Origin of the sequence: Bradyrhizobium sp. WBOS07, from assembly GCF_024585165.1 — a bacterium.
In the GTDB taxonomy this organism is placed as follows: Bacteria; Pseudomonadota; Alphaproteobacteria; order Rhizobiales; family Xanthobacteraceae; genus Bradyrhizobium; species Bradyrhizobium japonicum_B.
This window is the reverse complement of record NZ_CP029008.1, coordinates 2,652,531-2,764,683: the sequence shown is the minus strand read 5'-3', so window position 1 is coordinate 2,764,683 and position 112,153 is coordinate 2,652,531. Positions and strand designations below refer to the sequence as shown.

Below are 112,153 nucleotides of genomic sequence, written 5' to 3'. Positions count from 1 at the left end.
GACAATTCGCTGGCCTATGACAGCCCGCAGGCCGAACGGCTGCGCGATGCCGTGCGCAAGGCCAGGCTCACCGCCGTGATCGGCCTGTCCGAGCGCGATGGCGGCAGCCTCTATCTGGCGCAATGGCTGATCGGACCCGACGGCGAGACCATCGCCAAGCGCCGCAAGCTGCGGCCGACCCATGCCGAGCGCACCGTCTATGGCGAGGGCGACGGCAGCGACCTTGCGGTGCACGCGCGGCCCGACATCGGCCGGCTCGGCGCGCTGTGCTGCTGGGAGCATCTGCAGCCGCTGTCGAAATACGCGATGTACGCCCAGAACGAGCAGGTGCATGTCGCGGCCTGGCCGAGCTTCTCGCTCTACGATCCCTTCGCGCCGGCGCTCGGAGCCGAAGTCAACAATGCCGCCTCGCGCGTCTATGCGGTGGAAGGCTCATGCTTCGTGCTGGCGCCTTGCGCGACCGTGTCGCAGGCGATGATCGACGAGCTCTGCGACCGGCCGGACAAGCACGCGCTGCTCCATGCCGGCGGCGGTTTCGCCGCGATCTACGGCCCCGACGGCAGCCAGATCGGCGACAAGCTCGCGCCGGACCAGGAGGGGCTCCTGATCGCCGAGATCGATCTCGGTGCCATCGGCGTCGCCAAGAACGCGGCAGACCCGGCCGGGCATTATTCGCGCCCCGACGTGACGCGGCTGCTACTGAACAAGAAGCCCTACAAGCGCGTCGAGCAGTTCGCGTTGCCGGCCGATACCGTCGAGCCCACGGACATCGCCGCGGCGGCAAGCTGATCACGGTGATGGAGGGGAGGGTACCATCATGGAGTCCGCAATTCCTCTGCATCTCGAAACCACGCGCACGCGCCACAAGCGCGTGCCGGACGATTGCCAGCCGCCTTATCCCTCTTTCGTGGCGCGCTACAGGCCGGGCGTGAGCCGGGTCGTGATGGCCTATTTCGGCGTGCAGCATCACGGCAATGCGCCGGCGGCCGCGGCGGAGGCGCTCGCCGAGATCGCGGCGAAGTTCGCTGCTGCAGGCGGGCCTTCGCATTGGGACCGCGCGCGCTATGTCGACCAGGCCGGATACGAGACCATCATTTCCGTCGGCTATTGGGACGACATCGTGCGCTTCGACGCCTGGTTCGAACCGGCGCGCGAGGCCTGGACCGGGCGGCAGCGCGAGGGCATGGGCACGTTCATCGAGGTGCTGCGTCCGACCGTGGCGCGGCACGAGACGCTGTTCTCGTCGCCCGACCGGACCGAGGGCGTCGCGGCGGTTGCCGAGGGCATGAGCGGCGAGGTGCAGGAGCATGCCTATTGGGGTGGCATGCGCGACCGCATCCCGCTGTCGCAAACCGACGCGATGGCGTCCGGCGGCACGCCGAAGCTGGTCCGCGACGGCGCCCGGCTGCGGGTCGTGGCGCACGACAACCTCTGCCTGATCCGTTCCGGGCAGGACTGGAGCGATACCGAAGCGTCCGAGCGAAAGCTTTATCTCGATGACGTCGAGCCGGTGCTGCGCGAGGGCATGGATTTCCTGCGCGACGACGGTCTTGCGATCGGCTGCTATGCCAACCGCTACATGCGCCTGGTCTCGGCCGACGGCAGCATGAGCGAAAAGTCTTACGGCCAGAGCTGGTGGAAGAGTCTGGCGGCCCTGGAGCGCTGGGCCGAGTCGCATCCGACCCATGTCCGGATCTTTGGCGCGGCGATGAAGTATCTGTCGACCCTTGGACCGTCAGCCAGGCTGCGACTGTATCACGAGGTCACGGTGGCAGCTGCGGACGAGCAGTTCTTCGAATATCTGAACTGCCACGATAGAACCGGCATGCTGGCTTCCGTGGAAGCGGCCAGCGCCTAAGCGACGCAATGGCCGAGCAGCTCGGGATGTGCGGCGCAGATGTGATGCGCGCCGGCGTCCTTCAGCTCGGCCTCGCTGCCATAGCCGTAGAGCACGCCGATCGCGGTCATGCCGTTGGTGCGGGCGCCGACCACGTCATGGCTGCGGTCGCCGATCATGATCGCGCTGGCGGCATCGACCTTCGTCTCGTCCAGCGCGTAGCGCAGCAGGTCGCGCTTGTCGACGCGCGTGCCGTCGAGCTCGGAGCCGAACACGTGCTCGAAGTAGGGTTTCAGGCCGAAATGATCGACGATGCGCCTGGCGTAGACTGCGGGCTTGCTGGTCGCGACGAACATGCGCTGGTTGGTCGCGGCGAGAATCGTCAGCGTGTCCACGATGCCGGCATAGGCCTCGTTCTCGAACAGGCCGATATCGCTGAAGCGCTCGCGATAGAGCAGCAGGGCGCGGTCGGCGAGCTCGTCGGTCCCGGTGAGCTTCTTCAGGCTGGCATGCAGCGGCGGCCCGATGCACCAGGTCAGCTCGTCCTCGCTCGGCACCGCGACATCGAGCCGCGCCAGCGCGTACTGGATCGAGCGCGTGATCCCCGGCTTAGGGTTCGTGAGGGTGCCGTCCAGATCAAAAAAGATTGTCACCATCAGGCCGGACCTGCGTTGATACTGCCGTCCGTTGCTAGTTGGCTGGGGTTCCAAGTCAAGGTCCGATTTGTCCTGTCACGTCGATGCCATGCGAATAGCCCGGGTTATCGCTGTCTTGTGTCACGCCCTCGTGCTGTCGCCGGTGCTGGCAGAGGAGACGCCGGCCCCGGACGTGCCTCCGAAGGCCGAGGAACCGGCGAAGCCGCCGGAGACGCCGAGGGACGCCCGCGAGCGCGACACGCGGGAGTCGATCTGCCTGATCGTGGAGGCGGCGGCGCGCGATGCCGATCTCCCGCTGGAATTCTTCGCCCGGGTGATCTGGCAGGAAAGCCGCTTCCAGGCCGATGCGGTCGGCCCCATGACGCGCAGCGGCGAGCACGCTCGGGGCATCGCGCAGTTCATGCCGGGCACCGCGAGCGAGCGCGGGTTGCTCGATCCGTTCAATCCGGTGCAGGCGCTGCCGAAGTCGGCGGAATTTCTGAGCGAGCTGCGCAGCCAGTTCGGCAATCTCGGCCTTGCCGCGGCGGCCTACAATGCCGGCCCGCGGCGGGTGCGGGAATGGCTCGCCGGGACTGGCGGAATGCCGGAGCAGACCCGCAACTACGTCTACGCCATCACCGGCACCAGCGTCGATGCCTGGGCCAAGGCAGGAGCGACCGGCAAGGGACCGCCGAGCTCACCGCCGACGAGCTGCCGCGATCTGATGGCGCTATTGAAGCGCGCACCGAATGCCTTCGTCGCCGAGCTCGAGCAGCACGTGGAGCTTGCGGCCGCCAAGTCCTGGGGCGTCCAGCTCGCCGCCGGCTTCGATCGCAACAGGGCGCTGGCGATGTACTCGCGTGCCGTCACGCGGCTGAGCGCGGTGATCGGTGAGCGCGACCCGAGCCTGCTGTCCTCGGTGATGCGCAGCCGCGGCACGCGCGCGTTCTACCAGGTACGCATCGGCACCGAGACGCGCAACGAGGCGGATGATCTGTGCAACCGGATCAGGAAGGCGGGCGGGGCCTGTTTCGTGCTGAGGAACAGGGGTGTGAGCGGGTAACTCCGCTTGTCATTCCGGGGCGCGCCCTCTTGGGCGCGAACTATGGTGCGCAATTGCGCACCTGAGAATCCATCGTGCAGCGACCTCCGCGGCCCGATGGATTCCGGGCTCGCGCCAAGTGGCGCGCCCCGGAATGACGGCGGAGGGCGGGTCGCGCATGCCAGCCCCGCCGCGTGTTTCCTTGACGCAGAACACTGCATCCCCCGTTATGCGGGCCCGACTCCGTAACCTCGACCAAAACTCCCGTGGCGCTTCCCCCGCTAGATTCCCCGCAATGGAACAGCCCCTGGCTTGCCTTCGGCTGGGGCCTGCGCTCGATCACGCAGACGATCCTCACCATCGTGCTGTTCGTGACCTATCTCGGCATCGGCGCGCTCGCGCACGACACCCATTTCAGCCTGCTCTGGGCGCTCTGTTCGACGCTGTTCGTCTGGGCGGGGCCGGCGCAGATCATCCTGATCACCACGCTCGGCTCCGGCGCCACCATCATCCAGTCGGCGATCGCCGTCACCGTCAGCGCTATCAGGCTGTTTCCGATGGTGGTCTCGGTGCTGCCGCTGATGCGCACGCCGACGACCAAGCGGCGCGAGCTGGTCTTTGCCGCGCATCTCACCGCGGTCACGCTGTGGGTCGAGTGCCACCGCTTCCTGCCGCAGGTGCCGCGTGAGCGGCGCATCGCCTTCGTTCACGGGCTCGGCTGCGGCCTCGTCTCGGTCTGTCTCGTTGCCAACACGGTCGGCTATTTCCTCGCCGCCAATCTGACGCAGACGCTCGGCGCGGCGATCCTGCTGCTCACGCCGCTGTCGTTCCTGTTCTCGACGGCGCGCAACAGCCGCGAAATCGCCGATGTCGTCGCGCTCGTGCTCGGCGTCTTGCTGTATCCGCTGGCCGCGAAGCTGAGCGCCGGCGTCGATATTCTGGTCAGCGGGGTGGTGGCCGGCACGATCGCCTATGGCGTGCATTGGTGGCGGGAGGTGCGCGCATGAGCTCGGCGCAGCTGATCGGCGACTGGCATGCGCTGGCGGTGCTGTTCGTCGCCGGCGTCATTCCCAACCAGATCTGGCGCATGCTGGGCCTGTGGTTCGGCGGCGGCATCGACGAAGGCTCCGAGCTGCTGGTCTGGGTGCGGGCGGTCGCCACCGCGATCCTTGCCGGCGTGATCGCCCAGATCGTGGTCGAGCCGCCGGGCGCGCTCGCCGGCGTGCCTGATATCCTGCGCTACGGCGCGGTGGCCGCTGGTCTCGTCGTGTTCCTGCTGACGCGCCGCTCGATCTTTGCGGGCGTCGTGACCGGCGAAGTCTTCATGCTGGCCGGCAAGTGGTGGTTGGGCTAAAACACGGCTCGACAGCAAGGATGTGGAAATATGGTTCGCAAGAACGAGCTCCGCGAGGGCGAGGTCGCCATCGAGCTGCCGCCCGCACAGGATGCCGGCCTGATTTTCATCGGCCGCATCCGCACGCCCTGGACCTCGCGGATGGAGACGCCACGGCAGGGCCGTCAGGATGGCCCGATCTGCCGTCTCGAGATCTTCGAGCCGTTTGTGCCAGGCATCAAGGGCGTCGACTTCTACAGCAATCTCGAGGTGCTCTACTGGCTCGACCAGTCGCGCCGCGACATCATCCTGCAGAGCCCGAAGAACAACGACAAGACCCGCGGCACCTTCTCGCTGCGCTCGCCGGTGCGGCCGAACCCGATCGGCACCTCGATCGTGAAGCTGGTCGGCATCGAGGGCAATGCCATTTTGGTGCGCGGTCTCGACTGCCTCGACAACACGCCGCTGATCGACGTCAAGCCGGATCGGTGCGAGTTCACCCCGCTGGCGCCGCCGCAGAAGGGCGATTTCGAGACGGAGTGACGATCAGCCTTTCAACGCCGCGATCAGCTTCGCCGCGTTTTCTTCCAGCACCTTGGCGTCTTCCTTGCGGCTGGCGGGCGGCAGCATGGCGACGCCGTCGTGGCGCGGCATGACGTGCATGTGCAGGTGAAACACCACCTGTCCGCCGGCGGGCTCGTTGAACTGCTGCACGGTGATGCCGTCGGCGTTGAAGGCTTTCATCGCGGCGGCTGCGATCTTGTGTGCGCCGCGCGCGACATGGGCGTAATCGTCGGGCTCGATGTCGAGGATGTTGCGGGCAGGGGCCTTCGGGATCACCAGCGTGTGACCGGGGACGCGCGGCATGATGTCGAGGAAGGCGAACACGTGCTCGTCCTCGTAGACCTTGGAGCAAGGCAGCTCGCCGCGCAGGATCTTCGCGAAGATGTTGTTGGTGTCGTAGGCGGTCATATTGGCGGCTCCCGAGAACTTTGCGCCTGGAATTTTGCGCTTACTGTCACCAGCAGCGGCAAACCGTCAAGGCGCCTCGTCGGCGCCTTTGCGGAACGGGCCGAGCTCGGCGAGCTCGCGTCCGGCTTCCGCGACATAGGCGCGCTCGCGCTTGAGATAGTCGTCGATGGCGCGGCGCAGGCCCGGATCGGCGATGAAGTGGGCGGAATGGGTGGTGCGCGGCAGGTAGCCGCGCGCGATCTTGTGCTCGCCTTGCGCACCGGCCTCGACATGCCTGAGGCCGCGTTTGATGGCGAAGTCGATCGCCTGGTAATAGCAGACCTCGAAATGCAGGAACGGATGATGCTCGACCGCGCCCCAGTTGCGGCCGAACAGCGTGTCCGAGCCGATGAAGTTGATCGCGCCGGCGATCCAGCGGTCGTTGCGGCGGGCCATCACCAGCAGCACATCCTGGCTCATGGTCTCGCCGATCAACGAGAAGAATTCCCGCGTCAGATAGGGCCGGCCCCATTTGCGTGAGCCGGTCTCCATGTAAAATTCGAAGAAGGCGTCCCAGGCCTCCTCGGTGATATCCTTGCCGGTGAGCCAGTGGATGGTGACGCCGGCGGCCATCGCATCGCGCCGCTCGCGCTTGATCGATTTGCGGTGCCGCGAGTTCAGCGTCGCCAGGAAATCGTCGAAGCTGGCAAAGCCCTCATTGTGCCAGTGGAACTGCTGGTCGGTGCGCTGCAGGAAGCCGTGCTCGGCGAGCAGCTTCCATTCCGCCTCCCGCGCGAAGGTGACGTGCACCGAGGAGGCCTTGCTGACGCCGCACAGCGCCACCAGCCCGCTCGCCAGTGCGTCCATGATCCGCTCGCGGTCGACGCCGTCGCGGACCAGGAGCCGCGGCCCTGTCGCCGGGGTGAAGGGAACCGAGACCTGGAGCTTCGGATAATAGCGCCCGCCGGCGCGCTCATAGGCGTCCGCCCAGCCGCGGTCGAACACGTACTCGCCCTGGGAATGCGATTTGAGATAGCAGGGCACGATTCCGGCGACGCGGCCGTCCACCTTGGCCACGAGATGCCGCGGGCCCCAGCCGGTGCGGATGGTCGCCGAACCCGATTTCTCAATTGCGGAAAGAAAGGCGTGGGAGACGAATGGGTTATAAGCCGGTCTTGAGAGACCGAGGGAATCGCCTGAAAGGGAAGATGAGGTTCCGTTGCCGGCCCCATGGCACCGTCCGCCGGGATTGGCGCAGGCGTCCCAATCCTCCGGTGACACGTTGTCAATCGAAGGTACGGCCTCGAGCGTGATTTCGGATGATGCCATCGATCCCCAAGATCGTGCATTGCAGCAGCGACTTCAAGAGGGCGGGGAGGGCACACTCTCGTGCCCCGGACGCAGCGCAGCACTCAGTGGTGCGCTGCTGAGCCGGGGCCCATTTCTCCGCATTGTCCTGTGCGGCTTTCTAGGTCCCGGCTCTGCGCAGCAGCGTTTCACGCTGTAGCGCGTCCGGGACACGAGCGAGGCCTACGGCACGAACCCCTCGAAAATCATCTGGTCCGCGTATTGCCCGACCCGGGTTCGCTGCTCCGGCGTGCGGACGGTCCAGCCGAGCAGGGCGCAGCCGAAGATGTTGCGGGCGATCCAGGGGGCGGGGGCCGGGAGGTCGTCGACCCGAAACGCCACGAAGTGGGGTTGGGTGCGAAAGCCGTGGCGCAGGTACAGCATGCTGTCGCGCTGCTCCCGCGTCAGCCTCGCCCAGTAATCGTCCTCATAGGTCCGCTGCGCGACGATGCCGCGCGGACGGGAGGGCAGCAGCTCGCGCAGCGCCAGCACCTGGTCGGGATCGAAGGACATGCCGACGGCTGGTCCGTCATAGGACGCCAGCACCTCGGCCATCCGCTTCACCAGCTTGCGGTCGCCGGCAAAATGGCTCTTCACCTCGATCACCAGCGGCACGCGGCCGGCGACGAGGGCGCAGAGGTCGGACAACGACATCATCCGCTCGGGCGTGTCCTTGAACCTGACGGCCTTGAGCTCGGCCGCCGTCTTCGAGATCACGTCGCCGGTGGCCTCGGTGAGGCGGCCGAGGGCATGGTCGTGATGCACCATCGCCTCGCCGTCGGCGGAGAGCTGGATGTCGACCTCGATCGCGAAGTTGCCCGCGATCGCGGCCTGCACCGCGCCGGGCATGTTTTCGACGATGCCACGGGAGATGTCATGCAGGCCGCGATGGGCGACCGGCCGGGCTGTCAGCCAATCGGGCGCGCGCATGTCGCGTCAGGCGACCTCGAACACGCCGTCGACCTCGACCGCGGCATCGGCGGGCAGCGAGGCGACGCCGACGGTGGTGCGGGCATGGCGGCCCTTGTCGCCGAAGGCGGCGACCATCAGGTCGGAGGCGCCGTTGAGTACCTTCGGCCCGTCCAGGAAGTCCGGCGCCGAGTTGATGAAGCCGCCGAGCCGCACCACGCGCACCACCTTGTCGAGATCGCCGAGCGCCGCCTTGACCTGGGCCAGCAGGTTCACCGCGCAGCCGCGGGCGGCCGCGGCGCCGTCCTCGATGGAGACGCCGGCACCCAGCTTGCCCTTGGCGATCAGCTTGCCGGCGGGATCGAAGCAGACCTGGCCGGAGACGAACAGCAGATTGCCGGTGCGCACGAACGGGACGTAATTGGCGACGGGCGTAGGGGCCTCGTGCAGCTTGATGCCCTGTTCCGCCAGCTTCTGCTCGACCGTGCCCGCCATGTCCGACCTCGTTGTCCAAAAAATCATTCGCCCCGGCGCGTCCGCAAAGGTAGCCGGGCGCGCCCTGTTTCGCCCATCGGGCCGCCACATGCAAGCAACCGCAAGGGGCCCGTATTTGTTGAGATCGGACAGCAGGTTCAGCGCCAAGGGGCCAACTTTACGTGAAACGGCCTCAGTTGCGACGCAATGGAACGGTCATTAAAATGTCGAATCTGCGCTTCGCAGGGACGCGCCCCCAAGGAATAGACATGGTGCACCTTTTCCGGACTTCGCTCGGTGTGATGGCGCTCGCGGCGGCCAGTTTCGGCCTTGGCGAGGGCGCGCTAGCCGCCAACGGTCCGTTCCTGCCGCACCAGGCGCTCTATGACCTCAGCCTGGTGAAATCGCGCTCCAACTCGGTCAACAGCGCGCGCGGCCGCATCCTCTACAACTTCACCGGCAGCGCGTGCGAGGGCTACACCTCCGAATTCCGCCAGGTCTCCGAGCTCGACAGCGGCGAGGGCAAGGTCACGCTCAGCGATCTCCGTTCCAATTCCTGGGAGGATGCCGCCGGCAAGAGCTACCGCTTCAAGATCGAGACGCGCATGAACGAGGCCGATGCCGGCCGGGTCGACGGCATGGCCGAGCGCGACGGCGACCACATCAACGTCAAGCTGAAGCTGCCGGCGCCGAAGAGTTTCACCCTCGACGGCAGCATCGTGTTCCCGACCGAGCAGATCCAGCGCATCATCGCCGCCGCCCGGGACGGCAAATCGCTGCTCGAGCTCTCGGTCTATGACGGCTCCGACGACGGCCAGAAGGTCTACAACACGCTGACCGTGATCGGTCAGCCGGTTCCCGCCGACCGCGCCACCTCCGCCGATCCCTCGACGTCGGACGAGCACATGAAGTCGCTCAAGCGTTGGCCGGTCACCGTCAGCTATTTCGACCGCGACGCCCCGCAGAAGGAGGGCGAGCAGACACCGGTCTATGCGATGGCGTTCGAGCTCTACGAGAACGGCGTCTCGCGCCAGCTCGTGCTCGACTACAACGACTTCGTCATTTCCGGCGCGATGGGCAAGTTCGACGTCAAGGACAGCAAGCCCTGCAATTGAGGGCAGAGCTCATCCTGCGCGACCAGTGCCTTAGGGTGGGCAAAGGCGCGCACTTCGCGCGCAGTGCCCACCACCTTTCAGCGATGGGCAAAATCGTGGGCACGCTTCGCTTTGCCCACCCTACGCGACCAATCTTCGCAGTGGCAGACTAGCTCTCGTCACACTCCCCAGCTACGCTCCTTCCAACCAGAAACCTCAGGGAGGCAAGCACCATGCCCAAGCTCGACCATCTCCGCCCCAGCGGCCTGCATCACAATCCCGCTTATTCCCACGTCGTCACCGCCTCAGGCGCGCGCACCATCTACATCTCGGGCCAGGTCTCGGTGGACGAGGAGGGACGGATCGTCGGCGAGGGGGATATCGCCGCACAGACCACGCAGGTGATGCAGAACCTCGGCCACGCGTTGAAGGCGGCCGGCGCGAGCTATTCCAACATCGTCAAGATCACGACCTTCGTCGTGAACTACAAGCCGGAGCTGCGGCCGATCATCGGCAAGGCCCGCTCGGCCTTCTTCGAAGGCATGGAGCCACCGGCGTCCACGCTTGTCGGCGTCTCCGCGCTCGCCGCGCCGGAATGGCTGATCGAGATCGAGGCGATTGCAGTCGCGGATTGATTTTCGTAGCCCGGATGGAGCGCAGCGTAATCCGGGAAACCTGCCACTTAGGACGCACTGCCCCGGATTGCGCTGCGCTCCATGCGGGCTACGAGCGCATCGCCGCAGACAGCTCTAGCAGCAGCGCCATCGCTTCGTCCGCCCTGTCAACGGGCACGAAGAGATGGTCATGATGGAACGCCGAAACGGCATTCACGCTGATGCCGGCTTCGGCGAGGCGCGCCGTGATCGCCGCCAGGAAGCCGACAGCGTCGAGCGCGGAGTGAACCGTCAGGGTGATCAGGCGCGAAGCGAACGCATAGCGCAGTCCCGCGGCTTCAGCGTCTTCACGAGGGATCACCAGCGTTGTGCCTTCCTGCTCGCGAAACGTCAGCAGGGGGCTGATCGCCGCCGGAATGCGCTCATTTGCCGGGATCGTGCAGAACACGAAGATGCCCGGCCGCAGCTCCGGCTTCATGCCTCGCAGCAGCACTTGTAGATCGCGTTCAGCCGTCATCACTCCGGCGCCTTCTCCGGGCCCTCATAGGCGATGCCGCGGATCACCGCGGCGCTGCCGAACTTCTTGCGCAGGCTGTCCACCGCGCGCTCGGCATGGGCGGCGCGGCGGTCGAGCATGTCGGTGTCGCCGGCGGGCGAGCCCTCGCGCAGCGCGCTGACACCGGCGCCCATCAGGCGGAAAGCGGTGCCGTCGATCTCCTTCGCCAGCATCTCGCGGCAGATCGAGAAGATCTTCGCGGCCAGCTGCGTCGGGGCGGCGATCGACTGCGAGCGCGTTCGCTGACGAAAGTCGGCGGTCTTCAGTTTCAGCGTGACGGTCGAGCCGGCGAGCTCGCTGCTCTTCAGCCGCGACGAGGTCTTCTCGCACAGCCGCCACAGGATCCTCTCCAGCGCCGCGAAATCGCGGATGTCGGTCTCGAACGTGGTTTCGCTGGAGATGGTCTTGGCGCCCCGGTCAGGTTCGACGCGGCGGTCGTCGATGCCGCGCGCGAGCCGCCACAGCCTGCGGCCGTCGCTGGGAAACTGCCGCATCAGCTCGATCTCGTCGGCCTTCTGCAGGTCGGCGATGACGCGGAAGCCGCGCTGCACGAGGCGCTCCTGCGTGGCGGGGCCGACGCCGAAGATGAAGCCGACCGGCTTGTCCGCCAGCATTATGCGCGCCTCCTCCTGGTCGAGCGCGGCAAAGCCTCTGGGCTTGTCGAGGTCGGAGGCGATCTTGGCCAGGAACTTGTTGCAGGACAGGCCGACCGAGACGGAGATGCCGATGTCGCGCTCGACCTCGCGGGCAAAGCGCGCCAGCACCTTGGCCGGGGCCATGCCGTGCACGCGCTCGGTGCCGGAGAGATCGAGGAAGGCCTCGTCGATCGACAGCGGCTCGACCAGCGGCGTCAGCGCCTGCATGGCCTGGCGCACCTCGCGGCCGACCCGGACGTACTTCGCCATGTCGGGAGGGATCACGGTCGCATGCGGGCAGGCCTCCAGCGCCCGAAACATCGGCATTGCCGAGCGCACGCCATAAGTGCGCGCGATGTAGCAGGCGGCCGATACCACGCCGCGCTTGCCACCGCCGATGATGACGGGCTTGTCGGCAATGTCGGGGTTGTCCCGCTTCTCGACGGTCGCGTAGAAGGCGTCGCAGTCGATATGGGCGATGGTCAGGGTGGACAGGGCGCGGTGGCGGACGAGACGGGGGGAACCGCAGGCCGAGCAGCGTCGCACCGCCATATCCAGATCGGCCAGACAATCCCGGCAGAAGCAGCGGGGCCCGGCCGGGTCGGGGACGGTCACGGCACGTCGCGCTCCCAGGAGGGATCGCCGAGCGAGTCGCCGAGGACCTGCCGCGCTGCGGCAACGTTGGTCGGGTGCAGCTCGACCGAGCCGGCGAAGGCCTTCACGGTGGCGTCATCGCGCATCACGAAATCGAGCACGCTGAGCAGGAAATTGGGGTCCGCGGCGGCATTGCGCAGGGTCTCCGGACCGACCCCTGTCTCGGCCAGGAACAGGCCCAGTCGCTCGGGCTCGCTCGCGACGAAGGACAGAGCCTGAATCGCAACGATTTCAGCGACTTCGCGGGGGTTGTGAACAGGCTTTTTCAAGGGGACGGTTTGCCTTTCCGTTAACTTTCGGTGTCTACTTTGCATCATGCCCGAGTCTCGCCCCTGAGTCTTCCGACCCCAGACAAGCAACTGGAAACCACATCGCAGAAAGTCGACCCTCGGGTTTAACGAAACTCAAGCGAATCTGAGGCTAGTTTGAATCCAGTTTTCGAAACGCCGGAAAGCGGCGTCTGAGGCGTCACATGTATCGGTCCTGCGGACCAATCAGGAGGGCGGGATGGCCAAGACCGTCCTGATCGTGGAAGACAACGAGCTCAACATGAAGCTCTTCCGCGACCTGTTGGAGGCGCACGGCTACCAGACCTCCGGGACCAGCAACGGCTATGAGGCGCTCGACCTCGTTCGCAAGATGCGGCCCGACCTCGTGCTGATGGATATCCAGCTGCCGCAGGTCTCCGGCCTCGAGGTGACGCGCTGGATCAAGGACGATCCGGAGCTGCGTGCCATTCCCGTCGTCGCGGTCACGGCGTTCGCGATGAAGGGCGACGAAGAACGCATCCGCGAGGGCGGCTGCGAGGCCTATTTGTCCAAGCCGATCTCGGTCGGCAAATTCATTGAGACGGTCCGGCGTTTTATCGGATAGGAAGTGAGTTCACAGTGTCTGCGCGTATCCTGGTCGTCGATGACGTCCCTGCCAACGTCAAGCTGCTAGAGGCCCGCCTTTCCGCCGAATATTTCGACGTGATGACCGCCTCGAACGGCACCGAGGCGCTGGCGATCTGCCATCGCGCCGAATGCGACATCATCCTGCTCGACGTGATGATGCCCGACATGGACGGCTTCGAGGTGTGCCGCCGCCTCAAGTCCGACCCTGCCACCCATCACATTCCCGTCGTCATGGTCACGGCGCTCGACAGTCCCTCCGACCGCAATCGCGGGCTCGAGGCCGGCGCCGATGACTTCCTGACCAAGCCCGTCTCCGACGTCGTGCTGATCGCGCGCGTGCGCTCGCTGACGCGGCTGAAGATGATGACCGACGAGCTGCGCATGCGCGCCATCACCTCGCTCGAGATCGGCATGCAGGCGCCCGAGCGCAGCGCCGTCGCCGACACCGGCAAGGGCGGCCGCATCCTCCTGGTCGACGACCGCCAGTCCTCCTACGAGCGGCTGGCGACGATCCTTGCCGCCGAGCACACCATCGACGTCGAGCCCAATCCGACGGAAGCGCTATTCCACGCCGCCGAGGGCAATTACGACCTGCTCATCGTCTCGCTCGACCTCAACAATTTCGACGGCCTCCGCCTCTGCAGCCAGGCGCGCTCGCTGGAGCGCACGCGCCATGTGCCGATCCTGGCGATCGCCGATCCCGAGAACTCGACGCGGCTGCTGCGCGGCCTCGAGATCGGCGTCAACGACTATCTGCTGCGCCCGATCGACAAGACCGAGCTGCTGGCCCGCGCCCGCACCCAGATCCGCCGCCGCCGCTACACCGATCATTTGCGCGACAACGTGCAGAACTCGATCGAGATGGCGATCACCGACGCGCTCACCGGCCTGCACAATCGCCGCTACATGGAGAGCCATCTGGCGACGCTCGCCGAGCAGGCCTCGACCCGCGGCAAGCCGCTGGCGCTGATGATCCTGGACATCGACTTCTTCAAGTCGATCAACGACAATTACGGCCACGACGCCGGCGACGACGTGCTGCGCGAATTCGCGGTGCGGGTGCGCAAGTCGATCCGCGGCATTGACCTTGCCTGCCGTTACGGCGGCGAGGAGTTCGTCATCGTGATGCCGGAGACCGATCTCCACGTCGCCGGCATGGTCGCCGAGCGCCTGCGCCGCTCGATCGCGGGCGAGCCGTTCGCGATCCACAAGGGCGCCAAGCGCATCGAGGTCACGATCTCGATCGGCCTCACCACGCTGGAGCGGAAGGGCGAGGCGGTCGCCGACGTGCTCAAGCGCGCCGACACCGCGCTCTACCGCGCCAAGCACGACGGCCGCAACCGCGTGGTGTCGCAGGCGGCGTGAGGGCCGCCGCGACACAAAAATTGCGAAAACAACCCCATGCACAGTAGCCGGCGCCAGTCGGATCAATAGGTTACGTGGGGCCGAAATGGCCTTTGCGCTGCTGGTCGCGCCCTTTGACGTGTCGGGCAAAACAGGAGCATGTTGATTGGATCGCGACGCCCCCCAGGCGCCGCTGTCATTCCCCGCGAAAGCGGGGAATCCAGTACGCCGCGGCCTTTCGGTTCAATCACAATCGGCTCTGGAATACTGGATGCCCCGCCTTCGCGGGTGATGACACCGTCCGATGCGGCGATGGTGGTCAGTGTGGTGGACGTTTGTCTTGCGTCGTCGCGGCCTTCAATGCATCGTCCCCCACATCCACCCCCGCATTCCGCAGCAGCACCTTCGCCGCTTCCTTCGCCGCGCGCGCCATCGCCGGGTCGTCGCGCACGAGGTCCTGGGCGATGGAGCCGTCGACCAGCAGCACGAGCTGGGTCGCGAGCGCGTCGGCATCCGCTACGCCGAGCTCGCTCAGGCGGTCGCGAAACCAGAGGCGGCGGCTTTCCTTGAAGGCGACGGCGATCTTCTTCACGGCGCGGTCGGCCGGGCCGAGCTCGGCGACCGCGTTCACGAACGGGCAGCCGCGAAAATTTTTCGCCGCAAAACGCCGCTCCAGCGAATCGAAGGTGGCGAGGATCTGCTCGGTCGGCGGCTTGTCGGAGGGGGATGCGTGCACGAAACGGCGCTCGAGGTAAGCCGCGATCAGCGCGTCCTTGGACGGGAAGTGGTTGTACAGCGTGCGCTTGCTGATGCCGATCTCGGCCGCGATGGTGTCGACGCCGATCGCGCGAATGCCTTGCAGATAGAACAGCTTGTCGGCGGTCTCGAGGATCCGCTCTTTCATCGTCTGTGGGGCGGGCGGGGGAGCCATGCGGCAGAATGCGTCCTGTTGGCTTGACAGCACGCGCCGATCATAGCCTAAGTACACAGGTCTGTGTAACCAAAATCAGCGGCAAAAGCGGACGACGGCATCTGCGCCGTGCCCAAAAGGGAGAAGAAAAATGCCCCTGCTGCAGGTCCTGCGTCCGACCTTGCCGATCCTCATCGGCGCTTCGATCATGCTGACGCTGAGCATGGGGCTGCGGCAGAGCCTCGGCATCTTCATGCAGCCGCTGACGCGCGATATCCACATCTCGATCTCGGATTTCACGCTGGCGCTGGCGGTGCAGAACCTCGCCTGGGGGTTTCTGCAGCCGCTCGCCGGCGCGATGACGGCGCGCTACGGCTTCCGGCCAGTCATGATCGTCGGCGCATTGCTGTACATCGTCGGCCTCGCGCTGATGGCGACCGCGAACGGGCTTGTCAGCATCATGATCGGCGCCGGCGTGCTGATCGGGACGTCGCTGGCCTGCACCGCGGCCGCGATCGCGATGTCGGTGGCGGCACGCGCGGTCCCTGCGACGGTGCGCTCGACGGTGCTCGGCATCGTCTCCGGCGCGGGCTCGCTCGGCGCACTGCTGTCGGCGCCGATCGGGCAGATGCTCAACGAGGGCTTTGGCTGGCGCGTCGGCCTTGCCGGCTTCGTCGTCATGTCCGTGCTGATGATCCCGGCGGCGTGGTACGCCGGGCGTGTCGACCAGGTGCCGCTGCCGAAGCCGGCCGCCGACGAGATCGACGAAGCCAGCGCGGTGACCGCGGCAAAAACCGCGTTCGGCAATGCGTCCTTCGTGGTGATGACCGGCGCCTATCTGGTCTGCGGCATGCAGCTCGTGTTCCTCACCACGCATCTGCCGTCCTATCTGGCGATATGCGGCCTCGATCCGATGCTTAGCGCGCAGACGCTCGGCATGATCGGCGGCTTCAACGTGCTGGGTTCGCTGTTCTTCGGCTGGGCCGGCCAGCGCTGGAACAAGCTCGCACTGCTGGGCGGCATCTATATCCTGCGCTCGCTGGCGCTCGCCTGGTACTTCACGCTGCCGGCGACGCCGTTCTCGACGCTGCTGTTCGGCGCGATCATGGGCTTCCTGTGGATGGGCGTCGGCCCGCTGGTCGCGGGCGCCGTCGCCGAGATGTTCGGCCTGCGCTGGCAGGCGATGATCCAGGGCCTCGCCTTCATGAGCCACCAGATCGGCAGCTTCCTCGGCGCCTACGGCGGCGGCGTGCTCTACGACGCGCTCGGCTCCTACACCATGGCCTGGCGCATCGGTGTGGCGCTCGGCCTTGCCGGCGGCATCGTGCAGGTGGCGTTCGCGCTGGTCAGGCCGTCGCAGCCGCCGGCGCCGGTGCTGAAGGCGGCGTAAGCGAGTAGGGCGCTCATGAACGTCCGGTTGGGAACTGGTAGCGCACGACGCGCCGCCCAGCGGCTGCGACCGCTTTAGTCGACGCCGGTCACGTAAGGTTCATGCGGGTCCGGAGAAATTTCGTAGCTCGCCAGCGCCCGCATGCAGCCGTAGGATCGGTCCCTCCGGACGACGTGACTCCAGCTCCAATCCTTTCATTCTGAATGCCTGCGTTGGCGCCGGAGGCGGAGCCGCTCGTCGAAGCCACAAACAACAACATAGGGGGGACCGTCATGTCCGCGTTGTCACGCCGTGATTTCCTGGCACTTTCGACATCCGCCGCCGCCCTCGGCCTCGCCGCGCCGGTGCGGGCCGCGATGGGCCCGAACGACAAATACGACCTGGTGATCCGCGGCGGCGAGGTGCTCGACCCCAGCCAGTCGCTGCGCGCCAGGCGCGATATCGGCATCCGCTGGGGTGTCATCGAAGCCGTGCAGGAAGCGATCCCGGCCGAGCGGACGCTTAAGAGCATCGACGCGTCGGGCAAGCTGGTGATGCCAGGCCTCATCGATCTGCATAGTCACGTCTATCCCTACGGCTCGGCGATCGGCATTCCCGCCGACGAGCTGGTGCAATTCCAGGCCACGACGACCGTCGTCTCGGCGGGCGATGCCGGGGTCAACAATCTGGCGGCGCTGCGCCGCTTCATCGTGGCCCAGACGCGGGCGCGGATGTACGCCTTCGTCCACATCGCCAATAACGGCCTGTCGGCGTTCCCGGCCGCCGAGCTGTACAATATCGACGTCGCCCAGACCGAAGCCTGCGCGATGGCGCTCGCCGAGAACCGCGATTTCCTGCTCGGGGTCAAAGTGCGGATGTCGGAGAACGTGATCTACAAGCACGGGCTCGAGCCGCTGAAGCGCGCCATCCAGGCGTGCGAGATGTGCGGCTGGCCGGCGAAGATGATGGTGCATATCGGCGGCGTCGAGTCCAAGGAGTTGATGTCGCAGATCCTCGACATGCTGCGGCCGGGCGACGTGCTGACGCACGCCTATTCGGGCGCCCCAAACATGTCCAACGTCTTCACCAACATCGTTCAGGACGGCAAGCTGCTGCCCGCGGCGCTCGCCGCCAAGCAGCGCGGCGTCATGTTCGACGTCGGTCATGGCGGCGGCAGCTTCGATTTCACCGTGGCGGACGTGGCGATCGCCGGTGGCTGCGCGCCCGACACCATCTCCTCGGACATCCACGTCTTCTCCGGCAATTCGCCGGGCATTCCGTTCCTACCCAACGTGATGAGCAAGTTCATGACGCTCGGCTTCACCCTGGAGCAGGTGGTCGCGATGGCCACCATTGCTCCGGCGAAGATCATCGATCGCGCGCCGAAGATCGGCACGCTGCAAGTCGGTGCGCCCGGCGACGTCGCCATCATGGAGCTGGCGGAGGGGCCGGTCAGCTTCGTCGACACCCGCAACAACAAGAGGGACGGCAAGGCCCATCTCAAGCCGGTCCAGACCGTGATCAACGGCGTGCCCTTCGGGCGGCCTTATCAGGCGCCGTTTGCGGTGAGATAGCGGGCTCGTGCCCCGGACGTAGCGCAGCGTCACTTCGACGGTGCGCTGCAGCGCCGGGGCCCATGTCTCGTCAGGGCGCCGTGTTGCTTTATGGGTCCCGGCTTCTCAGGAGCAGCGCTCCGCGCTGCACCGCGTCCGGGACACGAGCGGAGTTGAAACGAAAACGGGGCCCGAAAGGGCCCCGCAAAACTCTTCAACGCTTCGCTGATCTTACTTGATCTTGGCTTCGCGGAATTCGACGTGCTTGCGCGCGACCGGATCGTACTTCTTCTTGACCAGCTTGTCGGTCATGGTGCGCGAATTCTTCTTGGCGACGTAGTAGAAGCCGGTGTCGGCCGAGGACACGAGCTTGACCTTGATGGTGACCGCTTTGGCCATGTTGTGAACCTCAGAATATCGGGGAATCTGGAGCCGGCCAAACGGCCCGCGTTGGCCGGCAACCTAGCCAGAAACCGCCTGATGTCAAGGTTTTACACCCCGAAAACCACCCAAATCGGGCCGATCAGGCCTCGAAGAAGCGGTTTTTCGGCCGCGGCAGGCCCAGATTCTCCCTCAAAGTGGCCCCTTCATACTCCTTGCGGAAAATCCCGCGCTTCTGCAGCTCCGGGACGACCTTGTCGACGAAATCGTCGAGGCCGGCGGGCAGGAATGGGAACATGATGTTGAAGCCGTCGCAGCCGCGCCCGACCAGCCATTCCTCCATCTGGTCGGCGATGGTCTTGGCGGTGCCGACAAACGAGAGCCCGCCATAGCCGCCGACGCGCTGGGCGAGCTGGCGCACGGTGAGCTTGTCGCGCCTGGCGAGATCGACCATGCGCTGGCGGCCGCTCTTGCTGGCATTGGTCTCGGGGATCTCGGGCAGGGGCCCGTCGGGATCGAAGGTCGAGGCGTCGGTGCCGAGAATGACGGAGAGCGAGGCGATGGCGCTGTCGTAATGCACGCGGCTGTCGAGCAAAGCGCGCTTCTCCCTGGCTTCATCGACGCTGTCGCCGACCACGACGAAAGCGCCGGGCAGAATCTTCAGATGCTCGGGGTCGCGGCCGATCTTCTCCATGCGGCTCTTGATGTCGGCATAGAGTTTCTGCCCGTCCGCGAGGCTGCCGCCGCCGGTGAACACGGCTTCCGCGGTTTCAGCCGCGAGCTGCTTGCCGTCCTCGGAGGCGCCGGCCTGCACGATCACCGGCCAGCCCTGCACGGGCCGCGCGATGTTGAGCGGGCCGCGCACCTTCAGATATTTGCCGTGATGGTCGAGCGTGTGCATCCTGGCGGGATCGAAGAACAGGCCGCTCTCGACGTCGCGCACGAAGGCGTCGTCGGCGAAGGAATCCCACAGGCCGGTGACGACGTCGTAGAACTCACGGGCACGCTTGTAGCGCTCGGCGTGCTCCATGTGATCGTCGAGGCCGAAATTCAGCGCCGCGTCAGGATTCGAGGTGGTGACGATATTCCAGCCGGCGCGGCCGCCGCTGAGATGGTCGAGCGAGGCGAAGCGCCGCGCGACGTGATAAGGCTCGTCGAACGTGGTCGAGCCGGTCGCGATCAGGCCGATGCGCTCGGTCACGGCCGAGAGCGCCGATAGCAGCGTGAACGGCTCGAACGAGGTCACGGTGTGGCTGCGCTTGAGCGCGTCGATCGGCATGTTCAGCACGGCGAGGTGATCGGCCATGAAGAAGGCGTCGAACTTGCCGGCCTCGAGCTTTTGGATCAGCGTCTTGATGTGCGGGAAGTTGAAATTGGCGTCGGGCCAGGCCCCGGGATAGCGCCAGGCGCCGGTGTGGATGCTGATCGGGCGCATGAACGCGCCAAGCTTGAGTTGCCGTTGTGCCATCGCCCGGTGTCCGTTCTTGGTGACGCTCGGGGAAGACATAGGCATGCCGCGGAGCTCCGCCATCGGCGGGCGGCGGGAAGATTATTTTGTTTTTCGATGTGCGCTCAGCACAATCTCGTCATTTCAGCCGTCGCCTGCGGCCATCCTTCGAGACGCCCGCCGTTGGCGGGCCCTCAGGATGAGGACTGAAGTTGCGGCGCCAGATTCAACAGGCAAGAATGCAACCTAGCCTCATCCTGAGGAGACCGCGAAGCGGTCGTCTCGAAGGACGAGGCGTGCGCTCGACGGCTGCCAAGAAGCAACTTGCAACGCTTCGGGAATGACGTCGAGAGCGGCTCAGCCCAAAACATCCTTCTGCATCTTGCCGCCGTAGAAATGGAAGAACGGCACCGGTGCGTCGTGGCGGAGCGGGCCGGTGGCAAGGCGGGTGTCGAGCTCGTTGAGCACGTTGCGCGTCATCGGATGCAGGTCGGCGAGCGGCTTCGAGCCGAGCTCGACCCAGACCAGCTCGACCAGCTCGGCATCGGCATGGATCACGCCGTCGACGCGGTGGGTGATCGCCGAGGCATCCGCGGTGAAGAAGCGCGTGTCGAAGCGCTTGACGCGGCCGGGCGGGGTGATCGCGCGGGCAATCAGGAACAGGCTTGACGGATCGGGCAAGAGGCCGGCATCGGCGAACGGCTTCCATGGACCATCGAGCTTCGCCTTCACCTCTGCCTTGCGACCGAGACAGAGCCCGGTCTCCTCGCAGGCCTCGCGGATCGCGGCAATGGCGAGCGACTTCGCGCGCGAGGCCGGCGTCTTCGGGCTGCCCTTGGCGAGATTGGCCTCCAGCTCGGGCGTGATGGGCGCCGCACAGGGCACGCGATAATCGGCCTTGTCGACGCGGCCGCCCGGGAAGACGAACTTGCCGGGCATGAACACCACCTTGTCGTGGCGCTTGCCGACCAGCACTTTCGGAACGGCGCCGCTGCGATCGACCAGGATCAGCGTCGCGGCATCCTTCGGACGGAAATAGGGATGGTGGTCGGCTTCCTTGCCCTCGTGAATTCTTGCCTTTTCGTCCGCTTGCGACGTGTCCGTCATGTCCTCACCCGAACTCTTCTTGCTTATTATGCCTACACCGGCGGAATACCATCCGGAGGGTTGTCGTCAAACCCGTGCATGCGCAGAGCCCATTGCAGGCCGACCACAGCTCCCTTGACCGGCTGCAGCAGCGCAAGCGAGGCGAGGAAGGTGAAGGGCAGATAGGCGGCGAAGCTGATCCAGACCGGCGTGGTGTAATTGGTCTCGATCCACAAGACGGCCGGCACCACGATGTGGCCGACGATGACGATGACGAGATAGGCGGGCAGATCGTCGGCGCGATGCGGCGTGAAATCGAGCCCGCATGTGGCGCAATTGTCCGCCGTCTTCAGGAAAGCGCGGAACAGCTTGACCTCGCCGCAGCGCGGGCAACGGCCGCGAAAGCCGCGCCGCATCGCCGCAAAGACGTCGCGCTTCTCGACGAGACCGGTCTCGCGCGTCCAGATTTTCGGGGCCGTGCTCATCGTCACCATGCCTTGCCCTTCTTGCCTTTGCCCTTGTTCTTTCCCTTGTTCTTTCCCTTGCCCTTTCCAGGCTTGCCGGATTTCGGCTTCGCCGGCTTGCGTTTTCTCTCCGGACTGCGTCCGGGATGGGGCTTGGAGGATTTGCGCGGCGCACTGAGCGGCCGGCGCTGGCGCGGCGCGGTCTCGCTGGAGGATGACAGCAGCTCGAAGCGCAGCGCGCCCGCAATGGGGGCGGCTTCGATCAGGCGGACATCGACGACATCGCCCAGCTGGTACATGGTGCCGCTGCGCGTGCCGACCAGCGCGTGCCGGCTCTCGTCATAGTTGAAATATTCCGTGCCGAGGGATCGGATCGGGATCAATCCATCGGCGCCGGTGTCGCTCAGCTTCACGAACAGGCCGGCGCGGGTGACGCCGGAGACGCGGCCCTGGAAGCTGGCGCCGATGCGGTCGGCGAGGTGATGCGCGATCAGGCGGTCGACCGTCTCGCGCTCCGCCTTCATGGCGCGCCGTTCGGTCAGCGAGATATGCGCGGCGACCTCGCTCAAGCCTTCCGGCGTCTCGCTGTCGGGCAGGGCGCCTTCGCCCAAGCCCAACGCGCGGACCAGCGCGCGGTGCACGACGAGGTCGGCGTAGCGGCGGATCGGCGAGGTGAAATGCGCGTAGCGGCGCAGGTTCAGGCCGAAGTGCCCGTAATTCTCCGAGGAATATTCCGCCTGCGCCTGCGCGCGCAGCACCACCTCGCTGACCAGCGGGTAATAATCGTGGCCTTCGAGCTGGGCCAGCACGCGGTTGAACAGCGTCGGCCGCAGCGCACCCGACTTGGTGAAGGGGATGTCGAGCGTCTCCAGGAATTCGGAGAGCGCGTGGACTTTCTCCAGCGTTGGCTCGTCGTGCACGCGGTAGATCAGCGGGAGCGATTTCTTCTCCAGCATTTCCGCGGCCGCGACGTTGGCGAGGATCATGAACTCCTCGATCAGCTTGTGCGCATCGAGACGCTCGGGAACGACGACGCGATCGACCGTGCCGTCGCTTTTGAGCAGGATCTTGCGCTCGGGCAGATCGAGATTGAGCGGATCGCGCTCGTCACGGGCGCGCTTGGCGCAGGCATAGGCGGCGTAGAGCGGCCTCAGGATCGGATCGAGCAGGGGGCCGGTGGTGTCGTCGGGCCGACCGTCGATCGCGGCCTGGGCCTGCGCGTAAGCGAGCTTCGCCGCCGATCGCATCAGGATGCGGTGGAAGCTGTGCGAGCGCTTACGGCCGTCGGGGCCGAGCACCATGCGTACCGCGAGCGCGCCGCGCGGCTCGCCCGGTACCAGCGAGCAGAGATTGTTGGAGATTCGCTCGGGCAGCATCGGCACGACGCGGTCGGGAAAATAGACCGAGTTGCCGCGATCGAGCGCGTCGCGGTCGAGTGCCGAGCCCGGCCGCACGTAGAAGCTGACGTCGGCAATGGCGACATTGACGATGAAGCCGCCCTTGTTGTTGGGATCGTCATCGGGCTGCGCATGCACCGCGTCGTCATGATCCTTCGCATCCGGCGGATCTATGGTGACGAGCGGCACGTCGCGCCAGTCCTCGCGGCCTTTCAGGTTGGCGGGCTCGGCGGCTTCCGCCTCGCGCTCCGCGGCGGAGGAAAATTGCAAGGGGATGTCGTGAGCGTAGATCGCGATCAGGCTGATCGCCTTCTCCGACTTGACCGAGCCGAGCTTCTCCTTGACCCGGCCCGAGGCCAGACCAAAGCCGCGCGAGCGGACGATGTCGACACTGACGAGGTCGCCATCCTGTGCGCCACCGGTATCGGTCTTGGCGATGTTCAGCTCGCGGTCGGCGAACTTCTTGTCGACGGGCACGAGCCGCCCGCCACCTTCGGGAAGCTCTCTGAACACGCCGAGGATGCGGCTCTTGGCTTTGTCGATGACCTTGATGATGCGGCCGCGCCAGGCCGGGCCTTCGTCCTCGCCGGTCGGCTCGACGCGCAGCAACGCACGGTCGCCGACGCCGGCGGCGGTGCCGGGCCTGGGCCGGCGCGGCATCTCGATCAGGATCCTTGGCGGCTCGCCGCTTTCGACCTCGTCCCATTCGGCGGGGGAGGCGATCAATTCGCCGTCGGCGTCGCGTCCGGTAATGTCGGCGAGCAGCGTGGGTGGCAGCGCGTCCGGCTCGGACACCTTGTGGCGCTTCTTCTTGACGATGCCATCGTCGGCGAGCTCGCGCAGCATGCGCCTGAGCTCGGCGCGATCGGCGTTCTTCAGGCCGAACTCGCGTGCAATTTCGCGGGTTCCGGCCTTTCCATGATTTGCCTTGATGAAGGCGACGATGGCTTGCCGGTCGGGAAAGCCATGGTCATTCTTGCGTTTCACTTAACCTCTAATTCTTGATCTCAAGTCTTGCTACCTAAGTCTTGCCGGCACTCTTCTTGGCCGGAGCCTTGCTGGTCGATAATTTGGCGGCGGCGGCCTTGGTCGGCGACGTTTTTGCCGTCGACGGCACGGCGGCGCGCGCCTTGCTGGTGGATTCGGTTTTCGATTTGGCCGCCTTCTTCGCGGCCGGTTTCTTCGGCTTTGGCGGAGTGTCCTCGCCGTCCGCGGCCTTCTCTGCAGTCTTTTTGGCCTTGGCCGGCTTTGCCGCCTTCTTGGCTTTGGCCTTGCCGCCGCTCTTGCCGCCGCCTTTGGCCGCGCGCTCGTCGATCAGGGCGATGGCCTGGGCGAGCGTGACGGTGTCCTTTTCGAACTCGGCAGGGATCGTTGCGTTGACGCCGCCGGCGGTGACGTAGGCGCCGTAGCGTCCGCTCTTCACGGTGACGGTGCCGAGGGTGGGATGATCGCCGAGCGCCTTGCCGGGATCGGCGCCGAAGCGCCGGCTCGGGCCCTTGGCGACCTTCTCCGCGATCAGCGTCACCGCGCGGTTGAGGCCGATGTCGAACACCTCGTCGCCGGCCTCGAGGCTGGCGTAGGTCTTCTCGTGCTTGACGAACGGCCCGAAGCGGCCGAGCCCGGCGGTGATCGGCTCGCCGGTCTCCGGATGCTTGCCGATCTCGCGCGGCAGCGACAACAGTTTCAGCGCGAGTTCGAGATCGACATCGGCAGGCGAGGTGCCTTTCGGGATGCCGGCGCGCTTGGGCTTCTCGCCTTCCTCATAATCCTTCGGCTCGCCGAGCTGGATGTAGGGTCCGAACCGGCCGGCCTTGACCCAGACATCGCGACCCGTATCGGGATCCTGGCCGAGCGAACGGTCGGCGCTGGCCTCGCCATCGGCGGCGAGCTGGCGGGTGTAGCGGCACTCCGGATAGTTCGAGCAGCCGACGAAAGCGCCGAACTTGCCGGCCTTGAGATTCAGCCGGCCGGTGCCGCAATTCGGGCACTGCCTGATATCGCCGCCGTCGGCGCGGGGCGGATAGATGTGCGGCCCCAGCATCTCGTCGAGCACGTCGAGCACCTGCGCGACGCGCAGATCCTTGATCTCGTCGACGGCGCCGATGAAGCCGGTCCAGAAATCCTTCAGCACCTGCTGCCAGGAGATCTCGTTGTTGGAGATGCGGTCGAGCTGCTCCTCGAGGCCCGCGGTGAAGTCGTACTCGACGTAGCGGCTGAAGAAGCTCTCCAGGAACGCGATCACGACGCGGCCCTTGTCCTCGCCGTGCAGGCGCTTCTTCTCCAGCTTGACGTAGCCGCGGTCCTTCAGGACCTGCAGGATCGAGGCGTATGTCGAGGGCCGGCCGATGCCGAGCTCTTCCATGCGCTTGACCAGCGAGGCCTCGGAGAAGCGCGGCGGCGGCTCGGTGAAGTGCTGGGTGACGGAGAGCGACTGCCGCTTCAGCGCGTCGTTCGGGCTCATCGCGGGCAGGCGGCGCGAATCCTCGTCCTCCTCGTCGTCGCGGCCTTCCTGGTAGAGCGCCAGGAAGCCGTCGAACTTGACGACCTGACCGGTGGCGCGCAGCTCCAGCGTGCGGGAGCCTGCCTTCGCCGTGATGTCGACGGTGGTGCGCTCGAGCTCGGCCGATTCCATCTGGCTGGCGATGGTGCGCTTCCAGATCAGCTCATAGAGCTTCGCCTGATCGGCATCGAGCCTGCGGCTCATGCTCGCGGGGCGGCGCGACATGTCGGTCGGGCGGATTGCCTCGTGGGCTTCCTGCGCGTTCTTGGCCTTGGCCTGGTACTGGCGCGGGGCATCCGGCACATAGGCGTTGCCGTAATCCTCGCCGATCACCTTGCGGGCCTGGGTGATCGCGGACGGATCGATCTGCACGCCGTCGGTACGCATATAAGTAATGAGTCCGGTGGTCTCGCCGCCGATGTCGATGCCTTCATAGAGCCGCTGCGCGATCCGCATCGTGTGCGCCGGGGCAAAGCCGTATTTGCGGCTGGCTTCCTGCTGCAGCGTCGAGGTGGTGAAGGGCGCCTGCGGATTGCGCCGGGCCGGCTTGGCATCGACCCCGGTGACGGCGTAGGTCGCCGCTTCCAGCGCCTTCTTGAAGTCTTCGGCTTCCGCGCCGGTGCCGATGTCGAGACGCTGGATCTTCTTGCCGTCGGCGCCGACGAGGCGGGCCTCGAACGCATCGCCGCGCGGGGTGAGCAGGGTGGCGATCAGCGACCAATATTCACGCGCCACGAACTTCTCGATCTCGAGCTCGCGGTCGCAGACGAGGCGCAGCGCCACCGACTGCACGCGGCCGGCCGAGCGGGCGCCGGGCAGCTTGCGCCACAGCACCGGGGAGAGCGTGAAGCCGACGAGGTAGTCGAGGGCGCGGCGCGCCATATAGGCGTCGACCAGCGCGCCGTCGATCTGGCGCGGATGCTTCATGGCGTCCGACACCGCCTGCTTGGTGATGGCGTTGAACACCACCCGCTCGATCTTCTGATCCTTCAGCGCGCGCTTTTCCTTCAGCACCTCCAGCACGTGCCAGGAGATGGCCTCACCCTCGCGATCAGGGTCGGTGGCGAGAATCAGGCGGTCGGCGTTCTTCAGGGACTTGGCGATGTCGTTGAGCCGGCCGGCCGCCTTGGGATCGACCTCCCAGATCATCTTGAAATTGGCATCGGGATCGACGGAGCCGTTCTTCGCGGGCAGGTCGCGGACATGGCCGAACGAGGCCAGAACCTCATAGGACGAGCCCAAATATTTGTTGATCGTCTTGGCTTTCGCCGGCGACTCCACAATGACGATATTCATGTAGTTCCAGTAACTTACGGGAAAATCTGAGGCCGAAAACGAAAGGATTCGGATCGGCCGTTTCGACCCGAACATGGGTGGTGAGGCCTCCGCTGTCAAATCGAGGGGTGCCGAAGGTCCGTCGAATGGGAAAAGTTTCATATCGAAAAAGTTGCAAAACACCACCTTGGAGTTGCGATCGATGTCGGCGTAATGTCGTCTGGGGCATGGATTCGGGTGGGGTCTGGTGACTAGGCCGGGGAAGAAACGGGTGCGCGCCCCTGTCGGCGCGGCGCGAGGCTCGCGTCACGAGGAACCGGGAGAGGGCGGCGCGGACGAGGCCGTCGCCTTCATCGCCGAGCAAGTCGGGGCGCTACGCAAGCTCGCCGAGCAGCACAAGCTCGCCGTGCTGCATTATCTGCTGGGCATGACCAAGCTCGAGGCCGACGAGCATCTGAGGCTGCGGAGCAAGCGCAAACTGTCGTAGCGGCGCCGGCCATCTCTCTCGTGTCCCGGACGCGCTGCAACGCTCTTGGCGTTGCTGCGCAGAGCCGGGACCCAGCAGTCCGCGCGGTTCGCCGCAACATGGGCCCCGGCTCTGCAGCGCATCGTCGAAGGGACGCTGCGCCGCGTCCGGGGCACGAGACCGGAGCCTTGCGCATATCTGGTCGAATTCGCTCCGGACCACCCATGTCTTCCTGGCGCTGTCACGCCGACCGCCGTCGCGACGGCCGCGGCTTCAGCATCGTCTCCGCCGGCGAGAGCAGGCGCCCATCCGCCGCGCGCATTTCCAGCTTCTTCACCGGGCGGCCCTTCTCGCGATCGACCAGGATGGTCGCGATCTCCTCGGGGTGGTCGTCGAACTCCTCGCTCCATTGCCGCAGCGCCACCAGGATCGGGAAGGTGCCGCGGCCCTTCGCCGTCAACACATATTCCTGATAGGCGCTGCCGTCCGAGGCGGGGGCGATTTCCAGAATGCCGTGATCGACCAGCGAACGCAGCCGCACGGACAGGATGTTCTTGGCCATGCCGAGCTTGCTCTGGAATTCGCCGAAGCGGCGCACGCCGAACAGCGCCTCGCGGATGATCAGCAGCGACCACCAGTCGCCGAGCGCCTCCAGCGAGCGTGCGATCGGGCAGGAATCGCCCTCGAAGCTCGTTCGTTTCACCATCGTTCCGGTCCTGCCACGTTCGCACGATTCGAGCGCCGATCACGCGCTTGTGTGGTTGCATCATAAAACCATATGCCCTAGATGGCAACCTAGTTTTATGATGCAACCACTGGAGGCGAGCGTGAGACTGACGAACAAGACGGCCCTGATCACCGGCGGCAATAGCGGCATCGGCCTTGCGACCGCAAAGCTGTTCGTGGCCGAGGGCGCCAAGGTGGTAATCACCGGGCGCAACAAGGAGACGCTGGAAGCGGCCGGGAAAGAGCTCGGGCCGAACGCGCTCGCGCTCGCCGCCGATGCCACCGACATCGCCGCGACCGAAGCGGCGATCAGGCAGGGCGCCGAGAAATTCGGCAAGTTCGACATCGTGTTCGCCAATGCCGGCATCGCCGGCGGCACGCCGCTGGGATCGGCTACGCTTGACGTGTTCGAGAAGGTCATCAGCACCAACCTGACCGGCGTGTTCTTCACGGTGCAGGCGGCGCTGCCCTATCTCAACGACAACGCCTCGATCGTCCTCAACGGCTCGGTGATCTCCGTGCTCGGCATTCCCGGCTACTCCGCCTACGGCGCCGCCAAGGCCGGCGTGCGGGCGATGGCGCGGATCATGGCCTCGGAGCTGTCGCCGCGCGGCATTCGCGTCAATGTCGTGGCGCCCGGCGCGATCCGCACGCCGATCTGGGGACCTGCGACGGCAACGCCGGAAGCCGAGCAGGCGTTCGAGAGGCGGATCGCGCTGTCGACGCCTTTGGGGCGCATCGGCGAGACCGATCACGTTGCCAAGACAGTGCTGTTCCTCGCCTCCGACGATGCCGCACATGTGCAGGGCCAGGAGATCTTCGTCGATGGCGGCGCGGTGGCCTCTCCGAGCGGCGCGCCGATCTACCGGGGCTGACCGCTCGCAAACAAACGCTGTTCCGTCCGGCGCAGGAGTCGCCTTGCGCCGGACGGTCCCCACGCCGCGGGCTATGCTGCCCGCAGAGTTGTTGCCGACTGAAGCGCGCCAGCGATCGCCTTCTCGCGGTGGTCCGGGCCGACCTGGATGCCGTCGGCCGGGATGAATTCGACGTTCGTGATCCCGATGAAACCGAACACCCAGCGCAAATAGCTTTCGAGGTGTTCGCCGGCCGCGTAGGGCGTTTCCGCGCCGTAATAGCCTCCGCGCGAGATCGCCACGATCACGCGCTTGCCGCCGGCAAGCCCCTCGGGCCCCGCGGCGCCATATTTAAATGTCTTCCCCACCACGAGGATGCGGTCGATCCAAGCCTTGAGCTGGCTCGGAATGGTGAAATTGTACATGGGCGCGCCGATCACGACGATGTCGGCAGAAAGGAACTCGTCGAGCGCGGCCGCGCTTGCGGCCAGGTCGGGTGCCAGTTCTGCCGGCGCGGGGGCGCCTTGCGCAGCGGCGAGGTGCGAGCCGGAGAGGTGGGCCAGCGGGGTCTGGGTCAGGTCGCGATAGACCACGTCGAGCGAAGGCGTGGCCTGGCGCAGCCGGTCGACGATGGCGGCGGAAACCTGCCTGGATACGGAGTGGGGGCCGAGGACGCTGGAGTCGAGATGGAGCAGTTTCATTTGGGTCACCCATGGTATAGATTTGTAACCAGAACTACATGAGTGACTGTCGAAATCCCCGCAAGAACGCACATTCTTGAGCCATGGGCACAACTTTGAGACCTGAGAACACCGGTTTTCCTGCCACGCCGACGCCCGTTCCAATGCCGCATCCCGACCACGCGGATTGCCGCGGGGTCGCCTCCGTGCTGTCCCGCGTCGGCGACAAATGGAGCGTGTTCGTCATCATGATGCTGAGCGACGGACCCAAGCGCTTCAACGAGCTGAAGCGCATGATCAACGGCATCTCGCAGCGCATGCTGACCTTGACGCTGCGAGGTCTCGAGCGCGACGGCCTCGTCACGCGCACGATCTTTCCGACCATACCGCCCCGCGTCGACTACGAGCTGACTGATCTCGGCCGTGGGCTTCAGGAGCCGGTGAAAGCGCTAGGGCAGTGGGCGATGGACCACCTGACGCAGATCGAGGCTGCACGTACGCAGTTCGATCGGCGCAAGGAAAGTTAGCGTGCGGCCTCCGGGTTCGGCTCTTGGAGCCGCCCCGGAATGACATCTGGAGACGCTAAACCAGCGATACCAAGCCGCCGCCGTGGCGTTCGAGCTTGCCGGCCAGCTCCAGCTCCAGCAGCACCGTGCGCACGATCGCGGGCGAGGCGCCGGACATCCGCACGAGATCGTCGATCGAGATGGGCGCCGGGCCGAGCAGGCCGGTGATCTGGTCGCGGTCGTGGCCTTGCGGATCGCTCTCGAACGGCTCGCTGTCGGGCTCGCCCGCAGGACTCATCAACGGCCGCTCCATGATCGGCTGCACCGCATTGATGATGTCGGCGGCTTCGGTGACGAGGGTCGCGCCCTGCTTGATCAGGTCGTTGGCGCCGGCGGCGCGCGGATCGAGCGGCGAGCCCGGCACCGCGAACACCTCGCGCCCCTGTTCGGCCGCCATGCGCGCGGTGATCAGCGAGCCCGAACGGTGCGCCGCCTCCACCACGACGACCCCGAGCGAAGCGCCCGAGATCAGCCGGTTGCGGCGCGGGAAGTCGCGGGCACGCGGCTCATGGCCGAGCGGCATCTCGGAGATCGCAGCGCCTTCGTGATCGAGCATCGCCCTGAGCAGATCGCCATGCTCGGGCGGATAGATGCAATCATGGCCGCCGGCCAAGACGGCGACGGTGCCGTTGTCGACGCTGGCGCGATGTGCGGCCTGGTCGACGCCGCGCGCGAGTCCGGAGATGACGACGAAGCCGGCTTCGCCGAGCTCGCGCGCGAGCAGGCCTGCGAATTTCAGCCCGGCGCCGGATGCGTTGCGCGAGCCGACGATGGCAATCATCGGCCGCATCAGGGTCTTGGTGTCGCCACGCACGGCGAGCAGCGGCGGCGCATCGTCGATCATCGCCAGCCGCGCCGGATAGCCGTCCTCGCCGGGCGCGCGCCAGGCGATGCCGAACTTGCGGCTTGCGGCCAGCTCGGCTTTGGCTTCATCGGCGCTGCAGATGCGGCCCGATCGCTGCGCACCGCCGCGGCGCGCCAGATCAGGCAGGCGCTCCAGCGCGGCGCGCGCCGTGCCGAAATGGTCGACCAGCGAGCGGAAGGTGCGCGGGCCGACATTGTCGGAACGGATCAGCCGCAGGCGGTCGATCCGCTCAGCCTCGGTCAGCTCCACGCTCGCATTGATGGCGTCCACGGCGGCTCCTTGCAGGCGCAGCATGGAACAACCTGAGGGCGTTGCGCAACAGCGACGTGCGCTTGCGCGGTATCGGCCCGATGCTAAAAGCAAGGCCAATAAGAAGGATGTTGCCATGATTTCACTCGCCGACCTCCAGCGCCGCATTGAAGCCGGCGAGTTGTCGCCCGATGAAGCCATTGCCCAATCGCATGCGGCGATCGAGGCCAAGGAGAAGGACGTCCGCGCCTTCGTCCGTCACGACAAGGCGGCAAGAGCGCAGGCCTTCGGCCCGCTGCGCGGCATCGCGGTCGGCATCAAGGACATCATCGACACCGCTGAGATGCCGACCGAGATGGGTTCGGAGATCTATCGCGGCTGGCAGCCGCGCGCCGATGCGCCTGTTGTCATGATGCTGAAGCGGGCGGGGGCCACCATCATCGGCAAGACCACGACCACGGCGTTCGCCTCGCGCGATCCGACGCCGACGCTCAATCCGCACAATCCCGGCCATTCGCCGGGCGGCTCCTCCGCAGGCTCGGCGGCGGCGGTCGGCGCCGGCATGATCCCGCTGGCGCTGGGCACCCAGACCGGCGGCTCGGTGATCCGGCCGGCGGCCTATTGCGGGACCGCCGCGATCAAGCCGTCGTTTCGCATGCTGCCGACGGTTGGCGTGAAGTGCTATTCCTGGGCGCTCGACACGGTCGGCCTGTTCGGCGCGCGCGCGGAGGATCTCGCGCGCGGGCTTCTGGCGATGACCGGTCGCACCGAGTTTTCCGGCATCGCTCCGGCGAAGGCCCCGCGCATCGGCGTGGTCAGGCAGGAGTTCGCCGGCAGCGTGGAGCCGGCGGCCGAACAGGGCTTGCTGGCCGCGATCAAGGCGGCGGAACGCGCCGGCGCCAGCGTGCAGGCCATAGACCTGCCCGAGGCGGTGCAGGAGGCCTGGCGTATCCACCCCATCGTCCAGGACTACGAGGCGCATCGCGCGCTGGCCTGGGAATTTTCCGAGCGTCACGACGAGATCGCGCCGATGCTGCGGGCCAGCCTCGATGCGACGGCCCATCTGACACCGAAGGAATATGACGAGGCGCGCCGGATCAGCCGCCGCGGCCGCCGCGAGCTCGGCGAAGTGTTCGAGGGTGTCGACGTGCTCCTGACCTATTCGGCGCCGGGCACCGCGCCGGCCAAGGAGCTCGCGACCACAGGCGATCCCCGTTACAACCGGCTCTGGACGCTGATGGGCAATCCTTGCGTCAACGTGCCGGTGCTGAAAGTCGGCGGCCTGCCTGTTGGCGTGCAGGTGATCGCACGCTTCGGCAACGACGCGCGCGCGCTCGCGACGGCGTGGTTCCTCGAGCAGGCGCTGGCGACGTCAGGTTAGCGCGGCTTCAGAGGCAGCGAGAGCCTGTGCGGACGCCGAAGGCGCGGCGCCGGCTTTTGCATCCTGCCCGAGCCAGCGCTCGGCGGCCGCGCGACCGCTCCGGTGCAGCAGCCGGATGAAGCCGCGGCCGAGGTCGGTCGATGAACGCTGCGCCAGGCCGTCGACGGAGTCTTCAGCTGCGATCCGGGTGAGCCGCAGTGAAGGGGCTGCGTGCGACTGAGCCCATGCGACCGCCGCCATCTCGGCATTGAGGGCGGCGTTGGCCGCGATCTGGTCGAGCCGGCGGTCGATCGCGGCGAGGGTGATGGGCACGTAGCTGTCGCGTGCGGGGGTGACTTGGACCAGCAGGACGTCGGCCGTCGTCGTCTCCTGCGCCAGCCGCAGCAACGGCGGATTGCCGCCGAAGCCGCCGTCCCAATAGGCCTCGCCGTCGATCTCGACGGCGCAGTGAACCAGGGGCGGACAGGTCGAGGCCAGCGCGACGTCGGCGGTGATGGAGTCGTTGCGGAAGATCTGCTGCTGGCCGTCGCGGATCCGCGTCGCCGCAATCAGCAGCTTTGGTGCTCCTGGATCTTGCAGCGCCGTGAAATGAATGTCGCGCGACAGCGCCAGCCGCAGCGGATCGAGATCGAACGGATCGAACTGGCCCGAGCGCAGCGTCGGACCGAATGCGACCGAGCTTCCCGCCGGCGAGAACCCGCCGAGCAGCATCAGCGAGCGGAACGAGGCCTCGTGCATCAGGCGGAGCCAGAACCGGTTCAGCCGTAACCGGGCCGCTTCGCGGCCGCCCTCCGCGAGGCCGGAGGCGAGCAGCAGCGCATTGGTGGCGCCGGCACTGGCGCCGCTGATGGTGTCGATCTCGATCGGCTCTTCCAGCAGCCGCTCCAGCACGCCCCATGTGAAGGCCGCAAAGGTGCCGCCGCCCTGCAGCGCCAGCGACAATCGTCGCGGCGGCCATGGGGCCGGGCGCGCCTGCGCTGATGCAGCCTGGGCGGCCGCAGCTCGGAGCTCGACCGCGACAGGACCTAGTGCGACAGGACCTGGCGCGCCAGGACTTGGCGCGACGGGAGCAAGTGAGGGCGCCGGCGGTGGAACGGCAACGGGCGTTGGCGCAGGCGGCAGTGCGGGGGCATCGGACCAGATATTGGTTGTCGACAGCAGCCGGCTTGCCGCAGTGCCCTGCGAGCCGGACTCCTCGTGCATGCCGTCGTTCGTCGCGCCCATTCTGAGCAACCGCGTAACGCCATTTGTCCCGTCAGGATGACAGGCATGGAACCCGTTCGCTACCTCGCCTTGCGAGTCGGCGACGAGTTGCGAACAGGATTCGAGATATAATGCAGAGAGGGGCTTCGGTATCCGTAGATGCCCTGGCTTTGGTTGCTTTGCTTGATGCGGCTTACGCCTTCTCCCCGATCCGGCTTTCCTTGCCGGCCTGCAAGCGCTTGATGTTCTCGCGATGCGCGTAGAACAACAGCAGCGTCAGCACCGCGAACAATGCTGCGAGCGCGAGATGGCCGAACCACCACAGGAATATCGGCGTGATGAACGCCGCCACCAGTGCCGAGAGCGAGGAGTAGCGGGTGGTGAAGGCGGTCGCCAGCCAGAGCAGGCAGAACACCACCATGCCGGGCCAGAACAAGCCGAGCAGGACGCCGATATAGGTCGCAACGCCCTTGCCGCCCTTAAACTTGAGCCAGACCGGGAAGAGATGGCCGAGGAAGGCGCCGAGCCCGGCCACCATGGCGGCGTTGGGACCAGCGATATAGCCGGCGATCACGACGGCCGCGGTGCCCTTGAGCGCGTCGAGCAGCAGGGTGCCGGCGGCAAGACTCTTGCGCCCGGTGCGCAGCACATTGGTGGCGCCGATGCTGCCGGAGCCGATCGAGCGGATATCCTGCGTGCCGGCGAGCCGGGTCAGAACCAGGCCGAACGGAATCGAGCCGAAGAGGTAGCCGATGACGAAGGCCACCGGCAGGAATGCTTCAAGCCCCATGGCGGCCTCTCCAAAGGCTGGATTTCAATGTCGCGGGATCGCGCAGGTCAGACATGCTCGTATACCGTCCGGCCGCCGACGGTGGTGCGCACCACGCGGCCTGTAAAGCGGGCCTCGTCGAACGGGGTGTTCTTGCAGGGCGATTTGAGGTCGGCGGGATCGACCACCCAGGGCACATCGGGGTCGATCACGATGACGTCGGCCGGGCTGCCGGCGCGCAGGGTTCCGCCAGGCAGGCCGAGCAGCTCGGCCGGACGGGTCGACATCGCCCGGATCAGCGTTTTCAGGTCCAGCTCGCCATTGTGCACGAGCCGCAGGCCCGCCGGCAGCATGGTCTCGAGACCGACGGCGCCGGGCGCGGCCTCGGCGAACGGCAGCCGCTTGACCTCGACGTCCTGCGGATTGTGGTCGGACATGATGACCTCGAGCAGGCCGGAAGCGACGGCCGCCACCAATGCCCGGCGGTCGTCCTCGCTGCGCAGCGGCGGCGACAGCTTCAGGAACGACCGGTAGGGGCCGATGTCGTTCTCGTTCAGCGCCAGATGGTTGATCGAGACCGAGGCGCTGACGGCGAGCCCGGCGTCGCGGGCGCGCTGGAGGATGTCGAGGGAATCGATGCAGCTCAGCGAGGCCGCGTGATAGCGGCCCCCGGTCAGCGCGACGAGGCGCATGTCGCGTTCGAGCATCACGGCCTCGGCGGCATTCGGGATACCCATAAGGCCGAGGCGCGAGGCGAACTCGCCTTCGTTCATCACGCCTTCGCCGACGAGATCGGGGTCCTCGGTGAAGTGCACGATCAGCGCATCGAAATCGCGCGCGTAGGTCAGCGCACGGCGCATCACCTGCGCATTGGTCACGCTTCGGGCGGCATCGCTGAAGGCGACGGCACCCGCGGCCTTGAGCAGGCCGAACTCGGTCATCTCCTGGCCGAGCATGCCCTTGGTGAGCGCCGCCATCGGCTGGATGTTGACGATCGCGGTGTCGCGGGCGCGGCGCATGACGAAGTCGACGGTCGCCGAATTGTCGATCACCGGCAAGGTGTCGGGCTGGCAGATGATGGTGGTGATGCCGCCGGTCGCGGCTGCCTGGCTCGCGGTGGCAAAGGTCTCGCGATGGCTGAAGCCGGGCTCGCCGACGAAGGCGCGCATGTCGATGAGGCCGGGCGCGACGATCTTGCCGGCGCAATTGACAATGTCGGTGCCCTCGGGGACGCCGGCCGCGCCGATGCCGCGGCGGGTCTCGCGGATGGTGCCGTCGGCGATCAGGACGTCGCCGACACCGTCGAAATCCCTGGAGGGATCGACGACGCGGGCGTTGGCGAGCAGGACGGGGCGGCGATCGATCAGCATCGGCATCACGCGTTCGGCAGGTTACGGGCGAGCGCTTCCAGCACCGCCATGCGCACGGCGACGCCCATCTCCACCTGTTCGCGGATCAGGGACTGCGCGCCGTCGGCTACGATCGAGTCGATCTCGACGCCGCGGTTCATCGGGCCGGGATGCATCACGAGCGCGTCCGGCTTGGCGTAGGCGAGTTTCTTCTGGTCGAGCCCGAAATAGTGGAAATATTCCGACGACGACGGCACGAAGGAGCCGTTCATGCGCTCGCGCTGCAGCCGCAGCATCATGACGATATCAGCGCCGTTGAGCCCCTCGCGCATGTCGCGCGCGACCTCGACGCCCATCCGCTCGATGCCCGGCGGCAGCAGCGTGGTGGGGCCGACCACGCGGACGCGGGCGCCCATCGTGTTGAGCAGGATGATATTGGAACGGGCGACGCGCGAATGCAGCACGTCGCCGCAGATCGCGACCACCAGCCCTTCGATCCGGCCCTTGTTGCGGCGGATGGTGAGCGCGTCGAGCAGGGCCTGGGTCGGATGCTCATGCGCGCCGTCGCCGGCATTGATCACGGAACCGTCAACCTTGCGTGCCAGCAGTTCCACCGCGCCGGAGGCGTGATGACGCATCACCAGGATGTCCGGATGCATCGCGTTCAGCGTCATCGCGGTGTCGATCAGGGTCTCGCCCTTCTTCATCGAGGAAGAGGAGACCGACATGTTCATGACGTCCGCGCCGAGCCGCTTTCCCGCGAGCTCGAACGAGGATTGGGTCCGGGTGGAAGCCTCGAAGAAGAGGTTCACCTGCGTCCGTCCCCGCAGGACGGTGCGCTTCTTGTCAACCTGGCGGTTGAGCTCGACATATTCTTCGGACAGGTCGAGCAGGCCGGTGATGTCGGCCGCGGACAGGCCCTCGATGCCCAGCAAATGCCGGTGGCCGAGGACGAAGGTGGATTTCGATGTCATTAAAAGCAGAGCTATAGGGGGGGATGACGGGGGGAGCAAGCTTCAAATCCGGCCTGCGGACTTATCCACGGCGCTTTACGGACAACTGGGTGCCGCCGGCCTGTGTTCGGGACTGCCGCTTTGCGCTAGACTCTTGCTATTCGTTGCGTCACGGGCCGGATCATGACGAGCATGCGGTATTTTAATCGACTGGCGCGCAATGTCGCTGCGTTGGCGGCCGTGTGCCTCGTCGGCATCGCGACACCGGCGATGGCGGAGAAACGCGTCGCACTCGTGATCGGCAACGACCTCTATCCGAACTTGCCGGCGGACCGCCAATTGAAGAAGGCGGCCAATGACGCGACCAGCGTCGCCGACGCGCTGCGGGCACTCCAATTCGACATCGTGCTGGGGACCAATCTCGGCCGCCAGGCCATGATCGACCGGCTCGCCGATTTCACGGCGCGGCTCGCGCCGGGCGACACGGCGGCTGTGTTTTATGCGGGGCACGGCGTGGCGATCGCGGGGGTGAACTACCTGGTGCCGAGCGATGTTCCGACCGTGAGCGAAGGCGCTGAAGCGCGGGTGCGCGGGGCCTCGATCGCCGAGCCCGACTTGATCGCGGAGCTCCAGGCAAAGTCGGTGCGGGTTGCTTTCGTCATCATCGACGCCTGCCGTGACAATCCGTTTCCGCGCGCCGCCGGCCGTTCGATCGGGAATACGCGGGGGCTCGCGGATGTGCGGCCGGCGCGCGGCATCTTCACGCTCTATTCGGCCGGCATCGGCCAGACCGCGCTCGACCAGCTCGGCAGTAGCGATACCGCGAATAATTCGGTGTTCACGCGGATCTTCGTCGAGCAGCTGAAGCGGCCCGAGCTGCATCTCGGCGATCTCGCGGTCGAGGTGCGCGAGCGCGTGGCGGCACTGGCGCTGACCGCGACGGACAATGGCGGCCAACCGGCACCGCATGAGCAGACGCCGGCCTATTACGACCAGACGCTCGGCGGACGCATCTATCTTTGGGAGGCGGCACCGTCGATGCCGCGCGTGGCAGGCATGCTGGTGAAGCCGCCGGCAAAGCCTGCGGTCGCGGAGCGCGCGACGATGCGCCCGCCGCGTCCTTCTGCGGCGGGTGAAAGCTGCGCCCGCAGCGGCTTCGAGACCTATTGCGTCAGCTCGATGCTGAAGCCGCAATTCGGCAATTCATACGGCGCGACCAACCTGTTCGATGCCTCGACGGGGACGGCCTGGGTCGAAGGTGCAGCCGGCAACGGCATCGGCGAATGGATCACGGTCGAGTTCGAAACCCCGCGACGGGTCAAGTCGATACATGTGCAGAACGGCTACCAGAAGAACCCCGACATCTTTTCCAAGAACAACAGGGTTCGTCAGATCCGGGTGCTGTTCTCCGGCGGCGAGTCGCAGGTCTTCATTCTCGAGGACAGGCTGTCGGCGCAATTGTTGACATTGCGGCCGCCGGTGACGGCCCATTGGATGCAATTGATCATCGACGACGTCTGGGCCGGCAACAAATACACGGACACCGCGATCACGAAACTTCTAGTCAGCTCGGATCCGGTGCAATGACCGCAAGGACAGGGATCGCGGCGCGCGCGGCGCTCGGTATGCTGCTTGCGATATCGGTGCTCGCGCCGGCGCGGGCGCAGAGCTTGCCCGGCGATTTCGTCTATCTGCGCGACATCGACCCCAGCATCATCCAGGACATCCGCTACGCCACCTCGAACAATTTCGTCGGCCGGCCGCTGGCCGGCTACAATGCCGGTGAATGCGTGGTGAAGCGCGAGGTCGGTCTGCGGCTGAAGGCGGTGCAGCAGGAGCTCGCCGCACAGAATCTCTCGCTCAAGATGTTCGACTGCTACCGGCCGGCGCGGGCCTCGCTCGACATGGTCAAGTGGTCGCAGAACGGTCACGAGACCGCCGCCGAGCGGCGCTACAATCCGAAAATCCCCAAGACCGAGCTGTTCCGCCTCGGCTACATCGCGAGCCGTTCGCAGCATTCCACCGGCGCGGCGCTGGATCTGACGCTGGTCGATCTGAAGGCTGACAATTCCGCCAAATACGACCCGTCGAGAACCTATGCCGATTGCACCGCGCCGGTCGAAGCGCGCGCACCCGAAGGCAGTGTCGACATGGGGACCGGCTACGACTGCACCGACACGAAGGGCCATACCGCGGCACCGTCGATCACGGCGGAACAACGCAGCTGGCGCAGGCGGCTGGTGGCGGCGATGGCCAGGCAAGGCTTTGTGAACTATTCGAAGGAGTGGTGGCATTTTTCCCTGCCTGGGGCCGGCGGGGCGGCCTATGATTTCCCGATCCAGCCGCGACGGAACTGATTTCGCGCCGAGGAAACGTGATGACCCAGCCGAGCTTTGCGACCCACGAGGTCTTCAACCAATCGCCGCCGTTTGAGGATATCGACCTGTTCGCCGTGGACCGCCCGCTGGTCGAGGCGGTCAAGGCCAATGGCGGCGCGGCGGCGGAACGCGAACTCTCCGAGTTCGGCAGGCAATGGGGCTCGGCCGCGATGGCCGATCGCGGGCGGCTCGCGAACGAGAACACGCCGAAGCTGCGCAGCTTCGACGCCAAGGGCAATCGCCGCGACCAGGTCGAGTTTCACCCGGCCTATCACGAACTGATGGCGCACAGCGCCCATGCCGGCGTGCACAATTCGACGTGGACCGCGAACGGCAAACCGGCGGGCGATGCCGCCGAGGTCATTCGTGCGGCGAAATTCTACATGGCAGCCCAGGTCGAGACCGGTCACCTCTGTCCGATCACGATGACGCGCGCCTCCGTCGGCGCGCTGGCGATGCAGCCGGACCTGCTCGGCAAGGTGATGCCGGTGCTGTCGGCCAGGAGCTACGACCCGAGCTTCGCACCGTGGTGGCAAAAGCGCGGCATGACGCTCGGCATGGGCATGACCGAGAAGCAGGGCGGCACCGACGTGCGTTCCAACATGAGCCGCGCGGTGCGCGATGGCGAGGCCTATCGCATCACCGGCCACAAATGGTTCATGTCGGCGCCGATGTGCGATGCGTTCCTGGTGCTGGCGCAGGCCGAGCAGGGCCTGACGTGCTTCTTCATGCCGCGCTTCGCGCCGGATGGATCGGTCAACGCGATTCAGTTCCAGCGGCTGAAGGACAAGCTCGGCAACCGCTCCAATGCCTCCTCCGAGGTCGAGTTCGTCGGCGCCTATGCGCAAGCCGTCGGCGAGGCGGGCAAGGGCATCCGCACCATCATCCAGATGGTGCAGCTGACGCGGCAGGATTGCGCGATCGCCTCGGTCGGCCTGATGCGCTCGGGGCTGGCGCATGCGCTGCATCACGCCCGTCACCGCAGCGTGTTCCAGAAGCATCTGGCCGATCAGCCGCTGATGCAGGCAGTGCTGTCGGACATGGCGCTGCATGTCGAGGCGAGCACGGCGCTGGTGATGCGGCTCTGCCGCGCCTTCGATCGCACCCCGCATGATGCAGCGGAGGCCGCCTATATGCGGCTGCTCACGCCCGCGATCAAATACTGGACCTGCAAGAGTGCGCCGCCGTTCCTCTATGAGGCCATGGAATGCCTCGGCGGCAACGGCTATGTCGAGGACGGCATTCTGGCGCGGCACTACCGGGAATCGCCGGTCAACGCGATTTGGGAAGGCTCCGGCAACGTGATGTGCCTCGACGTGCTCCGCGCGCTCTCGCGCGAGCCGGACGCCGCGACGGCGGTGCTGCAAGCGCTTGCGGCCGAGGCCAAGGGCTTGCCGGGAGCGAGCGAGACAGTCGCTTTCGTCGGCAAGACTTTCCGCCGCACCGACGGCGAGCGCATCGCGCGGCTGGCCGTCGAGAAGCTGGCGCTGCTGGCCGCGACCGCGGCGCTGAACGGCGTGTCGCCGCGCAATGCCGAATTGTTCGCGGCGAGCCGGCTCGCGGCCAATCACGCCAGCATGTACGGCGCCGTGGAGCTGGACAGCGGCGAGGTCCGGTCGCTGCTGGAGCGCGCGCTGCCGTGAGGAGACTCCAGCTCAATCTCTCGTCACGGCCGGGCTTGTCCCGGCCATCCACGTCTTGTTGTGTGGCACGAAGAACGTGGATGGCCGGGACGAGCCCGGGCATGACGACCTCTCGATAGTTTGCGCGACCCAACGAAAGCCTCCTGATGGATTCTCTCAATCCCGACCATCCGCCGCCGACCGTCACGCCGGCGACGCCGCGCGTCTGGAAGTTCTGGGGCACGGCGCTGTGGGGCGTGTTCATTTTCGTCGCGATGTTCGTCGGACAGATCGGCGCCGTCGTCCTGGTGGCGGCGCAGCGCGGCCTGCCGATGGATCTCGCCTCGATCCAGGTCGTCGGCCGCGAGCCGCAGACGCTCGCGCTCTCGGTCATCATGGGCCTGCCGGCGACGCTTCTGGCGGTTTGGCTCGCCATCGCCATCAAGAAGGCCTCCTTCGTCGACTATCTCGCGCTGCACTGGCCGTCCTGGAAGCAGCTGCTGCTCGGCGCGGTCGGCCTCATCCTGCTGGTGCTGGTCTGGGAGACGATGTCGCGCGCGCTCGGCCGCGAGGCGACGCCGGGCTTCATGACCGATCTGCTGAAATCGGGCCGCGACAAGGGCGCGGCGCTGCTGCTGCTGTTCGCCTTCAGCGTGGCCGCGCCGATGTCCGAAGAGGTGTTGGCGCGCGGCTTTCTATTTCGCGGCTGGTCGGCGAGCTTCCTGGGCGTGCCGGGCGCGATCCTGCTGTCGTCGCTGGTGTGGACCATCGTCCACCTGCAATACGACCTCTACTTCCTCGCCGAGGTCCTCGCCATCGGCCTCTGGTTCGGCTACATGCGCTATCGTGCCAATTCGCTCTGGCTCACGATCGTGCTGCACGCGCTGAACAATCTGACCGCGGTGGTGTTGACGATGTGGCTGGGCGCTTGATCAGGCCGCCAGCGCGATCGCAACCGGCATCGTGATCGCCGCACAGATGGTCTGCAGCGTGATGATCTGCGCCAGCAACGGGGCGTCGCCACCCATCTGGCGGGCGAGGACATAGGCGCTTGAGGAGGTCGGAACGGCGGAGCAGATCGCAACGATCGCAAGGCTGTTGCCGGAAAGACCGAACCAGACGCCGAGCCCCAAGGCAAACGCAGGCATCAGCACCAGCTTGAGCGCGACGCCGATCGCAGCGCCGGCGCTGGGGCGCAACAGACCTTCCAGATGCAGCCCGGCGCCGGTGACGAGCAGGCCGATGGCGAGCGAGGAACTGCCGAGGGCGTCGGCAACCTCGTGCCATAGCCTCGGCAGCGGCAGGTGGCTGACATTGACGGAGAGGCCGATGATGCAGGCCCAGATCAGGGGATTGCGCACCAATGTCATGACGATGGCGCGGGCGGATTGCCTTTCCGGAGATGCATAGCGAGCGAGCACCGAGACGCTGAACACATTCACGAGCGGGATGATCGCCACCATCGCCACGGAGGCGAGCGCCAGCCCGACATCGCCGAACAAATTGGCGGCGATCGACAGCGCCACGAAGGTCTGCCAGCGCGTCGCGCCCTGGAAGATCGAGGTGAAGGCGGGGCCGTCGACGCCGAGCCGCGCCAGGGCGGGGCGCAGCGCGAGGCAGAGCAGCGACATCGCCAGCGCCGCTAATAGAAGCGCACCGCCGACGCCGGCCACCGGTACCTTGGAAAGGTCGGCCTTCACCAGGGTCTGGATCAGCAGCATCGGGAACAGCACGAAATAGGTCAGCCGCTCCAGCCCGTGCCATTGCGTGTCGAGCCGCATCAGGCTGCGCTTCAGCACGACGCCGAGCACGATGAGGATGAAGACCGGCAGCAGCGCCGCGATGACGACCGGCATGGGTCAACCGGTGCGGAGATTGGCGAGACGGTCGAGCGCGCCTTGCAGGATGAAGATGGCAGCGTGCTCGTCGATCACCTCGGCGCGCTTGGCGCGGCTGACGTCCATGCCGATCAGCTCGCGCTCGACCGCCGCGGTCGAGAGGCGCTCGTCCCACAGGCCGATGGGAAGCGCGGTCAGACCGGCGAGATTGCGGGCGAAGGCGCGGGTGGACTGCGCGCGCGGGCCCTCGCTGCCGTCCATGTTGATGGGCAGGCCGAGCACGAATCCGGTTGCTTTACGCTCCGCCGCGATCGCGAGCAGCCGGGCCGCGTCCCGCTTGAATTGCGTGCGCTGGACCGTCTCGACGCCGGTCGCCAGTCTCCGGTCCGGGTCGGACACGGCAACGCCGATGGTCTTGGTGCCCAAGTCGAGCCCGACCAGCGCGCCGCGCGCGGGCCAGTGGGTTGCAGCATCGACGAGAGGCAGGATAAGAGCCGGCATGCGAAGCGCATATCACGCGTCACGCCGCGGAGTGAACCCGAAACAATGGATGCGCTGACATTATTCGGCCTGTTCGCCGTCTCGGCGATGCTGGTCACTTACGCCCTGGAAGATCGCAGCCACTGGTTCGTGCTGCTGTTCGCCGCGTCCTGCGCGCTCGGCTCGGCCTATGGTTTTCTCCAGGGGGCCTGGCCGTTCGGCCTGGTCGAGGCGATCTGGGCCGTCGTGGCGCTGCGGCGGTGGCAGCTCAGGGCGTAGATCGTCCGACGGCCCCACGACCCGCGAAATTGCGACAGGCGGCCACATCCATCATTTGTGGCAAATCTCACACTGATCACGCCCAGACCATGGCATGATGCCTGTGGTTGCGTGCCAATGAATGTGCAGGTTTAGAGTGGTGCGGGGTATATGCCCGCGATTTTCCAGAACGATCGGCCGCGGCCCGCAATCCGACCGCGCTGCGACCTTGGCGCAAATTTTCTGGCGCCCCGACCGCGTCCCGTATTCGCCCAGTCATTTGAGAGGTCACGATGCTCATCAAGCCAAGCCTGATCGCGGGCTCAGAAAGGCGATTCAAGCAAGCCGAGTTCTCACCCGAAGCCTTGAACCGGAAATTGGGCGACGGTCCGATCGAGATGTCCGTCGAAAAGATGCGCGTGCGCCAGCGCCAGCTGCTCGCCGAGACCCAGGACATGGAGAAGGCCGAGATCGGCCTGGAGCGGATCATCCAGGGCAATGATCTCGACAGCATCAATTATCTCGCCAAGGGGACTGCCGCCTCGCGCTCGGTCTGCCGCATCCAGCTCAGGGATCTCAAGTCGAACCTGCTCGGCTATGGCTCGGGCTTTCTGATCGGGCCGGGCCTGCTGCTGACCAACAATCATGTCTTCGGCAAGCCGGCCGATGCGGCCAATTCGATCGGCGACTTCAACTACGAGCTCGACATTTCGGGACAAGAGCGCGCGCCGGTGCGGTTCGGATTCGAGCCGGGCAGATTCTTCTACACCAACGACAGGCTGGATTTTTCGGTGGTGGCGGTGGCGTCGACCTCGCTGTCCGGCGGCGAGGAACTCGAGGACTTCGGATGGCTGCCGCTCAGCGCCGCGCCCGGCAAGGCGGACCCCGGCGAGTACCTCACCATCATCCAGCATCCCAGCGGGCAGATGAAGCAGGTCTGCGTCCGCGAGAACAAGCTGCTCAAATATGTCGGCGACTTCCTCTGGTACAACACCGACACGACGGCGGGCTCGTCGGGCTCGCCGGCGTTCAACCGCTTCTGGCAGGTGGTCGCATTGCACCACAGCGGTGTTCCCCGGAAGAATGCGCAGGGTCATACTCTGACCAAGGACGGCAAGGTGTGGAAGCCGTCGATGGACGAATCCCTGATCGACTGGATCGCCAACGAAGGCATCCGCATCAGCGCGATCGTTGCCGATCTCAAGGTTGCCGTCGGCTCCCATCCACTGATCAAGCCGGTGTTGGACGAGGAGGAGCCGCCGGTCCGGCATGAGACTGCGAAGGTCCGGGCGCCGGCTGCCGCACCTGCCTTCGGCGCCAATGTCTGGGTCGAGCAGTCCCTCGATGGGACCTCGCTGGTGGTCCCGATCCGCGTGCCGTTGCCGATGTTCAAGAAGGACATCCCGTTCGCGCCGCTCGCACCCGCGACGGGACCTGCGGGAGGCAACGGAATGGCGCCGAACGGCGGCATGGCAAATGGCGGCGCGCCCTTGATCGCCCGGCCGGCCGGTTTGCTGCCGCACATCAGCGCGAACAACGGCCTGCCGATGGAAGCCGTGCATATCGATCAGAGCACGCTGAAATCGCGTCCCGGATACAAGGCGAATTTCCTCGGCACCGGCAAATTCTCGGTGCCCTTGCCGAAGATTCCTGCCTCTCTCAAATCCAGGATCGCGATGCTGAAGGGAAGCTCCAAGCAATCCGAGCTGAAATATTCCAACTACAGCGTGGTCATGAACAAGGATCGCCGGCTGGCTTTCTTCAGTTGCGTTAATATCGACGGCGGCAAGCAGCAGGACGTCGGCAAGCGCGAGGGCGATTCCTGGCTGCGCGACCCGCGCATCGACGACGATGCCCAGATCGGCGACGAGTTCTACCGCAAGCAAGCTACGTTCGAGGCGGATCGCAGCAAGAATCCTTTCGACCGCGGTCATCTCGTGCGCCGGCTGGATGCGACCTGGGGCGACACCGTCGCCGCGGCCAAGCAGCATGGTGACGATTCCTTCCATTTCACCAATTGCGCGCCGCAGTTCTTCTCGTTCAACCAGGGCAAGCAGCTCTGGGCGGGACTGGAGGACTATACGCGCGACGTCCTGCTCGAAGGCGAGGAGAAGGGCATCGTCATGAACGGCCCGGTGTTCGACGGGCCGGACGCCGACGGGTCCGATCTGCCCAATCCGGCGGGCCGGCCGCACAAGGATCCGAGCTTCGGCGGCGTCCAGATCCCGAAATATTTCTGGAAGATCCTGATCCGGCGCAACGAGGACGACGACGCGCTCAAGGCGGCGGCCTTCCTGATGAGCCAGCGAAAGCTGGTCATGGAGATCGACCGCATCCAGGAGATGGACCTGCGCGAGCGGATGTCGGAGGAGGACGTCAGCGTGTTTCAGGTCTCGATCGCGGACCTCGCGAAGCTGACCAAGCTCGATTTCGGCAATCTCGCTGATGCGGATTCGCACGAGGCGACCGCGGTCGGCCCGCGGCGGATCGAATCTTATGAGGATATCCGGCTCAAATAGGGGCCTTCTCGTACGGTGCGAAACGATGCGTAATCGGGTGAGGGCAGCGGTGCTCCGCAGAGACACCGCATGACCTCACCCGACGGTCTTCCGGACTCGCTCGGCGTCAGCGGATCGCGATCGGGTTGATCATCGCCTGCACGCCGCCGGTCCAGCGCGGCTGTCCCAGCACGAACAGGAATTCATAACCCTTGTCCCGGGCCAGCGCGGCCGTATCGAGGTTCTCCAGGATGTAGGTCCCGTTCATGGCGAGCAGGATCTGGTGCACCTCGAAGACGTTCTTCGATTCGAAGGGCAGGACCTCTACGCCCCAGGTGTCGGCGCCGACAGCGACCACACCCTTGCCAGTGAGGTATTTGGCGCCTTCGACGCCAAGGCCGGGTTCACCGGCCGAGTAGCGCTTGTCGTCCTTGCCGACCAGGCTGAGCCAGCCGGTGTGGAAGATGACGACGTCGCCCTGGCGGATCTCGACGTTCTGCTGCTTGGCGGCTTCCTCGATCTCCTTGACGTTGAAGGCGGTGCCTTCCTTCACCACGTCGGTCTTGAAATAGGCGGCCATGTCGAGCAGCACGCCGCGGGTGACCATCGGCGGCACCTTCTCGATGCCGAGCTTCTTCAGCCCGGTGGGATCGGCAAAGTCGGCGAGCTTGTTGCCATTGTAATAGACGTGCTCGACACCGAGATGTCCGAGGCCGTCGAGCTGGGTTCCGACGCCGACCCAGGTATTGAGGATGTCATCGTTATAGGTCGCCTTGTTCGGACCTAGGCCGCTGCTGCCGGCCTGTCCGGGCTGCACGATGGTGATCTTGTAGTCGCGCGGCGGGTAGGCCGGAGTCTTGGAGTCGACGGCCATGCCGAGCGCGTAGGTCTTGCCGGTCTTCACGAGCGATGCCGCTTTCACCACCAGCTCGGGCGTCATGTAGTTGGCGGCGCCGACCTCGTCGTTCGGCCCCCATTTCGATTTGGTCCAGTCCTGTGCGCTTGCAGTTCCTGAGATCGCCGACAATACGGCGACACAGCACAACACGAGCGTATTGCGCATCGATAGTCCTCCCGATGTTTTTTTGCCGATGTCCGGTTTCGTTATGGTTTTGCGCTGGCCAGTCAGTCATCCTAACGTAGAATGATCGCGGGCTTCAAAGCTTTTTGATGTGATGCGTTGCCGCGGAAGGCAACGTGGAATCCGCGACGGATTTGTGACGAATTTCGCGGAGTGGAACGCTCGCCTCAGGCGGCGATGACGTCGTGGTCCTTCTTCAGGCAGTCGGCAAAACCGCTCAGTGCGCTGGTTTGATGTCCGGCGCTGCGGTGGATGAACACTGTCTCGACGCGCGCATGCGCCGGGTTCAGCGCGTGGATCGTGATGCTGCCATTCATTGCGCTGCGCTCGACGACCGCGCGCGGCAGCAACGTCACGCCCATGTCGGCGGCGACGCAGCCGATCATGCCGTCGAGCGTGCCGAGCTCGAAGCGCGCGGCCGACGGCCAGCCGAACTCGACGAACACTTGTTCGAGTCGCTGGCGGTAGGTGCAGCCGGTGCGGAACACCAGCGCGGTCGGACCGGATTCCGGCGTGCCGGCGCGCAGCTCGGCAAGCGAAGCCCAGCGTCGCGCGCTCACGAGCACCAACTCTTCGCGGAACGCGCTCGTCACGATGAGGTCGGCATGCGCGATCGGGCCGGCGACGAAGGCGCCGTCGAGCGCGCCGTCGAGCACGGCTGCGACGAGGTCGGCGGTCGGCGCCGTGCGCAAGGAAAGCCGCACGGCGGGAAAGCGGCGGTGGAAATCGGCGAGCAGGGGCGGCAGCCGCACCGCCGCGGTCGTTTCCATCGAGCCGATCCCAAGCGGTCCCTTGGGCTCGCCATCGTCCCGCGCGGCCAATGCGGCCTCGCGCGAGAGCGCGGCCATCCGTTGCGCGTAAGGCAAGAGACGCTTGCCGGCGCCGGTCAGCGTCATGCCGCGGCTGTGGCGTTCGAACAGTGGCGTGCCGATCTCCGCCTCCAGCGCCTTCACGCGCTGAGTGACGTTGGACTGCACCGTGTTCAGCTCCTCGGCGGCGCGGGTGATGCCGCCGGTGCGGGCCACAGTGGCGAAGGTCTGGAGATCGCTGAGTTCCATGGCACGTTTCTCTTTTGAGATGGCAGCATTCTATAGAATTCAATTTTGAAGAATGTTATTTGCGCCTAGTCTTCCTGTCCAGAGAGGGAGGACCCATGCCGTTCGCCACGCCGCTGACGGAGCTCCTCGGGATCAGACATCCGATCCTGTCGGCTCCCATGGATACGATCGCAGGCAGTCGGCTGACCCGCGCGGTCAGCGAGGCCGGCGGATTCGGCATCCTGGGTGGCGGATACGGCGACGCCATCCGGCTTCGGACGGAAGCCGCAGAGCTGAAGGGCTTTGCACAGTTCGGCATCGGCTTCATCACCTGGAGCCTGGCGAAACAGCCCGACCTGCTCGACGTCGCGCTCGACGCCGGCCCGCAGGCCATCATGCTGTCGTTCGGCGATCCCGCGCCGTTTGCGCCGCGCATCAGGGAGCGTGGTGCGCGACTGATCTGCCAGGTGCAGAGCGAGGACATGGCCAGGCAGGCGCTCGATGCCGGCGCGGAGATCCTGGTCGCGCAGGGCACCGAAGCCGGCGGCCATGGCGCATCGCGCACCACCATCGACATCGTGCCTGCGATCGTCGACCTGGCGGCCGGACGTGTGCCGGTCGTCGCAGCCGGCGGGATCGCCGACGGCCGGGGCCTCGCGGCGATGATGATGCTGGGCGCATCCGGCGTGCTGATCGGCACACGTTTCTATGCGAGCGTGGAGGCCAACGGCGCGCAGGAGGCCAAGGAACGTATTCGCATGGCGACCAGCAACGACACGGTGCGCGGCGTCGTTCCCGACTGGTCGCGCAAACTGTTCTGGCCGGCTCCGTTCACGGCGCGAACACTGGTCAACGATCACATCAAGCGCTGGACCGGCCGCGAGGTGGAGCTGATGCAACGCGCGGGCGAGGTTGCCGAGGACTATGCTGCGGCGAAAGCCGCGGGCGATTTCGAAACCGCCGCCGTTTTCGCCGGCGAGGCGGCCGGGCTGATCCATGATATTCCACCCGCCGCCGAGATCGTCGCGCGGATCGCGATCGAGGCGAAGCAATTGCTGGAAGGAAATCGCAATTCGGTGACGGCGGGCTTCCCTTCTCCCCTTGCGGGAGAAGGTGGCGCGCAGCGCCGGATGAGGGGTTCTATCCGCGGAGAATAAAAGACAAATCTGAGAGGTCTGTATCCGCGGATGCAAACCCCTCACCCGTCTCGCCGCTATCGCGGCGATCCACCCTCTTCCACAAGGGGAGAGGGGGCAAGAGCGAATACGAGGCAAGAACCATGTGGCCTGACCGTCGACTGATCGACCTCTTCAAGACCGAATTTCCGATCGTGCTGGCGCCGATGGCCGGCGTGATGGACGCGGAGCTGGTGATTGCGGCGGCGCAGGGCGGCGCGCTCGGCTCGCTGCCGAGTGCGATGATCACGCCGGAGAAGGCGCGCGAGCAGGTTGCTCTGATCCGCCAGCGCGTCAAGGCGCCGGTCAACATGAACTTCTTCTGCCACACGCCGGTCGAGCTCACGGCGGAGGCCGAAACGCGCTGGAAGCAGCGGCTCGCGGGCTATTACGCCGAGCATGGTCTGGATCCCGCAGCGCCGATCGCGGCGGCGAACCGTGCACCGTTCGATGCCGCCTTCTGCGAGGTCGTGGAAGAGCTGAAGCCGGAAGTCGTCAGCTTCCATTTCGGCCTGCCTGAGCAGGCGCTGCTCGAGCGGGTGAAGGCTGCCGGCTGCCTCGTCATCTCGTCGGCGACGACGGTGAAGGAGGCGGTCTGGCTCGAACGGCGCGGCGTCGATGCCGTGATCGCGCAAGGTGCGGAGGCGGGCGGCCATCGCGGCATGTTCCTGACCGGCAAGATCGCCGAGCAGCCTGGCACTTTTGCGCTCGTGCCGCAGGTCGTCGATGCCGTGAAGGTACCGGTGATCGCGGCCGGCGGCATTGCCGACGGGCGCGGCATCGCCGCGGCCTTTGCGCTCGGTGCCTCTGGGGTGCAGATCGGCAGCGCCTATCTCCGCTGTCCGGAATCGAAGGTCAGCGCGGGCGGCCGCAAGGCGCTTGCCGAGGCGGGCGATGAGTCCACCGTCATCACCAATGTGATGACCGGCCGGCCGGCGCGCGGGGTCCAGAACCGGCTGATGCGTGAGGCTGGCCCGGTGTCGCCGGATGCGCCGCCGTTTCCCCATGCCGCGACCGCGCTTGGGCCGCTGAAGGCGGCTGCCGAAAAGCAGGGCAGGGTGGATTTTACCAACCTCTGGGCGGGACAGGCGATTGCCCTCGGCCGCGAGGTCCCGGCCGCCGAATTGACCCGGGATCTCGCCAAATCGGCGCTGGCGCGCCTGAAAGCGCTGGCCGGATAGGTGGGAAGCGCCGGTTGCGGCGCAAAAGCGGCCTCTGCTATACGGCACTCAGGTTTTACCGTGGTGGGTTTTGCCGTGAGAGGCCTTATATAATGTCCGTCGACGCCGCTACCGTCCGCCGCATCGCACATCTGGCGCGCATTGCGGTTTCCGAGGACGAGGTTCCGCATCTTCAGGGCGAGCTCAACGCCATGCTCGCCTTCGTCGAGCAGCTCTCGGAGGTCAATGTCGAGGGCGTGGAGCCGATGACCTCGGTCACCCCGATGCAGATGAAGAAGCGGCAGGACGTGGTCGATGACGGCGGCATCGCCGACGATATTGTCGCCAACGCGCCCGCGACCGAGGGGCACTTCTTCCTCGTGCCGAAGGTCGTGGAGTGAGTCTCCTATCCAGGACGTGGTCCGATGTGTCTGCTTTGCGACGATGAGAAGGCCTATCAGGCCTACATGAACTACCTCGACAAGATGGAGCGGCAGGGCAAGGCCGCCGATCCCAATGTCGCCGTCAATGCCGTGCTCGACGAGCTCGAGGCCGCCGCGAATGCCGCAGCCAAGAAAAACGTCATGCAAGACGACCCGGCCAACGACAAGACCCTGTCTCCGTTCTTCTGCAGCCCGATCAATAAATGACCGATTTGACATCGCTGACGCTCGCCGAGGCCCGCAAGGGTCTCGCCGACAAGACTTTCACGTCGCTCGAGCTGACCGACGCGCATCTTTCCGCGATCGAAGCCGCGCGCGTGCTCAACGCCTTCGTGATGGAGACGCCGGACCAGGCGCGCAGCATGGCGAAGGCCGCGGACGAGAAGATCGCCAAGGGCGACGTCGGCCCGCTCGCCGGCATTCCGCTCGGCATCAAGGATCTGTTCGCCACCAAGGGCGTGCGCACCACGGCGTGCTCGAAGATCCTCGGCAATTTCGTGCCGACCTATGAATCGACCGTGACCTCGCAGCTGTGGCGCGACGGCGCCGTGATGCTCGGCAAGCTCAACAACGACGAGTTCGCGATGGGCTCGGCCAACGAGACCTCGTGCTTCGGCCCGGTCGGCAATCCCTGGCGGCGCGAGGGCAGCAACACGACGCTGGTGCCGGGCGGCTCGTCCGGCGGCTCGGCCTCGGCCGTGGCGGCGCTGCTGTGCATGGGCGCGACCGCGACCGACACCGGCGGCTCGATCCGCCAGCCGGCGGCCTTCACCGCGACCGTCGGCATCAAGCCGACCTATGGCCGCTGCTCGCGCTGGGGCATCGTCGCCTTTGCCTCCTCGCTCGACCAGGCCGGCCCGATCGCGCGCAGCGTGCGCGATGCGGCGATGCTGCTGCGCTCGATGGCCGGGCACGATCCGAAGGACACCACCTCGGTCGATATCGCGGTGCCGGATTACGAGGCTGCGATCGGCAAGTCCGTGAAGGGCATGAGGATCGGCATCCCCAAGGAATATCGTCTCGACGGCATGCCGGCCGAGATCGAGAAACTCTGGGAAGAGGGTGCGGCCTGGCTGAAGGCGGCGGGCGCCGAGCTGGTCGAGGTGTCGCTGCCGCACACCAAGTACGCGCTGCCGGCCTATTACATCGTGGCGCCGGCGGAAGCATCCTCCAATCTCGCGCGCTATGACGGCGTCCGCTACGGCCTGCGCGAGCAGGGCAAGAACGTCATCGAGCTCTACGAGAATACCCGCGCGGAAGGGTTTGGCGCGGAAGTGCGGCGCCGCGTCATGATCGGCACCTACGTGCTCTCGGCCGGCTATTACGACGCCTATTATCTGCGCGCGCAGAAGGTGCGCACGCTGATCAAGAAGGATTTCGAGGATTGCTTCGCGAGGGGCGTCGACGCGATCCTCACCCCCGCAACGCCGTCGGCCGCCTTCGGCATCGGCGAGAAGGGCGGCGCCGATCCGGTCGAGATGTATCTCAACGACATCTTCACGGTGACCGTGAACATGGCGGGCCTGCCCGGCATCGCCGTGCCCGCCGGCAAGGACGCGCAAGGCCTGCCGCTCGGCCTGCAGCTGATCGGCCGTCCCTTCGACGAGGAGACGCTGTTCTCGCTCGGCGAGGTGATCGAGCAGGCCGCCGGCCGCTTCACACCGACGAGGTGGTGGTGAATGTCGCCGATTTCATCGCGAGCCTCGACGGCGCGGCGCCTGCGCCGGATCTGAACGCGCCGCTCAGAGGCCTCTGGTGGGCCGCCAAGGGCGACTGGGACCGCGCACACCAGATCGTTCAGGACGACAGCGGCCGCGACGCCGCCTGGGTGCACGCTTATCTGCACCGCGTCGAAGGCGATCTCGGCAATGCCGGCTACTGGTACCGCCAGGCTGGCCAGCCGGCGGCAAAGGATTCATTGGAAGCGGAGTGGGAGCGGATGGTTTCCGCGCTGCTCGGGGATGGAAAAGCATGAACGCGTCAGTCAGACAGGGAAAACTGATCAAGGGCCAGACCGGCGACTGGGAAGTCGTGATCGGCATGGAGGTGCATGCCCAGGTCACCTCGCAGTCGAAACTGTTCTCCGGGGCCTCGACCGAGTTCGGCGGCGAGCCCAACAGCCATGTCTCACTGGTCGATGCGGCGATGCCGGGCATGCTGCCCGTGATCAACGAGGAGTGCGTCAGGCAGGCTGTCCGAACCGGGCTCGGCCTCAACGCCGCGATCAATCTGCGCTCGGTGTTCGACCGCAAGAACTATTTCTATCCGGACTCGCCGCAGGGCTACCAGATCAGCCAGTACAAGTCGCCGATCGTCGGCGAGGGCGAGGTCGTCGTTGAACTGGACGGCGGCAAGGTCGCTACGATTGGTATCGAGCGGCTGCATCTGGAGCAGGATGCCGGCAAATTGCTGCACGACCAGTCGCCGACCATGTCCTATGTCGACCTCAACCGCTGCGGCGTGGCGTTGATGGAGATCGTCTCCAAGCCTGACATCCGCGATGCCGAGCAGGCCAAGGCCTACGTGACCAAGCTGCGCTCGATCCTGCGCTATCTCGGTACCTGCGACGGCGACATGGAGAAGGGATCCTTGCGCGCCGACGTCAACGTCTCGGTGCGAAAGCCGGGCGGGCCGCTCGGCACCCGCTGCGAGATCAAGAACATGAACTCGATCACCTTCATCGGCCAGGCGATCGAGTATGAGGCGCGGCGCCAGATCGAGATCCTGGAGGAGGGCGGCCAGATCGATCAGGAGACGCGGCTCTACGATCCCAACAAGGGCGAGACGCGCTCGATGCGCTCCAAGGAAGAGGCGCATGACTACCGCTACTTCCCCGATCCCGACCTGCTGCCGCTGGAGTTCTCGCAGGGCTATGTCGATGAGCTGAAGGCTGAGCTGCCCGAGCTGCCGGACCAGAAGAAGATGCGGTTCGTCGCCGACTTCGGCCTGTCGGCCTATGATGCGAGCGTGCTCGTTGCCGAGCGCGAGAGCGCAGTGTTCTACGAGACCGTGCTGGACAAGCTCGGCAACCGTGCGCGCGACGGCAAGATGGCGGCGAACTGGGTGATCAATGAGCTGTTCGGCCGTCTCAACAAGGAAAGCCGGGATATTACGGGCTCTCCGGTGAGCGCCGAGCAGCTGGCCGCGATCGTCGATCTGATCGGCGAGGGCACGATCTCCGGCAAGATCGCCAAGGATCTGTTCGAGATCGTCTGGCAGGAAGGCGGCGATCCCCGCGCACTGGTCGAAAGCCGCGGCATGAAGCAGGTCACCGACCTCTCGGCGATCGAAAAGGTTGTCGACGACATCATCGCCGCCAATCCGGACAAGGCCGCGCAGGTCAAGGACAAGCCGCAGTCGCTCGGCTGGTTCGTCGGTCAGGTGATGAAGGCATCCGGCGGCAAGGCCAACCCGCAGAGCGTCAACGACCTGCTCAAGTCCAAGCTCGGCGTCTGACGCCCGCGCGTTCGAACGAGGTGACGGACAAGTCTCGTCACCTCGCTTTCGTTCCTCGATGCGACGTTCGCACGCATCCTCGGCGGCTCACTTCATCCCGATCGGCGGCGACGTGACGAGCGAATCGCCGTGACGCGATTCGCGCAAAACGGCGTCTCGCGCACGCTTCGACGAGCGCTCGCGCCGTTAATCATGAAAATATTTTCGTTGCCAAAATTCGCGACTCAGAGTCCGCGAAGCGCCTTCGCGAGGTGATCGCGGGATTGCCGACGTCCGTCATCGCGACGATGGCGTGCGATGCGCGCGTGCAGGAAAATACTTGCTGCGTAGTGTTTTTCTGCAATCGCATGTGCTGCGAACATCGATGTTGCGAGCACTCCCTGCGGTCGATCGCATGCATCGGGCAGTGCGCTTGCATCGCGCTCGCCAAGCGCACGCGCGTTGTGTCGTCAACACTTCTTTAAGCGAGACGCTGTTTTTTTCTTTGTGTTGGTGTATTCGGGATGAAGTGCATTCGATCCCCGAGTGCACGCAGCGATTAAAGCCATCTCACACATCGGAGGGCAACATGGCCAAGAAAGCGAAGAAGGCGAAGAAGGCGAAGAGCGCAGTGAAGAAGACTGCGAAGAAGACCCGCAAGGTCGCCAAGAAGAAGAAGTAACTTCGACTTCTGAAGTTGCCGGCTCCTAGCCGGCACGTCATCAGCGCCTCCTCGAGGTTCTGATCGACGATAGAGGGTGTCGGCGAGACATCAGGTCAACGGTCGGATCGTTCGCTTTGACGGTCCGGCAGAAGAAACGAGTTTTCTTCGTTCGGTGCGGTTCTCCGGAATGGGGCTCCGCAATTTCACAGGCGGCCTTCGGGTCAACGTGAAATCTGGTCCTGACGTGTTCGCCGACGCCCTCGTTCTCCTGAGGCCGGGGTATTGCCGGCATTCCCATTTCCCGACATTGCTGATCCGATACGCGACGTGGCCGCGCCGGCTTCGACCGAACTGTGGCTTGTGGCACGCCCGGGCCGCGACTTGATTCCCGCTATTCGCATGCCGCCCGCTTCTCCGTTCCGGCAGCGATTGAATCGATGAGTTGCAGAGTACTGGATTCCCGCCTGCGCGGGGAATGACAGCACGGCGCGCGGCCACGGTGATCCACGCTTCACATTCTGACCACAGGACGCGCACCAGCGCGCGCGATGGTTATCGATCCCCCAAAATCCTGCGGTAAACAAAGTCTGACGAATCGCAGAAGTGCCTGCAAATCAGGAGCTTTTTGAATCTGCACGCGGGGCGCCGCGCGGGCGCGTTTACGTCTGCTTCATCGCGATACTTAAACTGCCATTCAAATTTGCCCGCCATCATCGCCTCCAACAAGCCGGCAAACGGCAATGGGCAACAAGCCTTTTGGCAGCGAGCCTTTTGGCAACAAGCCCTGGGGATGAGTTGAACGATGCACGATCCCGGGAAGGGTCATGCACATCAGAGTTGGACGGGAGCCGCGCTCGGGGGAACGAGGCGGCATAAGAACAAAGGGGATGCGTTATGTTTCAGGGTACCTTCGATATGGAGACGGCAACGCCGATCGACGCGAGCGCGCTGTCGGACGTGCTGTTCGAGCGCGGCATCTATTGGGCGAGCGGCCGCTCCGGCCTCGTCGATCTCGTCGCCGCGCATAAATGGTTCAATCTTGCCGCGCTGAAGGGCCGCAAGGACGCCGTGGCGCTGCGCCAGGAGATTGCCGGGCAGATGTCGGATGCCGAGATCGCCGCCGCACAGCGCGATGCGCGGGCATGGGTTTCCGCCCATTGAATTGAGAATCGCATCCACACCCGTGTTCGCACGGGTGGGCCTGGTTGCGCTGAACAAGTTTTTCCGGTGTGCCGCCCCATAAGACCCGAGCGGCATGAGCGAGCCCGACACGAATGGACCATGGCTGCCGATTCAAATCGCGCCCGACGAGTGCGATCTGGAACTCGGACGTCCGCACAAGACGGGGATTCTGCCCTGGTGGTTCCCCTGCCGGTGCCGGCGCGGCGTCTGGTTCAACGGCTGGGCCGATGAAGCCGTGGTGATTTCGCCCTCGCATTGGCGGATCTGGCGGTTCCACCGCTAGACGCGGACGTACACATATAAAGTCAGTGCGAATCGGGATGAATGCAGCCGCGCCGATCCTTGCCCAGGCTCTCGCACCGTTCTCACGGTCGCTTTCAGGTGAAAGAACGCACAGACCTTGATTGATTCTGCCGCTGGGTGGCGGAGAGGGAGGGATTCGAACCCTCGATACAGCTTGAGACCGTATGACGCTTTAGCAAAGCGTTGCCTTCAGCCACTCGGCCACCTCTCCGGTGCGAGCCTTATGCATCTAATTGCTTGGGCCGGTCAATTTGGAAGCGTGTGTTTTCGCTCGAATATTCCCAGCGATCTTGGAAACGGGCGGTTTGCTGTCAGGCGCCATCTCAAGAAAGCCCTCTATATAGAGGCGTGGCTGGATTCCCGAGCGGTGGTCGGGGTGGGGCAGGTCCGTCGATGTGTCGCGTTTCCGGCCTTTGAGTCTCGGTCCGATTCTACGATTCGCGCCTCCATCTGAGCTGCATCGCGCAGGGCCCAGTCTCCGCCGCCCCAGGTGAGGAGTTTTGGTGGCAAATGGAACCGCTTCAAAAATGCCATTAAAAACAATATGTTACGAAGTCGCTCTGATCACATCTGCGTGTTATTTGTGCAACACCCGACGGAAAACCAGCTCCATGGGCCGGTTTGGAAGCGTTCTGTTGTTGTGTGTGCAAGGACGTTCGGTAATTGTGACTGAGCGACGGAGGGGGGCATCCCGAGGTCGTCCCGTTTAGGTCATTCGCTTAAGTCCCTCGCGTTCATGCGGGTGTGTCCGAAGGCGCGAAGGGGGCCAAAGCGGTGATTTAGAGGGGGTTGGGGAATTGGCCGTCCGGTCAGTAACCTTCCCTGAAGAGCAACTTGGAGGTTTAACATGAAGTTGGTTAAGAGCCTTTTGCTCGGCTCAGCGGCGGGTCTGATCGCCGTGGGCGGAGCTCAAGCAGCCGATCTGCCGGTCAAGGCCAAGGCGGTCGAATACGTGCGGATCTGCTCGCTGTACGGAGCCGGTTTCTACTACATCCCGGGCACCGACACCTGCATCAAGCTGGGTGGCTACGTGCGCGCTGACGCGCTCGCGAACACCAACGGCGACTACAGCATCGGCCAGGGCGCTCCGGCTGGTGCCAAGAACCGCCTGAGCGGTTACTACACGACCCGCGCTCGTATGGACTTCACCGTCGATACGCGTACGGCGACCGAATACGGTGTGGTTCGCACCTACGCCGACATGGTGTTCTCCTACGACACCCCGTCCGTCACCGGCTCCGGCGGCGGCACCACCGCTCCGACCGGCGCGGCCTCGCTCGGCCTCTACCACGCGTTCATCCAGTTCGCTGGTTTCACCTTCGGCCGCACCGTCTCGATCTTCGACGCTCCGTGGCAGAGCTATCCGGCTGGTGGTCCCGACTTCCTCCCGGGCGGCACCAACTGGGTCACCGGTATCAACCAGATCGCCTACACGGCTGACTTCGGCCAGGGCATCACCGGTTCGGTCGCGTTGCAGGATCAGTCGACGGGTGCCAATGGCCAGTCGAACCTCTGGAACGCCTCGGCCTTCGCTGCTGCCGGTTCGGTTAGCAGCACGGGCGTCGTGACTGTGACCCCTGCTTCGGCCGCTGCGGCTGCGGCCATGATCCAGGGCCAGTACGGTGTGTCGGACTGGGGTGGCACGCGCGTGCCCGATATCGTCGGTCAGGTTCGTGTTGACCAGGCCTGGGGCCTGTTCCAGCTGTCGGCCGTCGCCCATAACATTCACTCGGGCTACTATGGCTCGACTGAAGTGACCAACCATCCCGACGACAAGTGGGGCTGGGCTGTTGCGGGCGCCTTGTCGATCAAGAACATCCCGACCGGTGCGGGTGACACGATCAACTTGCAGGCGGTCTACACCGACGGTGCTTCGCACTACAACTTCCAGAGCCTGTTCCCGCAGACCATGTTCATGTACGGCGGTAGCGGCATTGCGTACCAGAGCCTTGCCTTCGCTGGTATCGCTGACGGTATCTACGGCACCATTGGTGGCGTCGGCACCGGGATCGACACTGTCAAGACCTGGGGCTTCCGCGGTGGTTATACCCACAACTGGGCACCGGGTTGGGCTTCGGGCCTCTACGGCGCCTATGCCTCGCTTCGCTACGGCGACACGGGCAAGACTCTGATCTGCGCGAACTTCGCTGCCGGTCTGGCTCCGTCGGCTGGTGCTACCTGTAACCCCGACTTCAACCTCGCGGTCATCGGCGGCAACTTGGTCTGGACCCCCGTCAAGGGCCTCTCGTTCACGACGGACGTGAGCTACGTCTGGCTCGACCAGAAGTACTCGGGCACGATCGCAGCTCCGGCGAACTCCGCGGTTGCGAAGCCTGCAGCTACCTACGAACTGAAGGACCAGGGTAACCTGCAGGTCCTGTTCCGCGCTCAGCGCAACTTCTAAGATCAATCTTCCGATTGATCGGAAAACCCCGGCAGGAAACTGCCGGGGTTTTTATTTGCGGGCAGTGCACCGATTACCTAAATGGTGGATTGCGCGATAGCGCGATGTTGCTCGAGAGCCGGCACAAGGAGCTTCCGACCATGAACATTTCGACGATCTGGAGACGGATGCTGAGCGTGCTCGCCGCGACATCGATGGTTGCTGTGGTCACGCCGGTATTCGCGCCGGCCGCTGCCGCACCCGTGGACTCGAACTACCCCGTATGCCTCCAGCAATGGGAGTGGGGCGGCAGCAGCAGGATCTACTGTAGCTACCGGACCTGGGAGGAGTGCAAGGCTTCCGCGCTGGGATTGCCGGCGATGTGCCTGACCAATCCCTATAGGTCCCCGCCGACGTCAGCCCGCCCATCTCACCGCCGATCCGCCCCCGACAGAATGTGGTAGCGATCGGATCCTAAGGTCGGGGGCGGGTCTGAGCGTGCCTGCGCACTCTCAGGAGAGCGCGGTCAGACGACTATCTTGCACCTCTCCCCTCCCGGAAGGCATAGGTGGGGTTCAGCCCGCAGGCATCGATCGTGCCTGACGCGGTCGCCATGCACTGGGCGTAAGTGGAGAACTGGCAGTTGCCGGGATAGCCCCAACGCCGCCCCTGCAGGCAATAGCGATCCTGAATGGCCTCCGCCTGCCGGGGTTGCTGGCGGTTCTTGCCGTAAGCAGTCGAGCTACCGCCGGGAAGAGCGGACAAGAACACGGCCGCGATCGCGAATGCACCGACTATGCGCAACATGACACGTCTCCAGGTTTGTAGAGCCTACCAACCGATGGGTGGCAATGCCGGTTCCAATTATATGGCAACGTGATCGGGACTGTCATGGAATCATGCCGAACGCCTGCAGCACCGCGACCTGGATGCGTGCTATTCCACGCTTGCGGCGCCGCGACGCAGATCGGCCTCGATCTGCAAGCGCGTGCCGCCGCCGAAACGGGCGCGGTAGACCTGGAGGTTCTCCATGATCCGCTGCACGTAATTGCGCGTTTCGGAGAACGGAATCAGCTCCACCCAGTCGACCGCGTCCACCTTCGGGTTGCGCGGATCGCCGTAGCGTTCGACCCACTTCTTCACGCTGCCGCGACCGGCATTGTAGGCCGCAAACGTCATGATGTAGGAGCCGCGGTAATCCTCGAGCAGTCCGCCGAGCTCGGCCGAGCCGAGCGTGGCGTTGTAGACCGAATCGTTCTTCAGCCGGCCCAGATCGTAAGTGGCGCCGTGGCGCTTGCAGACGTAGCGGGCAGCGTCCGGCGTCACCTGCATCAGCCCGTAGGCCTGCGCCGGTGAAACCACGCGTGGGTTGAATGCGCTTTCCTGCCGCGCGATGGCGTAGATGATGCTGCGCTCGACCTCGGGGCCGATCGGCGTGAACTGCGGAATGCCGTTGACGGGGTAGGCGTAGAAGTCGAACGGCAGGCCGCGGTTGAGCGCAGCCTTGCCGAGCAGGAGCATGCCGCGCGCGTCGCTGTAGCGTTGGGTGAGCTCGCCGAGGCCGGCGAGCGCTTCGGGATCGCCGTTCTCGCCCATGTCGGCCAGCAGCGGTATCGCCATCTCGCGCTCGTCGAGCTCGTACAGCAGATGCGCAGCGCGGACGATCTCCAGCCGGTCGGCGCCGCGGCCACGCGGCGGATTGTTGAGCTCGATCTGCGGCAGGCCGAGCTTGGCCCGCGCGAGCTGGCCGTAATAGCTGGTCGATTGCTCGGCAGCGCGCGCATAGGCGTTGCGCGCCTCCTGCTGACGACCCATCGCTTCCGCGGCGCGGCCCTGCCAATAGCCGGCGCGCGCCAACGCGGTCGGATTGACGCTGCCGACGCCGATGCGGGCGAAATGCTGCGCGGCGGCGGCGGGATCGTTGAGGAAGCGCAGCGCGATCCACCCGGCGGTGAACTCCTGCTCGGTCTTGTAGATGTCGCGCGAGGGCAGCGCGGCATCGCGCGCGATCAGATAGGCGCTGCGGAATTCCTCGGTGTCGATCATCTTGCGCGCCAAAAGGCGCCGCTCGATCCACCATTCGTCGAGATTGTGGAGGCGGCCCGGATCCTTCGGCGCCGACAGCATCAGCTGGGCCGCCTCGGCAAACTTCTCCTCGCGGCGCAGCAGCTGGATCTTGCTGAAGAGGAAGCCGGGATCGTTGTGCAGCTCGCGCGGCACCGCGTCGAGCAGCGCGCGCGCGTTCGGCGCTTTCTTGACCGCGGCGATGCGGGCCTTGGCGAGCGCGACATAGCCGGCGCCGAGGCGCTTTGCGGCGCGCAGCGCGGCCTCGTTCTCGCTGCCGTAGAGCAGGGTGTCCATCCGCGCCTTCTGGTCGCCCGGCGACAGCAGGGCGCCGAACTGGTCAAGCGCGTTGTTCTCGGTGTCCTCCGACATCGGATCGCTGCGCCAGGCCTCGCGCACCAGCCGCTCGGCATTGGCGCGGTCGCCGCGCGACAGCATCGCCTTGGCGAGCATGAAGCGGCCCTTGGCGGAGATCGGAGACTCGTGCTCGAACCACGACCACGCTACGGAATCGTCGCGCCTGTCGTCCCACATCGCAGCTTCGAGGCGCCGGCGCAGGAAGGTCTGCGACGGCCAGCTCGGATTGGCGGAGAGGAAGGCGCGGTAGCGCTCCACGCTCGCGCCGTTGTCCTCGCTGCGCAGGATGATCCATTCCGCGAGCTTGCGCGCGACCGGATCCGAGATGCCGGCCGCCGCATTGGTGGCGTCGGCCGCCTTGCGCTTGCGCACCAGTTCGATCACGCTCTCCAGCGTCTCCTTGTCGCCCTGCGACGTCGACGACGTCGCTGCGACCGCGGCCGGGACGACCGGCTTGCGCGGGGTCGCATGCTGGCGGGTCGCCGGAGCCAGTACGGGGGCGGGGAGGGGCGGAAGGTTTGACCGCGGCCGTCGCGGGGGCTGCTTTCGGAGGGGAACCGCCGGCAGCCGGATGTGCTTTCGGCGCAGGCGCCGCTGCGGCAGGCGTTGCAGCAGCCGTTGGGGCGGGCTTGGGCTTGTCCTTCGCCGCGTCTTTCCCGGCGCTCTTGCCAGCGTCCTTGGCCGGCTTCTTCACGGCGTCCTTGGCCGGCGCGGCAGCCGCGCCCTTGCCCGCGCCCTTGGCTGTATCCTTGGCCGCGTCCTTGCCGGATCCTTTGGTGTCCTTGGACGAGCCCTTGGCTGCATCCTTGGATGCGTCCTTGGCGGCCGGCTTTGCGGTTTCTGCAGGCGTCTCATTGGACTTGGCCAGGGCGGCACATCCTACCGACAGCCCTGCCATCAGGCACAGGACGAGGCCGGTGGACCGCCAGGCGGCACGAGGGAATGAGGTCACGGGTATCGTCGCCCCGAATCAGTCAAGTGGCTCAAGATCTAGCTGTATTTGATTGAATATGCGGACAAAATACCAACAGCCGCTTACCTCGGACCGATTTGCACCATCACCGCGGCAAAATCGCGGCCTAAACGGTGCGTCACTCGGCAGCGGGTCTTTTACCGGCGGGACAGACCCGATATGAATGGCGCTTGCTCGAGATCGCCGCGTACGGAGGAAGTCCATGGCAGCCAAGACGAAATTCCGGGGGTCGTTCACCGCCTTGGTCACCCCGTTCAAGAACGGTTCGCTGGACGAGGCCGCGTTCCGCTCGCTGGTCAACTGGCAGATCTCGGAAGGCACCAACGGCCTGGTCCCGGTCGGCACCACCGGCGAGAGCCCGACGCTCAGCCATGACGAGCACAAGAAGGTGGTCGAGTGGTGCATCGCTGAAGCCAAGGGCCGCGTGCCTGTCATCGCGGGCGCCGGCTCCAACTCGACCAAGGAGGCGGTCGAGCTCTCCCAGCACGCCGAGAAGGCGGGCGCGGACGCCGTGCTGGTGGTGACGCCCTACTACAACAAGCCGACCCAGGAAGGCATGTACCAGCACTTCAAGGCGATCAACGACGCGATCGGGATTCCGATCATCATCTACAACATCCCGCCGCGCTCGGTGATCGACATGTCGGTCGACACCATGAAGCGGCTGTGGGAGCTGAAGAACATCGCCGGCGTCAAGGATGCCACCGCCAGCATGGTGCGGGTGTCGCAGCAGCGCGCGGCGATGGGCGAGGACTTCAACCAGCTCTCCGGCGAGGACGCCACCATCATCGGCTACATGGCGCATGGCGGCCACGGCTGCATCTCAGTGACCTCGAACGTCGCGCCGCGCCTGTGCTCGGAGTTTCACGCCGCCTGGCAGAAGGGCGACACCAAGGCGGCGCTGGCGATCCACGACAAGCTGATGCCGCTGCACAACAACCTCTTCATCGAGAGCAATCCGGCACCGATCAAGTATGCGATGTCGCTGCTCGGCAAGCTGGACGAGTCGCTGCGCTTGCCGATGGTGCCGGTCAGCGAGCCGACGCGCGTTGCGGTGCGCAGCGCCATGGTGCACGCTGGGCTGATCAACTGATGGGTTGACCAATCGGGGAGGCCGTTCATGAGCGTCGACGACAAGGGCAGGCGGATGCTCACGGAGTTCCGCGAATTCGCCATGAAGGGCAATGTCGTCGATCTCGCGGTCGGCGTCATCATCGGCGCGGCCTTCGGCGCCATCGTCACGTCGCTGGTCGGTGACATCATCATGCCGATCATCGGCGCCGTCACCGGTGGCCTCGACTTCTCGAACTACTTCGCCCCCTTGTCGAAGGCGGTCACAGCCACCAACTTAGCTGATGCGAAAAAGCAAGGCGCCGTCCTTGCTTACGGCAGCTTCCTGACGCTGACGATCAACTTCATCATCGTTGCCTTCGTGTTGTTCCTGGTGATCCGCGCCATGAACACGCTGAAGCGCAAGGAGGAGGCCGCGCCCGCCGCGCCGCCGAAGCCGTCGGCCGAGGTCGAACTGCTGACCGAGATCCGCGACCTCCTCAAGAAGTGACGCGCGCGCTTCATCCAAACTGTTAGCCTTGCTGCGCATCTCGATCGGGTTTGTCCTCTCATGGCCGATAAAAACGAACGTCCAATCAAGGTCATGGCGGAAAATCGCAAGGCCCGCTTCAACTATGCGATCGAGGACACGATCGAGGCGGGCATTGCGCTGACCGGCACCGAGGTCAAGTCGATCCGCAACGGCAAGAGCACGATCGCGGAATCCTACGCCGATTCCAAGGACGGCGAGATCTGGCTGATCAACGCCACCATTCCCGAATATCTCCAGGGCAATCGCTTCAACCATGAGCCCAAACGGCCGCGAAAACTGCTGCTCCATCGCCGGCAGATCAACAAGCTGATGGGCGCGGTCGACCGCGAGGGCATGACGCTGATCCCGCTCAAGCTCTATTTCAACGAGCGTGGCCGCGCCAAATTGCAGCTGGCGGTTGCAAAGGGCAAGAAGCTGCACGACAAGCGCGAGACCGAGAAGAAGCGCGATTGGAGCCGGGAGAAGGGGCGCCTGATGCGGGCGAGGGGCTGACGAGATGACCCAGCGGAACCTGCTCGAGGTCGATTGGAGCCGGATTCCCGCACCGGTCGATGACGGCGCGGCCGCGCATCTCACCGGCATGGTGGTGCCGCCGATCGGCCTGCTCGCGACCAACGACACCTCAGTGAGCCTGTCGGCGCTGCGCGGCCGGACCGTGGTGTTCGCCTATCCGCGCACCGGCGAGCCCGGCAAGATCGCGCTGGTCGATGATTGGGACATGATTCCAGGCGCGCGCGGTTGCACGCCGCAGACCTGCGCGTTTCGCGACCTGTTCGCCGAACTGAAGGCCGCCGGCGCTGCCCACGTGTTCGGCCTCTCGACCCAGAGCAACGCCTACCAGACCGAGATGGCCTCACGGCTGCATCTGCCGTTCCCCGTGCTGTCGGACGAGAAGCTGGCGCTGACGCGCGCGCTGAAGCTGCCGACCATGGAGGTCGCGGGCCTCACGCTGATCAGGCGCCTCGCGCTGATCATCGACGACGCCAGTATCACGCACGTCTTCTATCCCGTGTTTCCGCCCGACCGGAACGCCGGCGACGTGCTGGACTGGCTCAAGGCCAACCCCAGGAGCTAATCCAGGTCCGCCTTCACCTTCGCGAACACGCTGCGGAACATGTCCGGCGTCAGCACGCCGGTGTTCGTGTTGTAGCGCGAGCAATGGTAGCTGTCGTAGAGCTTGAATGCGCCGGCCTGGTGCACGGCGCCATGGCCGAACGGGGCCTCGGAAGCCTTCAGCTTCAGCGGCTTGAGCACGCTGTCGTGCGCAATTCGGCCGAGCGCGATGATCGCGCGCAACTTCGGCATCGTCTCGAGATTGGCGACCAGGAACCGCCGGCAGGTGTTGATCTCCGCCGGTAGCGGCTTGTTCTGCGGCGGCACGCAATGCACGGCATTGGCGATCCGACAGTCGATCAGCTTCAGGCCGTCATCGGGACGCGCCTGGTAGGTACCCCTGGCGAAGCCGTATTCGAGCAGCGTGGCGTAGAGCAGGTCGCCGGCATAATCGCCGGTGAACGGCCGTCCCGTCCGGTTGGCGCCCTGCATCCCCGGCGCGAGGCCGACGATCAGGAGGCGCGCCTTGATGTCGCCGAAGGGGGCCACCGGCGCATTGTGCCACAAGGGCTCGCGCGCGCGGTTTGCCTCGCGAAAGGCAACCAGGCGCGGACAGAGCGGGCAATCGCGGTCGGGAACGACGGTGGGAGACTGGCGGCTCGGCCGAGCCGCCTCACTCCTCGAAGTCGTCATCGCCCCTCGGCGCCATCGTGGTTGCGCGCTGGAGGAATTGCGGGGCGTGGTGGCGGGCCTCGCGCTCGCCGCGGTCGCGCGGGGCGGGGCGTTCGGACGGATCACGGCCGAGCTTGGACTGCAGCTCGACGAGGTCGGTGAAGACGTCGGCCTGGCGGCGCAGCTCGTCGGCGATCATCGGCGGCTGGCTGGCGATGGTCGAGATCACCGTGACCCGCACGCCGCGGCGCTGCACGGCCTCGACCAGGGAGCGGAAGTCGCCGTCGCCGGAGAACAGCACCATCTGGTCGATGTGCTCGGCGAGCTCCATGGCATCCACGGCGAGCTCGATGTCCATGTTGCCCTTGACCTTGCGGCGGCCGGAGGCGTCGATGAACTCCTTGGTCGCCTTGGTGACGACGGTGTAGCCGTTGTAGTCCAGCCAGTCGATCAGCGGGCGGATCGAGGAATATTCCTGATCCTCGATGATGGCGGTGTAGTAGAACGCCCGGAGCAGCGTCCCGCGGCCCTGAAACTCCTTCAGCAGGCGCTTGTAGTCGATGTCGAAGCCCAGAGTTTTCGCCGTCGCGTAGAGATTGGCCCCGTCGATGAAGAGCGCGATCTTGTTGGTAGGAGAAGGTGACATTCAGTTGCTCGCGTAGTGTTCGTGTTTGATCGTTTTATTGTTGGCGCGGCGACAGCAAGCCGCGCGTTTCCAGAGTGCCGCTCAGACCCGTCGAAACCGCAAATCCGGAGAAGTCGGGGCAATCAAGGTATAGTTATGACGGACTTGCATACACCCGGCGCTACCCTTGATGGCAACCCGGGAAACCACCCATCCCAACCCCAATGTGGGGGTAGCAGAGCCGTTTGGCGAGGCCAAATCACAAATTGGCCTTGCGAAACCGCCCCGGCCCCTATAACTAGCCCCAATCATCCACATATTTCGTCCCACCCACAACGGAGCGACAGTCCATGGCTCGCGTCACCGTAGAAGATTGTATCGACAAGGTCGACAACCGGTTTGACCTGGTCCTGCTGGCCGCCCACCGTGCCCGCATGATCTCGTCCGGTTCACAACTAACGGTTGACCGCGATAACGACAAGAACCCTGTTGTGTCTTTGCGCGAAATTGCGGACACGACCATTTCGCCGGAGGACCTGCGCGAGGAGCTGGTGCACTCGCTGCAGAAGTTCGTCGAGGTCGACGAGCCCGAGCCGGATACGGTGCCGCTGATCGGTTCCGCGGGTGCGAGCGTCGATGCGGACGATACCGAAGTCGCCGTCGAGCGCATGACCGAAGAGGAGCTCCTGAAGGGTCTCGAAGGCCTTGCGCCGCCCGAGGAGCAGCCCGAGGAGGACGAGTAAATCGTCCGTCGCGATCGTCGACTTCTTGTGATCTGATCGAAGGCCCGAACCGTCGTTCGGGCCTTTGCTTTTGTTGACGTTTTCGTGGTTACCATAGCGTTGGGTCGGCGCTGCGCCCTGTCACTGAATTGATCGGACGCAAGCGCGATCGGAGCTAAGATGTATACAAGGGGCCGGCCCAGGCCCGCTTGAAGGCAGGACGGAATGGTATATCGGCGCCGCAGATCCACGCAGATGCAGGCCGCAACCGAATCGGTTGCCGTGGCCCCGACTGCGCCGGTCGCGCGCCCGGCCAAGCCGCGCGCGCGCATGATGCGTCAATATGACCTCGTCGAGCGCGTCAGGTCCTACAATCCCAACACCAACGAAGACCTGCTGAATCGCGCCTATGTCTACGCCATGAAGGCGCATGGTTCGCAGACCCGCGCCTCGGGCGATCCGTATTTCTCGCACCCGCTCGAAGTCGCGGCGATTCTCACCGACCTGAAGCTCGACGACGCCACCATCGTGGCGGCGCTGCTCCACGACACGATCGAGGACACCGAGGCGACGCGGGCCGAGATCGACCAGATTTTCGGGCCGGAGATCGGCGCGCTGGTCGAGGGCCTGACCAAGCTGAAGCGGCTCGAGCTGGTGTCGCGGGAGGCCAAGCAGGCCGAGAATCTGCGCAAATTGCTGCTGGCCATTGCCGATGATGTCCGCGTGCTTCTGGTCAAGCTCGCCGACCGTCTGCACAACATGCGCACGCTGGATTTCGTGCCGACGGAATCGCGAAGGCGCATCGCCGAGGAGACGCTCGACATCTATGCGCCGCTCGCGGGGCGCATGGGCATGCAGGAAATGCGCGAGGAGCTGGAGGATCTGTCCTTCCGCACCCTCGATCCCGAAGCCTATTCGGTGGTGATGCAGCGCCTCGACGCGCTCGCCGAACGCAACCGCAACCTGATCGGCGAGATCGAGGACCAGCTCTCCAACAATCTGCGCCACAGGGGCCTGGGGGCGCGGGTCTACGGCCGCCGCAAGAAGCCGTTCTCGATCTGGACCAAGATGGAGCGCAAGTCGGTCGGCTTCGAGCAATTGTCCGACATCTTCGGCTTCCGCCTCGTCGTCAACGACATCGAGTCCTGCTATCGCGCGCTCGGCATCGTCCACACCACCTGGCCGGTCGTGCCGGGGCGCTTCAAGGACTACATCTCGACACCGAAGCAGAACGACTATCGCTCGATCCACACCACGGTGATCGGGCCCGGCAACCAGCGCGTCGAGCTGCAGATCCGCACCGAGGCGATGGACCAGATCGCCGAGCGCGGCATTGCCGCGCACGTCTTCTACAAGGAAGGCGTGGGGTCGCCGACCGAATTCCTCAAGCGCGAGTCCACCGCGTTCGCCTGGCTGCGCCACACCATCGGCATCCTCTCGGAGAGCGCCAATCCGGAGGAATTCCTCGAGCATACCAAGCTCGAGCTGTTCCACGACCAGGTGTTCTGCTTCACCCCGAAGGGCAAGCTGATCGCGCTGCCGCGCCACGCCAACGTGATCGACTTCGCCTATGCCGTGCATACCGACGTCGGCAACAGCGCGGTCGGCTGCAAGATCAACGGTCAGTTCGCGCCGCTGTCCTCGGAGCTGCAGAACGGCGACGAGGTCGAGGTGCTGACCTCGGAGGCGCAATCGGCGCCGCCATCGGCCTGGGAGACGCTCGCGATCACCGGCAAGGCGCGTGCCGCGATCCGCCGCGCCACGCGAACCGCGGTGCGCGATCAATATGCCGGTCTTGGCCGGCGCATCGTCGAGCGCCTGTTCGAGCGCGCCAAGATCGAATATGCCGACGATAAGCTGAAGGGCGCACTGCCGCGGCTCGCGCGGACCTCGATCGAGGACGTGATGGCGGCCGTGGGGCGCGGCGAGATCAAGGCCTCCCACGTCGCACGTGCGATGTACCCCGACTACAAGGAGGAGCGCATCGCGCGCTACGGCGTCAAGAAGGGGCTTGCCGCCAAGCTCAAGGAGAAGTCCTCGGAGCAGCCGCGCAGCCCGGTCGCGATTCCGATCCGCGGCATCAATTCCGATCTGCCGATCAAGTTCGCGCCGAACGGCGGCGCGGTGCCGGGCGATCGCATCGTCGGCATCGTCACGCCGGGCGAGGGCATCACGATCTACCCGATCCAGGCGCCGGCCCTGAAGGATTTCGAGGAGGAGCCGGAGCGCTGGCTCGACGTCCGCTGGGACATCGAGGATTCTGCGCCGCAGCGCTTCCCGGCGCGCATCAAGGTCGAGAACGTCAACGAGCCCGGCGCGCTGGCGCAGATCGCGACCGTGATCGCCGAGCACGACGGCAACATCGACAACATCAGCATGCAGCGCCGCTCACCGGACTTCACGGAAACGACGATCGATCTCGAAGTCTACGATCTGAAGCATTTGAGCGCGATCCTGGCCCAGCTGCGCGCCAAGGCGGTCGTCGCCAAAGTCGAACGTGTTAATGGCTAGGCGCATCTCGCATGCGCCGTTCCCTCCGATTTCGTGAGTCCTGAAATGCCCGCTTCGAAGCTTCGCCTCGGTGTCAATATCGATCACGTCGCAACCGTGCGCAACGCGCGCGGCGGCCGCCATCCCGATCCGGTGCGGGCGGCGCTGCTGGCGATTGAGGCCGGCGCCGACGGCATCACCGCCCATTTGCGCGAGGACCGCCGGCACATCCGCGACGAGGACATGGCGCGGCTGAAGGCCGAGATCTCCAAGCCGCTCAATTTCGAGATGGCGGCGACCGACGACATGATGCGCATCTCGCTCGCGACCAGGCCGCATGCGGTGTGCCTGGTGCCGGAGCGCCGGCAGGAGGTGACCACCGAAGGCGGGCTGGATGTGGTCGGCCAGCGCAACGCGCTCGCGCCCAATATCGCGCGGCTGAGCGATGCCGGCATCCGGGTCTCGCTGTTCATCGCCGCCGATCCCGCCCAGATCGAGATGGCGGCGCAGCTGCGCGCGCCCGTGATCGAGATCCACACCGGCGCCTGGTGCGACGCAATGGTCGACGGCCGCAGCGCCAAGGCCGAGGCCGAATGGCATCGGATCGTGGCGGGCGTGAAGCTGGCCAAGGCCGCAGGGCTCGAGGTCCACGCCGGGCACGGGCTCGACTACGCGACCGCGGAGACGATCGCGGCCCTGCCTGAGATCATGGAGCTCAACATCGGCTATTACATGATCGGCGAAGCGCTGTTCGTGGGGCTGGCCGAGACGGTGCGCCGCATGCGCGCGGCCATGGACCGCGGCCGGAGCCGGGCATGATCATCGGCATCGGCTCCGACCTGATCGACATCACCCGCGTCGCCAAGGTGATCGAGCGCCATGGCGAGCGCTTCCTCGACCGCGTCTTCACCGCGGCGGAGCGGGCCAAGGCGGAGCGCCGCGCCAAGAACGAGAAGATGGTGGTGGCGACCTACGCCAAGCGCTTCGCCGCCAAGGAGGCCTGCTCCAAGGCGCTCGGCACCGGGATCCGGCGCGGCGTCTGGTGGCGCGACATGGGGGTGGTCAACCTGCCGGGCGGGCGGCCGACCATGCAGCTGACCGGCGGCGCCCTGGCCCGGCTCCAGGCCCTGACGCCTGATGGCTTCGAGGCCCGGATCGACGTGTCGATCACCGACGACTGGCCGCTGGCGCAGGCCTTCGTCATCATTTCCGCCGTGCCGCTGCCGAAACCCTGACGCGGCGTCGTTGATTTTACGATTTTCGTTGTAAATCAATATCTTATCCTGTTTTGATGCGATCCTTGATTGCGTGGCCTCCGACAACCGTCTAAAAGTCCGCGGACGCAAATCAGCCTGGGCGAGTTCGGCTTTACGCCGGAATTGGCCCTCACTGTCAGAATCAGGACAATCTCCTTGCGCCGCGAACCGGTGGGCTGTTCGCGGGAGGAGGGCGCTCTGTGATCGCCGGCCGGAATTGAGAGAGCAATGAGCGTGACTTCGGGAACGAAAACTGAGAGCGGCGTCGGCGAAACGATCCGGGTCGTGATCCACGCTCTCCTGATCGCGCTGGTGATCCGAACCTTCCTGTTCCAACCCTTCAACATCCCGTCCGGCTCGATGAAGGCGACGCTGCTGGTCGGCGACTATCTGTTCGTCTCGAAATATTCCTACGGCTACAGCCATTATTCGATTCCGTTCTCGCCGCCGCTGTTCTCTGGGCGGATCTGGGGCTCGGACCCGGACCGCGGCGACATCGTCGTGTTTCGCCTGCCCAAGGACGATTCCACCGATTACATCAAGCGCGTGATCGGCCTGCCCGGCGACCGCATCCAGATGCGGGACGGGCTGCTCTACATCAACGACACGCCGGTCGAGCGGCAGCGGATGAGCGAATATATTGGCGAGGAGCCCTGCGGCTCGGAGGGCGGTGGCATCTCCCGGGTGAAGCGCTGGAAGGAAACGCTGCCGAACGGCGTGTCCTATGAGACGCTCGACTGCGCCGACAACGGCTACGTCGACAACACCAACGTCTACACCGTGCCGTCAGGCCATTTCTTCATGATGGGCGACAACCGCGACAACTCCACCGATAGCCGCTTTCTCGGCCAGGTCGGCTATGTGCCGAAGGAAAATCTGATCGGCCGCGCCCAGATGATCTTCTTCTCCATCGCCGAAGGCGAGCATGCCTGGATGTTCTGGCGCTGGCCGTGGGCAGTACGCTGGAATCGCTTCTTCAAAATCGTCCGATGAAAGACGAAGCCAAGGACATCCCGATCCAACCGGCCGAGGCGCAAGCCGCTCCTGAGGGCGAAGCTGCAGCGAAGACGCCTGCCAAGAAGAAGCGGACACGCAGCCGCAAGGCCAAGGGCACCGATGCGAATGCGGCGCTCGAGGCGCGCATCGGCCACAGCTTCACCGATCCGAACATGCTGATGCAGGCGATCACGCATGTTTCGGCGTTGAAGTCCGGGCGCAAGCGCGGCGACAGCTACCAGCGCCTGGAATTCCTCGGCGACCACGTGCTCGGGCTCGTCGTCTCCGACATGCTCTATCACGCCTTCCCGAACGCCGACGAGGGCGAGCTCTCCAAGCGCCTTGCCGAGCTCGTGCGCAAGGAAAGCTGCGCCGACGTCGCCAAGTCGCTCGGCCTGCTCGACGACATCAAGCTCGGCTCGGTCGGCTCCAGCGCCGATGCCCGGCTGCGCAAATCGATCCTCGGCGACATCTGCGAGGCCGTGATCGGCGCCGTCTTTCTCGACGGGGGCTACGCAGCGGCGTCCGAGTTCGTCAGGCGCAACTGGACCGAGCGCATGCACAAGCCGCGCCGTCCCTTACGCGATCCCAAGACCGTGCTGCAGGAATGGGCGCAAGGCAAGGGACTGCCGACGCCGGTTTACCGCGAGGTCGAGCGCACCGGCCCGCATCACGATCCGCAGTTCCGCGTCGCCGTCGACCTGCCGGGCCTCGCGCCGGCCGAGGGCGTGGGCGGCAGCAAGCGCGCGGCAGAAAAGGTGGCAGCTTCGGTGATGATCGAACGCGAAGGCGTCGGCGGCAGCAATGACGGCTGAAGCAAGCGGCGAGGCGCCCGTTGCGACGCGCTGCGGCTTCGTCGCGCTGATCGGCGCGCCGAACGTCGGCAAGTCCACGCTGGTCAATGCGCTGGTCGGCGCCAAGGTTACGATCGTCTCGCGCAAGGTGCAGACCACGCGCGCGCTGATCCGCGGCATCGTGATCGAGAACAACGCGCAGATCATCCTGGTCGACACGCCCGGCATCTTCCTGCCGAAGCGGCGGCTCGACCGCGCCATGGTCTCGACCGCCTGGAGCGGGGCGCATGACGCCGATCTCGTCTGCGTGCTGCTCGATGCCAAGACCGGCATCGACGAGGAGGCCGAGGCGATCCTCACCAAGGCTGCCAGCGTCAATCACGAGAAGATTTTGGTCATCAACAAGGTCGACCTGGTCCAGCGCGAGAAGCTGCTGGCGCTGGCGCAGGCCGCCAACGAGCGCATGAAGTTCGCGCGCACCTTCATGATCGCGGCGATCTCCGGCGACGGCGTCGATGATCTCCGCAGGACGCTCGCCGAGATGGTGCCGCCGGGTCCGTTCCTCTATCCGGAGGACCAGATGTCGGACGCGCCGATGCGGCAGCTGGCGGCCGAGATCACGCGCGAGAAGATCTATCAGAAGCTGCACCAGGAATTGCCCTACCAGTCCACGGTCGAGACCGATAAGTGGGAGGAGCGCAAGGACAAGTCGGTGCGCATCGAGCAGACGATCTTCGTCGAGCGCGAAAGTCAGCGCAAGATCGTGCTCGGCAAGGGCGGCGCCACCATCAAGTCGATCGGCGCGGACTCCCGGAAGGAGCTGATGCAGATCCTGGACGTGCCGGTGCATCTGTTCCTGTTCGTCAAGGTGCGCGAGAATTGGGGCGACGATCCCGATCGCTACCGCGAGATGGGTCTGGACTTTCCGAGAGAATAACCAAGAACAGATCGGTATCCGATGAGCGTGCCCAGCAACGTCAGGCGCTTCGAAGCGCTGCTCTATGCATCGTTGATGCTGGACGCCTTGTCGGTGGCGGTGCAGGACCGCACGCCCAATGCCGAGATGACCGAGCAGATGATCATGACGGGGACCCTGCTCGCCGGCGGCATGATCCTGCTCCTGCTCTATTTCGTCCGGCTGGCCGCGCGTGAGCGCAGGAACTGGCCGCGCTGGGTGCTGGCAGCAGCGCTCGTGCTGTCGGTGATCTCGCTCGGCCAGATCATCGGCGCGAAGGGCCTCGAGCTCGACAGCGCCATCGAGATCGTGTCCTGCGCGCTGACCACGATGGGCCTGTATTTCTCCTTCACCGGCGACGCGCAGGGCTGGTTCAACGCGTAGCGTCTTGCACGATGCCGTAGTGCGTCGGGTAGGCAAAGGCGCGCTCTTCGCGCGCCGTGCCCACCGTCTCGCGCCGTCGATCAAATCCGTGGGCACGCTTCGCTTTGCCCACCCTACGACGGCTCGAAATGGGCTACACTTGACCCCATGGAATGGACCGACGAAGGCATCGTGCTCGGGGTGCGGCGGCATGGCGAATCCAGCGCCATCGTCGAGCTGCTGACGCGCGCGCACGGAAGGCATCTCGGCCTCGTGCGCGGCGGCGCCAGCTCGCGGCTGCGGCCGCTGCTGCAGCCGGGGAACAGTGTCAGCGCGGTCTGGCGGGCGCGGCTCGACGAGCATCTCGGCACTTATACGATCGAAGGCCTGAAGCTGCGCGCGGCCACGTTGCTCGGATCGTCCCACGGCGTCTACGGCGTCACCCATCTCGCCTCGATCGCGCGACTGCTGCCGGAGCGCGATCCGCACGAGGAGATCTTTGCCCTGCTCGAGCATGCGCTCGACGATTTCGAGGACATCGGGGGGGCGGCCGTGCACCTCATCCATTTCGAGCTGGCAATGCTCGCCGAGCTCGGCTTCGGGCTGGCGCTGGAAAACTGTGCGGTGACCGGCGAGACCGCCGAGCTGATCTACGTCTCGCCGAAATCCGGCGGCGCGGTGTCGCGCAGCGCCGGCGAGCCCTGGCGTGACCGCCTGCTGCGCCTGCCGCCGTTCCTGCGCCAGGGCGAAACCGCCAGCGACCTGACCGAGCAGGACCTCCAGGACGGCTTTCGGCTCACCGGCCTGTTCCTGCTGCGTCACGTGCTGGAGCCGCGGGGGCAGGGCCATTCCGACGCACGCGCGGGCTTCATCAACGCCCTGATCCGGCAACAGGCACGGGCCGCGATTCCCGCGCCATGAGCAGAACGGGACTCTGCCTTGTTCTCTCATGGAGAGTTCCTTGGGAACGAAATCGGGACCATCGAGTTCGCCCCTGAGGTTCCACAACGGGGACAGCCCAAATGTTGATCAGGGGATTCGCCTTTTCCGCGGCGCTGCTCGCGTTCGCGCCCGAAGCATGGGCCGGCGAGCCGCAACCCGGCGTGTTTCGCCGGGCGTCCTGCACCGTCGTGCGGTACTATGTGGCCAAATATTCCGCTGCTGCCGCAGAGGCATGGGCGCGGTCGAAGGGGGCGACGGAGGCTGAAATCGAGACCGCCCGGCGCTGTCTGGCCAATGCACCGGCGCCGGCCCAAGACAAGACTAAGGACAAGACCCAGACCGTGACGGCCGGCTGGGCAGGGCACTAGCGCCCCACAGGGAACCAATCCATCCTTGCCCGATTCCCTTCCACGGTTTAACCGGGCGGAATGGGAAAACGAATCGTTCCGCCGGAAGAACCGGCCGAAATTCACGAGGTGCCGCTGCGTGAAGCGCTGGAAGAGCGCTATCTCGCCTATGCGCTCTCCACCATCATGCACCGCGCGCTGCCGGACGCGCGCGACGGCCTGAAGCCGGTCCATCGCCGCATCCTCTACGGCATGCGCCTGCTCAGGCTCGACCCCGGCACCGCCTTCAAGAAATCCGCCAAGATCGTCGGCGACGTGATGGGCTCGTTCCATCCGCACGGCGACCAAGCGATCTACGACGCCATGGTGCGCCTCGCGCAGGATTTCTCCTCGCGCTACCCGCTGGTCGACGGCCAGGGCAATTTCGGCAACATCGACGGCGATAATCCGGCCGCCTACCGCTACACCGAAGCGCGCATGACCGACGTCGCGCGGCTTCTGCTCGAGGGCATCGACGAGGACGGCGTCGAATTCCGCGCCAATTACGACGGCCAGTCGAAGGAGCCGGTCGTGCTGCCCGGCGGCTTCCCGAACCTGCTCGCCAACGGCGCGCAGGGCATCGCGGTCGGCATGGCGACCTCGATCCCGCCGCACAACGCCGCCGAGCTCTGCGACGCCGCACTGCACCTGATCGAGAAGCCCGACGCGAAGTCCAAGGCGCTTTTGAAGTGGGTGAAGGGCCCGGACTTCCCGACCGGCGGCATCATCGTCGATTCCAAGCAGGCGATCGCGGAGGCTTATACGACGGGGCGCGGCTCGTTCCGCGTTCGTGCACGCTGGTCGCAGGAGGAGGGCGCGCGCGGCACCTGGGTCGTCGTCGTCACCGAGATTCCCTTCCTGGTGCAGAAGTCGCGGCTGATCGAGAAGGTGGCCGAGCTGCTCGACCAGAAGAAGCTGCCGCTGGTCGGCGACATCAGGGACGAATCGGCCGAAGACGTCCGCATCGTGATCGAGCCGAAGTCGAAGAACGTCGATCCCGCGCTGATGATGGAATCGCTGTTCCGGCTGACCGAGCTCGAAAACAAGATTCCGCTGAACCTCAACGTGCTGATCAAGGGCAAGGTGCCCAGGGTCGTGGGCCTTGCCGAGGCCTTGCGCGAATGGCTCGACCATCTGCGCGACGTCCTGATCCGCCGCAGCAACTACCGCAAGGCGCAGATCGAGCACCGGCTGGAAGTCCTCGGCGGCTTCCTGATCGCCTATCTGAACATCGACAAGGTGATCAAGATCATCCGCACCGAGGACGAGCCGAAGCCGGCGCTGATGAAGGCGTTCAAGCTCACCGAGGTGCAGGCCGAAGCCATCCTCAACATGCGCCTGCGCTCCTTGCGCAAGCTTGAGGAGATGGAGATCCGCACCGAGGACAAGAACCTCCGTGCCGAGCTCAAGGGCATCAACGCGGTGCTGGCTTCCGAGGCGGAGCAGTGGAAGAAGGTTGGCGAGCAGGTCGGCAAGGTCCGCGACATGTTCGGGCCGAAGACGCCGCTCGGCAAGCGCCGCACCACCTTTGCCGACGCGCCCGAGCACGATCTCGCCGCGATCGAGGAGGCCTTTGTCGAGCGCGAGCCGGTGACCGTCGTCGTCTCCGACAAGGGCTGGATCCGTACCATGAAGGGCCATGTCGAGGATCTCTCGGGGCTCGCCTTCAAGCAGGACGACAAGCTCGGCTTCGCCTTCTTCGCCGAGACGACCTCCAAGCTCTTGCTGCTCGCCACCAACGGCAAGTTCTACACGCTCGACGTCGCCAAGCTGCCGGGCGGGCGCGGTCACGGCGAGCCGATCCGCCTGTTCATCGACCTCAAGCAGGAGGCGGCGCCGGTTGCGCTGTTCGTCAACAAGGGCGGACGCAAATTCCTGGTCGCCAGCCACGAGGGCCAGGGCTTCGTCGTCAACGAGGACGATTGCGTCGGCACCACCAAGAAGGGCAAGCAGGTCCTCAACGTCGACATGCCGAACGAGGCGCGCGCGATCACCGAAGTGGTCGGCGACACCGTCGCGGTGATCGGCGAGAACCGCAAGATGCTCATCTTCCCGCTCGACCAGGTGCCGGAAATGGCGCGCGGCCGCGGCGTGCGCCTGCAGAAGTACAAGGACGGCGGCCTCTCGGACGTGACCGTGTTCGAGGCCAAGGCCGGCCTGACCTGGAAGGATTCCGCGGGCCGCGAATTCTCCGCGACCATGAAGGAGCTCGCCGAGTGGCAGGGCACCCGCGCCGACGCCGGCCGCCTGCCGCCGAAGGGTTTCCCGAAGTCGAACAAGTTCGGCAAGGTGATCGGGTAGGGCAGGACGCGCTGTTGCCACAACATCGGTGTCATGCCCCGGCTTGTCCGGGGCATCCAGTACGTCGCGGCTGATCGATCGAGCCACAACCGCCTCGGAGTACTGGATCGCCCGCCTTCGCGAGCGATGACAGCGCGAATGTAGCGCACACTTGTCCCCGCACCGTCATTGCTCGCAATGACCGGCTGCGACAGCACCACTCTCCAATTCGCATTCCGCCGCTCTGCGACGTCTGATACGGTCCACGACGCCGGTGTTCTGGAATGTCGAGAAGTAGCGCGATGTACGATGTCATTGTTGTTGGCGGCGGCTCCGCCGGTGCGGCGGTTGCGGCGCGGCTGTCGGAGGATCCCGCGCGGCGCGTGCTGTTGCTGGAGGCGGGCCGCGACTGGCGCGCGGACGAGGCGCCGTGGGAGGTGAGGACGCCGAACCCGATCCCGATCATCCACAAGCGCGAGTACCAGGAGAAATGGCAATGGCCTGATCTGCTGTCGCGCCGGGTCGCCGGGCAGGAGGCGCGCTTCTACTGGCGCGGCAAGGGGCTCGGCGGCTCGTCGATGATGAACGGCCAGATCGCGATCCGCGGCGTGGCCGACGCCTTCGACGAATGGGCCGCCAATGGCTGCACCGGCTGGTCGGCCAGCGAGGTGATGCCGCTGTTCTCCGTGATCGAGGACGACCTGGAGTTCGGCGATGCCGAGGGCCACGGAAGCGGCGGGCCGCTGCCGGTCTATCGCGCGCCGCTGGAGACATGGGGACCGATCGATCGCGGCTTGCGCGATGCGGCGCTGGCGAGCGGCTATCCCTGGTGCGCCGATCTCAACGGCCCGGACGGCGAGGGCGTTGCCTGCTACCCCATCAACAGCCGCGACAGCCGCCGCATCAGCACCAATGAGGGGTATCTCGAGCCGGCGCGCGGCCGCGCCAATCTGGAGATTCGCGGCCATGCGCTGGTCGATCGCGTGCTGATCAGCGACGGCCGCGCCACCGGCGTTCGCGTTCATAGCGAGGGGCAGGGCACCCACGAGATCGGCGCGCGCCAGATCGTGCTGTGCGCCGGCGCCATCCACAGCCCGGCGATCCTGCTGCGTTCGGGCATCGGACCGGCCGAGGAGTTGAAGGCGATGGGCATTGCGGTCGCGCGTGACCTGCCCGTCGGCCGCCACTTCTTCGATCACCCGCTGTTTCGCGCCACGATCCAGCTCCGCGAGGAGTTGCGGCCGACCGATCCGGACACCCGCCATACCAATTGCTGCGTGACCTATTCCTCGGGCCTCGCCGCTGGCGGCAAGCGCGACATGATCCTGATCGCCTTCAATCATCGCGGCATCGGGGTAGCAGGCGCGATCGGCGCCGGGCTGTTCAACGCGTATTCCCGCGGCACGCTCAGATTGGCCTCGCCCGATGCCGCGATCGATCCCGTCGTCGAGGAGAACATGCTGGCCGATCCCCGCGACATGCTGCGCATGATGGATGCGGTGAGGCGCCTCGCGGTGATCACGTCGCAACCGGCGCTTTCGGGCATCGCCGACTGGATCCGGCTCGCCGACACCGACCTGACGCTGCCGCAGGCCGCCAGCCTGCCGGACCACGAGCTCGACGCGGTGCTGCGCCGGGAGACCGGCGACATCCAGCACGCCGCCGGCAGCTGCCGCATGAGCGGCGTCGATGATGCCGATGGCGTGGTCAATCCCGACGGCACGGTGAAGGGCATTTCCGGCCTGCGCGTCGCCGACGCCTCGATCATGCCGTCCGACTGCCGCGCCAATACGCATTTCACCACGGTGGTGATCGGGGAGGCGATCGCGCGGATGATGATGCGGTAGCGCCACGGGGATGGTGTCATGCCCCGGCTCGACCGGGGCATCCAGTACGCCGCGGCGCCGATTGGCCGTCGCTCCGTTACAGCCTTCAAAAAGCTGGCAAGAGTTTGCCTTCTCGCGGCGCGTCCCGCCCGAGTTTTGCTTTCATTTGCCGCACCCAAAAGACGAGGGCGCAGGGAAGGCCGGGCGCCGGCGGCACCCGAGTCCGTGCGCGACAGAAGATGCACACGGGGTGGACCACAGGTGATGCCGGTCGCCCGGCCTTCCCTGCGCGAATGGTTTTAACGGTGTCCTTCGTGCTCTCCTCGGGGAGCGTTGCACTATTGCCCCCGTCGTCTTGCGGCTGATCGATGCGCGTGCCGGTCGGCCGCCACATCACCGCAAAGGCTTGACGCCAGAACCCCGGGCGTCGGGACCACACGACTTCTCCGTCCGCGCACGTCATCGCTGGAACTCCGAGGGGTGGCGTGTGCTCGCCCCCGGAGCCATGCGAAGACGCTGTCGGCGCCGTGTCGTATGCGCGGCAAGCCATTGCTCACGGTGTCCCGCCCTGCAATGCCGCTCGCGCCGACGCCGTCGCGTCCATCGCTGCCCAGCCCGCGGTTCGTGACGATCGCGATCCGCCCCTCGTCTCGGGCCAGGGTGTTTTGGGTGTACGCTAAATCCGAATTTCGGTAAAGTGGAATATTTTGCGCGACGGGGCTTGACAGACGGCGTGATCAAACTGACCGCCTGTTTTGCCCGACGGGCACGCGAACGTGACAGCCCGGCGCGCAAAGGCCGCCGCAAGCGCTTGCAGCGGCTTTGCATATCCGTGAGCCAATGGCCTTCAGATCGTCTGGCCGCCCGAGACTTCGATCCGTTGCCCCGTAACCCAGCGATTGTCCTCGCTCAGCAGGCTCGCGACCATCGGGCCGATATCATCGGGGACACCAACGCGGCCCAGCGCAGTCATGCCGGCGAATTGCTTGTTCACGTCGGGATTGTCGCGCACCAGGCCACCACCAAAGTCGGTCTCGATCGCGCCGGGCGCAACGCTGTTGACGCGGATGCCGCGCGGCCCCAGTTCCCTGGCCATGCAGACCGCCATCATGTCAGCGGCGGCCTTCGCCATGGTGTAGACGGCGAAGCCCGGATAGGTGACGCGCGTCAAGCCACTGCCGATGGTGACGATCGAGCCACCGTCCGCCATCAGCGGCAACAAGGCCTGGGTGAGGAAGAATACGCCTTTGACATGGAGGTTCATCTGCTGATCGAACTGAGCCTCGGTGGTCTCGCCGAGGGGAGCGAAGAGGCCGTCGCCGGCATTGTGCACGAGGTCGTCGAAGCTCTCGCGACCGAATGTCTCCTTCAACGTCTGGGCGAGGCTTCGCGCGAAGGAGGGAAATTTGGCGACGTCGGCGCTGTCCAATTGAAAGGCCACGGCCCGGCGTCCCAGCGCCTCGATCTCGGAAACGGCACTTTCCGCGAGATCCGCACGGCTCCGATAGGTGATGATGACATCGCTGCCCTTGCGCGCGATGTTGACGGCCATGTTGCGGCCAAGGCCGCGGCTCGCACCGGTGACGATTGCAATTTTAGCCATGTGATGTCTCCTTCGTTTGACACGGCGAAGGTGGCACGCACCGCGGCATGCAAGTTGCCGGATCCTTGAGCCTTCTTGCCTATTCCTCCAAATGGCCGCGAGCATCGCTCAGGCCGGGCCGGCGCTGCGTCGAACGATCAATTCACGATGCCCAAAGTTGGAGCAGGCCGGCCATGTTGCCGGAGCCCGCGGTTGGTATAAATTCGCGGAATGACGATCTTGCTCGAAGCGGTTCGCCGCTATGCGGATCTGCACTCAGACCAGAATGGCGCGGCCAGGACGCCGATCCCGGGCCTTACGGCTATACGGGCGCTGACGCCGGGCCAGCTCCAATACGCAATCAACCGGCCGCTCGTTGCGCTCGTCCTGCAGGGCCGCAAGCGCGTGACGATGGGAGCGCACAGCTTCGATTTCGGCGCCGGGGAGTCGCTCCTGATCTCGGCGGATGTGCCGACCGTCAGCCAGATTACCCGCGCCAGCGCAAAGGCCCCATATTTGTCCCTGGTCGTCGAGCTCGACCCGGCGGTGATCGCGAGCCTGGTCGTGGAGATGAACCTTGCTCCTGAGCAGCAAGGCATTCCCGTGCGGGTCGATCCGACCGAATCCGAGGTTGCCGATGCCGCGCTCCGCTTGATGCGGCTGCTCGAGCGTCCGTCATCCCTGCCGGTTCTAAAATCTCAGTTCGTTCGCGAAATCCACTATTGGCTGCTGGCGGGGCGACACGGCGCGGCGATCAGGGCTCTCGGGGTCGCCGACAGCCACGCGCAACGCATCGCGCGCGCCGTCGCGATCATTCGATCCGAATACGCGAAGTCTCTGAGGGTCGAACGCCTGGCCGAAGCGGCTGCCATGAGTCCGTCCTCGTTTCACCAACATTTCCGCGCGATGACATCGCTTAGCCCCCTGCAGTTTCAGAAGCAGCTGCGCCTCATCGAGGCGCGTCGGATGATGTTGTCGGAGGGCTCTGACGTGAGCAGCGCGGCCTTCGGCGTGGGTTACGAAAGTGTCTCGCAATTCACGAGAGAATATGGGCGCTTGTTCGGGCTGCCGCCTGCCAGGGACATCAAGGCCGCGCTTGGTCAGCTGGAGACCGCAGCCTGAAGCCGGGCCGGGCCATCGCCAGCCGGGATGCGCAAGGCCGGATGGCGTAGCGGCGATCTCCTCTTCCTAAATCACCCCCGCCAGCCGCAGCGCCACACCCGCCGCGCAGCTTCCCGCCAGCACCGTCAGCATCCCCAGCTTGAACCGGAAGATCGCCGTCGCCGCCGCGATCGCCAGCACCAGCGCGGGGATGTCGACGCTCGTCAGCACGGGCCTGTCGAAGTTCAGCGGAAACGCCTGCACCGGCACCGTCTCGCGAAACAGCGTGTGCAGGGCGAACCAGATCGAGAGGTTGAGGATCACGCCGACAACGGCCGCGGTGATCGCGCTGAGCGCGCCGGCAAGGCCGATGTTGCCGCGCAGGCGCTCGATGTAGGGGGCGCCGACGAAGATCCAGAGGAAGCAGGGCGTGAAGGTGACCCAGGTCGCGAGCAGGCCGCCGAGCGTGGCTGCCAACATCGGCGACAGTCCGCTCGGGTCGCGATAGGCCGCCATGAAGCCGACGAACTGCAGCACCATGATCAGCGGGCCCGGCGTCGTCTCGGCCATGCCGAGCCCGTCCAGCATCTCGTGCGGCTTCAGCCAGTGATAATGCTCGACCGCCTGCTGGGCGACATAGGCCAGCACGGCATAGGCGCCGCCGAAGGTGACCAGCGCCATCTTCGAGAAGAACAGCGCGATCTGGCTGAAGACGTTGTCGTGCCCGAGGAGCACGAGCAGCGCGATGACCGGCACCAGCCAGAGCGCCAGCCACAACGTGGCGACGCGGATCGCGCGCGCGATATCGGGCTTGACGTGGTCGGGCACGGCCTCGCCGAGCATGCTGTCGATCGCGGCGCTGCCGCCGCCAGGGCCGTGACCTGCCGGCGCAAATTCCGGTCGGCCGCTGCGCGCGCCGGCATAGCCGATCAGGCCGGCGGCGATGATGATGATCGGGAAGGGCACCGCGAAGAAGAAGATCGCGACGAACGCGATGGCTGCGAGCGCGATCATGATGCGGTTCTTCAGCGCGCGCCTGCCGACGCGAACCACGGCCTCGACCACGATGGCGAGCACGGCGGCCTTCAGCCCGAAGAACAGCGCCTCGACGAAGCTGACATTGCCGAAGGCCGCGTAGACGTAGCTGAGGCCCATGATGGCGATGATGCCGGGCAGGATGAACAGCCCGCCCGCCATCAGGCCGCCCTTGGTGCGGTGCATCAGCCAGCCGACATAGGTGGCGAGCTGCTGCGCCTCCGGGCCCGGCAGCAGCATGCAGTAATTCAGCGCATGCAGGAAGCGGCCCTCGGAGATCCACTTCTTCTCCTCGACCAGGATGCGGTGCATCACCGCGATCTGGCCCGCGGGCCCGCCGAAGCTCAGACAGGCGACGCGAAGCCAGACGCGGAAGGCTTCGTTGAAGCTGATGCCGTGACCGGCATCAGCTCCTGCTTGGACGTTGCGGGTGTCCATCAAGCCTTCACCTTGTTGGTCGGCCAGTTGTGGGTCTCGGTGGTGGCGTCGCGGCACCAGCGGTAGAAGGCATCGTACAGCGTCATGCCGGCCTCGAGCTGGGCGAGGTCGTCGTCGTACATCCGCGACAGTCCGAGCGAGGCCGCGAGCAGGCCCGGTGCCTCCGGCGCCAGATCCGGCCGCGCGGTGTCGGCCCCGCGCACCAGCGTCGCCAGCCGGAGCAGGGCCGGGGTGGCGATGCCGAACTCCTCGATCATGACGTCGAAGGTGCAGAGCTCGCCGCGGTGGCTCCAGAACGCGTTCTCGATGTCGAACGGGGCCGCATTGAAGCGTTCGCCGACCGCGACCACCTCGGATGGGGCGACATAGAGGAACACCGCGCTGGGATCGACGAAGCGGCGGATCAACCAGGGGCAGGCGATGCGGTCGACCTTCGGCCGCGCCCGCGTCACCCAGACGGTGCGCCCCTTGGCGTCGCGCGGCGGCAGCTTGCGGGCATCGACCAGCGGCAGCCTGGCCGTCTTCCAGCCCTCGAAGCCGCCCTCCAGCGTCTCAGCCTCGACGCCGAGCTGGCGCAGCCAGGCCGCGGTGCCCTGGGCAAGCTTCTCGCCGCGGAAGCACGCGACGACGGCCCGGCGGCCGGCGAAGTCGCCGCCCCAGTCCGTCACATTCTCGTGGCTGAGCTTGATGGAGCCGGGGATCAGCCGCCGGTCGGCGGCAAAATCCTCCTCGGTGCGGACATCGATCAGGACAGGCGTGTTCGCGGTGCCGATCAGGCGCGCCAATTTATCGGATGATATGGTCGTGAACGTAGGCATGATGCGTCCTCGCATGAATCAGACGGGACGCGATGCTTGGGCTTGTCGCCTCGTGGGGAGATCGCTCAAATCCCCATGGCTCGGATTACAGCGAAACTAAGAAGCACTGTCAATCCGCAGGACGATTGAAGCTTAGAAAATTGGTGCCCGCCGTTTATATTCCGCGCGAACCGACCTGAATCTTCGGGAGAATTCGATGCATTCCCATTCCATCGAACAATGGACCCACGACCACGCCTTCCTGGGCGAGCAGCACGACGCCAACGAGCGGCGCACCTGGCTCGTGGTGGTGCTGACGCTGGTCATGATGGTCGGCGAGATCGTGGCAGGCTCGCTGTTCGGCTCGATGGCGCTGCTCGCCGACGGCTGGCACATGGGCACGCATGCGGCCGCGCTCGGCATCGCCGCCTTTGCCTACCGCTTCGCGCGCCGGCACCTGGGCAATGCGCATTTCACCTTCGGCACCGGCAAGTTCGGCGATCTCGCCGCCTTCGCCAGCGCGATCATCCTGGGCCTGATCGCGGTCGAGATCGCCTATGAGAGCGTGCTGCGGCTGATCAATCCGGTGCCGATCGTCTATGGCGAGGCGATGGCGGTGGCCGTCCTCGGCCTCGGCGTCAACCTCGCCAGCGCTTGGCTGCTACGCGGCAGCCATGATCACCATCACGGCCACGGCCATGCCCATGACGATCACGACGATCATGACCACGATCACCATCACCATGGCCATCACCACCATCATCACGACAACAATCTGCGCGCGGCCTATGTCCATGTCGTGACCGATGCCGCGACCTCAGTGCTGGCGATCGCCGCGCTCGCGATCGCCATGGTTTCGGGATGGGTCTGGGCCGATCCGGCCGTAGGCCTGATCGGCAGCGTGGTGATCGGGGCTTGGGCGTTCGGCCTGATCAAGTCATCTGGTGCGGTGCTGCTCGACGTGCGCGCCGACGAGAAGCTGGAGCGGGTGATCCGCGCGCGCATGGAGGTCGGCGACGACCGCGTCACCGATCTGCATCTGTGGCAGGTCGGCCCCGGCCATTGTGCCGTGCTGCTCTCGGTGGTGTCGGACAAGCCGCAGCAGCCGGCGGCCTACAAGCGGCGGCTCGCCGGGCTGAAGGGCCTGAGCCACGTCACGGTGGAGGTCGAGACCTGCCCGCATTGATCTGGGGGCGATCGCATACGCTCCGCGGCGAGGCCGGAGCAAGCGCCTCGTCCTTCGAGACGACCGCTGCGCGGTCTCCTCAGGATGAGGCTGAACTGCGTCGGTGTGCTTCGAGACTGTCGCCGCGCACTCCGCCCTCATCCTGAGGGCCCGCCAATGGCGGGCGTCTCGAAGGATGCGCCGCGGAGAACGCTGCTTCAGTCGTTGAGCGGCTTGGTGCGGATCAGGAACAGCGCGGCCAGCGCCGAGAGGCTGAGCGCGGAGGAGACGATCAGCACCTTGGCGCCCATGAGGTCGATCAGGAGGCCGAAGGCCAGCGGCGCCACCGCCTGCGCCATGCGTGCCGGGGCGCCGATGATGCCGAGACGGTAGCCGAAATCCTTCGGGCCGAAGATCGACAGCGGCAGGGTGCCGCGCGCGATCGTCAGGATGCCGTTGCCCGAGCCGTGGAACAGCGCGAAGGCGCTCGCCGCGGCGCCGCCGAAGATCGCCACGATCACCGCGCCGATCGGATGGGTCAGGCTGGCGAGCCGCGTCGACCACAGCGGATGGAAGCGGCTGAGGAAGCCGGCCTCCAACATGCGCGCGCCGACTTGCGCCGGGCCGATCAGGGCGCCGGCCGCGATCGCCTCGGCCGGCGTTGCGCCGGTGGTTTCCAGGATGCGGGGGAAATGCGCGGCCATGGCGCCGGTGACGGTCCAGACCGCCGCGAAGATGAAGGCGAGCAGGAGCATGGTGCGGTCGAGCGGCAAATGCGGCTTCTCGGCGGTGGCCGCCGCCTGCTTGGCGCCCTTGATCGCCGGCAGCATGAAGAAATTGAGCGGCAGGCCGATCAGGATGTTGGCGGCAGCCCAGGCGAAGCAGGTCTCGCGCCAGCCGATATGGGCAAGGCCCCAGGCCGTGAGCGGCCAGCCGACGGTGGACGCAAAGCCCGCCATCAGCGTGATGCCGGTGATGGGCCTGCGCGCCTCGGTGCCGTAGATGCGCCCGAGCGCGGCGAAGGCGGCGTCGTAGAGCCCCATCGCCATGCCGATGCCGAGCACGAGCCAGGCCATCGCCATCACCGCGACCGAGTGCGAGAGCCCGAGCAGCACGAGACCGGCGGCGATGGTGAGGTTCGAGGCCGACAGCACCTGGCGGCCGCCGACGAGGTCGATCTGCCGCCCGATGCGCGGGCCGAGCATCGCCGAGATCACCAACGAGGCCGAGAACGCGCCGAAGATCCAGTTGGAGGAGACGCCGAGGTCGCGCGCCATGGGATCGGCGATCAGCGCCGGCAGGTAATAGCTCGAGGCCCAGGCCAGGGTCTGCGTGGTGCCCAGCGCCAGGATGATCGGAAGCTGCCGCTGGCTCATCAGCGCGTGCTTCCGATTCTGGCCGACAAAATCATCATCGTCGGCATTTGCTCCCGTGCGGCGAGGGCGTCAACCGCAGCCTCGGCATATTCGACCTGCGCGGGACGGGGAGCCTTGCGTGTGCGGCTTTGCGCCTTTCGCCCGTCACGAATGCACGCCATAATAGCGCATGCAAACAGCTTCCCGCCTTTCCTTGATAAACTGGATCGCCAGCCAGGGGCTCACGGGCCTGCCCGAACAGGACCTGCTGCGCGGCTTCTGCGAGCGCTGCTGCGACGAAGGGCTCGACCTGTCGCGCGGCCTCGTGATCATCGACACGCTGCATCCGATCTACGAGGGCCGCGCCTTCCGCTGGAGCGATACGCCGAGCAACGAGAGCGACGTCGTCGAATACGGCTCGACGGCGGAGGGCGACGCGGCCAAGAACTGGCGCCGCTCGGTGTTCTACCATTTGCTCGAGCATGGCGAGGACGAGATGGTGATCGATCTCGCCGAGGCGCCGTCGCTGGATTTTTCGCAGATCGACGACCTCGCCGAAGGCGGCCACCGGCATTTCCTGGCTTTCGTGCACCGCTTCGGCGAGAGCGGAGCGCTCGGGCAGATGGACTGCCTCTACTCCTCCTGGACCACGCGGCGCGACGACGGCTTCACCGAGGCCGAGCTTGCCGCGCTGCGCGATCTCGTGCCCGTGCTCGGTCTCGCGATCAAGTCGGCGCAACAGGTCGACATCGTGCGCACGCTCGGCCGGGTCTATCTCGGCCGCGACGCCTCCGAGCAGGTGCTGCGCGGGCGCATCTCGCGCGGCGTCACCGAGCGCATCAATGCCGTGCTCTGGTACTCCGATCTGCGCGGCTCGACCGGGATCAGCGAGAGCATCGGACCCGACGAGATCATCCCGTTCCTCAACGACTATGCGCAGGCCGTGATCGACGCCATCCACGAGGCCGGCGGCGACGTGCTCAAGCTGATCGGCGACGGCGTGCTCGCCATGTTCTGGGGCGAGGACATGGCGGATGCGCGGCGGGCGGCGCTGCGCGCCGAGCATCTGTTCCGCAAGAACATCGCGGCGCTCAATGCCCGCCGGGCGGCGGAGGGGCGTCCGACCACGTCAGCCTATATCGGCCTGCATGTCGGCCAGGTCTTCTACGGCAATATCGGCAGCGAGGACCGGCTCGATTTCACGGTGGTCGGCCCGACCGTGAACGAGGTCAGCCGCATCGCCGCGATGAGCCGCTCGGTCGACCGCGAGCTGCTGGCGTCATCCGAGTTCTACCAGGGTCTCGATGCCGCCGGGCGCCGCTATCTCGTCTCCACCGGCCGCTACGCGCTGCGCGGCATCGGCCGTGCGCAGGATCTCTACACCCTCGATCCCGAGGTCGACGCAAGCGAGCCGGTGACGGGAAGCTACGAGCGCTATCTGGCGAATTAGCCCCCGCTGTTTCCGCTTGCTCCGTCATTGCGAGCGCAGCGAAGCAATCCAGGCTGTCTCCGCGGTGAGATTCTGGATTGCTTCGTCGCTGCGCTCCTCGCAATGACGGTGGGGGCTAGCACCGCGCCGCCACCTCGTCCCCCACCATGTCCGGCTGACGGTCGAGCGCCACGGCGGGCGACAGCCAGATCACCAGGGCCTGCACGCCGAACACGGCGGCCGCCAGATAGAGGCACGCTTCCGCGCTCCAGAGCCCGCCGACCACCGCGCCCAGCACTGAACCGAGCGGGCGTGCGCCGTAGCTCATGATGTTGATGGCGGAGACGCGTCCGAGCAGGCGCGGCGGCGTCACCGACTGGCGCAGCGTCGTGGTCGAGATCACCCACAGGATCGGCCCGACGCCGAGCAGGAAGAAGCTCAAGGCCGCGAGCCAGGGCGAGGGGACCAGCACCGTCAGCGCCATCACGACCGCGGCAACGAGGCCGGTGACCGGGCCGAGGCCGACCACCGTGCCGAAGGCGATGCGCCGCATCACGCGGGTGGCGAGGAGCGCGCCGATCACCATGCCGACGCCGTACATCGTCAGCACCGTGCCAACGCCCGCGGCGGTGAGGCCGAGATGGCGCACGGCATAGGGCACGAACACGGCGATCTGCAGGAACCAGCCGGTGTTGAAGATGAACTGGGTGATGAACACCGGCCGCAGCAGCGGATGGTGAAATACGAAAGCCGCGCCTTCGCGGATGTCCTGCAACGGATGACGGCGCGGCGCCGGCGCGCGGGCGGGTTCGAAGATGCCGGATAGCAGCACCACCGCGATCGCCGACAGCGCCGCGGCGAAGCCGAAGGCCGGGCTCGCACCCCACCAGCCCACCAGCGCGCCGCCGAGCGCGGGCCCGCTGGCGAAGGCGACGGTGCGTGCCAGCTCGATCCGCGCATTGGCTGCCGGCAACAGCTCCGCGCTCACCAGCGAGGGCACCAACGCCGGCGCCGCCACGCTGTAGACCACGGTGCCGCACACCGCCGCGAAGCCGAGCAGCGCCAGCAGCGGCAGATTGAGCGCGCCGAGCGCGAGCAGCAGCACAATGGCCGCGAGCGCCACGGCCCGCACCGCCTCGGCTCCTGCCATCAGCGAGCGGCGCGAGATGCGGTCGGCGAGCAGGCCGGCGGGAATGGCGAACAGCACGAAGGGCAGGGTCAGCGCGGTCTGCAGCAGGCCGGTCTGGCCTTCCGCAACCCCAAGCGTGAGCACCGCGACGATGGGGGCGGCCGCCAGGGCGATCTGTTCGGCCGACTGCGCCGCGAGGTTGGACCAGGCGAGGCGGCTGAAGGTGTCGGGGAGGCGAGGCGGGTTTGACATGGCTCATGTCCTGCAAAGTCGGGTTGGCGCCAGTATTCGGCGCCGGGGGCCGCCAAACCCACCCGCTTCCCGACAAGGAGGGCAGATGACAGCCAGGCCGCATGCCACCAGATGCAGTTGCAAATGAGTTGCAATAAGCTTCGATTTCGGTATTCTCGCCGTATGGATGCCCGATCGCCTGATTTGACCGACACCGCCGGCTGGCGCGCTGATGCGCCCGTCACCAAGAGCCTCGCCGAGGTCAACGCCACCATCGCCCTTCCGGCCGCAGGCCGCTGGTGGCGCCGGCTGCTCGCCTTCGTCGGTCCGGGCTATCTCGTCTCGGTCGGCTACATGGACCCCGGCAACTGGGCGACCGACCTCGCCGGCGGATCGAAGTTCGGCTACACGCTGCTCTCGGTCATCCTGCTCTCGAACCTGATGGCGATCCTGCTGCAATCGCTCGCGGCGCGGCTCGGCATCGTCACCGACCGCGACCTCGCCCAGGCCTGCCGCGCCACCTATTCGCCGCCGGTGAACTTCCTGCTCTGGATCGCCTGCGAGGCGGCGATCATCGCCTGCGATCTCGCCGAGGTCATCGGCACCGCGATCGCGTTGAAGCTCCTGTTCGGCATTCCCCTGGTCGGCGGCGCGCTGCTCGCCGCACTCGATGCCTTCCTGCTGCTGCTGTTGATGAACCGCGGCTTCCGTTTCCTCGAAGCCTTCGTCATCGCGCTGCTGGCGGTGATCGCGGTCTGCTTTGCGGTCCAGATCGCGGCCGCGGCGCCGCCGGTCGCCGAGGTGCTGCGCGGCTTCATGCCGAAGAGCGAGATCTTCACCAACCCCGAAATGCTCTACATCGCGATCGGCATCATCGGCGCGACCGTGATGCCGCACAATCTCTATCTGCACTCCTCGATCGTGCAGACGCGCGCCTATGAGCGCAACGACGAAGGCCGCCGCGAGGCGATCAAATGGGCGACGACGGATTCGACCATTGCCCTGATGCTGGCGCTGTTCATCAACGCCGCAATCCTCGTCGTCGCCGCTGCGACCTTCCACAAAAGCGGCCATTCGGATGTCGCCGAGATCGGGCAGGCGTTCGAGCTGTTGTCGCCGCTGCTGGGCCTCGGCATCGCCTCGACGCTGTTCGCGGTGGCGCTGCTCGCCTCCGGCCTGAACTCGACGGTGACGGCGACGCTCGCCGGCCAGATCGTGATGGAAGGCTTTCTCGATCTGCGCCTGCCGAACTGGGCGCGCCGCCTGCTCACGCGCGGCATCGCCATCGTCCCCGTGATCGTCGTCACCGCGATCTATGGCGAGCGCGGCACGGCGGATCTGCTGGTGTTCAGCCAGGTCGTGCTGTCGATGCAATTGCCCTTCGCCGTCATCCCGCTGGTCCGCTTAGTTTCCGACCGGCGCAAGATGGGCAAGTTCGCGATACCGAGATCGGTCGCGGCGATCGCCTGGATCGTCGCGGGCGTGATCGTGGTCCTGAACCTGAAGCTGTTGTTCGATACGTTCTTTGGATGAGTGCAGGGACGGCCTGCTGCTTTGGTGCGGAGGCCCCGCGAAGAGTTGGTTCCCGCGCGAGCCCGGCCATATCCGTTATTCGCGCACTGCGCTGAGCCCTTTTCCGAGTTCCGCACCGTGCGGCGGCTTTTGCCGCGAACTCGCGAACTACGGCTTTTCAATTGGTGCGAAGAGGTTATACTACCTTCAATTGCTGATAGGCCGAAGACTGCTCATTGACTGCTTATGGGCCCTATTATGACATTGCGTTTTTCAGGATTGATTTCTTTCCCGGCGGGATAATCGGCGGTCCCGCGCCGGAGTAAGTGCGCCGATCGCATCTTCTCCGGTTACGTCTATGGGTTGTGCGCGATCTCGGCGCGCGGAGCCGGTGGCGAGGCCATTGGCTTGACGGATTTATTTTGACTGCGCGGGTTCACGTCCGGTGAGGGACGATGATCAGGCCAGTGTGCGTTGATTGCTGCGTTGAAGTCATTGATGAGTGAGTACAGCCGTGACCAAGTGTCCCGCATGTTCGGCCCGTGTTTCTCGTGAGCATCGCTTCTGCTCTCAATGCGGCGCGCGCCTCGATCGTGCCGTCGATCGTGCCTTGGAGCAGCCCTCCGTTCCATCGGTCGCCAGCACACCTGACCGCGAGCCGCGGGTTGTCCCGCTGCACGATTACACCGCGGTTCGGTCACAGATGCTGACTGAGAACAAGCAGGTCAGCGTTCTCTTCGTCGACGTATGCGACTCGACATCCCTGCTCCAGCACTCCGACCCTGAGGAATCCCGCAATTATCTCGGCAGGGCCCTCAACCATTTGGCCGAGGCGGTCGGGACCTATGGCGGCACGGTGAGCCAGCTGCTCGGCGACGGGCTCGTCGCCTTGTTCGGCGCGCCGGTGGCGCAGGAGGATCACGCGCTGCGGGCATGCCTTGCCGCCCTCAAGATGCAGCGGGCAACCATTCCCGGCCACGCGCTTCAGGGCGTGGCCAGCCCGACGCTGCGTATCGGCATCAATTCCGGCGAGGTCCTGGTCGGCGTCGTCGGACAATACGGCTGGTCGCACTACGGTGCGGACGGCAAGACGATTCACCTTGCATCGCGGCTCGAAAAGATGGCGCCGCCCGGCGGCATTCTGATCAGTGCCGCGACGCAGCGCCTCGTCGCGCAGCAGATCGACACGCGGCCGGTCGGGCTGCGCTCAGTCCGAGGGCTGGACGATCCTGTCGAACTCCATGAGGTCGTGGTCGCCACCGAAAGCTCGGCGGCGGCGCCGCTGACGCGCAAGCAGCGCTGGGCGCCTTTGGTCGGTCGCGAGGAGTCCTTGCGGATGCTGGCCGGGGATCTCGACATCGTTCGAACCGGCGCGATGCGAACGATCGGGCTGTGCGGCGATGCCGGCATCGGCAAGTCCCGCTTGATCGCCGACTGGATCGCCGCGCTTGCAGGTGAGGGCATCGACGTTTGTCTTTCGCAGGCGAGAGGTTATGCGAGCGCGCGCGCCTACAGCACCGCTGCGGACCTGATCGCGAGCCTGGCCAGGTTGCCGCAAACAGGCATGACGGATGCCCAGTCCATTGGGCGCACCCTGGTCGCCGAATGGGCCCCGGAAGGTGCCGCACATCTCGCGGCGATCAATGACTTGCTGGATCTTGCGGCGCCGGACCAGGGCTGGCTGGCGCTGAACCCGGTCCAGCGGCGGCGTCGCATCGGCGAGGCATTGCTGTGGCTCGTGCGCAGACGCGCCCAGGCGGGCCCGTTCGTGCTCGTGCTCGAGGACGTTTTCCTGGCCGACCGCGAGAGCCGGCGGCTGTTCGAGGCCCTGCTTCCAAAGCTCCAGGGATGGCCGATCCTGGTCTGCGTCAGCTATCGACCCGATTTCGACCATCAGTGGCGCGAGGCGCCGTGGTTTGCAGAGCGGATGATCGAGCCTCTCCGCGACGGCGAGATGCTCAGGCTCGCGCGTGCCTTGCTGGGGGATGATCTCTCCGTGCTCGGCATCATGAACGAATTGGTCGCGCGCGCCGACGGCAATCCCTTCTTCCTGGAGCAGTTGGTCATTACGCTGATCGACGACGGATCACTCGAGGGAACGCCGGGTGCATACCGTCTGCAGCGGCCGCCCGGAGAGCTGCGCGTGCCGGGCTCCATCGCCGCGGTGATCAGTGCGCGCGTCGACAGGCTGCCCGATGCCGCCAAATCCGCGCTCGAGGCCGCGGCGATCCTTGGCGACCCCATCACGCGCGAACTGATCGCGGCGATGCAGGCCGTGGACCCGGGGCGAGCCGAAGAATTGCTGGGTCTGTGCGTTGCGTCCGGGTTTCTGGCGGGGCCGGACCAGGCACGGGGTTCGCTCGAACAGCACGCGTTCGCGTTTCGCCACGCATTGGTGCGCGACGTCGTGCTCGCCGCTCTCACGCGCGCGCGGCTGAAGGCGCTGCACCGGCAGGCCTTCCTGGCGCTGCATGCGCGGCCATGGGCGGCTGAAGCCGATGTCGCGCCGGCGCTGGCGCATCATGCCTTCAAAGGGGAGGAGTGGGAGCAGGCGGCGAGATTCACCGTCAAGTCGATGGCCCGTGCCATTTCGCGCTCGGCCAATCAGGAGGCCCTTCAATCGTTCGAGAAGGGACTTCATGCAGCCCGCCGTGTCGATGACGCCTCGATCGCGCAGACCCTGGAGCTCGCGCTTCGGCTGGAAGCGATCGGGGCCATGCTGGCTCTCGGCCAGATCGACGACATCTTCCGCAACATGGAGCGTGCGGAAGCCATCGCGGTGCAGCTGAACGATCAGCGCGCACGAGCGGCGGTGTCGACCGAGACGGCGGTGTTCCTGTGGATGCGCGGACGCTTCGAGCAGGGCCTGCGGTATGCCTCACAGGGTCTGGAGGCGGCCCGCCTGGCCCAGCGCCGCCACATGATGATGGCGGCGCATCAGACCCGCCTGATGCACCTCCACGCTCTCGGGCGATATGCAGAGGCCGCCGTGGAAGGCCATGTTCTGCTCTCCGACTACGGACCGGAACTGTCGGCACATGTCGTCCAATCCGGATGGGCCGCCATTCCCATCGTCAATCTGTATGCGTTCCATGCCAGCACGCTCTGGCGACTGGGCGACAATTCAACCGCCCACACGTTCTGTGCCAAGGCCTACGAGATCCTGTCGAACATCAATCATCCCTATTCCCGGCTGCTGATCGACACCGTCCAGTCGCAGATATGGATCGAGGGCGGGGAGCTCGATCCAGCCGAGACCTTGATGCGGGCCGGCGTGCAGCAATGCATGACGCACAACGTCCCGACCATGCTTTCGGTTTGCACGGGCGTTCTCGGCAGCGCGCTTGCGCGCAACGGCAAGGCCGCCGAGGCGGCGACGATGTTGGAGAAGGGGTTTGCCGATCGCATCTACGAGGCGGCCGGACCCTACGGCCGGACGTTCATGCGCGTGAGCCTGGGCGTCGCCTATCGCAAGCTCGGTCGGCTCGACGATGCGATCGCGGTCGGTCGCAAGGCCGTTGAGGAGACCGCCGAGGAATACGGTCACCAGACCGAAGCATTGTACGAGCTGGCGGAAACCTTGCGGCACGCGGGCGATCTGGCCGCCGCCGAAGCCAATTTCAAGCGAGCCGCCGAGGCGGCGGACCGTCTGGGCATGCCCCACTATCAAAGACAGGCCGCCGCGGTCCTCGCAGATTGGCGGAAGGACGGGTATGCAGCATGAGGCTCTCGACCTATGAACCCGACGCGTTGCCGCCGGGAGCACGCCGTCTCTCCTATGGCCTGTTCTGCTGGCTCAACCGCCACACGACCGTCTTGCGTGCATTCGGCGCACTGCTGCGACTCTGGCCGTCGGTCGGAGGCCGGCTTGGCCTTGCGGCGCGCGCCAGTGCCGTCAGGGACGTGCTGACGCGGACGCGCAGCTTCTCCAACACGGCGCATGCCGCCAACATGGTGTCCGGCGACTATCTCATCGGGATGGATCCCGGCCCGACCTATTCGGCCGATCGCGATCTGGTCCATGCGCGGCTGGCGGCGCTGGACGTTCCCGCCGATTCCGATGCCGAGGCGCAGCGACGGATCAAGGTCCTGAACGGGCGCGGGGGCGAATTCGACCTGATCGAAGACTACCTGATGTGGGTCGTCTTCCACGCCATGCGGCCGCTGTTCGGCGCGGCCACGGGTGCGGTGGTGGCGGGGTCGGCGACCGACGCCGCACGAGGTGATGTCGACGAAGGCCTGCAACGGCAGTACATGCTCGAAATCCGCTATGTGGCGGGGCAGCTCCTGGCCGGCAGCCTGGCGACGCTCGATCTTCGGCGACGGGCGGAAGCCTGCGGGGATGCGCTGCAGGCTCGGATCGATCGCGTGAGCGGCCCGATCGGCGCCGCCTGGGGCGTCAAGAGCGCCTCCGAGGACATTGAACGGAACGCGGTCGGCCTTGCCTGGATCTCGCATCCGGTCACCGTTCAGTCTGGAGCCCTTGCTGTCCAGGAGCTACTGGGACGAACGAAGGTCTACGAGGAGCTGCGATCGAAGGCCGGCAAGCTCGGCGAGCCCGGCGTCTGGACCGATCCCGAGTTCCGCACGATCGTGCGCAACCATGTGCTCGAGCTGATGCGCTTTCGGCCGATCTTTCCGCTGCTGGCGCGCGACGTGCCGCGCGACACCGAAATGAAGACCGGAGCGCGGTACAACGCCGGATGCCCGGGCGGCGGCAAGGTCTCGCTGCTGTCGATCGCCGCGCTGTTCGATCCGAGCGCCGTTCCCGAGAGCGGCCGCTTCTGCCCGGATCGCGATTGGGGCAGGAACGATGCCTTGCGGTATCTTATGTTCGGATATGGCTACCGCCAATGTCCCGCGCGGGATCACGCGGTGGAGATCCTGACCAGCGCGCTGATCGGCCTGCTCACTCTGCCGCGGCTGCAACTGGCGCGCGGCGAAGGCAAGGCCATCGCCTATGACGGGCCGCTGATGCTGCGCATGCGCATGCGTACCACCTGAGTGAGCGGAGGACGGGGCCATGCTCGAGATCGTCCGGCAGCAGATGATCTGCATCGTTGCGCCAGGCTGGAGCGGCGGAGCGGAAATCCCAAAGCAACTTCACGATGCATTGGATGCGCTGCTGGAGGACGTCGCGGTGGTGCACTTCGCCTCGATCGGGCTGCTCCCGGCCTTAGGCGGCGCCCCGAACCAGCAGCCGTCGCTCGTGCTCGAGCTGGCGGTGGAGGAGGGGTTGCGTCCCTACGACCTGCTGTATCGGCTGGTCTACCATCCCGACGGCGCGATGTGGACGCTGTTCGGCGCGATGGTCGCTCCCGATGTCGCAGCGCCCACAGCCAAGGACAAGGAGCAATTGCTGAACCAGCTGATGAGCTGGCACAGCATCGCCACCGGCGGCTTCGTCGGCGCGCGCGACCGTTCGGTCCGGCAGATCAAGATGGAGAGCGACCTGCTGGATCAGACGCGCATCGAAGCGCGAAAGCTGAAGCTGAAATACGGCAACGACCGCACCGCATTCGCCCTGGCGCTGGCGCGCTGGGCTTACGCCAATCCCCGTTTCGAGTGGGCGGTCAAGCCTGCGCCGCGATCCTATTGGCGCGGGAAGGGGGCGAGCATCGGTGCGAAGCTCGCTTATCCCGTGGCGGCGATCGTGCTGTGGTTCGTCGTGCTTGGGACCGCCTGGGCGCTTCCGCGGGCCTACAACTGGTTCTTCGGCGAGCCGGGGCCGGTGGGGCGGGCCATCGAAGACGCCGTCACCAGGACGAGCGAATGCCTGCTGACGATGACTTGGCACGGGCTGCTGGCGTTCGCCGTGATCGCATTCCTCGTCTGGCTGTTCCTGGTGCCGCTGCCCGCTCAATTCGTGTCCTGGCGGCGCTGGCTGAACAGCGTCCAGCAGGAGCTCGATCGGCCGACCCAGACGCTTTCCTCGCTGGCCACCTATGTGGGGGGCTGGCTGATCGGCGTGCCGCTGCTGCTGGCCGTCGCCGCGTGCGCCCTTGCCTACACGTTCGCGCCGCTCGCCTATGCGGTGGCGCCGGACTATATGGCTCATGTCGTCGAGCCGAAGCTGCCAAAGCTGACCGGATTGCAGATCATCGGCATCGCCGTCGTCGCGATCGCCGCGGTGCTTTGCATCGGCGCGCTGTTTCACTGGCTCAACCGCCGGTTCAAGAAGCTGAGTGAGCAGTTCTTTCATCCGCTCGAGGACGACGTTCCGCGCGCCCAGCAGATCCATCCGACGATCGAGCGATGCGAGGCCGATCTGGTCGATGGAACCCAGCACATGTTCAGCCTCACGGAGCTGCGCGGTCCGCGGTGGTGGAGTGCGTGGTGCATCCGGATGGCGCTGCGCATCGTGACGTTTGCCGGACGCGTGTTCTTCACGCAAGGCTGGCTCGGCAACGCACCCGGCATCCATTTCGGGCATTGGCACATCATCGACAACGGTCGGCGATTTCTGTTCTGCTCGAACTATGACGGCAATTTCGGCGGCTATCTCGACGACTTCATCAACGGCGCGGCCGCCGGCACCACGCTGGCCTGGCGCTGGACCGAGCTGCGTCCACGTGCCCCGGCGCTGCCCGGACTACCCGGCATCGCGCAGCCGCGCCGCTTTCCGCCGACGCGCTTCGTGGTGTTTCGCGGCGTGAAGTGCGAGCTGAGGTTCAAGTCCTATGCGCGCGACAGCATGCTGCCGCATCTCTACCATTTCGACGCCTGCAACCGGACAGTCGACCAGATCAATCTCGCCACAACGCTGCGCGACGCCTTGTTCGGCGAGCGCAACGGGAAGAACGACGATCTGATCATGAGGGCCATCGAGACATGAGGCACGCTCCACGTCTCTCCGAACAAAGCCACGACATCCAGGCCATGTTGAAGAGCGGCTTCGGCTCGCTCACCACCAGCCGTTTCAGGCTGCTGACGATCCTCGACGAGAGGCTGGCGAAGACATGGCTGGCGCAGCTGCTCGACTCCGGCCTGGTCGCCAGCGCAGAACAGGTCGGCAAGCCGAAGCAGGAAAAGCAGCAGAAGGCGCCTCTCGATGCCGTCGTGGCGATCGGCTTCACCTATTCGGGGCTGGCGAAGCTGGGCTGCCGGGAAACCAGCGAGCATCCGTTTCCGACGCCGTTCCGCAGCGGCATGGGCAGCGAATTGCGCGCCAAGCTGTTGCGGGACGAAGACCGGCACTGGACCTGGACCGATCGCGAAGGCCCCGGCGGCGGCGAGGTGGTGCACATCCTGCTGGCGGAATGGAAGATGCGCGGCGTGACTTCGCGGCTGCCCGCGGTCGATCCGAGCGCCTTCTCCGTTATCGAGGTCGGGGCGGATTCCGACTTCTTCGGCGCGGATGGCAAGCTGCGTGAGCCGTTCGGGTTTCGCGATGGGCTCGCCCAGCCGGTGATCAGGGGCCTCAGGGACCAGGATGGCGAGAGCTTCAAGCAGGCGCGAGAGGGAGCTCGCGATCTCTATGACGACCGGGTCGTGGAGCCGGGCGAATTCATCCTGGGCTATCGCAACGAATACGACGAGCTGACCTTTTGCCCGAACGTGGAGGGATGGAACGGTGCCAGCGGGCGGTTCACCCTGAACGGAAGCTATCTTGCCGTGCGTCAGTTCGCGCAGGATGTGGCCACCTTCGAGGCGTTTGAGGCCGCGCATGCGGCCTTCGCGGCGGCGAACGGCGTCTCGGCCGGCGAGAAGCTGATGGGGCGCCGGAAGAACGGGCTGCCGTTGTCATGGAAAGGCGATCCGAACGTGCCCGTGTCGGATTCGGCGGCCGATGCATTCCGCTATCGCGTCGAGGACGCCAACGGTTTCATGTGTCCCAAGGGCGCCCATGTGCGCCGCTCCCATCCCCGGGACTCGCTCGGCACCGACGTGCAATCGAGCATCAAGTCATCCAAGCTGCACCGGTTGCTGCGGCGTGGTCGGCCCTATCGCGAGACGTCGGGCCACCAAGGCATTTTCTTCATCGCCTGCAATGCGGATCTGGAGCGGCAGTTCGAGTTCATCCACCAGCGCTGGCTGCAGAACCGGAGATTTGGATCGCTCGAGAGCCAGGACGACCCGATCGTGGGATCGCAGCCGTGCCCGAAGACTTTCACCATTCCCGGCCAGCCGAGCGGCGGCGAAGTTTCGCTGCGGCAATTCACGCAGACGCTCGGCGGCGGCTACTTCTTCCTGCCGGGGATCGCAGCGCTGAACTTCATCGCACGCGCTTGAGCGCGCTCGAGGTTGTTGCCTACGGGTGAGCTTTGCGGAAGACGTTTCGCGCTCTTCCGCATCGCGCCTCAATCCTGCGGCTCGGACGCGGCATCGCCCTGCGCGTCGATGCGCAGCCAGCCCGAGGGCGCGAGGCGCTGCTGCGGCAGGAAGCGGGCCTTGTAGTCCATCTTCTTGGAGCCCTCGATCCAATAGCCGAGATAGACATAGGGCAGCCCTTGCCGGCGGGCGCGGGCGATGTGGTCGAGGATCATGAAGGTGCCCATCGAGCGGCTGACCTGGCTCGGCTCGAAGAACGAATAGACCATCGACAGGCCGTCGCTGAGCACGTCGGTGAGCGCGACGGCGATCAGCTCCTCGCCGCGGCCGGTGATGCCGCTGTCGGGGCCGCGCTTGCGGTATTCGATGATGCGGGTCTCGACATGGCTGTCCTCGACCATCATGGCGTAGTCGAGCACGGTCATGTCGGCCATGCCGCCGTGGCGGTGGCGGGCATCGAGATAGGCCCGGAACACGGAATATTGCTCGGAGGTCGGCACCGCGCTGCGCTGCTCGCCGATGATGTCGGAATTGCGCGCCATCACCTTGCGGAAGTTGCGCGAGGGCCGGAACTCGTTGGCGACGACCCGGACCGAGACGCAGGCGCGGCACTGGTCGCAGGCCGGCCGGTAGGCGATCGACTGGCTGCGGCGGAAACCGCCATGGGTCAGGAGGTCATTGAGGTCGCCGGCCCGGTCCCCAACCAGATGCGTGAACACCTTGCGCTCATGCCGGCCCGGCAAATACGGGCAGGGGGAGGGCGCCGTAAGGTAGAATTGGGGTGTGTCGCGCGAGTGCTGGGTCAAGGGACGTCGTGGGCCTCCGAAGTGAATGTCAGCATCGCGCTACGGAAGCCCCTGGTCAATCGGTCTGCTTGGCGGGTCGGATCGGACAGCTTTAGTCGTTCCTGGTTGATAGGTCCTTGATCACCAGCTTCTGGCGCCCTGCGGCACCGGTGCGCGGACGGAATTGTTGATCACGACCGTTCCCAGCACGAAATCGTGCAGCAGCCGCCGGCGGCCGTTGAACAGGCCGACCAGCACCACGAAAGGCGTCAGGAACGAAACCGTCACCCAGAACAGCACGGCATGGGTGGCGCCGAGCACGAAATAGCCGGGCGCGCCGTACCAGGTGCGCAGCTCCAGATCCATCAGCCGCATGCCGATGGTCGCCGACGAAGGCCCGCCGATGCAGGCGCCGTAATAGACGATGGCCCAGATGACCGAGGCGGGCCAGGCCAGCCAGAACAGCGCCCAGCCGATGCCGAGCGTCACCACGCCGAACAAGGCGATGAAGATGTAGCCGAGGATCACCGGCACGGAGATCACGACCATGTCGATCAGGAAGGCGAACACCCGCCGCGTCGCGACGCCCCGGAACAGCTCTGGGTGCAGATAGGGATCGTAGGCGTGCGGCTGCACCCCGCCATCATTGCGCCAGGCGCCTGAATTGCCCGAGTCGTACGACATCGTCCGTCCTCCCAGGGGGAAACAGAGGGAAAACCCTCGAGGCAGGACATGGGAATAGGCCATCTCCGTGCCAAGGGCGCGGACATTAACAAGCCGAAATATTCCGGCGATTCGGGGGCGGGGAGGCTGTCGGTTTGAGCGCCGACAATGTCGCCACCCCGTGGTGTCATCCCGCGAAAGCGGGGATCCATAACCACAGGGAGCGGTTTGGGCGAAGATAATTCCGCGTCGATACCAACACCGCGCATCATCGATAAATCACGCGGTATGGGTCCCGGCGTTCGCCGGGACGACAGTGGAGATTGTTGCGCGCGCTTAGCCCTGGCTGCGCAGCTTCTCCGCCGCCTTCGGCGCGAAGTAGCTCAGCACGCCGTCGGCGCCGGCGCGCTTGAAGGCGAGCAGGCTCTCCATCATCGCGCGCTCGCCGTCGAGCCAGCCGTTGTTCGCGGCGGCCGCGATCATCGCGTATTCGCCCGAGACCTGGTAGGCGAAGGTCGGCATCGCGAACGTGTCCTTCACGCGGCGGACCACGTCGAGATAGGGCATGCCGGGCTTCACCATCACCATGTCGGCGCCCTCGGCGATATCGAGCTCGACCTCGCGCAGGGCTTCGTCGCTGTTGGCGCTGTCCATCTGATAGGTGCGCTTGTCGCCGGTGAGCGTCTTGGCCGAGCCGATGGCGTCGCGGAACGGGCCGTAGAAGGCCGATGCGTATTTGGCCGCATAGGCCATGATCTGCACGTCGAGCAGTCCGGCGCGGTCCAGCCCCTCGCGGATCGCGGCGACGCGGCCGTCCATCATGTCCGAGGGCGCGATGATGTCGCAGCCGGCTTCGGCCTGCACCAGGGCCTGGCGCACCAGCACGGCGACCGTCTCGTCGTTCAGGATCTTGCCGTCGGAAATCAGGCCGTCATGGCCGTGGCTGGTGAACGGGTCGAGCGCGACGTCGCAGAGAATGCCGATCTCCGGAAACTCCTTCTTGATCGCGCGCACGGCCTGGCAGACCAGGTTGTTCGGATTGGTCGCTTCGGAGCCTTCCTCGTCGCGCAAGGACGGCTCGGTGTAGGGAAACAGCGCGAGGCAGGGGATGGTGAGCTTCATGGCGCGCTCGGCCGCGCGCACCGCCTGGTCGACGCTGAGGCGCTCGACGCCGGGCATCGAGGCGACCTGCTCGCGCTTGTTGGTGCCGTCGATCAGGAATAGCGGCCAGATCAGATCGTCGGTGGTGAGCACATTCTCCCGCACCATGCGCCGGGCCCATTCGGCCTTGCGGTTGCGGCGCGGCCGGACGGTCAGATCGAGGGCATGGGGCACGGCGGTGCCCTCGCGGCGCGAGACCTCGCGCAATTCGATCGGACGTCCGTATTTGATCGCCATCACTCTTCCTCCGGCTGGAATTATTCTTATACCAGCTCGCACGGTTCCCGTCACCGCGGCTTGACCTGCCGCAAGGCAGAATTGACCTGATGGGCAGCCGATTGATTTTGCGGGGCGAAGCAGCCAGAAGGGGGACCATGTCCGAGATCTCCACCCGCGATGCGGCCCGCGAGAGCGCCAGGGACGCGACCAGAGACCACGCGATCTCCGTCGCGGCGATCTCGTCGGAGCGGGCCGAGTCCGACGACAATGTCTGGACGCGCCGCCTGGTGCTGTTCCTGCGGGTGATGGCGCTGCTCTCGATCCTGAAAGGTCTCTATCACTGGGCGCAGGTGACGGGCTTTGTCGGCGGCGAGGACGAGGCGTTCGAGAACCAGTCGATGGCCTGGCAGGCCGCCACCGTCTACTTCGCCGTGATCGAGCTCGTCGCCGCGGTCGGCCTGTGGCTGGCAACGCCGTGGGGCGCGGTGGTGTGGCTGACCACCGTGGTGTCGATGGCGGTGATCGAGCTGATGTTCCCGGGCATCTACGGCGGCAGCCTGATCGTCGTCGGCGTCGAAGCCGCCATGCTCGCCGCCTATCTCGCGCTGGCCTGGATGGCCGCGCGCGAGCGGCCGCCGTAGGGCGGACGATCACAACGCTTTCTCGTGCCCCGGACGCAATGCAGCGCGTCGCATTTGCGACGTGATGCTTTGCTGAGCCGGGGCCCATCCCTCCGCGATCTCGCTTTCGGCTTCTGGGTCCCGGATCTTCGCTTCGCTCGTCCGGGACACGAGCGCGGAGTTGTGCGCGTTTGGTTGACCGCTGGTTGCCTAAAATTTGCGGTAAGTTTTCGTTGACCAGCCGGCGCCGCCACAGCCGTTACGCGCCCGTTTCGAAACCGGGCAGGCCTGTTCTGGAATGCGACAACCGGGGCGGACGGAGGGTGAACAGGACCTTGCGAAGGTCAACAGAGGCTTTCGAAAAGTGCTTGTGGCACAGGCTTAATCCGCAATTCACTGTCTTAAATTCATGATCTCTTTATTCTCTTATTTAAGCCGATCTTCAAACGCGCCCCTTAAGTTGCACCTATCAGGCGGGACACAAGTTTCGTCGAATAAGTGTCGACAAAAACGACAACAGGGGAAGTGTCATGATGAAAGCCGTCGCAACTGCGGCAGATACCGCAGAGCGCGTCTCCGGCCAGCAGGGTTCGGTGCAGTCGCTCTATCTGGAAGCTTTGACTCTGGTGGAGCGGCTGCATCGCCGGCTCCTCGACGTGATCAAGGACGAATTCGATCGCCGCGGCCGTGCGGACATCAACTCGGTGCAGGCGCTCCTGCTCTATAACATCGGTGACAAGGAGCTGACCGCGGGCGAGCTGCGCACGCGCGGTTACTATCTCGGCTCCAACGTCTCCTACAATCTGAAGAAGCTCGTCGAGCTCGGCTTCCTCGATCATCAGCGCTCGCGCGTCGATCGCCGCTCGGTGCGCATCCGCCTGACCCCGCAGGGCCAGGAAGTCCGCCGCATCGTCGATGCGCTCTACCAGAAGCACGTCAAGACGGTGGAGCAGGTCGGCGGCATCTCGGGCGAGGAATTCTCGACCCTCAACAAGTCGCTGCACCGCCTCGAGCGGTTCTGGACCGACCAGATCCTCTATCGTCTTTGAGCTTTCGAAAAGGGATCAAGGCCAAGCCGGCCCGCAACAAGACCGGCAAGCCTGCCCTGGACGTGCCTGACTTCCCCAAGCGCACTGGTCCGGAGTTGCCCCCGGGCCGGTGCGGTTCCATTTTTGCACTGCGAAAAAAATTCGCGGGCTGTGCGGAACAAGTTCCGCACTTGGCGCTTATCTTCCCCGGGATCGGAGACAGGGCGATGCTGGTCGAGCGCGGGCTGCAGGCGATGAACGTGGAACTCGTGAGCGAGGCCTACGCCATCGCCGCGAACTACCTTCGCCGCTCCGGCACGATCCCGGATACGCTCGTCACCAACGAACGCCTGCTCGGGATCATCATCAAGCTGCTTCAGCGCGGCGAATTCAACAAGATCAGGCTCGCCAACAAGGCCATCGCCCAATTCCAGGCGCATTCCGGGGCCAGCGCGGTTGCCTGATCAACCATCACAGACCACCGATCAACCAGAGGGTGCCATGGAAGCCGCGATCGACCGCATCATGCAGACCTATGACCTGCTCGCCAACCGCACCGCTGCGGCCAGTGAGGAGGCACGCATGAAGGTGACCAACTATCTGACCACCCTGATGGAAGCCGGCGAGAAGGACCCCCATAGGTTGACGGTGTGCGGCCTGACCTATCTGCGCCAGCTCGACGGCAGCGTGGACCCGGTCAAGGCGGGGTATACGGGGTTGTGACGCGACCCCTGCCGCGGCCCGCGGCTCCAGGCAGGAGCAGCTAAGGCCCGAAGCGGCCCCATTCCGGGTGAGGCGGACGGGGCTCCTGCGAACGGCCCGATCGCCGCAAATCTCCTCTCTCCACCATATCTGGCATAAATATTGGGCCCGACCCGCAAACCCTTGGCCTGTTGCGGGCGATGTGGTAGATCGCGCCTGCTTCCGACCGCCACACCAGACCCGCCCGCAGCCCGCCAAAAGGCTGCGGCGGTGGAGATATTCCCAAGATGACCGCACCCAAGACCGCCTCCGCGCCCGATTCGTTTTTCACCGCCTCGCTCGAGCAGGCCGACCCCGAAATCGCCGCCGCCATCAAGGGCGAGCTCGGCCGGCAGCGCCATGAGGTCGAGCTGATCGCCTCCGAGAACATCGTCAGCCGGGCCGTGCTGGAAGCGCAGGGTTCGGTGATGACCAACAAGTACGCAGAGGGTTATCCGGGCGCGCGCTATTACGGCGGTTGTGAGTGGGTCGACGTCGCCGAGAACCTCGCGATCGATCGCGCCAAGAAGCTGTTCGGCGCAGGCTTCGCCAACGTGCAGCCGAATTCCGGCAGCCAGATGAACCAGGCGGTGTTTCTGGCGCTGCTGCAGCCCGGCGACACCTTCATGGGCCTCGATCTCGCCGCCGGCGGCCATCTCACTCACGGCTCGCCCGTCAACATGAGCGGCAAATGGTTCAAGGCCGCGCACTACACCGTGCGCCGCGAGGACCAGATCATCGACATGGATGCGGTGGCCAAGCAGGCCGAGCAGGTCAAGCCGAAGCTGATCATCGCCGGCGGCTCGGCCTATTCGCGCGCCTGGGACTTCAAGCGCTTCCGCGAGATCGCGGACAGCGTCGGCGCCTACCTGCTGGTGGACATGGCGCACTTCGCCGGTCTCGTCGCCGGCGGCGTGCATGCTTCGCCGGTGCCGTATGCGCACGTCACCACGACGACGACGCACAAGTCGCTGCGCGGTCCGCGCGGCGGCCTGATGCTGTGGAATGACGAAACGCTGACCAAGAAGCTCAACTCGGCGATCTTTCCGGGCCTGCAGGGCGGTCCCCTGATGCACGTCATCGCGGCGAAAGCGGTCGCCTTCGGCGAGGCGCTGCGTCCGGACTTCAAGGTCTACGCCAAGAACGTCGTCGAAAACGCCAAGGCGCTGGCCGAGACCTTGAAGGGCCATGGTCTCGATATCGTCTCCGGCGGCACCGACAATCATCTGATGCTGGTCGATCTCAGGCCGAAGGGCCTCAAGGGCAACGTCTCGGAGAAGGCGCTGGTCCGCGCCGCCATCACCTGCAACAAGAACGGCGTCCCATTCGACCCCGAGTCGCCCTTCGTCACGTCGGGCATCCGGCTCGGCACGCCGGCGGCGACCAGCCGCGGCTTCGGCGTCGCCGAATTCCAGCAGGTCGGCGGCATGATCGCCGAGGTCCTCAACGCGATCGCGCAGTCTTCCGACGGCAAGGCGCCGCTGGTGGAAGCCGCGATCAAGGAACGGGTCAAGGCACTGACCGACCGGTTTCCGATCTATCAGTAAGGCTGGGTCCCACGGATGCGCTGCCCGAACTGCAACAGTCTCGATACGCAGGTGAAGGACTCGCGTCCGACCGAGGACTCGTCCGTGATCCGCAGGCGGCGCGTATGCGTCGCCTGCAATTTCCGCTTCACCACCTTCGAGCGCGTGCAGCTGCGCGAGCTCACGGTGATCAAGCGCAACGGCCGCCGCGTGCCGTTCGATCGCGACAAGCTGATGCGCTCGGTGCAGATCTCGTTGCGCAAGCGGCAGGTCGAGCCGGAGCGTGTGGAGAAGATGGTCTCCACCATCGTGCGCGAGCTCGAGACCGGGGGCGAGGCCGAGATCTCGTCCGAAGTAATCGGCGAGACCGTGATGGAGCATCTGCGCACGCTCGACGACGTCGCCTATGTGCGCTTCGCCTCGGTCTATCGCAATTTCCGCGAGGCCAAGGATTTCGCCGATGTGCTCGGCGAGCTCTCCGGCGAGGAGGAAGCGCGGCTCGCCGCGATCCGCAAATGATCTTCCGCATCCTGGAAGACCAGTTCGCGCAGAAGGCCCGCGAGGCCAAGGACGCCGATCTTCGTTTCATGCAGCTTGCGCTGGCGCTAGGCAGGCGCGGGCAGGGATGCACCTGGCCCAACCCGGCCGTCGGTGCCGTCGTGGTGAGGGATGGCGTGATCGTCGGCCGCGGCTGGACCCAGCCAGGTGGGCGTCCGCATGCCGAGCCTGAAGCCTTGCTGCGGGCCGGCGAAGCCGCGCGCGGTGCCACGCTCTACGTCACGCTGGAGCCGTGCTCGCATTTCGGCAAGTCGCCGCCTTGCGCCGATGCGGTGATTGCGGCCGGCATCAAGCGCGTGGTGGCGGCGGTCGAAGATCCCAATCCGGAGGTCGCGGGCCAGGGTCATGCGCGCCTGCGCGCCGCCGGCGTCCACGTGGACGTCGGCCTGTGCGCGGCGGAGGCCGCGTTCGACCATGCCGGGCATTTCCGCCGTATCCGCGATCACCGTCCGCATGTGATCCTGAAGCTCGCGGTCTCGCCTGACGGCAAGATCGGTGCGGCGGGCGGCAAGCCGTTCGCGATCACGGGGGAGGCGGCGCGCAATCGGGTGCATCTGCTCCGTGCGCAATGCGATGCGATCCTGGTCGGCATCGGAACGGTGCTGGCAGACGATCCGCTTCTCACCTGCCGCCTGCCGGGCATGGCGGCGCGCTCGCCGGTGCGCATCGTGCTCGATCAGAGCCTGCGGATTCCCGGCGCGAGCAGGCTGACAGGCTCGGCGCGCGAGACGCCGCTCTGGGTGATGGGTTCTGAGCTTGCGGAAGCCGCAGCCGCGACGCGGCTCGGTGCGGCCGGCGCGCAAGTGATCCGCGTCCCGGCGGCCGGCGCCTCCGGGCTCGATTTGCCGGCCGTGCTGCAAGCGCTGGCGGGGAAGGGGATCACCCGGCTGATGGTCGAGGGCGGTAGCCGGGTGGCGTCCTCGTTTGTCGCGGCCGACCTCGTCGACGAGATCTGGCTGTTCCGCGGCGCGGAAGCGGTGGGCAATGGCGGCGTCGATGCGCTCGATGCATTGCCCCTGTCGAAAATCACGCAGTCGCAGGCCTACAGGGTTCATGCTAGCGAAACATTCGGCAAGGATACTCTCACCATCTACGAGCGTGCGTAATGTTCACCGGCATTGTCACCGATATCGGCGAGATCGTCAGCTTCACGCCCGTGGCGCAGGACCAGTTGCACCGGCTCCGCATCGCCTGCCGCTATGATCAAGCCACGATCGCCGACGGCGCCTCGATCGCCAGCAACGGCGTGTGCCTGACGGTGGTCGCCTCCGGCGTCGCAGATGGCAAGACTTGGTATGAGGTCGATACGGGGGCCGAGACACTGGCGCTGACGACGGCGAAGCACTGGAAGCTGGGCACCAGGCTCAACCTCGAGCGCGCGCTGAAGATCGGCGACGAGCTCGGCGGCCACATCGTCGCCGGCCATGTCGACGGCATTGCGATCATCGTAAGCCGCGAGGACCTGCCCGATATGGCGCGGTTCGAGCTCGCGACCACGCGGGAGCTGGCGCGGTTCATCGCCACCAAGGGCTCGATCACGCTCGACGGCGTCTCGCTGACGGTCAATACGGTGAAGGACGCGACCTTTTCGGTGCTGATCATTCCGCACACGCTGACGGTCACCACGATCGGCGGCTGGAAGGCGGGGGACGAGGTCAATATCGAGGTCGATCTGATGGCCCGCTACGCGGCGCGGCTGACGGAGATGAAGTGACGGCGAAGCCGTCATTCCGGGGCGGCTCGAAGAGCCGAACGACGGTGCGCAGTTGCGCACCTGAGTATCTCGAGATTCCGGGTTCGCTTCGCGCCCCGGAATGACAGTGTCTTTGAACTTGGCTTACCAGCCTGTGGCGACTACATAACGCGCCAACCTCTAGAACGGGACTTAACGATGGCAGACGCGCGCCGCGCACCCCTGAAGGACCAGACCGACATTTCCGGCGCCCGCGCGCTGATTGTCGAGGCGCGGTTCTATGACGATCTCCAGGATGCGCTTCTGGACGGCGCGGTGGCCGAGCTGAAGGCGGCCGGCCTGACCCACGACGTCATCACGGTTCCTGGTGCGCTGGAGATTCCGGCCGCGGTGGCCATTGCGGTGGATGCCGCGGCGGCGAGCGGCAAGCCCTATGACGCCGTGATCGCGCTCGGCTGCGTGATCCGTGGCGACACCATTCACTTCGAGATCGTCTCGCAGGAATCCTCGCGAGCGCTGATGGACCTCGCGGTTTCGCGCAAGCTGCCGCTCGGCAACGGCATCCTCACCGTCAACACCGAGGCGCAGGCCTGGGCGCGGGCGCGCGCCAGCGAGCTCAACAAGGGCGGCGATGCCGCGCGCGCGGCGCTGGCGATGCTGCGCATCAAACGCCGCCTGGCGCAGGCCTAAAGCCATGGCCGACAACACCAGGAAACCGGCAGGCCCTGCCGAGAAGAAGGCGAACCGGCGCGGCGCGGCGCGGCTCGCGGCCGTGCAGGCGCTGTACCAGATGGATATCGCCGGCGCCGGCATCAACGACATCTTCGCCGAGTTCGAGAGCCATTGGCTCGGCAACGAGGTCGAGGGCGAGACGTATCTGCCGGCGGAGGCTGCCTTCTTCCGCGACGTCGTCTCGGGCGTCGTGCGCGACCAGAAGAAGCTGGATCCGCTGATCGACGAGGCGCTGTCGAAGGGCTGGCCCTTGAAGCGGATCGAGGCGATCCTGCGCGCGGTGCTGCGGGCGGGGGCCTACGAATTGGAGCATCGCAAGGACGTGCCGGCCCGGGTCGTCGTCTCCGAATATGTCGACGTCGCCAATGCGTTCGTCGACCGCGAGGAGACCGGCATGGTGAACGCCGTGCTCGACCAGATCGGCCGCCAGTTTCGCGGCGACGAGTTCGGGCGGTAGTCGTGCTGAGGGGCGTCGCATTGAAGCAATACGCCAGCCCCATTCTCCACCGTCATCACCCGCGAAGGCGGGTGATCCAGTACGCCGCCGCCTATCGATTTGACACGATCGTCTCTGGAATACTGGATCGCCCGGTCGAGCCGGGCGATGACACCTGTTTCTAGGTAGTCGCCGATGGCAAACCCACACAATGCCTCCGCCGAAGACGCCCTGATCGCGCGCTATTTCAAGCCGCTGGCGACCGACCCCGGTGCGTTCGGGCTGGTCGATGACGCTGCGGTGCTGTCGGCGTCCGGCGACGACATCGTCGTCACCACCGACGCTGTCGTCGAGGGCGTGCACTATCTTGCCAGCGATCCGCCCGACACTATCGCGCGCAAGGCGCTGCGGGTGAACCTGTCCGATCTCGCCGCCAAGGGCGCGGTGCCGGCCGGCTTCGTGCTGACGCTGGCATTGCGCAGCAAGGAGGATGCCTGGCTGCGCCCGTTTGCGGAGGCGCTGGGGCAAGACGCAAGAGAGTTCGCTTGTCCGCTGCTCGGCGGCGACACGGTCTCGACGCCGGGCCCGCAGATGATCTCGATCACGGCCTTCGGCCGTGTCCCGCAGGGGCGGATGGTCGGCCGAACCGGCGCGCGGCCGGGCGATTGCATCCTGGTGACGGGCACGATCGGCGATGCGGCGCTCGGCCTCGACGTGCTCAATGGCGGCGCTGCCGCAACGGCGCTCGCGAGCAGTCCCGCCGCAAAGGACGCCCTGGTCTGGCGTTATCGCGTGCCGCAGCCGCGCAATGTGCTGGCGCGGGCCGTGCGCGATCATGCGAGCGCGGCGATGGACGTCTCCGACGGGCTCGCCGGCGATCTGGCCAAGCTCTGCGCGGCGTCCGAGGTCTCGGGCTCGGTCGACGTGGCAAGCGTGCCGCTCTCGGCCGCGGCAGCAGGCTTGGTCGCCCGCAATGTCGTTGGCATCGAGACGCTGCTCGCAGGGGGCGACGATTACGAGGTGCTGTGCACCGTGCCGCCGGCGCAAGTCGACGCGCTGATGGCCGCGGGGCGGGCGGCCGGCCTTGCCGTCACGGCGATCGGCACCGTCGTCGCGGGGAAGGAGAGGCCGCGCTTCCTGGACGGGCAGGGCCAGGAGCTGGCTTTGACGCGGCTGTCCTACAGCCACTTCTAGGAATCGCTCCAAACCGGCATCTTAGTTCTCGGCACTTGGTTCTAAATACCTGCCGAGATCGGCGTTTTCGGCCCTATCCGGCGTTGCACCCTCAATTTGATTTTGGCAAGCTCGCGGCCGACTAAGGCCGCCCCTTTTGGGCAAGGGGCGGCTTTGTTCGAAATCAAGGCGCCGCACCGCACAACGGACAACAAGAGGCGCCGGGGATACATCAAGGATCTGAGGCAAACATCACATGACAGCATTATGGTTGATAGTGCTCTGCGGAGTGCTTTCCGTCGTCTACGCGATTTGGGCGACGTCTTCGGTGTTAAGCGCGGATGCGGGGTCGCCGCGCATGCAGGAGATCGCAGGGGCGGTGCGTGAGGGCGCACAGGCCTATCTGCGGCGCCAGTACACCACGATCGGTATCGTCGGCATCGTCATCTTCGTGCTGCTTGCCTATTTCCTCGGTCTCTATGTCGCGATTGGTTTTGCCATCGGCGCCATCCTGTCGGGAGCGGCCGGCTTCATCGGCATGAACGTCTCGGTCCGCGCCAATGTGCGCACCGCCCAGGCCGCGACGACGTCGCTCGCCGGCGGCCTCGAGCTCGCCTTCAAGGCGGGCGCGATCACCGGCCTTCTGGTGGCGGGTCTCGCACTGCTGGGGGTGACGCTTTATTTTGCCTTCCTGGTCCATTCGCTGAAGCTCGCGCCTGACAGCCGTGTCGTGGTCGATGCCCTGGTGGCGCTCGGCTTCGGCGCCTCGCTGATCTCGATCTTCGCCCGTCTCGGCGGCGGCATCTTCACCAAGGGTGCGGATGTCGGCGGTGATCTCGTCGGCAAGGTCGAGGCCGGCATTCCCGAGGACGATCCGCGCAATCCGGCGACCATCGCCGACAACGTCGGCGACAATGTCGGCGACTGCGCCGGCATGGCCGCCGACCTGTTCGAGACCTATGCGGTGACCGCGGTCGCCACCATGGTGCTGGCGGCGATCTTCTTCGCCAAGACACCGATCCTCGCCAGCATGATGACGCTGCCGCTCGCGATCGGCGGCATCTGCATCATCACCTCGATCATCGGCACCTTCTTCGTCAAGCTCGGGCCGAGCCAGTCGATCATGGGCGCGCTCTACAAGGGCCTGATCGCAACCGGCGTGCTGTCGCTGATCGGCATCGCGCTGGTGATTTACTACCTGATCGGCTTCGGCAAGCTCGAGGGCGTCAGCTACACCGGCATGGCGTTGTTCGAGTGCGGCGTGGTCGGCCTCGTCGTCACCGCGCTGATCATCTGGATCACCGAGTACTACACGGGCACCGACTACCGTCCGGTAAAGTCGATCGCCCAGGCCTCGGTGACCGGCCACGGCACCAACGTGATCCAGGGCCTCGCCATCTCCATGGAAGCGACTGCGTTGCCCGCGATCGTCATCATCGCCGGCATCCTGGTGACCTACAGCCTCGCCGGGCTGTTCGGCATCGCGATCGCGACCGCCACCATGCTGGCGCTGGCCGGCATGATCGTCGCCCTCGACGCCTTCGGCCCCGTCACCGACAATGCCGGCGGCATTGCCGAGATGGCGGGACTGCCCAAGGAGGTGCGCAAGTCGACCGACGCGCTCGATGCGGTCGGCAACACCACCAAGGCGGTGACCAAAGGCTACGCGATCGGCTCAGCCGGTCTCGGTGCTCTCGTGCTGTTCGCGGCCTACA

Annotated in this window: 106 protein-coding genes, 1 tRNA gene and 1 pseudogene (2 of these 108 only partly in view); 69 read left to right on the top strand and 39 right to left on the bottom strand. The window is 65.8% G+C overall.

Annotation, left to right across the window (positions count from 1 at the left end):
* Together DCM79_RS13010 and DCM79_RS13005 are read left to right on the top strand one after the other, a co-directional pair.
* Positions 1-789, top strand: the 3' portion of a protein-coding gene (locus DCM79_RS13010) for a carbon-nitrogen hydrolase family protein (RefSeq protein WP_257180168.1). The gene continues 228 nt to the left of window position 1, outside the view; 789 of the gene's 1,017 nt are visible here — the last part of the coding sequence; its start codon lies beyond the left edge, outside the window; it ends in the stop codon at positions 787-789.
* Between the two features lie 28 nt (positions 790-817).
* Complete coding sequence (locus DCM79_RS13005) at positions 818-1,858, top strand: phenylacetaldoxime dehydratase family protein (RefSeq protein WP_257180167.1); 1,041 nt, start codon at positions 818-820, stop codon at positions 1,856-1,858.
* Here DCM79_RS13005 and DCM79_RS13000 read toward each other — a convergent pair.
* Positions 1,855-2,493: an HAD family hydrolase gene (locus tag DCM79_RS13000; RefSeq protein WP_257180165.1), complete on the bottom strand. Its 639-nt coding sequence runs from the start codon at positions 2,491-2,493 to the stop codon at positions 1,855-1,857. The two genes, DCM79_RS13005 and DCM79_RS13000, sit on opposite strands and share 4 nt — an antisense overlap.
* 88 nt (positions 2,494-2,581) lie before the next feature.
* On the opposite strand from DCM79_RS13000, the gene DCM79_RS12995 reads away from it, so the two are divergent.
* From DCM79_RS12995 to tsaA, 4 genes are all read left to right on the top strand, one after another.
* Positions 2,582-3,535, top strand: a complete 954-nt coding sequence (locus DCM79_RS12995) for a lytic transglycosylase domain-containing protein (RefSeq protein ID WP_257180164.1) — start codon at positions 2,582-2,584, stop codon at positions 3,533-3,535.
* Between the two features lie 245 nt (positions 3,536-3,780).
* On the top strand, positions 3,781-4,521 hold the full coding sequence (locus DCM79_RS12990) for an AzlC family ABC transporter permease (protein WP_257180163.1): 741 nt from the start codon (positions 3,781-3,783) through the stop codon (positions 4,519-4,521).
* Entirely contained in the window at positions 4,518-4,868 is a 351-nt protein-coding gene (locus DCM79_RS12985; RefSeq protein ID WP_028135897.1) for an AzlD domain-containing protein, read from the top strand. Before DCM79_RS12990 ends, DCM79_RS12985 begins: the two co-directional genes overlap by 4 nt.
* A gap of 30 nt (positions 4,869-4,898) precedes the next feature.
* Entirely contained in the window at positions 4,899-5,390 is a 492-nt protein-coding gene (gene tsaA, locus DCM79_RS12980) for a tRNA (N6-threonylcarbamoyladenosine(37)-N6)-methyltransferase TrmO (RefSeq protein WP_257180162.1), read from the top strand.
* Positions 5,391-5,393: 3 nt separating this feature from the next.
* On the opposite strand, the gene DCM79_RS12975 is transcribed toward tsaA, so the two are convergent.
* From DCM79_RS12975 to DCM79_RS12960, 4 genes are all read right to left on the bottom strand, one after another.
* Positions 5,394-5,819 carry an HIT family protein gene (locus tag DCM79_RS12975; RefSeq protein WP_257180161.1) on the bottom strand — a complete coding sequence of 142 codons (426 nt, stop codon included), beginning with the start codon at positions 5,817-5,819 and terminating at the stop codon, positions 5,394-5,396.
* A gap of 66 nt (positions 5,820-5,885) precedes the next feature.
* Positions 5,886-7,127: a GNAT family N-acetyltransferase gene (locus DCM79_RS12970; protein ID WP_257180160.1), complete on the bottom strand. Its 1,242-nt coding sequence runs from the start codon at positions 7,125-7,127 to the stop codon at positions 5,886-5,888.
* Between the two features lie 201 nt (positions 7,128-7,328).
* A complete protein-coding gene (locus DCM79_RS12965; RefSeq protein WP_257180159.1) occupies positions 7,329-8,075 on the bottom strand; it encodes a glycerophosphodiester phosphodiesterase in 747 nt (248 codons plus the stop codon).
* Between the two features lie 6 nt (positions 8,076-8,081).
* Positions 8,082-8,549: a RidA family protein gene (locus DCM79_RS12960; protein WP_018321130.1), complete on the bottom strand. Its 468-nt coding sequence runs from the start codon at positions 8,547-8,549 to the stop codon at positions 8,082-8,084.
* A 248-nt stretch (positions 8,550-8,797) separates the two neighbouring features.
* On the opposite strand from DCM79_RS12960, the gene DCM79_RS12955 reads away from it, so the two are divergent.
* Complete coding sequence (locus tag DCM79_RS12955; protein ID WP_257180158.1) at positions 8,798-9,643, top strand: cell envelope integrity EipB family protein; 846 nt, start codon at positions 8,798-8,800, stop codon at positions 9,641-9,643.
* A 212-nt stretch (positions 9,644-9,855) separates the two neighbouring features.
* The gene (locus DCM79_RS12950; RefSeq protein WP_135163700.1) at positions 9,856-10,257 is read left to right on the top strand and encodes a RidA family protein; all 402 of its coding nucleotides are present in this window, start codon (positions 9,856-9,858) and stop codon (positions 10,255-10,257) included.
* Positions 10,258-10,345: 88 nt separating this feature from the next.
* Here DCM79_RS12950 and DCM79_RS12945 read toward each other — a convergent pair whose 3' ends face one another.
* The 3 genes from DCM79_RS12945 to DCM79_RS12935 are packed head-to-tail and all read right to left on the bottom strand — an operon-like array spanning position 10,346 to position 12,350.
* A complete protein-coding gene (locus tag DCM79_RS12945) occupies positions 10,346-10,753 on the bottom strand; it encodes an ACT domain-containing protein (RefSeq protein WP_257180157.1) in 408 nt (135 codons plus the stop codon).
* Positions 10,753-12,042, bottom strand: a complete 1,290-nt coding sequence (locus DCM79_RS12940) for a DNA polymerase IV (protein ID WP_257180156.1) — start codon at positions 12,040-12,042, stop codon at positions 10,753-10,755. The genes DCM79_RS12945 and DCM79_RS12940 overlap by 1 nt, the downstream gene beginning before the upstream one ends.
* Complete coding sequence (locus DCM79_RS12935) at positions 12,039-12,350, bottom strand: DUF3572 domain-containing protein (RefSeq protein ID WP_028135907.1); 312 nt, start codon at positions 12,348-12,350, stop codon at positions 12,039-12,041. Before DCM79_RS12935 ends, DCM79_RS12940 begins: the two co-directional genes overlap by 4 nt.
* Before the next feature lie 238 nt (positions 12,351-12,588).
* Here DCM79_RS12935 and DCM79_RS12930 point away from each other — a divergent pair, with 238 nt between their 5' ends.
* Both DCM79_RS12930 and DCM79_RS12925 read left to right on the top strand, forming a co-directional pair.
* Entirely contained in the window at positions 12,589-12,954 is a 366-nt protein-coding gene (locus DCM79_RS12930; protein WP_008566616.1) for a response regulator, read from the top strand.
* 14 nt (positions 12,955-12,968) lie between these two features.
* Positions 12,969-14,342, top strand: a complete 1,374-nt coding sequence (locus DCM79_RS12925; protein WP_257180155.1) for a PleD family two-component system response regulator — start codon at positions 12,969-12,971, stop codon at positions 14,340-14,342.
* Between the two features lie 298 nt (positions 14,343-14,640).
* On the opposite strand, the gene DCM79_RS12920 is transcribed toward DCM79_RS12925, so the two are convergent.
* Entirely contained in the window at positions 14,641-15,252 is a 612-nt protein-coding gene (locus DCM79_RS12920) for a TetR/AcrR family transcriptional regulator (protein ID WP_257232013.1), read from the bottom strand.
* A gap of 130 nt (positions 15,253-15,382) precedes the next feature.
* Here DCM79_RS12920 and DCM79_RS12915 point away from each other — a divergent pair, with 130 nt between their 5' ends.
* Together DCM79_RS12915 and DCM79_RS12910 are read left to right on the top strand one after the other, a co-directional pair.
* Positions 15,383-16,621: an MFS transporter gene (locus DCM79_RS12915; protein ID WP_257180153.1), complete on the top strand. Its 1,239-nt coding sequence runs from the start codon at positions 15,383-15,385 to the stop codon at positions 16,619-16,621.
* Positions 16,622-16,893: 272 nt separating this feature from the next.
* Positions 16,894-18,174 (top strand): amidohydrolase/deacetylase family metallohydrolase, encoded by a 1,281-nt coding sequence (locus DCM79_RS12910; RefSeq protein WP_257180152.1) that lies wholly within the window; start codon positions 16,894-16,896, stop codon positions 18,172-18,174.
* A gap of 210 nt (positions 18,175-18,384) precedes the next feature.
* On the opposite strand, the gene rpmG is transcribed toward DCM79_RS12910, so the two are convergent.
* The 6 genes from rpmG to topA form a co-directional block, all read right to left on the bottom strand.
* Positions 18,385-18,552: a 50S ribosomal protein L33 gene (rpmG, locus tag DCM79_RS12905; protein ID WP_007603295.1), complete on the bottom strand. Its 168-nt coding sequence runs from the start codon at positions 18,550-18,552 to the stop codon at positions 18,385-18,387.
* A gap of 124 nt (positions 18,553-18,676) precedes the next feature.
* Positions 18,677-20,002 (bottom strand): LLM class flavin-dependent oxidoreductase, encoded by a 1,326-nt coding sequence (locus DCM79_RS12900; protein ID WP_257180755.1) that lies wholly within the window; start codon positions 20,000-20,002, stop codon positions 18,677-18,679.
* Between the two features lie 336 nt (positions 20,003-20,338).
* A complete protein-coding gene (locus tag DCM79_RS12895) occupies positions 20,339-21,088 on the bottom strand; it encodes an NUDIX hydrolase (RefSeq protein ID WP_257180151.1) in 750 nt (249 codons plus the stop codon).
* 32 nt (positions 21,089-21,120) lie between these two features.
* A complete protein-coding gene (locus DCM79_RS12890; RefSeq protein WP_257180150.1) occupies positions 21,121-21,561 on the bottom strand; it encodes a DUF983 domain-containing protein in 441 nt (146 codons plus the stop codon).
* Complete coding sequence (gene rnr, locus DCM79_RS12885) at positions 21,555-23,915, bottom strand: ribonuclease R (RefSeq protein WP_257180149.1); 2,361 nt, start codon at positions 23,913-23,915, stop codon at positions 21,555-21,557. The genes DCM79_RS12890 and rnr overlap by 7 nt, the downstream gene beginning before the upstream one ends.
* A 34-nt stretch (positions 23,916-23,949) precedes the next feature.
* On the bottom strand, positions 23,950-26,724 hold the full coding sequence (topA, locus tag DCM79_RS12880; RefSeq protein ID WP_257180148.1) for a type I DNA topoisomerase: 2,775 nt from the start codon (positions 26,722-26,724) through the stop codon (positions 23,950-23,952).
* 250 nt (positions 26,725-26,974) lie between these two features.
* Between topA and DCM79_RS12875 the strand changes: the two genes are divergently transcribed.
* Positions 26,975-27,190, top strand: coding sequence for a hypothetical protein (locus DCM79_RS12875; protein ID WP_257180147.1), 216 nt, complete (start codon positions 26,975-26,977; stop codon positions 27,188-27,190).
* 220 nt (positions 27,191-27,410) lie between these two features.
* Here the strand turns inward: DCM79_RS12875 and DCM79_RS12870 are convergent, their stop codons facing one another.
* Positions 27,411-27,875, bottom strand: coding sequence for a helix-turn-helix domain-containing protein (locus tag DCM79_RS12870; protein WP_257180146.1), 465 nt, complete (start codon positions 27,873-27,875; stop codon positions 27,411-27,413).
* A 121-nt stretch (positions 27,876-27,996) separates the two neighbouring features.
* Here DCM79_RS12870 and DCM79_RS12865 point away from each other — a divergent pair, with 121 nt between their 5' ends.
* The gene (locus DCM79_RS12865) at positions 27,997-28,770 is read left to right on the top strand and encodes an SDR family oxidoreductase (protein WP_257180145.1); all 774 of its coding nucleotides are present in this window, start codon (positions 27,997-27,999) and stop codon (positions 28,768-28,770) included.
* A 71-nt stretch (positions 28,771-28,841) separates the two neighbouring features.
* Here DCM79_RS12865 and DCM79_RS12860 read toward each other — a convergent pair whose 3' ends face one another.
* A complete protein-coding gene (locus DCM79_RS12860; protein WP_257180144.1) occupies positions 28,842-29,450 on the bottom strand; it encodes an FMN-dependent NADH-azoreductase in 609 nt (202 codons plus the stop codon).
* A gap of 83 nt (positions 29,451-29,533) precedes the next feature.
* Here DCM79_RS12860 and DCM79_RS12855 point away from each other — a divergent pair, with 83 nt between their 5' ends.
* A complete protein-coding gene (locus DCM79_RS12855; protein ID WP_257180143.1) occupies positions 29,534-29,956 on the top strand; it encodes a helix-turn-helix domain-containing protein in 423 nt (140 codons plus the stop codon).
* 55 nt (positions 29,957-30,011) lie between these two features.
* On the opposite strand, the gene dprA is transcribed toward DCM79_RS12855, so the two are convergent.
* Complete coding sequence (gene dprA, locus DCM79_RS12850; protein ID WP_257180142.1) at positions 30,012-31,154, bottom strand: DNA-processing protein DprA; 1,143 nt, start codon at positions 31,152-31,154, stop codon at positions 30,012-30,014.
* A 91-nt stretch (positions 31,155-31,245) separates the two neighbouring features.
* On the opposite strand from dprA, the gene DCM79_RS12845 reads away from it, so the two are divergent.
* Positions 31,246-32,490, top strand: a complete 1,245-nt coding sequence (locus tag DCM79_RS12845) for an amidase (protein ID WP_257180141.1) — start codon at positions 31,246-31,248, stop codon at positions 32,488-32,490.
* On the opposite strand, the gene DCM79_RS12840 is transcribed toward DCM79_RS12845, so the two are convergent.
* The 4 genes from DCM79_RS12840 to DCM79_RS12825 all read right to left on the bottom strand — a co-directional run bounded on the left by DCM79_RS12840 (position 32,482) and on the right by DCM79_RS12825 (position 36,785).
* Positions 32,482-33,714 carry a patatin-like phospholipase family protein gene (locus DCM79_RS12840; protein ID WP_257180140.1) on the bottom strand — a complete coding sequence of 411 codons (1,233 nt, stop codon included), beginning with the start codon at positions 33,712-33,714 and terminating at the stop codon, positions 32,482-32,484. The two genes, DCM79_RS12845 and DCM79_RS12840, sit on opposite strands and share 9 nt — an antisense overlap.
* Before the next feature lie 172 nt (positions 33,715-33,886).
* Positions 33,887-34,483 (bottom strand): glycerol-3-phosphate 1-O-acyltransferase PlsY, encoded by a 597-nt coding sequence (gene plsY, locus DCM79_RS12835; protein ID WP_028135929.1) that lies wholly within the window; start codon positions 34,481-34,483, stop codon positions 33,887-33,889.
* A gap of 47 nt (positions 34,484-34,530) precedes the next feature.
* Positions 34,531-35,832 carry a dihydroorotase gene (locus DCM79_RS12830; protein ID WP_257180754.1) on the bottom strand — a complete coding sequence of 434 codons (1,302 nt, stop codon included), beginning with the start codon at positions 35,830-35,832 and terminating at the stop codon, positions 34,531-34,533.
* A gap of 5 nt (positions 35,833-35,837) precedes the next feature.
* Complete coding sequence (locus tag DCM79_RS12825; RefSeq protein ID WP_028135931.1) at positions 35,838-36,785, bottom strand: aspartate carbamoyltransferase catalytic subunit; 948 nt, start codon at positions 36,783-36,785, stop codon at positions 35,838-35,840.
* Positions 36,786-36,956: 171 nt separating this feature from the next.
* On the opposite strand from DCM79_RS12825, the gene DCM79_RS12820 reads away from it, so the two are divergent.
* The 4 genes from DCM79_RS12820 to DCM79_RS12805 all read left to right on the top strand — a co-directional run bounded on the left by DCM79_RS12820 (position 36,957) and on the right by DCM79_RS12805 (position 41,696).
* Positions 36,957-38,351, top strand: a complete 1,395-nt coding sequence (locus DCM79_RS12820; RefSeq protein ID WP_257180139.1) for a caspase family protein — start codon at positions 36,957-36,959, stop codon at positions 38,349-38,351.
* Positions 38,352-38,389: 38 nt separating this feature from the next.
* A complete protein-coding gene (locus DCM79_RS12815; RefSeq protein WP_373568134.1) occupies positions 38,390-39,121 on the top strand; it encodes a M15 family metallopeptidase in 732 nt (243 codons plus the stop codon).
* Between the two features lie 20 nt (positions 39,122-39,141).
* On the top strand, positions 39,142-40,785 hold the full coding sequence (locus DCM79_RS12810; RefSeq protein WP_257180137.1) for an acyl-CoA dehydrogenase family protein: 1,644 nt from the start codon (positions 39,142-39,144) through the stop codon (positions 40,783-40,785).
* A gap of 146 nt (positions 40,786-40,931) precedes the next feature.
* Positions 40,932-41,696 carry a CPBP family intramembrane glutamic endopeptidase gene (locus tag DCM79_RS12805; protein WP_257180136.1) on the top strand — a complete coding sequence of 255 codons (765 nt, stop codon included), beginning with the start codon at positions 40,932-40,934 and terminating at the stop codon, positions 41,694-41,696.
* Here DCM79_RS12805 and DCM79_RS12800 read toward each other — a convergent pair whose 3' ends face one another.
* A complete protein-coding gene (locus tag DCM79_RS12800; RefSeq protein WP_257180135.1) occupies positions 41,697-42,620 on the bottom strand; it encodes an AEC family transporter in 924 nt (307 codons plus the stop codon).
* Positions 42,621-42,623: 3 nt separating this feature from the next.
* Positions 42,624-43,103 carry a Holliday junction resolvase RuvX gene (gene ruvX / locus DCM79_RS12795; RefSeq protein WP_135163671.1) on the bottom strand — a complete coding sequence of 160 codons (480 nt, stop codon included), beginning with the start codon at positions 43,101-43,103 and terminating at the stop codon, positions 42,624-42,626.
* A gap of 45 nt (positions 43,104-43,148) precedes the next feature.
* Here ruvX and DCM79_RS12790 point away from each other — a divergent pair, with 45 nt between their 5' ends.
* Complete coding sequence (locus DCM79_RS12790) at positions 43,149-43,361, top strand: hypothetical protein (RefSeq protein WP_257180134.1); 213 nt, start codon at positions 43,149-43,151, stop codon at positions 43,359-43,361.
* Between the two features lie 377 nt (positions 43,362-43,738).
* Positions 43,739-45,859: a DNA/RNA non-specific endonuclease gene (locus DCM79_RS12785; protein ID WP_257180133.1), complete on the top strand. Its 2,121-nt coding sequence runs from the start codon at positions 43,739-43,741 to the stop codon at positions 45,857-45,859.
* Between the two features lie 106 nt (positions 45,860-45,965).
* Here DCM79_RS12785 and DCM79_RS12780 read toward each other — a convergent pair whose 3' ends face one another.
* A complete protein-coding gene (locus DCM79_RS12780) occupies positions 45,966-46,901 on the bottom strand; it encodes a cyclase family protein (protein WP_257180132.1) in 936 nt (311 codons plus the stop codon).
* Positions 46,902-47,086: 185 nt separating this feature from the next.
* Positions 47,087-47,977, bottom strand: a complete 891-nt coding sequence (locus tag DCM79_RS12775; RefSeq protein ID WP_257180131.1) for a LysR family transcriptional regulator — start codon at positions 47,975-47,977, stop codon at positions 47,087-47,089.
* Positions 47,978-48,072: 95 nt separating this feature from the next.
* On the opposite strand from DCM79_RS12775, the gene DCM79_RS12770 reads away from it, so the two are divergent.
* From DCM79_RS12770 to DCM79_RS12730, 9 genes are all read left to right on the top strand, one after another.
* Positions 48,073-49,113 carry a nitronate monooxygenase family protein gene (locus tag DCM79_RS12770; protein WP_257180753.1) on the top strand — a complete coding sequence of 347 codons (1,041 nt, stop codon included), beginning with the start codon at positions 48,073-48,075 and terminating at the stop codon, positions 49,111-49,113.
* Between the two features lie 122 nt (positions 49,114-49,235).
* Positions 49,236-50,312, top strand: a complete 1,077-nt coding sequence (locus DCM79_RS12765) for a nitronate monooxygenase family protein (protein WP_257180130.1) — start codon at positions 49,236-49,238, stop codon at positions 50,310-50,312.
* Between the two features lie 92 nt (positions 50,313-50,404).
* Entirely contained in the window at positions 50,405-50,692 is a 288-nt protein-coding gene (gatC, locus tag DCM79_RS12760) for an Asp-tRNA(Asn)/Glu-tRNA(Gln) amidotransferase subunit GatC (protein ID WP_025036738.1), read from the top strand.
* Between the two features lie 24 nt (positions 50,693-50,716).
* Positions 50,717-50,941: a hypothetical protein gene (locus DCM79_RS12755; protein WP_028135943.1), complete on the top strand. Its 225-nt coding sequence runs from the start codon at positions 50,717-50,719 to the stop codon at positions 50,939-50,941.
* Positions 50,938-52,413, top strand: a complete 1,476-nt coding sequence (gene gatA / locus DCM79_RS12750; protein ID WP_257180129.1) for an Asp-tRNA(Asn)/Glu-tRNA(Gln) amidotransferase subunit GatA — start codon at positions 50,938-50,940, stop codon at positions 52,411-52,413. The genes DCM79_RS12755 and gatA overlap by 4 nt, the downstream gene beginning before the upstream one ends.
* Positions 52,404-52,709: a hypothetical protein gene (locus DCM79_RS12745; protein WP_257180128.1), complete on the top strand. Its 306-nt coding sequence runs from the start codon at positions 52,404-52,406 to the stop codon at positions 52,707-52,709. Before gatA ends, DCM79_RS12745 begins: the two co-directional genes overlap by 10 nt.
* Positions 52,706-54,190, top strand: a complete 1,485-nt coding sequence (gene gatB / locus DCM79_RS12740) for an Asp-tRNA(Asn)/Glu-tRNA(Gln) amidotransferase subunit GatB (RefSeq protein ID WP_028135946.1) — start codon at positions 52,706-52,708, stop codon at positions 54,188-54,190. Before DCM79_RS12745 ends, gatB begins: the two co-directional genes overlap by 4 nt.
* Before the next feature lie 1,537 nt (positions 54,191-55,727).
* Positions 55,728-55,994 carry a hypothetical protein gene (locus DCM79_RS12735; protein WP_257180127.1) on the top strand — a complete coding sequence of 89 codons (267 nt, stop codon included), beginning with the start codon at positions 55,728-55,730 and terminating at the stop codon, positions 55,992-55,994.
* Positions 55,995-56,088: 94 nt separating this feature from the next.
* Entirely contained in the window at positions 56,089-56,298 is a 210-nt protein-coding gene (locus tag DCM79_RS12730) for a hypothetical protein (RefSeq protein ID WP_257180126.1), read from the top strand.
* Positions 56,299-56,436: 138 nt separating this feature from the next.
* On the opposite strand, the gene DCM79_RS12725 is transcribed toward DCM79_RS12730, so the two are convergent.
* Positions 56,437-56,529 (bottom strand) — tRNA-Ser (locus tag DCM79_RS12725).
* Positions 56,530-57,165: 636 nt separating this feature from the next.
* On the opposite strand from DCM79_RS12725, the gene DCM79_RS12720 reads away from it, so the two are divergent.
* Entirely contained in the window at positions 57,166-58,722 is a 1,557-nt protein-coding gene (locus DCM79_RS12720) for a porin (RefSeq protein ID WP_257180125.1), read from the top strand.
* Between the two features lie 104 nt (positions 58,723-58,826).
* Entirely contained in the window at positions 58,827-59,165 is a 339-nt protein-coding gene (locus DCM79_RS12715; protein WP_306556661.1) for a DUF3551 domain-containing protein, read from the top strand.
* A gap of 70 nt (positions 59,166-59,235) precedes the next feature.
* On the opposite strand, the gene DCM79_RS12710 is transcribed toward DCM79_RS12715, so the two are convergent.
* Positions 59,236-59,508 carry a DUF3551 domain-containing protein gene (locus DCM79_RS12710; RefSeq protein WP_257180124.1) on the bottom strand — a complete coding sequence of 91 codons (273 nt, stop codon included), beginning with the start codon at positions 59,506-59,508 and terminating at the stop codon, positions 59,236-59,238.
* Positions 59,509-59,637: 129 nt separating this feature from the next.
* Positions 59,638-62,020, bottom strand: a pseudogene (locus DCM79_RS12705) (lytic transglycosylase domain-containing protein).
* A 277-nt stretch (positions 62,021-62,297) separates the two neighbouring features.
* Between DCM79_RS12705 and dapA the strand changes: the two are divergent.
* The 4 genes from dapA to DCM79_RS12685 are packed head-to-tail and all read left to right on the top strand — an operon-like array spanning position 62,298 to position 64,773.
* Complete coding sequence (gene dapA, locus DCM79_RS12700) at positions 62,298-63,188, top strand: 4-hydroxy-tetrahydrodipicolinate synthase (protein WP_257180123.1); 891 nt, start codon at positions 62,298-62,300, stop codon at positions 63,186-63,188.
* 54 nt (positions 63,189-63,242) lie between these two features.
* Positions 63,243-63,656, top strand: a complete 414-nt coding sequence (mscL, locus tag DCM79_RS12695) for a large conductance mechanosensitive channel protein MscL (protein WP_028135954.1) — start codon at positions 63,243-63,245, stop codon at positions 63,654-63,656.
* A 60-nt stretch (positions 63,657-63,716) separates the two neighbouring features.
* Positions 63,717-64,190, top strand: a complete 474-nt coding sequence (gene smpB / locus DCM79_RS12690) for an SsrA-binding protein SmpB (protein ID WP_027530006.1) — start codon at positions 63,717-63,719, stop codon at positions 64,188-64,190.
* Between the two features lie 4 nt (positions 64,191-64,194).
* Positions 64,195-64,773 (top strand): peroxiredoxin, encoded by a 579-nt coding sequence (locus DCM79_RS12685; protein WP_257180122.1) that lies wholly within the window; start codon positions 64,195-64,197, stop codon positions 64,771-64,773.
* Here the strand turns inward: DCM79_RS12685 and DCM79_RS12680 are convergent.
* Positions 64,770-65,444, bottom strand: coding sequence for a uracil-DNA glycosylase (locus DCM79_RS12680; RefSeq protein WP_257180121.1), 675 nt, complete (start codon positions 65,442-65,444; stop codon positions 64,770-64,772). The genes DCM79_RS12685 and DCM79_RS12680 overlap by 4 nt on opposite strands.
* Positions 65,425-66,069: an NYN domain-containing protein gene (locus tag DCM79_RS12675; protein ID WP_028135957.1), complete on the bottom strand. Its 645-nt coding sequence runs from the start codon at positions 66,067-66,069 to the stop codon at positions 65,425-65,427. The genes DCM79_RS12680 and DCM79_RS12675 overlap by 20 nt, the downstream gene beginning before the upstream one ends.
* 329 nt (positions 66,070-66,398) lie before the next feature.
* Between DCM79_RS12675 and rpoZ the strand changes: the two genes are divergently transcribed.
* The 12 genes from rpoZ to DCM79_RS12615 all read left to right on the top strand — a co-directional run bounded on the left by rpoZ (position 66,399) and on the right by DCM79_RS12615 (position 79,079).
* Entirely contained in the window at positions 66,399-66,791 is a 393-nt protein-coding gene (rpoZ, locus tag DCM79_RS12670; protein ID WP_008133017.1) for a DNA-directed RNA polymerase subunit omega, read from the top strand.
* A gap of 204 nt (positions 66,792-66,995) precedes the next feature.
* Entirely contained in the window at positions 66,996-69,281 is a 2,286-nt protein-coding gene (locus DCM79_RS12665; RefSeq protein ID WP_257180120.1) for a bifunctional (p)ppGpp synthetase/guanosine-3',5'-bis(diphosphate) 3'-pyrophosphohydrolase, read from the top strand.
* A gap of 45 nt (positions 69,282-69,326) precedes the next feature.
* Positions 69,327-70,079, top strand: a complete 753-nt coding sequence (locus DCM79_RS12660) for a pyridoxine 5'-phosphate synthase (protein ID WP_257180119.1) — start codon at positions 69,327-69,329, stop codon at positions 70,077-70,079.
* Entirely contained in the window at positions 70,076-70,495 is a 420-nt protein-coding gene (acpS, locus tag DCM79_RS12655; RefSeq protein ID WP_028135960.1) for a holo-ACP synthase, read from the top strand. Before DCM79_RS12660 ends, acpS begins: the two co-directional genes overlap by 4 nt.
* A gap of 249 nt (positions 70,496-70,744) precedes the next feature.
* The gene (lepB, locus tag DCM79_RS12650; RefSeq protein ID WP_028135961.1) at positions 70,745-71,509 is read left to right on the top strand and encodes a signal peptidase I; all 765 of its coding nucleotides are present in this window, start codon (positions 70,745-70,747) and stop codon (positions 71,507-71,509) included.
* Positions 71,506-72,327, top strand: a complete 822-nt coding sequence (gene rnc / locus DCM79_RS12645; protein WP_028135962.1) for a ribonuclease III — start codon at positions 71,506-71,508, stop codon at positions 72,325-72,327. Before lepB ends, rnc begins: the two co-directional genes overlap by 4 nt.
* Entirely contained in the window at positions 72,317-73,243 is a 927-nt protein-coding gene (era, locus tag DCM79_RS12640) for a GTPase Era (protein WP_028135963.1), read from the top strand. The genes rnc and era overlap by 11 nt, the downstream gene beginning before the upstream one ends.
* Before the next feature lie 21 nt (positions 73,244-73,264).
* Complete coding sequence (locus DCM79_RS12635; protein ID WP_028135964.1) at positions 73,265-73,645, top strand: hypothetical protein; 381 nt, start codon at positions 73,265-73,267, stop codon at positions 73,643-73,645.
* Between the two features lie 147 nt (positions 73,646-73,792).
* A complete protein-coding gene (gene recO, locus DCM79_RS12630) occupies positions 73,793-74,545 on the top strand; it encodes a DNA repair protein RecO (RefSeq protein WP_257180117.1) in 753 nt (250 codons plus the stop codon).
* 101 nt (positions 74,546-74,646) lie between these two features.
* Complete coding sequence (locus DCM79_RS12625; protein ID WP_257180116.1) at positions 74,647-74,934, top strand: hypothetical protein; 288 nt, start codon at positions 74,647-74,649, stop codon at positions 74,932-74,934.
* A gap of 60 nt (positions 74,935-74,994) precedes the next feature.
* Positions 74,995-77,253 carry a DNA topoisomerase IV subunit A gene (gene parC / locus DCM79_RS12620; protein ID WP_257180115.1) on the top strand — a complete coding sequence of 753 codons (2,259 nt, stop codon included), beginning with the start codon at positions 74,995-74,997 and terminating at the stop codon, positions 77,251-77,253.
* 281 nt (positions 77,254-77,534) lie between these two features.
* Positions 77,535-79,079, top strand: a complete 1,545-nt coding sequence (locus DCM79_RS12615; protein ID WP_257180751.1) for a GMC family oxidoreductase — start codon at positions 77,535-77,537, stop codon at positions 79,077-79,079.
* 826 nt (positions 79,080-79,905) lie between these two features.
* Here DCM79_RS12615 and DCM79_RS12610 read toward each other — a convergent pair.
* Entirely contained in the window at positions 79,906-80,661 is a 756-nt protein-coding gene (locus DCM79_RS12610; RefSeq protein WP_257180114.1) for an SDR family NAD(P)-dependent oxidoreductase, read from the bottom strand.
* A gap of 210 nt (positions 80,662-80,871) precedes the next feature.
* Between DCM79_RS12610 and DCM79_RS12605 the strand changes: the two genes are divergently transcribed.
* Entirely contained in the window at positions 80,872-81,762 is an 891-nt protein-coding gene (locus DCM79_RS12605) for an AraC family transcriptional regulator (RefSeq protein ID WP_257180113.1), read from the top strand.
* 66 nt (positions 81,763-81,828) lie between these two features.
* Here DCM79_RS12605 and chrA read toward each other — a convergent pair whose 3' ends face one another.
* Both chrA and DCM79_RS12595 read right to left on the bottom strand, forming a co-directional pair.
* Positions 81,829-83,214: a chromate efflux transporter gene (gene chrA, locus DCM79_RS12600; protein WP_257180112.1), complete on the bottom strand. Its 1,386-nt coding sequence runs from the start codon at positions 83,212-83,214 to the stop codon at positions 81,829-81,831.
* Positions 83,214-84,032 carry a chromate resistance protein ChrB domain-containing protein gene (locus tag DCM79_RS12595; protein WP_257180111.1) on the bottom strand — a complete coding sequence of 273 codons (819 nt, stop codon included), beginning with the start codon at positions 84,030-84,032 and terminating at the stop codon, positions 83,214-83,216. The genes chrA and DCM79_RS12595 overlap by 1 nt, the downstream gene beginning before the upstream one ends.
* 196 nt (positions 84,033-84,228) lie before the next feature.
* Here DCM79_RS12595 and dmeF point away from each other — a divergent pair, with 196 nt between their 5' ends.
* Entirely contained in the window at positions 84,229-85,197 is a 969-nt protein-coding gene (gene dmeF / locus DCM79_RS12590) for a CDF family Co(II)/Ni(II) efflux transporter DmeF (RefSeq protein WP_257180110.1), read from the top strand.
* A gap of 197 nt (positions 85,198-85,394) precedes the next feature.
* On the opposite strand, the gene DCM79_RS12585 is transcribed toward dmeF, so the two are convergent.
* Positions 85,395-86,552: an MFS transporter gene (locus DCM79_RS12585; RefSeq protein WP_257180109.1), complete on the bottom strand. Its 1,158-nt coding sequence runs from the start codon at positions 86,550-86,552 to the stop codon at positions 85,395-85,397.
* Positions 86,553-86,721: 169 nt separating this feature from the next.
* On the opposite strand from DCM79_RS12585, the gene DCM79_RS12580 reads away from it, so the two are divergent.
* Positions 86,722-87,981, top strand: a complete 1,260-nt coding sequence (locus tag DCM79_RS12580) for an adenylate/guanylate cyclase domain-containing protein (RefSeq protein ID WP_257180108.1) — start codon at positions 86,722-86,724, stop codon at positions 87,979-87,981.
* 115 nt (positions 87,982-88,096) lie between these two features.
* On the opposite strand, the gene DCM79_RS12575 is transcribed toward DCM79_RS12580, so the two are convergent.
* The gene (locus DCM79_RS12575; protein WP_257180107.1) at positions 88,097-89,341 is read right to left on the bottom strand and encodes an MFS transporter; all 1,245 of its coding nucleotides are present in this window, start codon (positions 89,339-89,341) and stop codon (positions 88,097-88,099) included.
* Positions 89,342-89,503: 162 nt separating this feature from the next.
* On the opposite strand from DCM79_RS12575, the gene DCM79_RS12570 reads away from it, so the two are divergent.
* The 5 genes from DCM79_RS12570 (at position 89,504) to DCM79_RS12550 (ending at position 99,064) form a co-directional block, all read left to right on the top strand.
* Positions 89,504-90,853: an Nramp family divalent metal transporter gene (locus tag DCM79_RS12570; protein WP_257180106.1), complete on the top strand. Its 1,350-nt coding sequence runs from the start codon at positions 89,504-89,506 to the stop codon at positions 90,851-90,853.
* A 682-nt stretch (positions 90,854-91,535) separates the two neighbouring features.
* The gene (locus DCM79_RS12565; RefSeq protein ID WP_257180105.1) at positions 91,536-94,556 is read left to right on the top strand and encodes an adenylate/guanylate cyclase domain-containing protein; all 3,021 of its coding nucleotides are present in this window, start codon (positions 91,536-91,538) and stop codon (positions 94,554-94,556) included.
* On the top strand, positions 94,553-95,836 hold the full coding sequence (locus DCM79_RS12560) for a cytochrome P450 (protein WP_257180104.1): 1,284 nt from the start codon (positions 94,553-94,555) through the stop codon (positions 95,834-95,836). The genes DCM79_RS12565 and DCM79_RS12560 overlap by 4 nt, the downstream gene beginning before the upstream one ends.
* 19 nt (positions 95,837-95,855) lie before the next feature.
* Positions 95,856-97,667, top strand: coding sequence for a hypothetical protein (locus DCM79_RS12555; RefSeq protein WP_257180103.1), 1,812 nt, complete (start codon positions 95,856-95,858; stop codon positions 97,665-97,667).
* Complete coding sequence (locus DCM79_RS12550; protein WP_257180102.1) at positions 97,664-99,064, top strand: Dyp-type peroxidase domain-containing protein; 1,401 nt, start codon at positions 97,664-97,666, stop codon at positions 99,062-99,064. The genes DCM79_RS12555 and DCM79_RS12550 overlap by 4 nt, the downstream gene beginning before the upstream one ends.
* A gap of 68 nt (positions 99,065-99,132) precedes the next feature.
* Here DCM79_RS12550 and DCM79_RS12545 read toward each other — a convergent pair whose 3' ends face one another.
* From DCM79_RS12545 to hemB, 3 genes are all read right to left on the bottom strand, one after another.
* Positions 99,133-99,909: an arginyltransferase gene (locus DCM79_RS12545; protein WP_254131951.1), complete on the bottom strand. Its 777-nt coding sequence runs from the start codon at positions 99,907-99,909 to the stop codon at positions 99,133-99,135.
* Between the two features lie 120 nt (positions 99,910-100,029).
* Positions 100,030-100,572, bottom strand: coding sequence for an RDD family protein (locus tag DCM79_RS12540; protein WP_257180101.1), 543 nt, complete (start codon positions 100,570-100,572; stop codon positions 100,030-100,032).
* Positions 100,573-100,887: 315 nt separating this feature from the next.
* A complete protein-coding gene (hemB, locus tag DCM79_RS12535; RefSeq protein WP_257180100.1) occupies positions 100,888-101,949 on the bottom strand; it encodes a porphobilinogen synthase in 1,062 nt (353 codons plus the stop codon).
* Between the two features lie 137 nt (positions 101,950-102,086).
* Between hemB and DCM79_RS12530 the strand changes: the two genes are divergently transcribed.
* From DCM79_RS12530 to DCM79_RS12475, 12 genes are all read left to right on the top strand, one after another.
* Positions 102,087-102,572 (top strand): DUF6163 family protein, encoded by a 486-nt coding sequence (locus DCM79_RS12530; protein WP_257180099.1) that lies wholly within the window; start codon positions 102,087-102,089, stop codon positions 102,570-102,572.
* 509 nt (positions 102,573-103,081) lie between these two features.
* Entirely contained in the window at positions 103,082-103,600 is a 519-nt protein-coding gene (gene ldtR / locus DCM79_RS12525) for a transcriptional regulator LdtR (RefSeq protein WP_018320040.1), read from the top strand.
* Positions 103,601-103,806: 206 nt separating this feature from the next.
* Complete coding sequence (locus DCM79_RS12520; RefSeq protein ID WP_257180750.1) at positions 103,807-104,043, top strand: hypothetical protein; 237 nt, start codon at positions 103,807-103,809, stop codon at positions 104,041-104,043.
* 37 nt (positions 104,044-104,080) lie between these two features.
* Positions 104,081-104,302 (top strand): hypothetical protein, encoded by a 222-nt coding sequence (locus tag DCM79_RS12515; protein WP_135165432.1) that lies wholly within the window; start codon positions 104,081-104,083, stop codon positions 104,300-104,302.
* A gap of 266 nt (positions 104,303-104,568) precedes the next feature.
* Positions 104,569-105,867, top strand: coding sequence for a serine hydroxymethyltransferase (gene glyA, locus DCM79_RS12510; RefSeq protein ID WP_257180097.1), 1,299 nt, complete (start codon positions 104,569-104,571; stop codon positions 105,865-105,867).
* Positions 105,868-105,882: 15 nt separating this feature from the next.
* Positions 105,883-106,365 carry a transcriptional regulator NrdR gene (nrdR, locus tag DCM79_RS12505; protein ID WP_011087793.1) on the top strand — a complete coding sequence of 161 codons (483 nt, stop codon included), beginning with the start codon at positions 105,883-105,885 and terminating at the stop codon, positions 106,363-106,365.
* Complete coding sequence (ribD, locus tag DCM79_RS12500; protein ID WP_257180096.1) at positions 106,362-107,510, top strand: bifunctional diaminohydroxyphosphoribosylaminopyrimidine deaminase/5-amino-6-(5-phosphoribosylamino)uracil reductase RibD; 1,149 nt, start codon at positions 106,362-106,364, stop codon at positions 107,508-107,510. The genes nrdR and ribD overlap by 4 nt, the downstream gene beginning before the upstream one ends.
* Entirely contained in the window at positions 107,510-108,118 is a 609-nt protein-coding gene (locus DCM79_RS12495) for a riboflavin synthase (RefSeq protein ID WP_257180095.1), read from the top strand. The genes ribD and DCM79_RS12495 overlap by 1 nt, the downstream gene beginning before the upstream one ends.
* 177 nt (positions 108,119-108,295) lie before the next feature.
* On the top strand, positions 108,296-108,787 hold the full coding sequence (gene ribH, locus DCM79_RS12490; RefSeq protein WP_257180094.1) for a 6,7-dimethyl-8-ribityllumazine synthase: 492 nt from the start codon (positions 108,296-108,298) through the stop codon (positions 108,785-108,787).
* A 4-nt stretch (positions 108,788-108,791) separates the two neighbouring features.
* On the top strand, positions 108,792-109,286 hold the full coding sequence (gene nusB, locus DCM79_RS12485) for a transcription antitermination factor NusB (protein ID WP_257180093.1): 495 nt from the start codon (positions 108,792-108,794) through the stop codon (positions 109,284-109,286).
* Positions 109,287-109,460: 174 nt separating this feature from the next.
* On the top strand, positions 109,461-110,459 hold the full coding sequence (gene thiL, locus DCM79_RS12480; protein WP_257180092.1) for a thiamine-phosphate kinase: 999 nt from the start codon (positions 109,461-109,463) through the stop codon (positions 110,457-110,459).
* A gap of 235 nt (positions 110,460-110,694) precedes the next feature.
* Positions 110,695-112,153 carry the 5' portion of a sodium-translocating pyrophosphatase gene (locus tag DCM79_RS12475; protein ID WP_257180091.1) on the top strand. 662 nt of this gene lie beyond the right edge of the window, so 1,459 of the gene's 2,121 nt are visible here — the first part of the coding sequence; it begins with the start codon at positions 110,695-110,697; its stop codon lies beyond the right edge, outside the window.

Excerpts from the sequence above, each read along its gene's own strand:
- mscL (WP_028135954.1), top strand. The coding sequence starts at position 63,243 with ATGCTCACGGAGTTCCGCGAATTCGCCATGAAGGGCAATGTCGTCGAT.
- DCM79_RS12930 (WP_008566616.1), top strand. The coding sequence starts at position 12,589 with ATGGCCAAGACCGTCCTGATCGTGGAAGACAACGAGCTCAACATGAAG.
- DCM79_RS12975 (WP_257180161.1), bottom strand. The coding sequence starts at position 5,819 with ATGACCGCCTACGACACCAACAACATCTTCGCGAAGATCCTGCGCGGC.
- DCM79_RS12810 (WP_257180137.1), top strand. The coding sequence starts at position 39,142 with ATGACCCAGCCGAGCTTTGCGACCCACGAGGTCTTCAACCAATCGCCG.
- DCM79_RS12755 (WP_028135943.1), top strand. The coding sequence starts at position 50,717 with ATGTGTCTGCTTTGCGACGATGAGAAGGCCTATCAGGCCTACATGAAC.
- DCM79_RS12775 (WP_257180131.1), bottom strand. The coding sequence starts at position 47,977 with ATGGAACTCAGCGATCTCCAGACCTTCGCCACTGTGGCCCGCACCGGC.
- DCM79_RS12555 (WP_257180103.1), top strand. The coding sequence starts at position 95,856 with ATGCTCGAGATCGTCCGGCAGCAGATGATCTGCATCGTTGCGCCAGGC.
- chrA (WP_257180112.1), bottom strand. The coding sequence starts at position 83,214 with ATGGACACCCGCAACGTCCAAGCAGGAGCTGATGCCGGTCACGGCATC.
- DCM79_RS12550 (WP_257180102.1), top strand. The coding sequence starts at position 97,664 with ATGAGGCACGCTCCACGTCTCTCCGAACAAAGCCACGACATCCAGGCC.
- DCM79_RS12895 (WP_257180151.1), bottom strand. The coding sequence starts at position 21,088 with ATGACGGACACGTCGCAAGCGGACGAAAAGGCAAGAATTCACGAGGGC.
- DCM79_RS12955 (WP_257180158.1), top strand. The coding sequence starts at position 8,798 with ATGGTGCACCTTTTCCGGACTTCGCTCGGTGTGATGGCGCTCGCGGCG.
- DCM79_RS12900 (WP_257180755.1), bottom strand. The coding sequence starts at position 20,002 with ATGGCACAACGGCAACTCAAGCTTGGCGCGTTCATGCGCCCGATCAGC.
- rpmG (WP_007603295.1), bottom strand. The coding sequence starts at position 18,552 with ATGGCCAAAGCGGTCACCATCAAGGTCAAGCTCGTGTCCTCGGCCGAC.
- acpS (WP_028135960.1), top strand. The coding sequence starts at position 70,076 with ATGATCATCGGCATCGGCTCCGACCTGATCGACATCACCCGCGTCGCC.
- DCM79_RS12800 (WP_257180135.1), bottom strand. The coding sequence starts at position 42,620 with ATGCCGGTCGTCATCGCGGCGCTGCTGCCGGTCTTCATCCTCATCGTG.
- ribH (WP_257180094.1), top strand. The coding sequence starts at position 108,296 with ATGGCAGACGCGCGCCGCGCACCCCTGAAGGACCAGACCGACATTTCC.
- DCM79_RS12560 (WP_257180104.1), top strand. The coding sequence starts at position 94,553 with ATGAGGCTCTCGACCTATGAACCCGACGCGTTGCCGCCGGGAGCACGC.
- DCM79_RS12635 (WP_028135964.1), top strand. The coding sequence starts at position 73,265 with ATGAGCGTGCCCAGCAACGTCAGGCGCTTCGAAGCGCTGCTCTATGCA.
- DCM79_RS12710 (WP_257180124.1), bottom strand. The coding sequence starts at position 59,508 with ATGTTGCGCATAGTCGGTGCATTCGCGATCGCGGCCGTGTTCTTGTCC.
- gatB (WP_028135946.1), top strand. The coding sequence starts at position 52,706 with ATGAACGCGTCAGTCAGACAGGGAAAACTGATCAAGGGCCAGACCGGC.
- DCM79_RS12995 (WP_257180164.1), top strand. The coding sequence starts at position 2,582 with ATGCGAATAGCCCGGGTTATCGCTGTCTTGTGTCACGCCCTCGTGCTG.
- DCM79_RS12890 (WP_257180150.1), bottom strand. The coding sequence starts at position 21,561 with ATGGTGACGATGAGCACGGCCCCGAAAATCTGGACGCGCGAGACCGGT.
- ldtR (WP_018320040.1), top strand. The coding sequence starts at position 103,082 with ATGATGAAAGCCGTCGCAACTGCGGCAGATACCGCAGAGCGCGTCTCC.
- ribD (WP_257180096.1), top strand. The coding sequence starts at position 106,362 with ATGATCTTCCGCATCCTGGAAGACCAGTTCGCGCAGAAGGCCCGCGAG.
- smpB (WP_027530006.1), top strand. The coding sequence starts at position 63,717 with ATGGCCGATAAAAACGAACGTCCAATCAAGGTCATGGCGGAAAATCGC.
- dmeF (WP_257180110.1), top strand. The coding sequence starts at position 84,229 with ATGCATTCCCATTCCATCGAACAATGGACCCACGACCACGCCTTCCTG.
- DCM79_RS12970 (WP_257180160.1), bottom strand. The coding sequence starts at position 7,127 with ATGGCATCATCCGAAATCACGCTCGAGGCCGTACCTTCGATTGACAAC.
- DCM79_RS12965 (WP_257180159.1), bottom strand. The coding sequence starts at position 8,075 with ATGCGCGCGCCCGATTGGCTGACAGCCCGGCCGGTCGCCCATCGCGGC.
- DCM79_RS12515 (WP_135165432.1), top strand. The coding sequence starts at position 104,081 with ATGGAAGCCGCGATCGACCGCATCATGCAGACCTATGACCTGCTCGCC.
- DCM79_RS12715 (WP_306556661.1), top strand. The coding sequence starts at position 58,827 with ATGTTGCTCGAGAGCCGGCACAAGGAGCTTCCGACCATGAACATTTCG.
- DCM79_RS12605 (WP_257180113.1), top strand. The coding sequence starts at position 80,872 with ATGACGATCTTGCTCGAAGCGGTTCGCCGCTATGCGGATCTGCACTCA.
- DCM79_RS12805 (WP_257180136.1), top strand. The coding sequence starts at position 40,932 with ATGGATTCTCTCAATCCCGACCATCCGCCGCCGACCGTCACGCCGGCG.
- DCM79_RS12825 (WP_028135931.1), bottom strand. The coding sequence starts at position 36,785 with ATGACATCGAAATCCACCTTCGTCCTCGGCCACCGGCATTTGCTGGGC.
- dprA (WP_257180142.1), bottom strand. The coding sequence starts at position 31,154 with ATGCTGCGCCTGCAAGGAGCCGCCGTGGACGCCATCAATGCGAGCGTG.
- DCM79_RS12595 (WP_257180111.1), bottom strand. The coding sequence starts at position 84,032 with ATGCCTACGTTCACGACCATATCATCCGATAAATTGGCGCGCCTGATC.
- DCM79_RS12950 (WP_135163700.1), top strand. The coding sequence starts at position 9,856 with ATGCCCAAGCTCGACCATCTCCGCCCCAGCGGCCTGCATCACAATCCC.
- DCM79_RS12675 (WP_028135957.1), bottom strand. The coding sequence starts at position 66,069 with ATGTCACCTTCTCCTACCAACAAGATCGCGCTCTTCATCGACGGGGCC.
- DCM79_RS12495 (WP_257180095.1), top strand. The coding sequence starts at position 107,510 with ATGTTCACCGGCATTGTCACCGATATCGGCGAGATCGTCAGCTTCACG.
- hemB (WP_257180100.1), bottom strand. The coding sequence starts at position 101,949 with ATGGCGATCAAATACGGACGTCCGATCGAATTGCGCGAGGTCTCGCGC.
- DCM79_RS12815 (WP_373568134.1), top strand. The coding sequence starts at position 38,390 with ATGCTGCTTGCGATATCGGTGCTCGCGCCGGCGCGGGCGCAGAGCTTG.
- DCM79_RS12860 (WP_257180144.1), bottom strand. The coding sequence starts at position 29,450 with ATGAAACTGCTCCATCTCGACTCCAGCGTCCTCGGCCCCCACTCCGTA.
- era (WP_028135963.1), top strand. The coding sequence starts at position 72,317 with ATGACGGCTGAAGCAAGCGGCGAGGCGCCCGTTGCGACGCGCTGCGGC.
- nusB (WP_257180093.1), top strand. The coding sequence starts at position 108,792 with ATGGCCGACAACACCAGGAAACCGGCAGGCCCTGCCGAGAAGAAGGCG.
- DCM79_RS12565 (WP_257180105.1), top strand. The coding sequence starts at position 91,536 with ATGCTGACTGAGAACAAGCAGGTCAGCGTTCTCTTCGTCGACGTATGC.
- DCM79_RS13000 (WP_257180165.1), bottom strand. The coding sequence starts at position 2,493 with ATGGTGACAATCTTTTTTGATCTGGACGGCACCCTCACGAACCCTAAG.
- DCM79_RS12580 (WP_257180108.1), top strand. The coding sequence starts at position 86,722 with ATGCAAACAGCTTCCCGCCTTTCCTTGATAAACTGGATCGCCAGCCAG.
- parC (WP_257180115.1), top strand. The coding sequence starts at position 74,995 with ATGGGAAAACGAATCGTTCCGCCGGAAGAACCGGCCGAAATTCACGAG.
- nrdR (WP_011087793.1), top strand. The coding sequence starts at position 105,883 with ATGCGCTGCCCGAACTGCAACAGTCTCGATACGCAGGTGAAGGACTCG.
- DCM79_RS12660 (WP_257180119.1), top strand. The coding sequence starts at position 69,327 with ATGCCCGCTTCGAAGCTTCGCCTCGGTGTCAATATCGATCACGTCGCA.
- DCM79_RS12985 (WP_028135897.1), top strand. The coding sequence starts at position 4,518 with ATGAGCTCGGCGCAGCTGATCGGCGACTGGCATGCGCTGGCGGTGCTG.
- plsY (WP_028135929.1), bottom strand. The coding sequence starts at position 34,483 with ATGGGGCTTGAAGCATTCCTGCCGGTGGCCTTCGTCATCGGCTACCTC.
- recO (WP_257180117.1), top strand. The coding sequence starts at position 73,793 with ATGGAATGGACCGACGAAGGCATCGTGCTCGGGGTGCGGCGGCATGGC.
- DCM79_RS12730 (WP_257180126.1), top strand. The coding sequence starts at position 56,089 with ATGAGCGAGCCCGACACGAATGGACCATGGCTGCCGATTCAAATCGCG.
- DCM79_RS12830 (WP_257180754.1), bottom strand. The coding sequence starts at position 35,832 with ATGCTGATCGATCGCCGCCCCGTCCTGCTCGCCAACGCCCGCGTCGTC.
- glyA (WP_257180097.1), top strand. The coding sequence starts at position 104,569 with ATGACCGCACCCAAGACCGCCTCCGCGCCCGATTCGTTTTTCACCGCC.
- dapA (WP_257180123.1), top strand. The coding sequence starts at position 62,298 with ATGGCAGCCAAGACGAAATTCCGGGGGTCGTTCACCGCCTTGGTCACC.
- lepB (WP_028135961.1), top strand. The coding sequence starts at position 70,745 with ATGAGCGTGACTTCGGGAACGAAAACTGAGAGCGGCGTCGGCGAAACG.
- DCM79_RS12960 (WP_018321130.1), bottom strand. The coding sequence starts at position 8,549 with ATGGCGGGCACGGTCGAGCAGAAGCTGGCGGAACAGGGCATCAAGCTG.
- gatA (WP_257180129.1), top strand. The coding sequence starts at position 50,938 with ATGACCGATTTGACATCGCTGACGCTCGCCGAGGCCCGCAAGGGTCTC.
- DCM79_RS12540 (WP_257180101.1), bottom strand. The coding sequence starts at position 100,572 with ATGTCGTACGACTCGGGCAATTCAGGCGCCTGGCGCAATGATGGCGGG.
- tsaA (WP_257180162.1), top strand. The coding sequence starts at position 4,899 with ATGGTTCGCAAGAACGAGCTCCGCGAGGGCGAGGTCGCCATCGAGCTG.
- DCM79_RS12915 (WP_257180153.1), top strand. The coding sequence starts at position 15,383 with ATGCCCCTGCTGCAGGTCCTGCGTCCGACCTTGCCGATCCTCATCGGC.
- DCM79_RS12820 (WP_257180139.1), top strand. The coding sequence starts at position 36,957 with ATGCGGTATTTTAATCGACTGGCGCGCAATGTCGCTGCGTTGGCGGCC.
- DCM79_RS12910 (WP_257180152.1), top strand. The coding sequence starts at position 16,894 with ATGTCCGCGTTGTCACGCCGTGATTTCCTGGCACTTTCGACATCCGCC.
- DCM79_RS12765 (WP_257180130.1), top strand. The coding sequence starts at position 49,236 with ATGTGGCCTGACCGTCGACTGATCGACCTCTTCAAGACCGAATTTCCG.
- DCM79_RS12610 (WP_257180114.1), bottom strand. The coding sequence starts at position 80,661 with ATGGCTAAAATTGCAATCGTCACCGGTGCGAGCCGCGGCCTTGGCCGC.
- DCM79_RS12665 (WP_257180120.1), top strand. The coding sequence starts at position 66,996 with ATGGTATATCGGCGCCGCAGATCCACGCAGATGCAGGCCGCAACCGAA.
- rnc (WP_028135962.1), top strand. The coding sequence starts at position 71,506 with ATGAAAGACGAAGCCAAGGACATCCCGATCCAACCGGCCGAGGCGCAA.
- ruvX (WP_135163671.1), bottom strand. The coding sequence starts at position 43,103 with ATGCCGGCTCTTATCCTGCCTCTCGTCGATGCTGCAACCCACTGGCCC.
- DCM79_RS12920 (WP_257232013.1), bottom strand. The coding sequence starts at position 15,252 with ATGGCTCCCCCGCCCGCCCCACAGACGATGAAAGAGCGGATCCTCGAG.
- DCM79_RS13005 (WP_257180167.1), top strand. The coding sequence starts at position 818 with ATGGAGTCCGCAATTCCTCTGCATCTCGAAACCACGCGCACGCGCCAC.
- DCM79_RS12680 (WP_257180121.1), bottom strand. The coding sequence starts at position 65,444 with ATGACGACTTCGAGGAGTGAGGCGGCTCGGCCGAGCCGCCAGTCTCCC.
- DCM79_RS12780 (WP_257180132.1), bottom strand. The coding sequence starts at position 46,901 with ATGCGCAATACGCTCGTGTTGTGCTGTGTCGCCGTATTGTCGGCGATC.
- topA (WP_257180148.1), bottom strand. The coding sequence starts at position 26,724 with ATGAATATCGTCATTGTGGAGTCGCCGGCGAAAGCCAAGACGATCAAC.
- DCM79_RS12625 (WP_257180116.1), top strand. The coding sequence starts at position 74,647 with ATGTTGATCAGGGGATTCGCCTTTTCCGCGGCGCTGCTCGCGTTCGCG.
- DCM79_RS12570 (WP_257180106.1), top strand. The coding sequence starts at position 89,504 with ATGGATGCCCGATCGCCTGATTTGACCGACACCGCCGGCTGGCGCGCT.
- DCM79_RS12840 (WP_257180140.1), bottom strand. The coding sequence starts at position 33,714 with ATGGGCGCGACGAACGACGGCATGCACGAGGAGTCCGGCTCGCAGGGC.
- DCM79_RS12845 (WP_257180141.1), top strand. The coding sequence starts at position 31,246 with ATGATTTCACTCGCCGACCTCCAGCGCCGCATTGAAGCCGGCGAGTTG.
- DCM79_RS12945 (WP_257180157.1), bottom strand. The coding sequence starts at position 10,753 with ATGACGGCTGAACGCGATCTACAAGTGCTGCTGCGAGGCATGAAGCCG.
- DCM79_RS12790 (WP_257180134.1), top strand. The coding sequence starts at position 43,149 with ATGGATGCGCTGACATTATTCGGCCTGTTCGCCGTCTCGGCGATGCTG.
- DCM79_RS12575 (WP_257180107.1), bottom strand. The coding sequence starts at position 89,341 with ATGTCAAACCCGCCTCGCCTCCCCGACACCTTCAGCCGCCTCGCCTGG.
- DCM79_RS12720 (WP_257180125.1), top strand. The coding sequence starts at position 57,166 with ATGAAGTTGGTTAAGAGCCTTTTGCTCGGCTCAGCGGCGGGTCTGATC.
- DCM79_RS12530 (WP_257180099.1), top strand. The coding sequence starts at position 102,087 with ATGTCCGAGATCTCCACCCGCGATGCGGCCCGCGAGAGCGCCAGGGAC.
- DCM79_RS12785 (WP_257180133.1), top strand. The coding sequence starts at position 43,739 with ATGTCCGTCGAAAAGATGCGCGTGCGCCAGCGCCAGCTGCTCGCCGAG.
- DCM79_RS12855 (WP_257180143.1), top strand. The coding sequence starts at position 29,534 with ATGGGCACAACTTTGAGACCTGAGAACACCGGTTTTCCTGCCACGCCG.
- DCM79_RS12520 (WP_257180750.1), top strand. The coding sequence starts at position 103,807 with ATGCTGGTCGAGCGCGGGCTGCAGGCGATGAACGTGGAACTCGTGAGC.
- DCM79_RS12615 (WP_257180751.1), top strand. The coding sequence starts at position 77,535 with ATGTACGATGTCATTGTTGTTGGCGGCGGCTCCGCCGGTGCGGCGGTT.
- DCM79_RS12735 (WP_257180127.1), top strand. The coding sequence starts at position 55,728 with ATGTTTCAGGGTACCTTCGATATGGAGACGGCAACGCCGATCGACGCG.
- rpoZ (WP_008133017.1), top strand. The coding sequence starts at position 66,399 with ATGGCTCGCGTCACCGTAGAAGATTGTATCGACAAGGTCGACAACCGG.
- DCM79_RS12685 (WP_257180122.1), top strand. The coding sequence starts at position 64,195 with ATGACCCAGCGGAACCTGCTCGAGGTCGATTGGAGCCGGATTCCCGCA.
- DCM79_RS12770 (WP_257180753.1), top strand. The coding sequence starts at position 48,073 with ATGCCGTTCGCCACGCCGCTGACGGAGCTCCTCGGGATCAGACATCCG.
- DCM79_RS12870 (WP_257180146.1), bottom strand. The coding sequence starts at position 27,875 with ATGGTGAAACGAACGAGCTTCGAGGGCGATTCCTGCCCGATCGCACGC.
- gatC (WP_025036738.1), top strand. The coding sequence starts at position 50,405 with ATGTCCGTCGACGCCGCTACCGTCCGCCGCATCGCACATCTGGCGCGC.
- DCM79_RS12585 (WP_257180109.1), bottom strand. The coding sequence starts at position 86,552 with ATGAGCCAGCGGCAGCTTCCGATCATCCTGGCGCTGGGCACCACGCAG.
- thiL (WP_257180092.1), top strand. The coding sequence starts at position 109,461 with ATGGCAAACCCACACAATGCCTCCGCCGAAGACGCCCTGATCGCGCGC.